Source organism: Ralstonia mannitolilytica (genome assembly GCF_905397375.1).
In the GTDB taxonomy this organism is placed as follows: Bacteria; Pseudomonadota; Gammaproteobacteria; order Burkholderiales; family Burkholderiaceae; genus Ralstonia; species Ralstonia mannitolilytica.
Window position 1 is genome coordinate 113740 of sequence record NZ_CAJPVG010000005.1, and the last position, 113209, is coordinate 226948.

Below are 113209 nucleotides of genomic sequence, written 5' to 3' on the forward strand. Positions count from 1 at the left end.
CAGGTACTGGAACAGGATCTCGCGCAGGGGTTCCTGCTGCTGACCGACCTCGGCCCGCAGACGTATCTGCAATCGCTGCGCGAGCACGATTTCGACCTGGCCTACGCCAACACGCTGTTCCGCCCCGCCATCCACACGCTCGTGCGCTGGCAGCTCGCCTCGCGCGAAGGCGAGCTGCCGCCGTACGACGAGGCCCTGCTGCGCCGCGAGCTGTCGCTGTTTCCCGACTGGTATGTCGAGCGGCACCTGCAGCGCCCGCTGGATGCCGCGCAGCGCGAATCGCTCGACAAGGTCTTCAAGCTGCTGGTCGACAGCGCGCTCGCCCAGCCGCGCGTGTACGTGCACCGCGATTACATGCCGCGCAACCTGATGATCAACGCGGCCGACCCGTCGCAGCCGGGCGTGCTGGACTTCCAGGACGCGGTCTACGGCCCGATCACGTACGACGCCGCCTCGCTGCTGCGCGACGCCTTCCTGTCGTGGGATGAAGAACAGGAGCTGGACTGGGCGGTGCGCTACTGGGAAGCCGCCCGCGCCGCCAAGCTGCCCGTGGACGCCGATTTCGGCGAGTTCTACCGCGCCCTCGAATGGATGGGCGCGCAGCGTCACCTGAAGGTGGCGGGCATCTTCGCGCGCCTGTGCTACCGCGACGGCAAGGCCGGCTACGTGGAAGACACCCCGCGCTTCATCGCCTACCTGCGCCGCGTATGCAGCCGCTACAACGCGCTGGCGCCACTGGCTCGCCTGCTCGATCAGCTGGAAGATCGCGCCCAGCAGGTCGGCTACACCTTCTGACTCCCATGGCCTCCGCACGGGCTGTTGAGTTCCGCGCCGGCATGCTGGCGCTCGCACCGATGCTGCTCGGTGTGGTGCCGTTCGGCCTCATCTATGGCGTGCTGGCCACGTCGGCCGGCATGCCCGCGTGGCTGGCCGTGGCGATGAGCGCAATCGTTTTTGGCGGCGCGTCGCAGATGATCCTCGTGCAGTTGTGGGCCGGGGGCGCGCCCGCGCTTGTGATTGCGGCGACGGTCTCGATGGTGAACCTGCGGCACGCGCTGTATTCGGCCAGCATCGCGCCGACCCTGGCGCACCTGCCGCGCCGCTGGAAATGGCTGATCGCCTACCTGTTGACCGACGAGGCGTTTGCGGCCATGAACCGGCGCGTCGTCAACTCGCGCCCCGGCACGGAAGAAGCCACGTATCGCCACTGGTACTTCCTGGGCGCCGGTGTGGCGCTGTGGACGAGTTGGCAGGCGTCGACCATCGTCGGCGTGGTGCTCGGAGCACAGGTGCCGAACACGTGGCCGCTCGATTTCTTCCTGCCGCTCACCTTCATCGCGATCGTGGTGCCGGCGCTGCGCACACGCGCGCAACTGACCGCCGCGCTGACCGGCGCCGCGCTGGCCGTCGCATGGACGGGCTGGCCGCACAAGCTGGGGCTGATGAGTGCTGCGTGTGTCGGCATCGCCATCGGCGCGCTGGTCGAGCGGCTGGTGGACCGGCGCAACAAGGAGGCGGCCGCATGAAGGCCCTGATCCTTCTTGGCGTGCTGCTGATCTCGGGCGCAGCCACCTACCTGATCCGCCTGTCGTTCATCGCGCTTGAAGGGCGCATGAACCTGCCGCTGTGGTTTCGCAGCGCCCTGCCCTACGTGCCGGCCGCCATGCTGACCGCGCTGATTGCACCGGACCTGCTGATGCGCGACGGTGCGCTGGCGGTATCGGCAGACAACCCGCGCCTGGTCGCGGGCATCGTCGCCATCGCCATTGCCCGCGTCACCAACAGTGCGATGTGGACCATCGTGGGCGGCATGGCCGTGCTGCTGATTCTCATGAAGGTGATGGCTTGAATTCGACGATCAAGGCGATGATCTTCGCCGCCGGACGCGGCGACCGCATGCGTCCGCTGACCGACCACACGCCCAAACCACTGCTGCCGGTGGGTGGAAAACCGCTGATCGTCTGGCAGATCGAGCGCCTGGCCGCAGCGGGCGTGCTCCACATCGTCATCAACCACGCGTGGCTCGGTGCGCAGATTGAAGCGGCGCTCGGTGACGGCGGTGCCTGGGGCGTGCGGATCGCGTATTCGCCCGAAGGCGAGGCGCTGGAGACGGCCGGCGGCGTGGCCCAGGCCATGCCGCTGCTGCAGGCCGGCGAAGGCAACGGCGTGTTCATCGCCGTCAGCGGCGATGTGTTCTGCGATTACGACTACGCCGCCTTGCGCGACCGCGCCGCCGCGCTCGAAGCGCAGGCGCAGCCGGGCATGCATCTGGTGATGGTGCCCAACCCGCCCTATCACCCGAACGGCGATTTCGCCCTCGACGACGCAGGCACGCTGCACGCCGAGGGCACAGGCCGCCTCACGTTCGGCAACATCGGCCTGTACGACACGCGCCTGTTTGCCGGCATCACGCCGGGCACGCGCATGGCCATGACGCCGCTCTACCACGCGGCCATCGCCGAGGGCCGCGCCACGGGCGAGCGCTTCGACGGCCGCTGGGAAAACGTCGGCACGCCCGCGCAACTTGCGGCGCTGGACGCCGAACTGGCGGCACGACGGGCTTAAAGCCCGGCAGGAGCTTCCGCGCTGAGCGATTCGGCGCTCATCGGGCGCCCCAGCAGATAGCCCTGCAGCGAGTCGCAGCCAAGCTGCGTGAGAAACGCCTGCTGCTCGGCCGTCTCGACGCCTTCGGCGACGATGCGCAGGTTCAGCGTCTGCCCAAGCGCCACGATAGCCGAGACGATGGCGGCGTCTTCCGTGTCGCGCTCCAGGTCGCGCACGAAGCCGCGGTCGATCTTCAACTCGCTGGCGGGCAGCCGCTTGAGGTAGAGCAGGCTTGAATAGCCGGTGCCGAAATCGTCAATGGAGATGCGCACGCCCATGGCGTCGAGCTGCTGCAGGATGTGCAGGCTGGCATCGGCGTCGCGCATGGCGGTCGATTCCGTGATCTCCAGCGTCAGGCAATGCGGGTCGAGCGCGTGGCGGGCCAGCGTGTCGCGCACCGTGTCGATCAGCGCGGCATGGCCGAACTGCAGCGCGGAGAGGTTCACGGCGACACTCCACCCGGCATGCCCCTCGCGGCGCCACTGCGCCATCTGGCGGCACGCCTCGTCGAGCACCCACGTGCCCAGCGGCACGATGAGCCCGGTGCGCTCTGCCAGCGGAATGAACTCGTTGGCCGACAGCAGCCCGCGCACCGGATGCTGCCAGCGCACGAGCGCCTCCACTCCGGCGATCGGGCCATGCGGCGCATGGAACTTCGGCTGGTAGTACAGCACGAGTTCGTTGCGCTCGATGGCCAGCCGCAAGTCCTGGACGAGCTGCAACTGCTGGTGCACGTTGGCGTTCATCGACGGCTCGAAGAAGCTGTAGGCGTTCCGGCCCAGCCCCTTGGCGTGGTACATCGCCGCGTCTGCATTGGTCAGCAGATCGTGCTGGTTGGCGCCATCGCCGGGGTACATCGCAATGCCGATGCTGGTGGACACGCGCAGCTCATGCCCGCCGGCCAGGAAGGGCTCGCGCACGGCCTCGAGCAACGTGTCGGCCAGCGTGCCGGCGTCTTCAGGGTCGTCCACGTGGGTCAGCACGACGAACTCGTCGCCGCCGACGCGCGCGACGGTGTCCTGCTGGCGCACACGGCCGACGATGCGCTGCGCCACGTCGATCAGCAGCAGATCGCCCACGTGGTGCCCGTAGACGTCGTTGACCGCCTTGAAGCCGTCCAGATCCATGAACATGAGCGCAAAGCGGCGCTTCTCGCGTTCGGCCGTGCGGATCGCCTGGTTCAGGCGGTCTTCCAGCAGCAGGCGGTTGGAGAGCTTGGTCAGGTTGTCGTGCAGGGCTAGGTACGCCAGCTCCTGGTTGGCCTGCGCCAGCGAATGGGCCAGCACCGCCGTGCGCGCCTCCATGCGCAGATCGAGCACCGAGATGATGAGCGCAATGGCAAGCACCGCCAGCGTGATGAGGATGATGACCAACGCCAGCCACGCGGTGCTGGCGCCGGCATGTGCAGCCCCGCACACGCTGCCCAGCGGAAACGCCGCGGCCGCCATGCCCGTGTAGTGCATGCCCACGATGGCCACGCCCATCACCACCGCCGCGCCGGCGCGTAATGCCCGCACGCGCTGCGAGTGGCCCCGCAGGCGGAAGGCGATCCACAGCGCCGCGCCCGAGGCAAACACTGCGATCACCACCGAGAGCCCAAAGATCGCCGGGTCGTAGTCGATGCCCGGCTTCATGCGCAGCGCGGCCATGCCCGTGTAGTGCATGCCGGCCACGCCCACGCCCATCAGCAGTGCGCCGCCCACCAGGCGCCGCCACGGCAGCTCACGCCGGCTCACCAGCCACAACGCGAACGCAGAGGCCGCGATGGCAATGGCCAGCGAGGCGAGCGTGATGGATACGTCATAACCGAGCGGAATCGGCAGGCTGAAGGCCAGCATGCCGACAAAGTGCATCGACCAGATGCCCACGCCCATGGCCGATGCCCCGCCGGTCAGCCACCAGAACGCAGCCCGCCCCTGTGCGGTGACCACCCGCCCCGCCATGTCCAGCGCCGTATACGACGCGAGCACGGCCACAAGAAGGGAAAGCAGGACGAGAAGAGGGTTGTAACTGCCGACAAGCATGGGTTCTCCAGGCAGGCCGATCCTGGACGGCCACGCTCCATCACGGTTCATCGACCGCATCCGCCCCAGACTTTAGAGGAGGTGACTGTACGCCACAATTTTCTTTGCAATTGAGCCCGCCGCGATGCGGCGCGGGGCCGGCGTTACAATTCATTGATCCCTCTGACGTCAGAAATCACGCCATGTCCGCCTCTGAACTCGCCTTTCTCCAGACCTATCGCCAGCGCCGCGAACGTGTTGCGCAATGGCTGCGCGAACAGGGCGGCGGCGTGGCCATCGTGCCGACCGCCCCCGAAGCGATGCGCAACCGCGACAGCGACTACCCCTACCGGCACGACAGCTACTTCTATTACTTGACCGGCTTCACCGAGCCGGAAGCCGTACTCGCCATCGTGGTCCCCGGCGGCAGCGCGGCTGAATCGCAGACGCGCAGCGTCCTGTTCTGCCGCCCCAAGCACGAAGAACGCGAAATCTGGGACGGCTTCCGCTTCGGCCCGGAGGCCGCCAGGGAGGCCTTCGGCCTGGACGAAGCGCATTCGGTGAAAGAGATCGACGCGGCGCTGCCGAGGCTGCTCGCCAACACGGCCGCCGTGGCGTATCCGCTGGCCGAGAGCGGCACGTTCGACCGCCGCATGCGCCGCTGGCTCGATGCCGTGCGCACGCAGGGGCGGGCGGGCGTGTCCTCGCCGCACCGGGCGCTGGACGTGCGGGCCATCCTCGACGAGATGCGCCTGTTCAAGGACCCCGGCGAGCTCGACATCATGCGCCGCGCCGCGCGCATTTCCGCCGGGGCGCACGTGCGCGCCATGCAGGCCTCGCGCGCCGGGCTGCGCGAATACCACCTCGAAGCCGAACTGCTGTACGAATTCCGCCGTCACGGCGCGCAGAGCGTCGCCTACAACTCCATCGTCGCAACAGGCCCGAACGCGTGCGTGCTGCACTACCGCGCGGGCAACGCTGAACTGCGCGACGGCGATCTCTGCCTGATCGACGCCGGCTGCGAACTCGACGGCTACGCCTCGGACATCACGCGCACGTTCCCCGTCAATGGACGCTTCACCGGCCCGCAGCGCGAGCTGTATGAACTCGTGGTCGCCGCGCAGGAAGCCGCCATTGCACAGACGCGCCCCGGTGTGCCGTACAACGTGCCGCACGACGCGGCCACGCGCGTGCTGGCGCAAGGCATGCTCGACACAGGACTGCTCGATGCCAACAAGGTCGGCACGCTCGACGACGTGATCGCCGGCGGCCAGTACCGCCAGTTCTACATGCACCGCACCGGCCACTGGCTCGGCATGGACGTGCACGACGTGGGGGAATACCGCACGCCGGGCACCACCGCCCCGGCTGAAGGCGAACGCCCGTGGCGCCCGCTCGAGGCCGGCATGGTGCTGACCGTCGAGCCCGGCATCTACGTGCGCCCTGCACCCGGCGTGCCCGAGCAGTACTGGCACATCGGCATCCGCATCGAAGACGACGCCATCGTCACGCCCGAGGGCTGCGAGCTGATCACGCGCGACGTGCCTGTCGCCGTGGCCGACATCGAAGCGATCATGCGAGGCGGCCAATGACGGATTCCACCGCCGCGGCACCCGACTTCGACGTCGCCATCGTCGGTGCGGGGCCGGTGGGGCTGGCGCTGGCCAACTGGCTGCTGCGGGACACCGACTGGCGCATTGCCCTGTTCGATGCACGCGACCCTGAGGCCGCGGCGCGCGACCCGCGCGCGCTGGCGCTCTCGCACGGCTCGCGCGTGTTGCTGCAGGAGATTGGCGGTTGGCCCGCGCGCGCCACGCCGATCACGCACATCCATGTCTCGCAGCGCGGCCACTTCGGGCAGGCGCATATCCGCCGCGAAGATTACGACGTGCCGGCGCTCGGCCATGTCGTGCAGTACGGCGACCTGAGCGCCGCGCTCAACGCCGCACTCGCCGCGCAGATGCGGCAACGCCCGGACCGCCTCACGCGCTATGACCACACGCCGGTCGAGCGCGTCGAGCAACTGCCACGCGCGGATGGCACCGTCGCGCCGGCCCGCGTGCGCGCGCTTCGCGAGGGACGGCATCCGCTGGCCATCGAAACCGAGGTCGTCATCCAGGCAGAAGGCGGCCTGTTCGACGACGCGCGCAGGCAGGCCGGCAGCCTCGCCCACGCACGCCGCCGCGACTACGGCCAGACCGCCATCGTCGCGCACGTGCGCTGCAGCGCGCCGCTGGAAGGCTGGGCCTGGGAGCGCTTCACGCCCGAGGGCCCGCTCGCGCTGCTGCCGCAGGACGATGCGCAGGGACCCGGGTATGCGCTGGTCTGGTGCTGCTCGCCCGGAGAGGCACGCCGCCGCGCGGGGTTGCCCGACGACGCCTTCCTCGCCGAACTCGGTACGGCTTTCGGCGACCGCATGGGCCGCTTTACACACGCCAGCGCGCGCCACACCTTTGCGCTCGGGCTGCACGCGCAACGCGTTCCGGTCGATCGGCGCGTGGCGGCCATCGGGAATGCGGCGCAGACGATCCACCCCGTGGCGGGCCAGGGCTTCAACCTGGGCCTGCGCGATGCGTTCGAGATGGCGCGTGCGCTGCGAGACGGCGCAACGCCCGCCGCGCTCGCCCGCTTTGCCCGTGAACGCACGTTCGACCGCGCCGTCACCATCGGCCTGACCGACTTGCTGCCGCGCGCGTTTGCCGTCCCGGGCTGCACGTTCGGCCACCTGCGCGGCGCGGCGCTCACGCTGCTCGAATGCCTGCCGCCGCTCAAGCACGGGCTTGCGCGCCAGATGATGTTTGGCCAGCGACGCTAGGGCATGCAGATCACCGTCGTGGGTGCCGGCATTGTGGGCACCGCATGTGCACTGCAATTGCAGCGCGAAGGCCACCAGGTCACGCTGCTCGATCAGGCCGGCATCGGCGAAGGCTGCTCGTTCGGCAACGCCGGCTGCCTGAGCGTGGCGTCCGTCGTGCCGATGGCGCTGCCCGGCATGCTCAGGCAGGTGCCGAAATGGCTGGCCGACCCCATGGGTCCGCTCACGGTGCGCTGGTCCTACCTGCCGCGCGCCCTGCCCTGGCTCCTGCAATGGGTGCGCGCCGGCAATGAAGCCCAGGCGCGTGCGACGGCGCCGCCGCTGGCACATCTGTTCAGCGCGACCTTTCCCGGCTATCGCAGCCTGCTCGACCCCGCGCAATACGACAGCCTGATCCGCCAGACCGGGCACCTTTATGTCTGGCGCACGCTGACGCGCTCCTCGGGCGACGCGCTGGCGCAATCGATCCGCGATGCAACCGGCGTACGCTCGCAAGCCCTGAGCGCCAACGAAGCCCGCGAACTGGAGCCCGCGCTGGCCCCGGATATCCAGTCCGCCCTTTTGCTGCCCGACAACGGCTTCACGGTCAACCCGGAGCGGCTGGTCAAAACGCTGGCGGCCAATCTTGCGGCAGCCGGCGGCACGTTCCTGCGCCGCAAGGTGGTAGATGTCGAATCGGACGACCACGGCCCGACGCGGCTGCAGACCGATTGCGGCACGCTGCCCGTGTCGAAGCTCGTCGTCACGGCCGGCGCGTGGTCGATGCGGCTCGGCGCAAAGCTCAGCGGCACGCGCATCCCGCTCGATACCGAACGCGGCTATCACGCAATGCTGAGCGCCCCGACCGTGCAGCCCTCGCGGCCGATCATGGACTGCGAACGCAAGTTCATCGCCACGCCCATGGAAGGCGGCCTGCGCATTGCCGGCACAGTCGAGATCGGCGGGCTGGATGCCCCGCCCGATTACCGCCGTGCCCGCATCCTGGCGCGACAGGGTCAGCAACTCTTCCCCGGCCTCGCCTTTGCGGACGACAGCCAGTGGATGGGCTTTCGGCCGTCGATTCCGGACAGCCTGCCCGTCATCGACCGCTCCGAGCGCTACCGCAACGTCTTCTTTGCGTTCGGGCACGGCCACCTGGGCATGACGGGCGCCCCCGGCACGGCCAGGCTCATCGCCGATCTGGTCAGCGAACGCGCGCCCTTCATCGACGCCCGCCCGTACGGCCTGCAACGGTTCCGCTGATGCCGCCGCGGCAAGCACGCCTTGCCGCAACCGCACCGCCGCATAGTTTGTGCACAACATTTAGGCAATCGGCCGGTTTGGCGGTAAAATCCCGTCCTCGCATTTTTCACCCCCGTCGTTCCGCCAATGCTGGCGGAAGGGGCTGTTTTTTCGTTTCTTCGTCGCTCAACGCCTCACCAACGCGCCGCGTACCGTGCAGATCGGACCGCATACCCTTCGCAACAACCTGTTCGTCGCCCCGATGGCGGGTGTGACGGACCGCCCGTTCCGCCAGCTTTGCAAGCGGCTGGGCGCGGGCTATGCGGTGTCCGAGATGGTCGCGTCCAACGCGCAGCTCTGGAAGAGCGAGAAGACCATGCGGCGCGCCAATCACGAAGGCGAGGTCGAGCCGATTGCCGTGCAGATCGCCGGCGCCGAACCGATGATGATGGCCGAGGCCGCACGCTACAACGTCGACCGGGGCGCGCAGATCATCGACATCAACATGGGCTGCCCGGCCAAGAAGGTGTGCAACGTGGCCGCCGGTTCGGCGCTGCTGCAGAACGAGCCGCTGGTGGCGCGCATCGTCGAGGCGGTGGTCGGGGCCGTGGGCGACCGGGTGCCTGTCACGCTCAAGATCCGCACCGGCTGGGACCGCGAGCATCGCAACGCGCTCACCGTGGCCCGCATCGCGCAGGACGCGGGCATCAGCATGCTGACCGTGCACGGTCGCACGCGTGCCGACCTGTACCACGGTGAAGCCGAATACGACACCATCGCCGCGGTCAAGGCGTCGGTGCGCATTCCGGTGGTCGCCAACGGCGACATCACCACGCCGGCCAAGGCCAAGCACGTGCTGGCCGTAACGGGCGCCGACGCCATCATGATCGGCCGCGCGGCGCAGGGCCGGCCGTGGCTGTTCCGCGAGATCGAACACTTCCTGCAGACCGGCACGCTGCTGCCGGCGCCCGAGGTGGAAGAGATCCGCGGCATCATGAACACGCACCTCGAAGAGCACTACGCGTTCTACGGCGAATACACCGGCGTGCGCACCGCGCGCAAGCACATCGCCTGGTACACGCGCGGGTTGGCGGGGGCCAACCTGTTCCGCCACCGCATGAACACCATCGAAGACACCGCGGCGCAACTGGCTGCCGTCAACGCGTTCTTCGACGAACAGCGCGCGCTGTCCGATCGCCTCGTCTACGAAGACCAGGCCACCGCCGACAGCGAGCGCCCCACGACGGGCAACAACGACAACAACAAGGAACTGCTTGCCGCATGAGCCGCAACCCGATCGAACGTTGCATCCGCGACAGCCTGGATGCCTACTACCGCGACCTGGATGGCGAAAACCCGTCCAACGTCTACGACATGGTGCTGCAGGCCATCGAACGGCCGCTGCTGGAGACCGTGATGGAATGGGCCTCCAACAACCAGTCGCAGGCGGCCGATTACCTGGGCATCAACCGCAACACGCTGCGCAAGAAGCTGCAGCAGCACGGGTTGCTCTGAGCCCGCCGACCGATTTCCCTTTCTGACGGCGCCAGGGCCACCACCCCAGCGCCACACCCGCCCACCGGCGTTTCCATCATGATCCAGCAAGCCCTGCTTTCCGTTTCCGACAAGACCGGCATCGTCGACTTTGCCCGTGCCCTGCACGAGCGCGGCGTCAAGCTCCTCTCCACCGGCGGCACCGCCAAGCTGCTCGCCGAATCGGGCCTGCCCGTGACGGAAGTGGCGGACTACACCGGTTTTCCGGAAATGCTCGACGGCCGCGTCAAGACGCTGCACCCGAAGGTGCACGGCGGCATCCTGGCCCGCCGCGACCTGCCCGAGCACATGGCGGCGCTCGCTGAGCACAGCATCCCGACCATCGACCTGCTGGTGGTGAACCTGTACCCGTTCCAGCAGACGGTGGCCAAGGACGAATGCACGCTGGCCGACGCCATCGAGAACATCGACATCGGCGGCCCGACCATGCTGCGCTCGGCGGCCAAGAACCATCGCGACGTGACGGTCATCGTCGACCCGGCCGACTACGCCACCGTGCTGGCCGAAATGCAGGCCAACAACAACACGGTCGGCTACGAAACCAACTTCATGCTGGCCAAGAAGGTGTTCGCGCACACCGCGCAGTACGACGGCGCCATCACGAATTACCTGACGAGCCTCGGCGCCGACAAGTCGCACAGCACGCGCAGCGCCTATCCGCAAACGCTGAACCTGGCCTTCGACAAGGTGCAGGAGATGCGTTACGGCGAGAATCCGCACCAATCCGCCGCGTTCTACCGTGACCTGAAAGCCGTCGACGGCGCGCTCGCCAACTACACGCAACTGCAGGGCAAGGAGTTGTCGTACAACAACATCGCCGACGCCGACGCCGCGTGGGAATGCGTGAAGTCGTTCGACCCGGCCAAGGGCGCCGCGTGCGTCATCATCAAGCACGCCAACCCGTGCGGCGTGGCCATTGGCGGCACCGCGCAGGAAGCGTATGAGAAGGCCTTCAAGACCGACTCGACTTCGGCCTTCGGCGGCATCATCGCCTTCAACGTGCCGCTGGATGAAGCAGCCGCACAGGTCGTCGCCAAGCAGTTCGTGGAAGTGCTGATCGCCCCGGGGTTCTCGGAAGGGGCGCGTGCCGTGTTCGCCGGCAAGCAGAACGTGCGTGTGCTCGAAATTCCGCTCGGCAACGGCATCAATGCGTACGACTTCAAGCGCGTGGGCGGCGGCCTGCTGGTGCAGAGCCCGGACGCCAAGAACGTGCAGCCGAGCGAGCTGCGCGTGGTCACCAAGCGCCACCCGACCCCGAAGGAAATGGACGACCTGATGTTCGCCTGGCGCGTCGCCAAGTTCGTCAAGTCGAACGCCATCGTGTTCTGCGGCGGCGGCATGACGCTGGGCGTGGGCGCCGGCCAGATGAGCCGTGTGGACTCGGCCCGCATCGCCAGCATCAAGGCGCAGAACGCCGGTCTGACGCTGGCCGGTTCGGCTGTGGCGTCGGATGCGTTCTTCCCGTTCCGCGATGGCCTGGACGTGGTGGTCGACGCTGGCGCCTCGTGCGTGATCCAGCCAGGCGGCTCGGTGCGCGACGATGAAGTGATCGCCGCCGCCGACGAGCGCAACGTGGCGATGATCTTCACGGGCACCCGCCACTTCCGCCACTGATCGGCTCGGTCGTTCGACCGATCAGCGGGGCAAGGCGTAGACTGGCGCCTGCCCCGTTTTTCTTTTCTGCTCCGCTCCATTTCATGCGCATCCTCGGCATCGATCCCGGCCTTCGCACCACGGGTTTCGGCGTGCTCGAACGGCACGGCCACAAGCTCGTGTACGTGGCCTCGGGCACGATCAAGAGCAACGGCAATGCCGACCTGCCCAGCCGCCTGAAGACGCTGTATGACGGCGTCTCCGAACTGGTGAGCACCTACCGGCCGGACTGCGCTTCCATCGAAAAGGTGTTCGTCAACGTCAACCCGCAATCGACGCTGCTGCTCGGCCAGGCCCGCGGCGCGGTGATCTGCGGCCTGATGAGCGGCAACCTGCCCGTGTTCGAATACACCGCGCTGCAACTGAAGCAGGCCGTCGTCGGCTACGGCCGCGCCAACAAGGACCAGGTGCAGGAGATGGTCGTGCGCCTGCTCAACCTGGAAGGCAAACCCGGCGCCGATGCATCGGACGCCTTGGGCGTGGCGATCTGCCATGCGCACGGCGGCGAAACGCTGGCCGCCATGGCCGGGCTGGCGCCGCAGCTTGCGCAAAAGGGGCTGCGCGTGCGGCGCGGGCGCCTCGTCGGTTGACAGGATCTTCAAAGTCGGCGGGTAGCTGCTTCATCGCGCGGCGACTACCATGCGGGGTATCCGTCTTCAGGAGATCCCGATGCTGCGCCGCCTCATCCTGCTGAGCCCGTTGATCTTGAGTACCTCGATGGCCCTGTCCGCCTGCCGGCTGGAATACAACCATGGCGGCGACAACGGCGGCGGCAACACCACGCCCATCGCCACCGTCCAGGTGATCGGACACCGCGGTGCATCGGCGTTGCGGCCCGAGCACACGCTCGCCTCGTACCAGAAGGCCATCGACGACGGCGCCGACATCATCGAGCCCGATCTCGTCTCCACCAAAGATGGCGTGCTCGTGGCGCGCCACGAGAACGAAATCTCCGGCACGACGAACGTGGCCGACGTGGCAGCATTTGCTGGCCGCAAGACCACCAAGACGATCGACGGCCAGAGCGTCACCGGCTGGTTCACCGAAGACTTCACGCTCGGTGAATTGAAAACGCTGCGCGCACGCGAGCGCATCCCCAGCATCCGCCCCGACAACGTCGCCTACAACGACCAGTTCGACATCCCGACGCTCGACGAGATCATCGCGCTCGCGCGGGACCAATCCGCCAGGCTTGGCCGCAACATCGGCATCTATCCCGAGACGAAACATCCGACGTACTTCCAGTCGATCGGTCTGCCGCTCGAAGACAGGCTGATCGATGCACTGCGCCGTGATGCCTTCACGGCGAGCCGCACCACGGTCTACATCCAGTCGTTCGAAGTGGCCAACCTCAAGGCCATCCGCGACAAGATCGGCAGCAGCCAGCCGAACTGGAAGCTCGTGCAACTGATGGGCAGCGCGGGCCGGCAACCGTACGACTTCTTCGTCGCTCGCGACACCCGCACCTACGGCGACATGATGACCGACCGCGGCATGCGTGACATCGCGAGCTATGCCAACGGCGTCGGCCCCGACAAGAACAGCATCATGAGCCTGGATGCCGACGGCCGGCTCACCGACCCGACCGACCTCATCCGCAACGCGCACAACGCTGGGCTCGTCGTCCACCCGTACACGTTCCGGCCCGAGAACACCTTCCTGCCGCCGTCGCTGCGCAGCGGTGCCGACAGCACGCGGAACGTGAGCGGCTCCATCGAAGAGATCCAGGCCTTCCTGCGCGCAGGCGTCGACGGCTTCTTCACAGACGACCCGGCGGTCGGGCGGCAGGCCGTCTCGACCTTCAAGCGCTAGCGTTCGTGCATCAAACCGGAGTGGGCGGCCCGAGGCGGCCCCGGCAAGCGCAGGCGTACAAGGGGCCGCTGAGCCTCGCAGAGGGGTCGGGCCGGGCGGCAGGTTTGGGCTACACTGCGTCCCGTTTTGGAGGAGGAACCCCACCCATGATCGGACGCATCGCCGGGACGCTGATCGAAAAGAACCCGCCGCACCTGCTGGTCGATTGCCACGGCGTCGGCTACGAGATCGACGTGCCGATGAGCACGTTCTACAACCTGCCCGCGATCGGCGAGAAGGTCATCCTGCTGACGCAGCAGATCGTGCGCGAAGATGCGCACCTGCTCTACGGCTTCGGCACTGCCGCCGAGCGCGAGACGTTCCGCCAGCTCATCAAGATTTCCGGCATCGGCGCACGCATTGCGCTGGCGGTGCTGTCCGGCATGTCGGTGGCGGAACTCGCGCAGGCCGTCACACTGCAGGAAGCCGGGCGGCTCACGCGCATCCCGGGGATCGGCAAGAAGACGGCCGAGCGCCTGCTGCTCGAACTCAAGGGCAAGCTGGGCGCCGACCTCGGCGCCGTGCCCGGCGGCCCGGCCGTCTCGGACGACGCGGTCGACGTGCTCAACGCCTTGCTGGCGCTGGGGTATTCCGACAAGGAAGCGGCGCTCGCCATCAAGCAGGTGCCGGCCGGCACGGGCGTCTCCGAGGGGATCAAGCTGGCGCTCAAGGCGCTGTCCAAGGGCTGACGCCCCGGCGCGGCAAGACGGTAGAATGGCCTGCTCGCGCCTTCCCGGCGCCGTCTGCCCGTCATGATCGAAACCGACAAGCTCGCCGCCAAGGCTGTCTCTGCTGAGCGCATCATCTCAGCCTCCCCCGCCTCCCCCAACGAGGAGGCGTTCGAGCGCGCGCTGCGCCCCAAGCTGCTCGACGAATATGTCGGCCAGGAAAAGGTGCGCGGCCAGCTCGACATCTTCATGACGGCGGCCAAGCAGCGCAGCGAAGCGCTGGACCACGTGCTGCTGTTCGGCCCCCCCGGTCTGGGCAAGACGACGCTGGCGCACATCATCGCGCGCGAAATGGGCGTCAACCTGCGCCAGACTTCCGGCCCCGTGCTGGAACGCCCGGGCGATCTGGCCGCGCTGCTCACCAACCTCGAAGCCAACGACGTCCTCTTCATCGACGAGATTCATCGGCTCTCGCCCGTGGTGGAGGAAATCCTGTACCCGGCGCTGGAGGACTACCAGATCGACATCATGATTGGCGAGGGCCCGGCGGCGCGCTCGGTCAAGCTCGATCTGCAGCCGTTCACGCTGGTGGGGGCCACCACGCGGGCCGGCATGCTGACCAACCCGCTGCGCGACCGCTTCGGCATCGTCGCGCGGCTGGAGTTCTACACGCCTGCCGAGCTGACGAAGATCGTCACGCGCTCGGCGGGCCTGCTCAACGCCAGGATCGCCGAAGACGGCGCGCTGGAAATCGCCAAGCGCTCGCGCGGCACGCCGCGTATCGCCAACCGTCTGCTGCGCCGCGTACGTGACTACGCCGAGGTCAAGGCCGACGGCGTCATCACGCGCGAAGTCGCCGATGCCGCACTGGCGATGCTCGATGTGGATGCCGTCGGCTTCGACCTGATGGACCGCAAGCTGCTCGAAGCGATCCTGCACAAGTTCAACGGCGGGCCGGTCGGCATCGACAACCTGGCGGCAGCCATCGGCGAAGAGCGCGACACGATCGAAGACGTGCTCGAGCCGTACCTGATCCAGCAGGGCTACCTGCAGCGCACGCCGCGCGGCCGCGTGGCTACGGCATCGGCGTACCAGCACTTCGGGCTGGGCGCGCCAAAGAGCGGCCCGGTGCGCGATCTCTGGGACGACAACAACTAGCCATCAGCGCCGCGATGCCATGACCGCTCCAAGTCCTCAGCGCAACTTCCGCTACTACGACTTCGTCATGGCCGCCTTCGTCACAGTGCTGCTGTGCTCGAACCTGATCGGTGCGGCCAAGGCGGCGCAGGTCACGTTGCCGATCCTTGGGCCGGTCACATTTGGCGCGGGCGTGCTGTTCTTCCCGATCTCGTACATCTTCGGCGACATCCTCACCGAGGTGTACGGCTACGGGCGCGACCGCCGCGTGGTGTGGGCGGGTTTTGCCGCGCTCGTCTTCGCGTCGTTCATGTCGCTGGTGGTGCTGGCGCTGCCCGTGGCGCCGTTCATGGCCGGCTATCAGAAGAGCCTGAACGACGTGTTCGGCAACACGCCGCGCATCGTGGCGGGGTCGCTCATCGCATTCTGGTGCGGCAGCTTTGCCAACAGCTACACGCTGGCGAAGATGAAGATCGCAACGGAAGGGAAATGGCTGTGGACGCGCATCGTCGGGTCCACGGTGGTGGGCGAGGCGGTCGATTCGTCGCTGTTCTACGTGATCGCCTTCTACGGCATCTGGCCGCACGAACAGGTGCTGCGCGTGGCCATCGCGCAATACATCCTCAAGACCGGCTGGGAAATCGTCGCAACCCCACTCACCTACCGCGTCGTCGCCTTCCTCAAGCGCGCCGAGAACGAGGACTACTACGACCGCGATACCGACTTCACGCCGTTCCGGCTGAAGGTGTAGCGTTCAGGGAACGCGGCGGTCCACCTCGTCGAGCACCAGCAAATCGAGGTGCGCGACATCGCCCCACTGCAGCACGGTCAACTGATGACCGTCGGATGAAAGCCGGTTGATGCTCGCGTTGCGCAGCTCATGCCGGCGTGGCTCGGTGAGCGTCATGGCGTTGGCGTGGCGATACAGGCAATCCAGCACGCCGCCGTGGCTGACCAGCGCGATGCGTTCGCCGGGGTGGCGGCGGACCAGGCGCAGGGCTGTCTGCACCGCGCGCTCGTGGAATTCGGTGAGCGTTTCGCCGCCGGGCGGCGCGAACGCCGGCACGCGGTTCTGCCAGGCGTCGAATTCAGCCGGATGCCGCTCGGCGACTTCGGCGTAGGTCAGGCCTTCGAACTCGCCGTAGCAGCGTTCGCGAAGGCCGGCGTCGTCGCGCACCGCTACGCCGAGCTCATCGGCCAGCGCTTGCGCGGTCTGCCGGGCGCGCGACAGGTCGCTTGCGTAGACCGCATCGAAGCGCTCACCCGCGAGCGCCCTGCCGAGCTGCGCGGCTTGCTCAAGCCCCTGCGTGTTCAGCGGCACGTCGAGCTGGCCTTGCAGGCGGCGCTCACGGTTCCAGTCGGTCTCGCCGTGGCGGATGAGCACGATGTGGGTAATTTGCGGCATCGGCATGGGCATGGCAGCGGCGCGTGGCATCACGGGGTCCTGGGCAGGTCAGACGGATTTGACGGCGGATTTGGCCACCTCGGGCGCTGCCGCCCGCACCGCTGGCGGCGCGACCTGCAGCCAGAACGTGACCGGCCCATCGTTGACGAGCGATACCTTCATGTCGGCACCGAACTCCCCGCTGGCGACGATGGGGTGCTGCGCCTGCGCCCGCGTCACGAAATGCTCGTACAGGCGGCGGCCGTCTTGCGGCGCAGCCGCCGGCGTAAAGCTCGGACGCGTACCGGACTTGGTATCGGCCGCCAGCGTGAACTGCGAGACGATCAGCAAGCCGCCTACCTGCCCGTTGCCGTCGATGTTGCGCACCGGCAGGTTCATCCTGCCCTGCGCATCCGAGAACACGCGGTAGTTCAGCAACTTTTCCAGCAAGCGGTCGGCCTCGGCGGCGGTGTCGCCGCGTTCGGCGCACACGAGGGCGAGCAGGCCCGGTCCGATCTCGCCGACGACGCGGCCATCGACGCGCACGGCCGCTTCCGACACGCGCTGGATCAGGCCGATCACTTCAGCACCACGCGCGCAAATCGGCGCTTGCCGACCTGCATGACGAACGTGCCTGCCTCCACCTTCAGGCCCTTGTCGCTGATGACGGTACCGTCGATCTTTACGCCACCCTGCTCGATGTTGCGGTTGGCTTCCGACGTCGACGGGCAGAGGCCGGCCTGCTTGAGCAGCTGCGCGATGCCCAGCGGCGCGCCCGACAGCTCGATCTGCGGGATGTCGTCCGGCACGCCGCCGCGGGCGCGGTGGTTGAAGTCATCCAGTGCGCGCTCGGCATCGGCCTGGCTGTGGAAGCGCGCAACGATTTCCTGCGCCAGCAGCACCTTGCAATCGCGCGGGTTGCGGCCCAGCGCGACCTCTTCCTTCATCATGTCGATCTCGGCCTGCGGGCGGAAGGACAGCAGCGTGTAGTACGTCCACATCAGGTCGTCGGAGATGCTCATCAGCTTGCCGAACATCTCATTCGGCGCCTCGCTGATGCCGACGTAGTTGCCCTTGGACTTGGACATCTTCTCCACGCCGTCCAGCCCCACCAGCAGCGGCATCGTCAGGATGCACTGCGGCTCCTGGCCGTATTCCTTCTGCAGCTCGCGCCCGACCAGCAGGTTGAATTTCTGGTCGGTGCCACCCAGCTCCAGGTCGGATTTCAGCGCAACGGAGTCGTACCCCTGCATCAGCGGGTAGAGGAATTCGTGCACCGAGATCGGCACGCCGGCCTTGAAGCGCTTGGTGAAGTCATCGCGCTCCATCATGCGGGCGACGGTGTAGCGCGAGGCCAGCTGGATCATGCCGCGCGCACCCAGCGGGTCGCACCATTCGCTGTTGTAGCGGATCTCGGTCTTGCTCGGGTCAAGGACCATGCTGGCCTGGCGGTAGTAGGTCTGTGCGTTGGCCTCGATCTGCTCGCGCGTGAGCGGCGGGCGCGTCGAGTTGCGGCCCGACGGATCGCCGATGGTCGAGGTGAAATCGCCGATCAGGAAGATCACCTGATGCCCCAGGTCCTGCAGCTGGCGCATCTTGTTGAGCACCACCGTGTGGCCGATGTGGATGTCGGGCGCAGTCGGGTCCAGGCCCAGCTTGATGCGCAACGGCACGCCGGTCGCGGCGCTGCGCGCGAGCTTCTGTTCCCACTCTGCCGCCACCAGCAATTCGTCGCAGCCGCGCAGCGACACCTCCATCGCGTGCAGCACCTCGGGCGTGACCGGATATTTCGGTTTGCCCGGCGTAGCGTTGTCGGAAGCGGGTACGGAAGCGTCAGGTGCGGTCATGGCAAAAAGAAAGGTCACCGCGCCGCTGAAGCAACGGCGCGAACGGAAACAAGAAACAGGGAGATCGTGCGTGCGCGATGGCCGACATGCGTCCAAGACGTTCCGGCCGCGCAATCCCGGGATTTTACCGTGATGTGCCCAGCCGGCCCGCCATCGCGCTGGTAAGCTGTCGCGCATGAGCCATCCCGACAACATTTCCACCCGCAGCGACCGCTACATCGGCCTGATGTCCGGCACCAGCCTGGACGGCGTCGACGGCGTACTCGCGGATTTCTCCGGCGACCACCCGGCCGTCCTGGCCGACGCCTACGTGCCCTTCCCTGCCGAGCTGCGGCAGCGCTTTCTGGACCTGCAGCACGCCGGTCACGATGAAATCCACCGCGAAGCCTTGGCCGCCAATGCGCTCGCCATCGTCTACGCCGAATGCGTCGGCAGGCTGCTCGAGGGCACGGGCCTGACCGCACACGACGTGCAGGCCATCGGCGCGCACGGGCAGACGATCCGTCATCAGCCCGGCGCGCACGACGGCATCGGATACACGCGCCAGACACAGCATGCTGCCGTGCTGGCCGAGCGTGTCGGCATCGACGTCATCGCGGACTTTCGCAGCCGCGACATCGCCGCGGGCGGCCAGGGCGCGCCGCTTGTGCCGGCCCTGCATCGCGCGCTGTTTGGCCTGCCGGATGCGTGGCGCGTGGTGTGCAACATCGGCGGCATCGCCAACCTGACCGTGCTGCCCCCGCAGGCGTCCAATGCGCGCGACGCCGTGCTGGGCTTCGACTGCGGCCCCGGCAACGCCCTGATGGATTATTGGGTCCACAACCACCAAGGCACCCGCTACGACGCCGACGGCGCCTGGGCGCGCACCGGGCGCGTGGACAAAGCCCTGCTTGCGCGCCTCAAGGCAGAACCGTTCTTTGCCGCCGCGCCGCCGAAGAGTACCGGTCGTGACCTGTTCAACCCGGCGTGGCTGCAGCAGTCGCTCGGCGATGCACTTGCCGCCGCACGCCCCGCAGACGTGCAAGCCACGCTGCTCGCCCTCACCGCCGGCACCATCGCCGATGCCGTACAGGCGCATGCGCCGCAAGCGACATCGCTGCTCGTCTGCGGCGGCGGTGCACGCAACGGCGCGCTGATGGCCCACATCGGGCAGCAACTGCCGGGCGTGCAAGTCGCCCCGACAGACGACTTTGGTGTGCCAGCGCACCAAGTGGAAGCGCTCGCCTTTGCGTGGCTGGCGCGCCAGTGCGTACACCGCGTACCGGGCAATCTGTACACCGCGACCGGCGCCTCGGGCGGTCGCATTCTTGGCGCGATCTATCCGGCCTGAGCACCCAAACTCAAGGCAACAAAAAAGCGCACCCAGGTGCGCTTTTTCCTTTGGAGCGAGGCCCCGTCAGACCGAGAACGACGAGCCGCAACCGCAGGTGGTCGAGGCATTCGGATTCTTGATGACGAATTGCGCGCCGTTGATGTCTTCCTTGTAGTCGATCTCGGCGCCCACCAAGTACTGGTAGCTCATCGAGTCGATCAGCAGCGTCACGCCATTCTTGGTCATGGTCGTGTCGTCTTCGTTGGTTTCTTCGTCAAAGGTGAAGCCGTACTGGAAGCCCGAGCAACCGCCGCCCTGCACGAACACGCGCAGCTTGAGCTCCGGGTTGCCTTCTTCTTCAATCAGTTGCTTGACCTTGTCCGCAGCGCTGTCGGTAAAGACCAGCGGAGCCGGAACCTCGTTCACATCGGGCGTGGCTGCCTGCGCGACTGCGTTCATGAAAATCTCCTGTGGGATACGTCTCAAACTTGCCTGTATTTTAAGCGCAAGCTTGAAATCGTGCCGAAGCCCCGGGTTTCAAGGGGGCATTGTGCGGTGCCCCAGCAACGGCTGGCACCGCGTGTGATCAGTCCTGGTTCGAAGCCAGCTTGAGATTGGGCAGCAGCTTCACATCGCCAGGCGCCGCGTGCGTCAGCGTGCCCATGACGACCGCGCCCTGGTGCATCTCCAGCGCCGCGTATTGCACGTTGCCCTCGATGCGGGCCTTGGGCTGCAACTCGAGCAGTTCAGCCACATGCACCGGTCCCACCACCGTGCCGTTGAGGATCAGGTGCCCGACGTGCACCTCGCCTTCCACGCGTGCGCTGTCGGTAATGACGAGCATGCTCGGTTTGTCAGGGTCGCCGTAGACGTTGCCCTTGATCTCGCCGTCGATCCGCAGACCGCCCGAGAAGCGAAGGTCGCCTTCCAGCCTGGTGCGGGCGCCGAGCAATGTTTCAATCGCCAAGCCCTTCTTCTTGCCAAACAGCATCGTCGACTCCTCTTTTTGTACTGTTCCGACAGGACGTGCCCGTCAGATGGAAAAACTCTGGCTCGCCTTGATCTTGCCGTTCTGCAGCACCTTCACCATCACCGACTGCACCGTGGTGCCGGGTGGCACATCCACCCAACCTTCCAGGCGCTGATAGTGCGTGAGCTTGACGCGGGTAGTGGCTGCAGCCGACCCGCTCGCCGCCCCACCCGGGAAATCGATCGTAGCAGGTTTGCCCGCCTGTACCACGTTCAACGTCAGCGCCAATTGCCCCTGGAATTCGGAGACCGGGGCAAAGGCCTTGCCGCCGCCCTGCATCAGCAACACGCGAAAGCGCAGGCGCGTAGGCTGGGCTTCATCCGGTGCAATGCGGAAGCTGCGCACGTAGATGCCGGCGGAGTTGGTCGGCGCGGGCAGCAGGCTGTCGAAGAACGCCAGATCTTCTTTCAGTTGCGCGTTCTCGGTCTCGAGCGCCTTGAGTTGCTCGGCCATCTGCGCCTGCGCCCCTTCGGCAATACCCAGACGGGCATCCACGGTGCCCGCCGACGCGGCCAGCTTGTCGCGCTCGGCCTGCACCGCAGCCAACTTCGCGGTCAGTTCGCGGTTCATCGCGCGCAGGTCGCTGTCGTGCGGCCCCGTCAGACGGCGGCCCTCCTCGAACGCCCACAGCGCTGCTGCCGCCGCCAAGCCAAGCACCACCGCAATCAGCAGAACCGTCACCGGCCATGGCAGGCGTGAACGTACGGTCACGTTCGGAGCGAGCACGGAAGCGCGGCGCAACAGGCGGCGCGCCTTCATGCGGCCACTCCCAGGCTCGCACTGCGGATCGAAACCGGCTTAGGCGAAACAGCGGATTGCATCATACGAACCAAACGCTGGCAAAGTGTGAATTGTAGTCCTGCGTGCATGTCGGAGCTGTTGCAAAGCGTAAGTGAGGGGCAGGACGCATCACATCATTTGAGTGAAGCCCACAAAACAAAAAACCACACCCGAGGGTGTGGTTCTTTGCTGAAGCAGGAGCAGCGATTAACGCTTCGAGAACTGCTTGGCGCGGCGGGCCTTGCGCAGACCGACCTTCTTACGCTCGACTTCACGTGCATCACGCGTCACCAGACCGGCCTTCGACAGGGCGGGCTTCAGCGTGGCATCGTAATCGATCAGGGCGCGGGTGATGCCGTGACGCACGGCCCCGGCCTGGCCGGTTTCACCGCCGCCAACCACGTTGACCTTGATGTCAAACGTAGCTGCGTGGTTGGTCAGTTCCAGCGGCTGACGCACGATCATCAGCGAGGTTTCACGAGCGAAGTACTCGTTGATAGCCTTGCCGTTGACGATGATGTCGCCCTTGCCGGACTTGATGAAGACACGTGCCACAGCGCTCTTGCGGCGGCCGGTGCCATAGTTCCAGTTTCCGATCATGGATTAGGCCCCTTAGATTTCCAGCGCTTTCGGCTGCTGAGCTTCGTGCGGATGCGAGCCTTCGGCGTAAACCTTCAGCTTCTTGATCATCGCGTAGCCCAGCGGACCCTTCGGCAGCATGCCCTTCACAGCCTTTTCCAGGGCACGGCCCGGGAAACGCTGCTGCATCTTGCCAAACGTCGTTTCGTAGATACCGCCCGGGTAACCCGAGTGGCGATAGTACTTCTTGTCGGTCGTCTTGGCGCCCGTCACGCGCAGCTTGGCCGCGTTGATGACGATGATGAAATCGCCGGTATCGACGTGCGGAGTGAATTCGGGCTTGTGCTTGCCGCGCAGTCGGTGTGCCACTTCGCTGGCGACACGCCCGAGGACCTTGTCCGTCGCGTCAATCACGTACCAATCGCGCTTCACCTCATGCGGCTTTGCGGAAAAGGTCTTCATGATTTTTCCAAAATAGAGTCAGTGCCCGAGTGGACCCGTATCGCGCCCAGAGCTTGCGCTCAAACTGCTCACGAACGGATCGTCTTGCGGACGCCTGCGCAACCTCATGCAAGGTCGTCGCCGGCCCGCCTTCCCGCTTGTTGGTGCGGGCTCTCTGGATGTCTTCTCCGCGGGCAATCCGGAAAAGATTTCGATTGTACCTCGCGACGAGCCCTTGACACAAGGAAAAGGGCGCGTTCCCCGCACAACGGACAAAAAAAAAACCCAAGCTATCGAGCTTGGGTTTGAATCCACCAAAGGAGGAGGGTGGAGGAGACACCTGCTGATCGGTTGACTTGGCGGGTTGCACCGCATCAACTGATCCAATGGTGCAAATTATACCCATTTCTGGGGCACGCGCAAGGAAATTTGCACTACGAAATCGCATCCCGTAATGCGGAAAGCAGATAGGAGCACTCGCTAGCGATGAAACTCCATATATATCAATTACTTACATGTAACGTCGAGCGTCGCGTCCGCGAAACACTAGAGCGGCCCCTCGAAATTCGGGTCGTTTTTGGTGCGGCAGCCGCGGGTTGCACCTTTTCTTGAAGGTGCCACTGTCAAGCCGGCCCGACCCTAATCGGACAGCGCGGGCGCGGGCCGCTGGCTACAATGTGGCACTTCGTCGGCGCAGGCCGACTCCGCACAAGGATTGGACATGGATTGCACAGTGAGCTGGGCCGGCCCGGATGGCATGGCCTTTTTGGCGGAAACCGGCAGCGGCCACCTCGTCACCATGGACGGCGCACCGGACGGCGGTGGCCGCAACCTGGCACCGCGCCCGATGGAAATGGTGCTGCTGGGCACCGGCGGCTGCACGGCCTATGACGTGGTGCTGATCCTCAAGCGCGGCCGGCAAGACGTGCAGGGCTGCAGCGTCAAGCTGCATGCCGATCGCGCCGAAACCGACCCGAAGGTCTTCACGCGGATTCACTTCACCTTTACGGTGACGGGGCGCAATCTCAAGCGGGAAGCCGTTGAACGTGCGATCCAGTTGTCGCACGAGAAGTACTGCTCGGCGTCGATCATGCTGGCCAAGACAGCCGAGATCACGCACTCGCTGGAGCTGGTGGACCTCGCCACGCAGCCGGGCGCATCGGAATAAGAAGCGAAGCGGACCGATAAGCCGGATTCTGTGCGCCGCGTGGCCGAAACCAGCGGCGTGACAACCATTCCTCTAGACCGGCTGTTGCCAGCCGGCTCAAGCTCCCTACCCGCAGACTCGGCGAGCCGCTTCATCGCCTGCTTACTTGGGATTGCTCCGGGTGGAGGTTACCGCGTTTCACCCTTCGCCCTGACCGAAGCCCGGGCGAAGACTCGTCTCTGTGGCCCTATTCCGCACGTCACCGTGGATGGTCGTTAGCCATCACCCTGCTCTATGGAGTCCGGACTTTCCTCCCCTTCCGCTCGCACGAGGCGGCGCAAGCAGCGGTTGTCTGGTCCGCTTCGCGAGGCGCGAGTCTAGCACTGTTCAGGTAAGAATCGCCGCCGGCCCGGGCGAAAGACTGTCGTGTCCAGATAGAAGCCGGCGTCTTCGTTGGCATCGCACCAACCCGGGATCCCCATGACGGGCAACGGGCGGAAATGGCGGGGCGCGAGATCGGCGTGCAGCAGTGTCTCGGCCAGCGCAGCGTCGAGCGAGGGGCGGTCCGCCGGCAACGCGGCCACCTGCACCGGCCACGCGTGGGCCGTGATCGACTTGTAAGGCGCGACCAGCTTTTCCAAGACTGCATGGCCGAACGGCAGAACCGCGCACGTGGCGCCCCACGCTGCCCTGCCCTCGACGAACAAGCCGCGCCAGTCGAACCCGGTCAGACACCGCTCGGGCGCGTCTTCGGTGTGCAGAAAGATCAGGGCATTTTCGTCGAACAGCGTGGCGGCATCGCGAACGGTGCCGCGTGCCGCGCCAATCCCGTCCTGCGTGATCACCCGCGCCTGGCGCGCGTTGAGCGCTGCCTTCGCACGCGGCCAATGCAACCAGATCAGGGCGTTGAAAAAGTCGTGGAGATTGTCCCGGGTCGGCACCTCGCCCGTGGCGGCGATGTGTGCTTCGTAAGCGGTGCCGGCCGGCAGTGCATCTTGCCGGACGAAGCGCAGGGCATGACCGCTGCACGTGCCGATTGCATGTGCCGCCGGCTGCGCGTTCAGTGCGTCTCGAAGATCGGCGCCCCGCGTGATTGCGTCTGCAAGCGGCGCGCCCACTGCAGCGAGCGGTGCGAAACCAGGATGCCACCAGTCGATCGCACCGAGATCAGCGGCCAGCAACTCAGACAGACTTCCAGCGCAGCATCTCGCCGCCGCGCAACGGCACCAGCGTCTGCTCGCCGAACGGGACTTCGGCGGGAAGCTGCCATTGCGAGCGCGTGAGCGTCAGCGTGCCGGCGTTGCGCGGCAGGCCGTAGAAGTCCGGCCCGTGGAGGCTCGCAAAACCTTCGAGCTTGTCGAGTGCGTTGGCGTCTTCAAAGGCCTCGGCGTACAGCTCCATGGCGTGCAGCGCAGTGTAGCAGCCGGCGCAACCGCAGGCGTGTTCCTTGACGCCCTTGGCGTGCGGCGCGCTGTCGGTACCGAGGAAGAAGCGCGGGTGGCCCGAGGTGGCCGCGGCCACCAGCGCCAGGCGGTGCGTTTCGCGCTTGAGCACCGGCAGGCAGTAGTAATGCGGGCGGATGCCGCCGACAAACAGGGCGTTGCGGTTGTACAGCAGATGATGCGCGGTGATGGTTGCGCCGACCGGGCCTTCCGCATCGCGCACGTATTCGGCTGCGTGCTTGGTGGTGATGTGCTCGAACACGACCTTCAGCGCCGGGAAGTCGCGGCGCAGCGGCAGCATCACCGTGTCGATGAAGACGGCCTCGCGATCGAAGATGTCGACGGTCGGGTCGGTCACCTCGCCGTGCACGAGCAGTGGCATGCCGACTTCCTGCATGGCTTCGAGCGTCTTGGCGCAGCGGCGCAGGTCCGTCACGCCGGCATCGCTGTTGGTGGTGGCACCCGCGGGATACAGCTTCACGCCATGGACAATGCCGCTGGCCTTGGCCTCGCGGATGACCTCGGGGGACGTGTTGTCGGTCAGGTACAGCGTCATCAGCGGCTCGAACTGCGTACCGGCGGGCAGCGCCGCGAGGATGCGCTCGCGGTAGGCGCGCGCCTGGGCGGTGGTCGTCACCGGGGGCTTGAGGTTCGGCATGATGATCGCCCGGCCGAACTGGCGCGCGGTGTCGCCCACCACATCGGCGAGCGCGTCGCCGTCGCGCAGGTGCAGGTGCCAGTCATCGGGGCGGACGATTGTGAGGGTGTCGGTCATGGTGATGCAGCCTTCGGATGCGGAATGCAGATTCAGAGAATGAGGATGGCGCGGTAGTCGTTGACGTTGGTACGCGTCGGCCCGGTAACGATGAGGTCATCGGCGGCCGCGAAGAAACCATAGGCGTCGTGTACGTCCAACGCGGCGCGGGCGGCAATGCCCCTGGCGGCAGCACGGGCGATGGATTCGGGATCGAGCAGCGCGCCCGCATTGTCCTCCGATCCGTCGATGCCGTCTGTATCGGCGGCGAGGGCGTAGACGTTGTCCATGCCGTCCAGCGTGACGCCGAGCGAGAGCAGGAACTCCGCGCAGCGCCCACCCCTGCCGCCGGTCAGGCCGGGCGGAATCGTCACCGTGCATTCGCCGCCGGAGATGAGCGCGACCGGCGCGGCGAACGGCGTGCCGTGCTGGCGGATCTGCCGGGCCAGGGCGCCATACACCTGGGCGACCTCGCGCGCCTCGCCGGTTACGGTATCGCCGAGGATGGCCGTGCGGATGCCGCGCGCCGCAAAAACCTGCGCGGCGGCCTGCAGGCTCTGCTGCGCGGTCGCGATGATGTGATTGCTGACGCGACCGAAGCAGGGATCACCGGGCTTGGGCGTTTCGGCAACCTCGCCGCGGGCGCCGCGTTCGAGGTGGGTGCGCACGGTGTCGGGCATCTGCGCGCCCCAGCGCCTGAGGATGGCAAGCGCATCGGCATAGGTGCTCGGGTCGGGCACCGTGGGCCCGCTGGCGATGGCGCTCGGATCATCGCCGGCCACGTCGGAGACGATGAGCGTGGTCACAGGCGCGCGCGACGCGGCCGCCAGCCGCCCGCCCTGGATGCGCGAGACGTGCTTGCGCACGATGTTCATGTCGGTGATGGGTGCGCCGCAGCGCAGCAACTCACGCGTGACGGCCTTCAGATCGGCCATCGGGATGCCGTCGGCCGGCAGCGACAGCAGGCTCGAGCCGCCGCCCGAGACCAGCACGATCAGCCGGTCGTTCCCGGTGAGGGCCGATACGCGCTCGAGAATCTCGAGCGCGGCTTGCTCGCCGGCCTCGTCGGGCACAGGGTGACCGGCTTCGATCACGCGGATGCGCTCGGTCGGCAGGCCGTGGGCGTAGCGCGTGACGACCAGCCCTTCGAGCTGCGCGCGGCCTGCGTAGGCCTGCTCGACAGCCAGCGCCATCGATGCGGCAGCCTTGCCGGCGCCGACCACCAGCGTCTTGCCGGCGGCGTGCGGCGGCGGCAGGAAGCCGGCGACGATCTTCAGCGGATCGGCGGCCCCCACGGCGGCTGCGTAGCTCTCCAGCAACAGGGCGCGGGCGCCGGGGCGGTCGAGCTTCATGCCAGGGCCTCTGCGATCGCGCGGCCCAGGTCGACCGTGCCAGCCGTGCCGCCAATGTCGCGCGTGAGCGGCGCATGGCCGGGGCCGGCCGCCAGCACCTCCTCAATGGCCGCCAGCACGGCGGCCCCCGCCTCGAGTTCGCCAAGATGCTCCAGCAGCATCGCCGCACACCAGATCTGCCCGATCGGGTTGGCAATGCCTTGGCCCGCGATGTCGGGCGCCGAGCCGTGCACCGGCTCGAACAGGCTCGGATACGTGCGATCCGGGTTGATGTTGCCCGACGGTGCGATGGCAATCGTGCCCGTGCAGGCCGGCCCGAGGTCGGAAAGGATGTCGCCGAACAGATTGCTGGCGACCACCACGTCGAACATCTCGGGCTTCTGCACGAAGTGCGCGGTCAGGATGTCGATGTGGAACTTGTCGACGTTGACGTCCGGGTAGTGCCTGGCCATCGCTTCCACGCGCTCGTCCCAGTACGGCATGGTGATCGAGATGCCGTTCGATTTGGTCGCCGACGTCAGGTGCCTGGCGGGGCGGCGCTGAGCCAGATCGAAGGCGAACTTGAGGATGCGGTCGACGCCGGTGCGGCTCATGACCGTTTCCTGGATCACGATCTCGCGCTCCGTGCCGCCGTACATGCGTCCGCCCACGCTGGAGTATTCACCCTCGGTGTTCTCGCGCACGACGTAGAAATCGATCGCGCCGGGTGCGCGCGGCTGGCCGTTGCGGTCGACAAGCGGGCTGCGGATGCCAGGCATCAGGCGCACCGGGCGCAGGTTCACGTATTGGTCGAAACCGCGCCGGAACTGCAGCAGCGAGCCCCACAGCGAAATGTGATCGGGCACCGTATCGGGCCAGCCCACCGCACCGAAGAAGATGGCGTCGTAGCCGCGCAGCGTCTCGAACCAGTCGTCGGGCAGCATCTTGCCGTGGCGGGCGTAGTAGTCGCAGCTCGCAAAATCGAAATGATCGGTCTGCAGCGCAAAGCCGAACCTGCGCGACGCCGCATCCAGCACGCGCAGACCTTCAGGGACGACTTCCTTGCCGATCCCGTCTCCGGGGATCACGGCAATGCGGTAGGACTTCATGGGGTGTTCCGGTTGAAGGTGGTGAGATGCTGCGTTGGGTGGGGATTCCGACGGCGTGCGGCGTGGGCGCAACGGCCGCCCCCCCGGGGCGGGGCCGCGGACGCCAAGCCGCTTGGCACCCCCGTCGGCCGGCAGGATAATGGCTATTTTATTGCATCGACTTTTTCCCCACCATGTGCCAGCTGCTGGGCATGAACTGCGCCGAACCGACCGATGTGACGTTCTCGTTCACCGGGTTCGCCGCGCGCGGTGGCGTGACCGATCACCACGCCGATGGCTTTGGGGTCGCGTTCTTCGAAGACAAGGCGTGCCGCCTGTTCATCGACAATCAGTCGGCCGGCACCTCGCCGGTGGCGGAGCTGGTCAAGCGGTATCCGATCAAGTCGAAGAACGTCATCTCGCACATCCGCAAGGCCACGCAAGGGACGGTGCGGCTGGAAAACTGCCACCCGTTCATGCGCGAGCTCTGGGGCCGGCACTGGATCTTTGCGCATAACGGCGACTTGAAGAACTTCTCGCCGTTTCTGTCGGGCGTCTACCAGCCCGTGGGCGACACCGACAGCGAGCTCGCCTTCTGCTTCATCATGCAGGCGCTGCGCAAACGGTTTCCGGGTTCGCAGCCGCCGCTGAACGAGCTGTTCTACGCGCTGTCCGACGTCACCAAGGAAATCACCCGCTACGGCGTGTTCAACTTCCTGCTGTGCAATGGCCAGGCGCTGTTCGCGCATTGCTCGACGCGGCTGTACTACATCGTGCGGCAATGGCCGTTTTCGACGGCACACCTGATCGACGCCGACATGACGATCGATTTCGCCAAGTACACGACACCAGCCGATCGCGTGGCTGTGATCGCCACCGCGCCGCTCACCGACAACGAAGTCTGGACGCCGTTCGTGCCGGGCGAACTGCTGATGTTCGAATCGGGCCAGGCGACCATGGCGACCAAGGTGCCGATTCCGGAGGCAGTGCAGATCGCCAATGCCGCCAACACGGCCTGCACCTGACGCTGCATCGCCCATCAAAAAAGCCGCTCCGAGGTGGGATACACCCGGAGCGGCATTTTGTTGCCTCGCGCCTGTGCTTAGTGCGAGAGGATTTTCGACAGGAACTGCTTGGCGCGGTCCGAACGGTTCTCGATGTTGCCGAAGAACTCTTCCTTCTCGCAGTCTTCAACGATGCGGCCCTGATCCATGAAGATCACGCGGTTGGCGACCTTGCGGGCGAAACCCATTTCGTGGGTCACGCACATCATGGTCATGCCTTCCTTGGCGAGCTCCACCATCACGTCGAGCACTTCGTTGACCATTTCCGGGTCCAGCGCGGAGGTCGGTTCGTCGAACAGCATGCAGATCGGGTCCATCGAGAGCGCACGGGCAATCGCCACGCGCTGCTGCTGGCCACCCGAGAGCTGACCCGGGTACTTGGCGGCATGCGCCTTCAGGCCCACGCGGTCCAGGTACTTCAGGCCCTTGGCCATCGCTTCTTCCTTCGAGCGGCCCAGCACCTTCTGCTGCGCGATCGTGAGGTTCTCGGTGATCGACAGATGCGGGAACAGCTCGAAGTTCTGAAACACCATGCCCACGCGCGAACGCAGTTTCGGCAGGTTCGTGCCCTTGGCGCCCACGGATGTGCCATCGACGAGGATCTCGCCCTTCTGGAACGGCTCCAGCGCGTTGACGGTCTTGATGAGCGTGGACTTGCCCGAACCCGACGGGCCGCACACCACCACCACCTCGCTCTTCTTCACGCTGGTGGTGCAGTCGGTCAGCACCTGGAAGCTGCCGTACCACTTGGAAACGTTCTTGATCTCGATCATTGGGTCACCTTCTTCTGAAGCCGCTTCACCAGCACGGAGGCGCCGAAGCAGATCATGAAATAGACAAAGCCGGCAAACAGCAGCAGCTCGACGATACGGCCGTCGCGCTCGCCGATGTTGTATGCCTGCGTAAAGAAGTCCGACAGCGCGCTCACATACACCAGCGACGTATCCTGGAACAGGATGATGGCCTGCGTGAGCAGCAGCGGGATCATGTTGCGGAAGGCCTGCGGCAGGATCACCAGGCGCATGGCCTGGCCGTACGTCATGCCCATCGCATAGGCCGCGAACATCTGCCCGCGCGACACGCTCTGGATACCGGCGCGGATGATCTCGGAGTAGTACGCCGCCTCGAACAGCGCGAAGGCAACCAGCGCGGAGGTCATCCGCATGTCGGTGGCCGGCGACAGGTCGAAGATCTTCTGCAGGACCTGCGGCACGATCAGGAAGAACCACAGCAGCACCATCACCAGCGGGATGGAGCGGAAGAGGTTCACGTACGCCTGCCCGAACCACTGCAGCGGCTTGATGCCCGAGAGTCGCATCATGGCGAGCAGCGTGCCCCAGACGATGCCGACCAGGATGGCCGTGCCCGTGATCTCGAGCGAGAGGATCATCCCCTCGCCGAGCACGCGCATGTTGTCGGCATTGATGGACGAGAAATCGAATTGATAAGCCATGGAAAGTCCTCGCCCTGTTACTTGCCGCCGATGAAGCCAGGCAGGCGGGTACGTGCTTCCACCCAGCGCATCAGGCCCATCACGGTCAGGTTGATCAGCATGTACATCAGCGTCACGGCGATGAACGATTCATACGGCTGCGCGGTGTAGTCGACCAGCTGGCGACCTTGCGCGGCCAGTTCGAGCAGGCCGATCGTCGATGCCACGGCCGAGTTCTTGAAGATGTTCAGGAACTCCGACGTGAGCGGCGGCACGATGATGCGGAACGACATCGGCAGCAGCACGAAGCGGTACGTCTGCGCCAGCGTGAACCCCATCGCCAGACCGGCGTTGCGCTGACCGCGCGGCAGCGAATTGATGCCCGAGCGCACCTGCTCGCACACCCGCGCCGCGGTAAAGGTACCAAGGCACAGCATCGCGCACAGGAACATCGCGGTGGCGGGGTTCATCTGCTTGATGTAGTCGCCGCCCGGCACCAGTTCCGGCACGACGAAGTACCAGATGAACAGCTGCACGATCAGCGGGATGTTGCGGAACAGCTCGACGTAGGCCGTGGCGAAGCCCGACAGCCACTTGTTCGGCACGGTGCGCAGCACGCCCAGCACGGAGCCGAGCACGAGCGCGATGATCCAGGAAGAAAGACCGAGCAGCAGCGTGGTCTTCAACCCCGCGAGCAGCCAGTCGAGATAGGTCTGATTCTGGGCGGCTTCGGTAAAGAAGACGCCCCAGTTCCAGTGGTAATTCATGGTGGTTCCCTCTGCGCCTGCCCCCTCCTGCTGCGCGTCCTGATCTTGGCTCGCGATGCTGCCGTGCGCGTTGCACGGCTGCGCTTCCCAGGCCAACTCCGGGCCAATCGCTGCGGACGGGAACAGACTCCTAAAAAGAAACGGAAGGGAGAAGACCTGTTAACCGGCCTTTGCCTTCCGTTTCGATGACGCTGATTCAGGCCCGTTGAGGGAGCCGATCAGTCAAGAGCCTTGTCGTTCGGGTTCTTGATGAGCGCCTTCATGTCGTCGGACAGCGGGAAGTCCAGGTTCAGGCCCTTGGGCGGAACCGGCTGCTCGAACCACTTCTTGTACAGCGCTGCGATCTCGCCGTCCTTCATCATGCCGGCGATGGTCTTGTCGGCCAGGGTCTTGAACGGCTTGTCGTCCTTGCGGACCATGCAGCCGTAGGCCTCACGCGATTGCGGCTTGCCGACCACCACCCAATCAGACGGGTTCTTGGCCTTGGCGCGCTCGCCGTACAGCAGCGCATCGTCCATCATGAACGCGACGGCGCGGCCCGATTCCAGCGTCAGGAACGACTGGCCGTGGTCCTTCGTGCTGATGATGTTCATGCCCAGCTTCTGGTCATCGTTCATCTTGCGCAGCAGGCGCTCGGACGTCGTGCCGGCGGTCGTCACCACGTTCTTGCCCTTCAGGTCGGCCCAGTCCTTGATGCCCGAATCCTTCTTCACCATGATGCGGGTGCCGATGACGAAGATGGAGTTCGTGAACGAAGCCTGCTTCTGGCGCTCGAGGTTGTTCGTGGTCGAACCGCACTCGATGTCGATCGTGCCGTTCTGCAGCAGCGTGATGCGGTTCTGCGAGGTGATCGGGATTTCCTTGACCTCAAGCTTGGGCAGCTTGAGCTGTTCTTTCACGGCCTCGACGATCTTCTGGTTGATGTCGTACGAATAACCGATCGTGCGAACACCGCCCACGTTGTAGCTGAACGGGATCGACGAATCGCGCACGCCCAGCGTGATGGTGCCGGTGTCTTTGATCTTCTTCAGCGTACCAGTCAGCTCTTCTGCGTGAGCTGCGCTGCTCAACACACCAACGGCTGCAAGCACGGTTGCCAGCTTGGCGAGGTTCATGAAAGTCTCCTTTTGACCATGAAAGAGAAAGACGGGACTGTACCAAAAAACGTTTGGCGACAGTATTGGTGTTGCCACTAAATCGTTGAATCGAACGGATTTTTTCCTCTGATGCAGCGTCTGCCGCAAGCGGCCATTCTGGACAACCGCACACCTTACGTTGTGCTTTTCCAGAAAACCGGAAAACGCGCACGTCGCGATTGACGCCAACCCGCTTTCACCATCGGCGCGCCGGCGCGATAGCTTGAGCGAGATGCTGCGACGAAAAAAACAGGGGAAATAAAGCCTGCCCGATGTGCGCTCTCTGTCGCTTACACGAACCCGACTTGAGAATGGAGGGACGACGGTACCGTGGATATGGCCGCCCCTCTCATGGTGCGGTGCCCTGGAACGTTATGGTTCGCTCATGAACACCGGCTTTCTTCAACCGTCGCGCATGGCCGCCTGATCGGCGGCGACGCGAGAGACCGGAGCAGCGCCCTGTTGGAGCACCGCGCCGGAATTGACCGACGCGTCGCCGATCAGGGGTACAGACCGCGCTCTTGGCGGGCCTGCAGAATCCGCGTACAGGCGATGATGAACGCCGCCGTACGCAGGGTTACCTTGTTGTCCTGGGCCACCTGCCAGATGGCGCGGAACGCGTCTTGCATGATCCGTACCAGGCGCTGGTTGATCTCGTCTTCGGTCCAGAAGAAGCTCGAGAAATCCTGCACCCACTCGAAATAGCTGACCGTCACGCCGCCCGCGTTGGCAATCACGTCGGGGCAGACCAGGATGTTGCGCTCGCGCAGGATGTCGTCGGCCTCGGGCGTCGTGGGGCCGTTTGCACCTTCAACGACAATCTTTGCCTTGATATGGGGCGCGTTCTTCGCCGTGATCTGGCCTTCCAGTGCTGCCGGGATCAGGAACTCGCAGTCCAGCGCCCAGAAGTCGTCGGCGGAGACCGTCTCTGCGGCAAAGCCGGCAACGCTGCCGTTGTGGTCGACGTGCTTGATCAGCGCGTCGACATCCAGGCCGCTGCCGTTGAACACGATGCCCTTGTGGTCCTGCACGGCGATGACCTTCGCGCCGGCGTCATGGAACAGCTTGGCGGCCACGCTGCCCACGTTGCCGAAGCCCTGCACCACCACGCGCGCACCCTTGACGTCGATGCCAAGGTTACGTGCGGCTTCGCTGCCGACCACGAACACGCCGCGGCCGGTGGCCTCGCGGCGACCGAGGCTGCCGCCCAGTGCGATCGGCTTGCCGGTCACCACGCCCGTGGCGGTCGCGCCTTCGTTCATCGAATACGTGTCCATCATCCACGCCATGATCTGCGCGTTGGTGTTCACGTCCGGAGCCGGAATGTCCTTGTTCGGGCCGATGATGATGCCGATCTCGCTCGTGTAGCGGCGGGTCAGGCGTTCGAGTTCACCGGAAGACAGCTTGCGCGGATCGACACGGATGCCGCCCTTCGCACCGCCATACGGCACGTTCACGGCCGCGTTCTTCACCGACATCCAGGCCGACAGCGCCATCACTTCCGACAGCGTCACGTCCTGGTGGAAACGCACGCCGCCCTTGCCCGGGCCGCGCGACGTGTTGTGCTGCACACGATAGCCCTCGAAGTGGGCGATGCGGCCGTCGTCCATCTGGATGGGCACGTCGACGATCAGCGCGCGCTTGGGGCGCTTGAGCGTTTCAACCCAGCGTGCGAGCGAGCCGAGATAGGGGGTGACCCGATCGACCTGCTGCAGGTAGATGCCCCACGGGCCGAGGTTGTCGGCCGGCAGATAGGACGGAATGGCGTGTTGGAGTGTCGACGGAGATGCGACATTGGACATGGTTGTCTTCCTCTTTTGAACCTCGGTAAGGCCCCTGGTTTGGGAACATGCTGTCCCAGAAAATGCTCGCCAGCTTAGGGATGCCCCACATCGAAATCCAATGCCGTTTTTACATCGGGTTATGCGTTTGGCGCATAACCTGGGCTTGTGTTCGATGGCCCCGTTCAACCCGCCAGCGCGCCCCACAGCGTGTCGATCAGCTCGCGCTTGCGCTTGGATTGCGGATGCCGGCGGTCGTGCGCACCGTTCTGCGGATGCTCGCGATAGAGCCGGATTTCCATTTCGATCGACAACGTGCCGCCGCCCTTGCCTTCTGCCCGCACCAGGCGGCCCGCAGCCACTTCGTCGCGCACCGCGCTCTCGGGCAGAAAGGCCACACCGTGGCCCGCCAGCGCCATCACCTTCAACGCTTCGGCCATGTCGGTTTCGTAGCACTTGTCGAGCAGCGGCGCGACTGGCGAGTTTTCCAGCAGCACATCGACCATGCGGCCCAGGAAGGCATTGGGCGTATAGCTAAGATAGGCGATCGGCTTGCGCGCGGCGGGCGCCAGTCGATAAATCGGACGACCGTTCGCATCGGGCTTGGAGAACGGCGACAGCCGCTCCGTGCCGAGCACCAGCATGTCATAGCGCGTCGGATCGAGCTGGATCATCTGCCGGGCGTGGTGATAGACCATGACGAGATCGCAGCCGCCTTCCACCAGCGTCATCACCGCATCATGCACGTTCAGCGCGCGCAGCCGGCATTGCAGCTTGCCGACCTTCTCCTCCACCTGCGCGAGCCAGCCCGGAAAGAACGTGAGCGACAGCGTATGCGGCACCGCAAAATCGATCGTCGAGGCGCTGGCCGGACGCTGTCCGCGCATCAGCGCACGCGTTTCGCTGACCTGCGCCAGCATCGCCAGGGCCTGTTCATAGAAGACCTCGCCGGCGGTGGTCAGGCGCGTGGGATAGCTCGACCGGTCGATCAGTTCGTTGCCCAGCCACGCTTCGAGCGATTGAATGCGCCGCGAAAACGCCGGCTGCGTCACGTGCCGCAATTCGGCCGAGCGCGAAAAGCTGCGTGTCTCGGCCAGGCTGACGAAGTCTTCCAGCCATTTGAGTTCCATTGCGTTGCCTCCCCAACCTGCTCAGGCGTTCTCTGCGTCTTCGGTTTCTGCGGCCACGCGCTCGGGCTCGCGTGCCTGCATGCGCCACATCTGCGCATAGCGGCCCTCCGCACGCAGCAACTGCTCGTGCGTGCCGCGCTCGATGATGCGGCCGTGCTCCATCACCAGGATCTGGTGCGCGCTCACGATGGTCGAGAGCCGATGCGCGATCACCAGCGTGGTGTGGTTCTGCGCCAGGCGCATCAACTCATCCTGGATGGCGTGCTCCGTGCGCGAGTCCAGCGCCGAAGTGGCCTCATCAAAGACGAGGATCGGTGGGCGCTTGAGCAGCGTGCGGGCGATGGCCACCCGCTGCTTCTCTCCGCCGGAGAGCTTCAGGCCACGCTCCCCGACCTGGGTGTCATAGCCGTCGGGCAGCGATTCGACGAAGTGGTGGATCTGCGCCGCGCGGGCGGCCTCGATGACCTCTTCGCGCGTGGCGTCGGGCCGGCCATAGGCGATGTTGTAGTAGATGCTGTCATTGAAGAGCACCGTGTCCTGCGGAACGATGCCGATGGCCGCACGCACGCTTGCCTGCGTGACGTCGCGCACGTCCTGCCCGTCGATTTCGATGGCACCGGACTTGACGTCGTAGAAGCGGAACAGCAGGCGCGCGAGCGTCGATTTGCCCGAGCCGCTCTGGCCGACCACCGCAGTGGTCGTGCCGGCAGGGATGGTGAAATCGACGTCGAACAGGATCTGCCGGTTGGCCTCGTAGCCGAAATCGACATGCGCGAACCGCACCTGGCCGGCATGCACGGCCAGCGGCGGCGCACCGGGTTTGTCGGCCACTTCGCGGTTGGTATGCAGCAGGTGGAACATGCGGTCCATGTCGGCCACGGCCTGCTTGAGCTCGCGGTAGATCACGCCCAGGAAGTTGAGCGGAATGTAGATCTGCAGCATCAGCGTGTTGACCAGCACGAGGTCACCCAGCGTCATGTGCCCCGCCGCCACCCCTTGCGTGGCGCGATACAGGATCAGGATGAGCGCCACCGCCACGATGAACTGCTGGCCGAAATTCAGGATCGACAGCGAGTTCTGCGAACGGATGGCCGCGGCGCGGTACTTGAGCAGGTTCTCGTCGTAGCGGCGCGCTTCGTACTCTTCGTTGCCGAAGTACTTGACGGTCTCGAAGTTCAGCAGCGAATCGATCGCCTTCTGGTTGGCGCGCGAATCCAGCTCGTTCATCTTGCGACGGAAGTTCGTACGCCAGTTCGTCACGGTCACGGTAAAGGCGATGTACGCAACCAGCGCACAGAACGTGATGAACGCAAACCACGCGTCGTACTTCACGAAGAAGTACGTGATGACGAGCCCGACCTCCACCAGCGTCGGCAGGATGCTGTACAGCGAATACGAGATGAGCGACTGGATGCCCCGCGTACCGCGTTCGATGTCGCGGCTCATGCCGCCGGTCTGGCGCTCGAGGTGAAAGCGCAGTGACAGCGCATGCAGATGGCGGAACACCTGCAGTGCGAGCGTGCGCACCGAACTCTCCGTCACCTTGGAGAAGAGGATTTCGCGCAGCTCCGAAAACAGCGATGTCGACAGCCGCAGCAGCCCATACGCGACGATGGTGCCCACCGGCACGACCAGCAGCGCGCGCGGGTCCGATGGTGACACGTTCATCGAATCGATCAGCCGCTTCATGACCATCGGCACGCCCAGGTTGGCCACCTTGGCGGCAATCAGGAACGACAGCGCCAGCGCCACGCGCCATTTGTAGGCCCACAGATAGGGCAGGAGGCTCTTGATGGTACGCCAGTCGCCGCGTTGAGCCCCCGGCGGAGGCGGTTCGGAAGAGGCGGGAAAGCGACGCATGTGCGGTGCAATAAAATAGCGGATTGTGTATTCTCCCACCGATCACCCAGGCGTGCCCCGCGCCACCGGTGCCCGCCCGCCTCAATGCTGCCCTGCCTCATCATGTCCGATACCGCCGCCTCCGCTGAAGTCAAATTGCCCGCCGACAAGCAGCCTGCCGTGCGCGTGATGCCGATGCCCTCCGACGCCAACGTCCACGGCGACGTGTTCGGCGGCTGGATCATGTCGCAGGTCGACATTGCCGGGTCGATCCCGGCGGTGGTGCGCGCCAACGGCCGCGTCGCGACGGTGGCGGTCAATTCGTTCGTCTTCAAGCAGCCGGTCTACGTGGGCGACCTGGTGAGCTTCTACGCCAGTGTGGTCAAGACCGGCCGCACGTCGATCACCGTGGACGTGGAGGTCTATGCGCAGCGCATGGGCGCCAACGGCCGCCACGCCACCGTCAAGGTCACCGAAGCCACGCTGACCTACGTCGCCACCGACGAAAGCCGCAAGCCGCGACTGCTGCCGGAGCTTTGAGCCGGCTGCCAGCGGTCAGAAAAAAAACCCGGCCTAGGCCGGGTTTTCTCTTGCGCGGGATCACCGCTCAGTTGAACTGTGAGAAGTCGGGCCGGCGCTTCTCGAAGAACGCCGTGAACGCCTCGCGCGCTTCCGGCGCACGCAGCATCTCGCCAAACTGCTTGCCTTCCAGCGACATCCGGGCCGCGATCTGCGGCATCGCGCCATCCTTCATCAGCCGCTTGGTGGCGCGCAGCGAGGCCGGCGGCAGCAGCGTCAGCTTGCGCGCCTGGGCGCGCACGAAGGCATCGAGTTCACCGACCGGCAGCACGCGGTTGACCAGCCCCAGCTCACGCGCCTCGTTTGCGTCGAACGGCTCGCCGAAGAGCAGCTTGTCCGCCGCACGGTGGTAACCGGCCAATTGCGGCAGCAGCAGGCTCGACGCGGCTTCCGGACACAGCCCGAGCTGCGCGAACGGCATCGACAGCTTGGCCGTCTCCGACGCATACACCAGGTCGCAATGCAGCAGCATCGTCGTGCCTACACCCACCGCCGCGCCGCTCACCGAAGCGATCAGCGGCTTGGTCGCCGTGCTGATCGCCTTCAGGAACTGGTGCACGGGGGCGCTTTCGTCCTTGGGCGGATTCTTCATGAAGTCTTCGAGATCGTTGCCCGCCGTGAATACGCTCTCGTGGCCGGCCAGCACAATCACGCGGATGGCGGGATCGGTCTCGGCGGCCACCAGGGCATCGGCCAACGTTTGATACATCGCGGCCGTGATGGCGTTCTTGCGGTCCAGGCGGTCAAACGTAAGCGTCAGGACGCCGTCTGCGGTCTCGGTACGAATCGACATGAAAACTCCAGGTGAAGCCTGCGCGGCTAAATCGGCACAGGCGAATCAGATAGATAACCGACGGAGAACGCGTTGGCCCCCACGTTCAACGCCACGGTCAGGCTCATCGGCGCGAGCAGCACTTCCACGCCGTGGTCCTGTGCGGTTCGCATCAACGCCTGCACGGGCTCCATGCGGCGCACGGTGTCGAGCGAACCGGAATACGTGATCGCCACCACGGGCGTGGCCAGACGCTCCTCGGCGATCATGGTTTCGGTATGCGCAAGCAGGCGGCGAATGCCTTCCTCGGAGCCGCGCACCTTGGCGATGGCTTCCGTCTCGCCACGATGCATATGGATGAGCGGACGCACGTTGAACGCCGTGCCCATCATGTAGCGGCTCCAGGTGATGCTCTTCTCGCCCTTCTGCTTGGCGCGCGTGTACATGTACAGCAACTCGTCGGGAACGAGGTAGACGTGCGAGGCATCGCGCAGGCGGTTTTCGATCACGTGCACCACGTCGCGCACCTCCGCGCCTTCGCGCAGCATGCGGGCGGCCTCGTGCACCATCAGCGCCTGGCCGGGACCAATGGCGCCGGTGTCCACCACCGTCAGCTCGAACAGGCCTGAGCGGCCGGCATCCTTGCGTGGCTTGAAGCTCTTGGCCGTGGTGCCCACCACCGCGCCGGTGGCGTGGCTGTAGAAATGGCTGCGCGAGCTGGCGATCGTCAGCAGCAACGCACGGTCGTGCTGCGTGACCACGTGCTTGAGCAGAAAGTCTTCGATCTCGCGTTCGAGCAGCGGAATCGATTCGGCGTAGTGGTCCTGCTTGTCGACAAGGTATTTCCGATAGAGCTGCGGCAGCGCGGCTTCATCGCGACGGTCTTCCACGAACAGCTCGCCCGCACGAATGCGGAACGGCACCACGCCCAACCCCAGTTGATCGATCATCGAGCGCGGCATGTCGCACGCCGCGTCCGTCAACACGATTGTGTTGCCCATCGCGCCCTCCTCTTGGTGCGCCGCCGCTGACGCGGCAGCGTGTCTCCTCTGTTGCGGAATCGTGGTTCCGCTTCTGTGGCGTGCCCTTGGCCGGGCCGCTCGCTTTGGCTCGCTGTGTGGTGTATTGCTGCGCGAGCCTGCGCAATCATGCGTTGTGAGACGGGCGATTTACAAGCAGGGGGAAGAACTTAATCCTTCCCCCTGACGTGGGGTCACATGCGTTCAAAAATACCGGCAGCGCCCATGCCGGTGCCGACACACATCGTCACCATGCCGTACTTCAGGTTGCGACGGCGCAGGCCGTGCACGACGGTCGCGGCACGGATCGCGCCGGTCGCGCCCAGCGGGTGCCCCAGGGCGATCGCGCCGCCGAGCGGGTTGATCTTGCTGGTGTCCAGTCCCAGGTCCTGGATCACCGCCAGCGACTGCGCGGCAAACGCTTCGTTCAACTCGATCCAGTCGAGTTGGTCTTGCGTGAGCCCACCGGCCTTGAGCGCGGCGGGAATCGCTTCCTTCGGACCGATCCCCATGATCTCCGGCGGCACACCGCGCACGGCAAATGACACGAAGCGCGCCAGCGGCGTCAGATTGAACTGCTTGAGGATTTTTTCCGACACCAGGATCAGCGCACCCGAGCCATCCGACGTCTGCGAGCTGTTGCCGGCGGTCACGCTACCCTTGTTGGCAAACACGGCGCGCAGCTTGGCCAGCCCTTCAATCGACGTATCGGCACGCGGGCCTTCATCCAGCGACAGCGTGCGCGTCTTGATGTCGACAGCGCCCGTGCCGAGGTTCGGGAACTTCTCGATGATCTCGATCGGGGTGATCTCGTCCTTGAATTCGCCGGCTTGCTGCGCAGCGAGCGCCTTCTGATGCGACGCGAGCGAGAAAGCATCCTGCGCCTCGCGCGAAATCTTCCACTGCTGGGCGACCTTCTCGGCGGTCAGGCCCATGCCGTAGGCGATGCCGACATTCTCGTCGCGCGTGAAGATGTCCGGCGACATCGACGGCGAGTTGCCCATCATCGGCACCATGCTCATCGATTCGACACCGGCGGCGATCATCACATCGGATTCGCCCACGCGGATGCGGTCGGCAGCCATTGCCACGGCGGTCAGGCCCGAGGCGCAGAAGCGGTTGACGGTGACGCCGCCCACGGTGTTGGGCAGGCCGGCCAGCAGCGCGCCGATACGCGCCACGTTCAGGCCCTGCTGCGCTTCGGGAATCGCGCAGCCGACGATGGCGTCTTCGATCAGCGCCGGATCCAGGTTCGGCACCTGGGCGACAGCGCTCTTGAGGATGGTCGCCAGCAGGTCGTCCGGACGCAGGTTCTTGAGCGTGCCCTTCGGTGCCTTGCCGATCGGGGAACGCGTCGCGGCGACGATGTAGGCGTCTTGCAGTTGCTTGGTCATGATGAAACTCCTGTCTCTCTGTCGTCGCGGCAATCAGTTGCGCACCGGCTTGCCGGTCTGCAGCATGCCCATGATGCGTTCCTGGGTCTTGGAGCTGCCGAGCAGATCCACGAAGGCCTTGCGCTCCAGCGCCAGCAGCCATTCTTCGTCCACCAGCGCACCGGCTTCGACATCGCCGCCGCACACGGCTTCAGCAATGCGCGAGGCAATCGTGAAGTCGTGCTGCGAGATGAAACCGCCGTCACGCATGTTCACCAGCGACGCCTTGATCGTGGCGATGCCCGAACGGCCCGCCACCGGAATGCCCACCGGGCGCAGCGGTGCGCGGTAGCCCGAATCGGACAGCGCACGCACTTCGTTGCGTGCAACGTGCAGCAGCTCATGCACGTTGAAGACGATGGTGTCGGTCGGTTGCAGGTAGCCGATCTTCTGGGCGTCCAGCGCCGAAGACGACACCTTGGCCATGGCCGCCGCCTGGAAGCGGTTGGTCAGGAACGGCAGGATGTTCGTGCTGCCGGCTGCCTGCGCAGCCTTGGCTGCCGCCAGAGCCGCCTCCTTCAGGCCACCACCTGCCGGCACGAGGCCCACGCCCACCTCCACCAGGCCGATGTACGTTTCCAGCGCAGCCACACGCTTGGCCGAGTGCAGCAGCAGCTCGCATCCGCCGCCGAGCGCAATGCCCGACGCAGCCGAGACAACCGGCACGTTGGCGTACTTCACGCGCATCATGCCGTCCTGGAACTTCTTGACGAAGGGCTCGATGCCCTTGGCGCCGCCCATCATGAAGGCCGGCATGGCTTCTTCCAGGTTTGCACCGGCCGAGAACGGACCACCCGGTGCGCCCAGCTTGAGCGACGTCGGCTGCCACACCACCAGACCCTTGTAGCCAGCTTCCGCCAGATCAACCGCGCGCGTCAGACCGTCGATGACGCTCGGTCCGATCGTGTTCATCTTGCTCTTGAACGAGATGATCAGCACGTCGTCCTGACCGGCCGCGTCGTCCACCCAGATACGCACGGCGTCGTTCTCTTCGATCGTCTTGCCATACGTGAGCGGGTTCACCGCGGTCGCACCCTTGATCGGTGCACGGAACACCTGGCGGCCGTACACCGGCAGCGTGCTGCGTTGCAGGAACGTGCCCTGCTTGGCCGACCACGAACCCTGTGCCGAATGCACACCGCCGTTGTCTGCGACCGGACCGGAGAACACCCATTGCGGCAGCGGCGCATTCGAGAGCGCCTTGCCGGCTTCGATGTCTTCCTTCACCCACTCGGCCACCTGCTTCCAGCCGGCTTCTTGCCAGTCTTCGAACGGGCCGCTGTTCCAGCCGAAGCCCCAGCGGATCGCCAGATCGACTTCCGCTGCGGAATCCGCAATCTGCTCCAGGTACACGGCGATGTAATGGAACACGTCACGGAACACAGCCCACAGGAATTGCGCCTGCGGGTTGGTGGATTCGCGCAGCAGCTTCAGACGCTCGGCCGGCTCCTTCTTCAGGATGCGCACAACGATGTCGTCGGCCTTCTTGCCGCTCGGGCCGTACTGGCCGCTTTGCGGATCCAGCACCTTGATTTCCTTGCCTTCCTTCTTGTAGAAACCGGCGCCGGTCTTCTGGCCCAGGGCGCCCGCCTCCACCAGCTTGGCCAGCACGGGCGGCGTGGCGTAGACCGGTGCGAACGGATCGTCCTTCAGGTTGTCCTGCATCGTCTTGATGACGTGCGCCATCGTGTCGAGGCCCACCACGTCCGCCGTGCGGAACGTCGCCGACTTGGCGCGGCCCAGCTTCGAGCCCGTCAGGTCATCGACCACGTCAAACGGAATACCGTACTTGGCCGACTCGGCAAACACCGCCAGGATCGAGAAGATGCCGACGCGGTTGGCGATGAAGTTGGGGGTGTCCTTCGCGCGCACCACGCCCTTGCCGAGCGCGGAGGTGAGGAACGTTTCCAGCTTGTCGAGAATGTCGCCACGCGTGTGGGCAGTCGGGATCAGCTCGACCAGGTGCATGTAGCGCGGCGGGTTGAAGAAGTGCACGCCGCAGAAGCGCGACTTCAGCTCGGCGTCAAAACCCTCCGACAGTTCGGTGATCGACAGACCCGACGTGTTCGACGCGAAGATTGCGTGCGCAGCAATGTGCGGCGCGACCTTCTTGTACAGGTCGTGCTTCCAGTCCATGCGCTCGGCAATCGCTTCGATGACGAGGTCGCAGTCGCGCAGCTTCTCGATGTCGTCTTCGTAGTTCGCAGCCTGGATGAGGTTCGCGTCATCCTTGATGCCGAGCGGCGCCGGAGACAGCTTCTTCAGGTTTTCGATGGCCTTGAGCGCGATGCCGCTCTTCGGGCCTTCTTTGGCCGGAAGATCGAACAGCGTGACAGGGACCTTGGCATTGACCAGGTGCGCGGCAATCTGCGCACCCATCACGCCGGCGCCCAGCACGGCAACGCGCCGGACGAGGAAGTTGGAACGCTGGCCGGCCTGCGGCTGCGCGCTGGTGGGAAGTTCAGTGCGGGTCATGGTGTCCTCGCGGGAGGTGAGGAAGAGACGAGCGGGGCGACGGTCTTTGTGCGTCGCCCCGGGTGAGTGCGCCTGTTAGAACAGGTCGGCTTCGAGCGCCATCAGCGTCGCGCCGCCGGCGCGCGCCATGCGGATCTGCGAAGCCGTCTCGGGCAGCAGCTTGGCAAAGTAGAAGCGCGCCGTCGCGAGCTTGGCCTTGTAGAACGTGTCGCCGGTGCCTTGCTTCTCCAGCGCGATCTTCGCCATGCGGGCCCAGAAGTACGCAAACACGAGATGGCCAACGACACGCAGGTACGGCACAGCAGCAGCGCCGACTTCGTCCGGGTTCGCCATGGCCTTCATGCCGATTTCCATGGTCAGCTTCTGGACCTTGTCGCCGATGTCGGCCAGCGGGTTGATGAATTCCTGCATGGCTTCGTTGGTGCCTTCGGCTTCGACGAAGTCCTGCACCATCTTGCCGAACTTCTTCATCTTGGCGCCCATGTCGCCGAGGATCTTGCGACCGAGCAGGTCCAGCGACTGCACGGTGTTCGTGCCTTCGTAGATCATGTTGATGCGGGCGTCGCGCACGTACTGCTCCATGCCCCACTCGGAGATGTAGCCGTGTCCACCGAAGACCTGCATGCCTTCGTTGGTGGAGATGAACGCGTTGTCGCTCAGGAACGCCTTGGCGATCGGGGTCAGCAGCGCGACGAGGTCGGCCGCGTCCTTGCGCACGGCTTCGTCCGGATGCGACAGCTCACGGTCGATCTGCAGCGCGATCCAGTAGCTGAACGCACGGCCGCCCTCGGCATAGGCGCGCTGGGTCAGCAGCATGCGGCGCACATCCGGGTGCACGATGATGGGGTCGGCCGGCTTGTCCGGTGCCTTCGGACCCGACAGGCTGCGCATCTGCAGGCGCTCCTTGGCGTACGCCACGGAGTTCTGGTAGGCCACTTCGGTCAGGCCCAGGCTCTGCATGCCGACCCCCAGGCGTGCGGCGTTCATCATCACGAACATGGCGTTCAGGCCCTTGTTCGGCTCGCCGACCATCCAGCCCTTGGCGCCATCGAGGTTGATGACACACGTGGCGTTGCCGTGGATGCCCATCTTGTGTTCGATGGAGCCGCACTTCACGGTGTTGCGCTCGCCCGGGTTGCCGTCGGCATCGGGAATGAACTTCGGCACCACGAACAGCGAGATGCCCTTGGTGCCGCCCGGCGCGTCCGGCAGGCGGGCCAGCACCAGATGGATGATGTTTTCCGCCAGGTCATGCTCGCCTGCCGAGATGAAGATCTTCGTGCCGGTGATCGCGTACGAGCCATCGGCCAGCGGTTCGGCCTTGGTGCGCAGGATGCCGAGGTCGGTGCCGCAATGCGGCTCGGTCAGGCACATCGTGCCGGTCCACACACCCGACACCAGCTTGGGCAGGTAACGCTGCTTGAGCTCGTCGGTGCCGTGCGCATGCAGGGCTTCGTACGCGCCGTGCGACAGGCCCGGATACATCGTCCAGGCCTGGTTGGCCGAGTTCAGCATCTCGTACAGCGCATTGTTGATCAGGATCGGCAGGCCCTGGCCACCGTATTCCGGATCGCAGCCCAGCGCGGGCCAGCCGGCCTCCACGTACTGCTGATAGGCCTCCTTGAAGCCCTTTGGTGCGGTCACCACGCCGTCGCCGTGGTACGTGCAGCCTTCGCGGTCCCCGCTCTGGTTGAGCGGGAAGATGACTTCGGAGCAGAACTTGCCGGCTTCTTCGATCACCTGGTTGATGGTGTCGGCATCGATCTCCGCGTGCTGCGGCATCTCCTTCAGGTGGCCCTCGACGTCGAGAAGCTCGTGGAGGACAAACTGCATGTCGCGCAACGGTGCGGTGTATTGACCCATCTCTGGTGCTCCTTGGTGTGTGCCGCGCGACCCGCTAGGTGTGCGATGCCGCGTCAGGTTCGGTAAGACTGAATCAGTTTGTTGAGAGCCACCATGGCCAGTTCGGCGCTGTTGGGCAACCGCAGGAAACGCGCGTCGTGATGCAGGCCCAGTTCCAGGCCGTACATCTCGAAGAGCATCAGCTGCGGGTCCACTTCCGCACGCAGGTGGCCTTCTTCCTTTGCCTGCTCGATCGCGCGGGTCAGTGCCGCCCGCCAGATCGTCACGCTCTTGACGAGTTCGTCGCGTACCGGACTTTCGGCACGATCGTCGTACTCCACCGCGCCGCTGATGTAGATGCAGCCCGTGGTGACTTCCTGAATGCGGCGCTCCATCCAGCGTCGCACCATGCTCCACAGGCGCGGCAGACCGCGCGGTTCTTTCAAGCTGGGGTAGAAGACTTCCTGCTCGAACCGTTTGTGATACTCGCGAACCACTTCCACCTGCAGATCCTCGCGCGAGCCGAAGTGCGCGAACACCCCGCTCTTGCTCATCTGCATGCGCTCCGCGAGCACACCGATCGTCAATCCTTCCAGCCCGTCGCGCGAGGCCAATTCCAGCGCGGCATCGAGAATCGCCGCACGTGTCAGCTCGCCTTTGCGCATCGGCGTGGTGACTGCGTGATTGGATTCGAGACGAGCGGTCGGGTGACGCATGATGATTTCTCTCCGTTCTTTTCTGGGGCCTGACACGCTGGAATACGCTGGCAGAGCCAGCGCCCTGCAGGGCGCCTTTCGCGTGCCGGGCAGGACTGTAAACCAGCCTGCGCAAACACTCTAGCCCAAAATCGAACGGTCGTTCAATTATTTACAGGGCCCTGTTGACCGGCAAGTGTTTTATTAGAAAGCGACATCTAAATGAAGATGCCGGCTGCGCGTCTTTCGCAGCGCAGCGTGGAGCTCGTAGACCCTTTGTCTGCAACGCTTTGCAGGATGTGCACCGCACCTGGAATAAACGTGCGGCGCAGCCTCTCCGAGGGATTTTCTAGTGCTACCCGTCAGTACATAAACGGCAGAAATCACGCCGATGCGGAGTTCGCGCACATCGGACCGCGGCGGAAAATACGGGCATCCATTTCACGCAGATCGGCCGCCACGGCAACGTCGGCCGCACATTGAGCAAGCACGTCCCGCTGCAGGTCGATGCCGGGGGCGATCTCGGTGAGGGTCAGCCGCCGGCCGCCGCGGCCGTCGTCGCGCATCTCGAACACCGCCCGCTCGGTGACGTAGCGTACCGGGATGCCCGAGCTGGCCGCGTACTCGCCGTTGAAGGTGAGGTGCGAGACGGCCGGCACAATCTTCTTGAGCCGTCCTTCGCGCACGATGCGCAGCTTGCCGTCTTCCGCCTCGACCTGCAGGCCGCCGGCGGTGAGGGTGCCCATGAATACCACCGAACGTGCGCTCTGCGTGATATTGATGAAGCCGCCGACGCCAGCAACGACGGTATCGCCGCCTTCGCCGAACAGGCTCACGTTGACGTTGCCGGCGCCATCGAGTTCGGCCAATCCGAGGATGGCGAGGTCGATGCCGCCGCCCTCATAGAAATCGAACTGCGCGGGCTGGTCGACCACCGCCTCGGGATACGCGGAGGCGCCGAAGCTCAGGCCATCCGCAGGCGTGCCGCCAATGGGGCCGGCTTCCACGGTGAGCGTGAAACCCCGCGCCCCTTCCTGCTCGGCCAGCGCACCGACGGCTGCCGGCATGCCCACACCCAGGTTCACCACACGCGGCTGCTGCGCCATGAGCTCCAGCACCGCGCGTCGCTGCACCAGCGTGCGGGCGTCGAGCGCGCCGTGCAGATTGGCCTGCAGCGCTTCGCTGGCTTCGAGGGCGTCTTCCTTGAGCTGGAGGGCCTCGCCTTGCCAGGGGCGGATGTACGTTGGGTTGAAGGCCTCGCCGAAGGTCATCTGGTGCTCGGCTTCGTCTTCGGCAACCACCACGTAGTCTACGAGGATGCCGGGCACGTGGATCGCTTGCAGGTTGTCATGCCGATCCACCAGCCGGCGCACCTGCGCGATGACCATGCCGCCGGAGTTACGCGCCGCCTGCGCCATCGCCAGCAGCTCGTGGTGGAAGGCTTCTTCATGCGTGCTGATGTTGCCGCGCGGGTCGGCCGAGGTTCCGCGCAGGAAGACGCAGTGCAGGGGGAAGCTGGGGTAGAACAGGTAGTCTTCACCGCGAAAGCGCTCGTACTCGACCCACGAAGCGGTGCCCGCTGCCCGGGCCGCCTTCGCACGTGCATTGATGGCTGCGCCGTGATAGCGCGCGTCGAGCTCCGTGCGTGGGTCCACGAACGTGTGCAGTCCGATCTTGGTGAGGACGCCCGGCTTGCCGCCGGCGATGGCGCGGTACAGATGCGTGAGCACCCCCTGCGGCAGGTTGAACGCATCGCACTGCTCGGCGAGTGCCATGTCGGCCAGCCGCGTGGCGGAGCGCCAATGGCCGCCCACCACGCATCGCGTCATGCCCGGATTGCCGAAGTGGTTGACGCCGCGCGTGGCGCGATCGCCCTGCCCGGCGGAGTAAACCAACGTCAGATCGCGCGGCTCGCCGGTTGCCAGGAAACGACGTTCCAGCGCATGCGTGACGGCCTCGGCGTGGCCGGCGCCGACAAACCCCGCGCACGCGACCGTCCACCCAGGCTGCACCAGCCGGGCGGCTTCGTCGGCTGTGATGACTTGCATGTCTCCTCCGTCCTTGTTTGTTGTGTTGATGTCGGCGGCGCTAATACTGCGCCGCGCGCCCGCTGATGATGACGCCCAGCCGTACCACCTGGTAGGCGAACCAGTCGGCCAGGCGCCACCACCAGCGCCGCGCTGCGTGCGCGTCGGCCAGCACGCAGCGCCCGTGCTGCGCGATGGCCGCTTCGAGCGCGGCGCGCAACTCGTTGGCCACGGTGGCATCCCAGACCACCACGTTGGCCTCGCGCGCGAGCAGCAGGCTGAACGGGTCGATGTTGCTTGAGCCGACGGTCGCCCAGCGCTCGTCCACCACCGCCACCTTGGCGTGCAGGAAGCTGGCGGTGTATTCGTGGATCTCCACGCCGTCACGCAGCAGCATGTGATACAGCGAGCGTGTCGCGTAATGCTGCAGCCGGTATTCGACCTGGCCCTGCAGCAGCAGGCGCACGCGCACGCCCCTGTGCCGGCAGGCAGCCAGCGCGCGCATGAACCGCACGCCCGGCAGGAAATACGCGTTGGCGATGATCACCTCGTGCCGCGCCGTGCCCAGCGCGCGCAGGTATTCTCGCTCGATCGCGCGCCGGTTGCGCACGTTGTCGCGCAGGACCAGCGACGCCAGCACGCTGCCTGCCGCAGGTTCGCTCTCGCGACCGGATGCGCCACGATGACGGGGCCGCGGCGTATCGGTGATCAGCGGAAAATCGGCTGCCACGCCGGTCACGCCCACCTGCCGCATACCGGCGCGCACGCCCATCTGCCACCACAACCGGTCGGCCGTCAGCGCAATCTGCGCCACCAGCGGCCCGCGCACACGGACCGCAAAGTCATACCGCGGCCCCAGCGATGCATCGTCGAACGGCGCATGGTTGAGATCATCGATGATGTTGATCCCGCCGACGAACGCCACGTCGTCATCCACGACGGCGAGCTTGCGATGCAGGCGCCGCAGGTAGCGACGCTGCAGGCGAAAGCCGCGCACCGGCCGATAAACGCGCCACGTCACGCCCGCTGCGTCGAGCATCGCTGCGAGGTCGGGCGGCAGCGTTCCGGTTCCGAACCCGTCGATGGTCAAATGGACTTCGACGCCCCGCCGTGCAGCCCGCGCGAGCGCTTCTGTCACGCTGCGCCCGGCCGCATCGTCGGCGTAGATATACGTTTCGATCGCGACGCGGCGCGTGGCGCGATCGATCGCTTCGATCAGCGCGGGGAAGAATTCGCCGCCGCCGCACAGGAGGTCGACGTTGTTGCCCGGCAGGGGCTTACCCCGCCGCCATTCCGAACGCAGCGGCCCGGCATCATGCTGGCCCTTCATGGACGCGCCAGTTCTGCCAGCAGCGGCACGTGGTCGGAGCGCTGCGCCCATTCACGGCCGGTCAGCGCATGCGCGCGTTCGACCTCGAAGCCGCGCACGTAGATGCGGTCGAGCCGCAGCCAGGGCAGATGGCTGGGAAAGGTGCGCACGGGCCGCGCATCGGCGGCCTTGTCGGCCACTTCAACGGCGCCCAGGGCCTGGCAGATGACGCGGTCGAGACGGTTGTTCCAGTCGTTGAAATCGCCTGCCACCACGAGCGGCGCTTCTTTCGGCACCACGGCGCGCACGCGTTCGATCAGCGCCTCGGCCTGGCGCTGGCGGCTGCGTGCAAACAGGCCGAAGTGCGCGCACAGCAGATGCACGTCACCGAAGCCGAGATCGGTGACGGCGTGCAGCAGCCCGCGCTGCTCGAAGCGGTGGTCCGAGATGTCGAGGTTCTCCGACAGCAGGATCGGAAAGCGCGACAGGATGGCATTGCCGTGGTGCCCATACTCATACACGGCATTGCGGCCGTAGACCGTGTGCGGATACACATCGGTCGCGAGGTAGCGCAGCTGCGTGTAATTCGGGTCGAACAGTTCGGCGGCGACGAGGCGGTCGTTGCGGTCCTGCACTTCCTGCAGGAAGACGATGTCGGCGTCCATGGTGTGCAGGCCCTGCCGCACGTCATGCACGCGCACGCGGCGCGCGATGCCTGTCACGCCTTTGTGGATGTTGTAGGTGGCGACGCGCAGACGCAGCATGTCACACCTGATCCTTGACGAGCGCGGCCCGCCGCGCGGTGTAGGCAGCCAGCCGTTCCGGAAGCTGAAGGATGGCCTCGGCGTTGCTGCGCGAGAAGCAGCGCGCGGCGGCGTCTTCGTAGGGCAGCCATTCGGCCTGCAGGTGCTCACGCGGCGAGAGCCGGACCGGCACCTTCCCGCTCACCAGCAGCCCGAACCAATGCTCGGTATTGCGCGTGACGCCCGGCGCGTAGCGGTGCCGCCAGTGCGGGTAGATCTCGTATTCGATGTGGTGGCCCCAGTCGATCAGATGGTGCCCGGCCGCATCGATGCCGGTTTCCTCCAGCACCTCGCGGCGGGCGGTCTCGGCCAGGGGCTCGTCCAGCGCGTCGCAGCTGCCGGTGACCGACTGCCAGAAGCCCGGGTGGTCCGCCCGCTCCATCACCAACACATGCAGGTCGGGCGTGTGGATGACGACGAGGACGGAAACGGGAATCTTGTGCGGCATGTCAGGGGCGTTGCGGTGCACGGCGCGAACGCGCCGCAGGGCCATAGCTTACCGCAGCCAGAAGCGTGCCACCCTGACGGTCAGCGCGCCGTGGCAATCAGGCGGCTGACGAAGGGCCTTGGCCGGCACGTGCCCTGGCCAGCCACAATGCCGTGTCGTCCGCCGCGGTTTCGTGGCCAAGCTCGCGGCGTGCCGCGGCCAGCAGCGGATCGAGGGCCGCCGCGTAGTCTTCCGCGGCCCGCTGCGACTGGGCCCACAGCGCCTGGGCGCGGTCGGCAAGCTGTTGCCGCAGCGCGGCAAGCTGCGCGGTGAGCTCACGCTCGCGATTGCCCAGCACGTTGAACTTCTGGATAAGGAAACGCTGCACGTCGGTCTGTTCCGATTGCGCATTGGCCTGCTCGAAGCGCTCCACGATCACGGATGTTTCACGTTCGATACGATGCAGCTCGCCGGTGCCGTCGCGCTCGGCGGCTTCCAGCGCCTGGACGGCACGGCGCTCGGCGAGCAGGGCGCGCGCATGGTCGGCAAACCGCCGTTCGGCGGCGAGGTAGGCCTCGGCCAGCGGCCGCGGCGTGTCGTACACCATCGGATGCACAGGCGAATCGGGTGCGACGGCGGGCAGCGCCGTATCGGGCAGGCGAAGATTGGCGACGGCATGCAGCCACTGCATGCGCTCGGCGGATTGAAGGCTCAAGGCCCGCATCGCCTGTGCCAGCGCCGTGGAAGGGCCGGAGGGCATCGTGCCGGCCGGATGTGCGCCCTGCGCCGCTGCAGCAATGTCGGGGACACATGCGGCGACGGTCGTGGCGACAGCCTCGGTCATCGCCATGGCAGCGCGACGTGTGGCGCGGCGCAGTTCGACCCAGGCCAGCGCCATCATCACGAGTGCGGCTACCAGCCAGGTGAGCAGAAGTTCAGCATGCGCGGCCGCCCATACGCGCACAAAATCGACGAATTCCATCAGAACGGTCTCCTTTCGTTGTCACCCCGCGTGACTGCAACAAAAAGAGTGCGTTCAGCATGCAATGTTCCCGCGTCGGCACCGCACAAAGAACGAACCGCGCCGCCCTTGCGGGCTGGCGCGGTTGCCTTGAGGTGAAAGCCCGCGGGCAGTCAGGCGGTCGTTGCGGCCGTCGGCGCAGCTACCTTGCCCTCGGCGGCACGCAGGCGGATGTGCAGTTCGCGCAGTTGCTTCTCGTCGACCGGGCTCGGGGCCTGCGTGAGCAGATCCTGCGCACGCTGCGTCTTCGGGAAGGCAATGACATCGCGGATCGAATCGGCGCCGGCCATCATCGTGACGATGCGGTCCAGGCCGAACGCGATGCCACCATGCGGAGGCGCGCCATATTGCAGCGCATCCAGCAGGAAGCCAAACTTGGCACGCGCCTCTTCCTCGCCGATCTTCAGGGCACGGAAGACCTTGCTCTGGACTTCCTCCTGGAAGATCCGCACCGAGCCGCCGCCGATTTCCCAGCCGTTGAGGACCATGTCGTAGGCCTTGGCCAGGCACTTGCCCGGATCGGTCTCGAGGTATTCGAGATGCTCGTCCTTCGGGCTCGTGAACGGATGGTGCATCGCCACCCAGCGCGCGTCCTCCTCGTCGTACTCGAACATCGGGAAGTCCACCACCCACAGCGGCTTCCAGGCGTCTTCGAACAGGCCGTTGCTCTTGCCGAACTCCGAGTGGCCGATCTTCAGGCGCAGCGCGCCCATGGCGTCGTTGACGACCTTGGCACGGTCGGCACCGAAGAACAGGATGTCGCCATCCTGTGCGCCGCTGCGCTTCACGATCTCGGCGATGGCGGCGTCGTGCAGGTTCTTCACGATCGGCGATTGCAGGCCGTCGCGGCCCTTGGCCACTTCGTTGACCTTGATCCAGGCCAAGCCCTTGGCACCGTAGATTTCGACGAACTTGGTGTACGCGTCGATATCGCCGCGCGACAGCGAAGCACCGCCCGGCACGCGCAGTGCGACCACGCGGCCGCCTTCAGCGTTGGCCGGGCCGGAGAACACCTTGAAGTCGACGTCCTTCATGGCGTCGGTCAGCTCGGTGAATTCCAGCTTGACGCGCAGGTCCGGCTTGTCCGAGCCGAAACGGGCCATCGCCTCGCGGAACTCCATCACCGGGAACTTGGCGTCCAGCTCGACCGACATGGTGTTCTTGAACACCGTGCGGATCATCTCCTCGAACAGGTCGCGGATTTCCTGCTCGCCCAGGAACGAGGTCTCGCAGTCGATCTGGGTGAACTCGGGCTGGCGGTCGGCACGCAGGTCTTCGTCGCGGAAGCACTTGGTGATCTGGTAGTAGCGGTCGAAGCCCGACACCATCAGCATCTGCTTGAACAGCTGCGGTGACTGCGGCAGCGCAAAGAACTGACCGGCGTTCACACGCGAGGGCACGAGGTAATCGCGCGCGCCTTCGGGCGTGCTCTTGGTGAGCATCGGCGTTTCGATGTCGATGAAACCCTGCGCATCGAGGTACTTGCGCACTTCCATCGCGACCTTGTAGCGCAGGCGCAGGTTGTACTGCATCTGCGGGCGGCGCAGATCCAGGACGCGGTGCGTCAGGCGCGTGGTTTCCGACAGGTTGTCGTCGTCGAGCTGGAACGGCGGCGTGACGGAGGCATTCAGCACCGTCAGTTCATGGCACAGCACCTCCACCTTGCCGCTGGCCAGGTTGGCGTTCGTGGTGCCTTCCGGGCGGGCGCGCACGACCCCCTTCACCTGCAGGCAGAACTCGTTGCGCACGCCTTCGGCCACCTTGAACATCTCGGGGCGGTCCGGGTCGCAGACGATCTGGACCAGGCCTTCACGGTCGCGCAGGTCGATGAAGATCACCCCGCCGTGGTCGCGGCGGCGGTGCGCCCAGCCCGAGAGCGTGACGCTCTGGCCGAGCAGTTGTTCGGTGACCTGACCGCAGTATTGAGTACGCATTTGCATGTTGTGGTTTTCCGCGAAGCGCGCCGCCAACAGAGCGTCGCGCGTGAAAAGTTGAGGAAGGCTGGCAGGGTGATGCGCGCTGCCGGCCGAATACGTGATCAAGGGGCTGAGACGGCGCCGCCGGCATCGGGCAGCGCGGTCGGATTCGAGGGGTCGCGCGGCGATGCTGCCGGCGACCGGTCCTCCGTCTGTTGAGAGGCATCGGGCGGGTCCATGCGGCGCGGCAACGCTTCAGGCGCCACCACACCCATCGACACGATGTACTTGAGCGCCGCATCCACCGTCATGTCCAGCTCGATGGTATCGGCCTTGGGCATCATCAGGAAGAAGCCCGACGTCGGGTTCGGCGTGGTCGGCACATACACGCTGACGTACTCGCCTTGCAGGTGGTTTTCAACATCCCCGCCAGGGCGGCCGGTCAGGAAGGCGATCGTCCAAGACCCTTCGCGCGGGTACTGCACCAGCAGCGCCTTGCGGAACGCATTGCCGTTGGACGACAGCAGCGTGTCGGACACCTGCTTCACGCTCGAATAGATCGGGCCGACCACCGGAATGCGGCCCACCAGCGCTTCCCACCACGTCACCAGCTTCTGGCCGATGAAATTGTGCGCTGCCACACCGACGATCAGGATGAACGCCAGGGTGAGGATCGCGCCCACACCGGGGATACGCCGGCCGAACAGCTGATCGGGCTGCCAGGCCGACGGCAGCAGCGCCAGGCTCTGGTCCATCGTGCCGATGATGAGTGACAGCACCCACAGCGTGATCGCAAGCGGGACGAGCACCAGAAGACCGGTCAGGAACCACGTCTTGAGTGCGCTGGTTTTTTGTTTCATGGAGTGGCGGGCCGAGAGATGAGCGACGCGTTCAGTGGCACGCGCACGACGTGCCGCAACCGCCGGAGGCCGCCGGGGCGGCGCTGGCAGCCGACGACGCACTCTCCGACGAAGCCGCCGGCGCGGCGGCAGACGCTGCGGCGTCCGTCTTGGCGCCCGTGCCGGCAGCCGACGTGCCGCCCGAACCGCCGCGGAAATCCGTTACATACCAGCCCGAACCCTTGAGCTGGAAGCCCGCGGCAGTCAGCTGCTTCTTGAATGCCGGCGCACCGCAGGCGGGGCAATCGGTGAGCGGCGCGTCGCTCATCTTCTGCAGCACATCCTTGGCGTGGCCGCAGGCGTCGCATCGATAAGCATAGATCGGCATGGTGTCCTCACCCTGAAACAAACGAAGTCGAGAAAGCGATTGGAGAATATGCCTGCGCAACGCACGAACACGGCGCGGAACGCGCACAGGCTCGCGGAAGATCAGGGCAGACGCGCCGATTGCAAGTACCGGCGCGCAAAGCCTTGAATTATAAACCCTTTCGAGGAAATTCCCGACCGCCCATGCAGAACCGGCGATGGCCACGCGCCATAAAGTGGCACACCGTACACGCCGCGTGCAACCGCCTCAGCTTTGCGTGGCCGCGTTGATGGTCGGAGCGCGATTCTCGATCCACTGCGGGCCCAGCGAGCCGAGGATCATGGCGCTCAGGCTGGCCAGCAAGCCGACCAACTGTGGCGGAAGCGCCGCATCCGGATGGAACACCTCGCATCCGATCCAGACCGCCAGACCGACGACGATGGCTAGCAGGCCGCCCTGCTTCGTCGCGCGCTTCCAGAAGAGGCCGAAGGCCAGTGGCACGAACGCCGCCACCAGTGTGACCTTGTAGGCGCTCTCGACCATATGGAAGATCGACAGGTGCGAATTCAGCGCAAAGAGCGTCACCAGCACGGTGAACGTGAGGACCACGGCCTGCATCACGCGCAGGAAGCGCTTGTCCTCCATGTTCGGGAGCAGCGGGCGCAGCACGTTTTCGGCGAATGTGACCGACGGTGCAAGCAGCGTCGCGCTCGCGCAGCTCTTGATGGCCGAGAGCAGCGCACCGAAGAACATCACCTGCGCAAATACAGGCGCATGCTGCAGCACCAGGTTGGGCAGGATCAGCTGCGAGTCCTTTTCGATGTACTGCTTGACCATCTCGGGGTCGATCAGCGTGGCCGAGTACGCCAGGAACATCGGCACGAACGCGAACATGAAATACAGCACGCCGCCCAGCACCGAAGCGGCTCCGGCAATGCGCTCCGTGCGCGAGGACGTGACGCGCTGGAACACGTCCTGCTGCGGGATCGAGCCGAGCATCATGGTGATCCACGCCGTTGCAAACCCGATGATCTCGATGGGATTGAGCGATGGCCAGAAGGAGAACTTGCCCGAAGCCGCCGCGTGCGCCACCACGGTGCCGACGCCGCCGGCCTGGCCCGACACTTCCCAGCCGATGTACAGCATGCCGATCACGATGATGATCATCTGGATGAAGTCAGTCACCGCCACCGACCACATGCCGCCGAACAACGTGTACACCAGCACGCTGCCCGCGCCGATCATCATGCCCAGCTCCTGCGAGACCGCGCCGTCCGACACCGTATAGAACACCAGGCCGAGCGCCTTGATCTGCGCCGCCACCCAGCCCAGGTACGACACGACAATGCACAGGGTGGTGAGCGTCTCTGCCAGGCGCCCAAAGCGGTTGCGGTAGAAGTCGCCAATGGTGAGCAGGTTCATCCGGTACAGCGGCTTGGCAAAGAACAAGCCCACCAGCACCAGGCACAGCGATGAACCGAACGGGTCCGCCACCACGCCATGGAGGCCGTCCTTGAGAAACTCTGCGGGGATGCCCAGCACAGCTTCGGAACCGAACCAGGTAGCGAACACCGTGGCGGTCACGACATAGAACGGCAGACTGCGCCCGGCCACGGCAAAGTCGGCGGTATTGCGCACGCGCAGCGCGGCCCATAGGCCGATCCCGACCGAAATCACCCAGTAAATAATGACAAACCAGATCAGCATGGCACGCGCGAAAGAGGCTGGAAATCCCATCGGCGGCCAGGGGCGCCGGGCGAAATGGCGGGATTATAGCGATGGGACTGTGCGCCGGGGCATTGGTGCGACCACGAATGCCGGCGTTTTGCTGTTTTTTTACGCAGGGCCCCGCGACGGGCGGCGGCAGGCTTTTTTCGGACCGGCGCCTATGTTGCTTTGCACCAACAGCCAGACCCGCCGCGTTGCCGTTCAGTCGGCGCGGCGCCGCCAGACCTGCCAGCGCTCACGTCCCGCAAAGACCGGAATCGACTCGGTTTCGGCGATCGGCGTGTCGCTGATGCGTTCGAAGCTCGGCGAGAGCAGCGCGTCCAGTTCGGGCTGCGTGGTTTCGAACGGCGGCCCCTTGGGCACGGCCTCCCTGCCCTCGACCACGGCAAAAAACCCGGCCAGCAAGCCGCCTGGCGGCAGAAGCGCTGCGACCTGCGCGGCGTAGCCGGGCCAGAGCCGGCGCGGCATGGCGCACAGAAACGCGCGTTCGTAAATCCACTGCACCGGACGGCGCGGCGCAAAGCGGAAGAAATCGGCCAGCTCCACCACATCGGCGTGCGGGCCGAGGATGGCCTGGGCGGACGCCACGGCACTCGGTGCAAAATCAATCGCGGTGACCGGCCAGCCGCGCTCGGCGAGCCACCCGGCCTCGTAGGCATTGCCGCAACCGGGAATCAGCGTAGAAAGCGGCGTGGGCTGCGCCTCGCAAAATTGCCGAAACGCGTTTGGCACGCCGCGGGCGTCCCAGGGCGTGTGCCCGCGGCTGAAGCGCTCGTCCCAGAAGGCCGGGTCGGCGGCGTCGCGGGTTTGGAAGACGGGCGGTTCAGCCATGGCAGCGCGAGGATCAGGGATCAATGCCGGGCCAGCCACGCCAACACGTGCGTGGCGATGATGCCGACGGCAAAACCGCCGACGAACAGCAGCGCCGCCGACAGCAAGCGATTGGTGCGCCGCTGTTCGGCCAGCAGCGCAGTCAGCGCCGCCGTCTGCGCATGGCCGTCGTCGCGCGCGTGGCGATCCAGGATCTGGTGCATCAGGCGCGGGAAGTCGGGCAGCTTGTTGGCCCACTGTGGTGCTTCCACCTTCAGGCGGTCGACAAAGCCGCGCCAGCCGACCTGCTCGTGCATCCAGCGCTCGAGGAAGGGCTTGGCGGTCTTCCACAGGTCGAGATCCGGATCGAGCTGGCGGCCGAGGCCTTCCACGTTGAGCAGCGTCTTCTGCAGCAGGACGAGCTGCGGCTGCACCTCCACGTTGAAGCGGCGCGAGGTCTGGAACAAACGCATCAGCACGAGGCCCAGCGAGATCTCGCCGAGCGGCCGGTCGAAATACGGCTCGCAGCACGCGCGGATGGCGCCTTCCAGTTCCTCGACGCGGGTCTCTTCCGGCGCCCAGCCTGACTCGATGTGCAGCACCGCGACGCGATGGTAGTCGCGCTGGAAGAACGCCAGGAAGTTCTGGGCGAGGTAGTTCTTGTCGAACTCCGACAACGCGCCGACGATGCCGAAATCCAGCGCGATATAGCGACCCAGCGTCTCGGGCGCCACACTCACGAGGATGTTGCCGGGGTGCATGTCGGCGTGGAAGAAACCGTCGCGGAAGACCTGCGTGAAGAAGATCTCCACGCCGTCGCGCGCGAGCTTGTGCATGTCCACGCCGGCCGCGCGCAGCTCTTCGGTGTGCGAAATGCGCACGCCGTGCATGCGCTCCATCACAAAGACTTCCGACGTGCACCAGTCCCAGAACACCTCGGGCACCAGCAGCAGATCCGACTTGGCGAAGTTGCGGCGCAGCTGGCTGGCGTTGGCCGCCTCGCGCATCAGGTCCAGCTCGTCGTGCAGGTACTTGTCGAACTCGGCGACGACCTCGCGTGGCTTGAGGCGCTTGGCGTCGGCCCACAGTTTTTCCATCCACGTGGCCAGGTCCCGCATGAGGGCGAGATCGCTGTCGATGACCGGCAACATGCCCGGGCGCAACACCTTGACGGCGACCTCCCGGCCATCGCACGGGCCACCGCGCAACGTCGCGAAATGCACCTGCGCAATCGATGCGCTTGCCACCGGATGATGGTCAAAGCGATGGAACAGCGCCGACAGCGGTTTGCCCAGCGACTTCTCGACGATGGCCGCCGCCACCTTGGGGTCGAACGGCGGCACGCGGTCCTGCAGCTTGGCCAGTTCGTCGGCCACATCGGGCGGCAGCAAGTCACGCCGCGTCGACAGCACCTGCCCGAACTTCACGAAGATCGGACCGAGCTGCTCGAGCGCCAGCCGCAGACGCTCGCCACGCGGGCGCTTCGGCTTGCGGCCGAGCGTCAGCAGCCAGACCAGCGCGCGGATGCGACGGCTCTTGAAACCCGACAGTGCGAGCTGATCCAGCCCGTAGTACAGGATGACGAAGACGATCTTGCCCAGCCGAAGGAGACGCGTCATGCCAATTCACCCCGACGTCGCATCTCGGCTGCGGGGCGCGAACGTGCCTCGAGCCGTTCCAGGCGCTTGGCGAGCCGCGCCTCGGCATCGCGCAGCGCGGCCACGTCGGCGGCAAACTGCGCCAGGCGCGCGTGTCGGACGAGCGTGGGTCGCTCATCGGTCAGGTACGACGCAACCGATTCCGCCAACGAACGGCCGACGCGGGCGGCCTCGATGCGCGCAGCCTGGGCACCGCTCACCATGCGCTGCGCGATCACGTCGCCGAAGACCCGCGACAGATCTTCCGCCGCATCCCAGCGCAGGTTTCGCAGCAGCGTCGAGAGCGCGTTGGCGAACTCCGCTTCACCGTCGATGCGCACATGCTTGAGCACAGCCGCCTGGCCGCCGGTGGCGTAATCGCTGGCCGCGGCTGCAAGCGGCACCACCACCGTCACGGCGGGTTCGACATCGGCCGCCGGCGCGATCACCAGGCCGGCCGCGTCCACCTGCAGCGTGATCGACAGGGGCGCCAGATCGAATTGGGCCGCGCGGCCCGCAAACGGCCGTAGCATCTCCTGGGCCCAAGGCTCCTGACGCAGCAGGTGATTGAGCGCAAGCAGCAACGGCTGCATCAGCACGGACGGAAACGGAGACGAGGAGGCTGTCGATGACATGCAGTGGTGAAACGCAGGAAGCGGGCTAGCCGACGGGCAGCAAAAAGGGCCCGAACCGGTCGGTCGGGCCCTATTTTACGGGCAATGGTGAAACGGCCGTTCGCGCCGCTTCAAGTCGTCACCGCATCACTGCAACTGCTGGATGCCAGCCAGCACCCAGCCGCCGGCACCTTGCGTGGGCTTGGACAGGTTCCACACCTCGGCGAACGGCTGCGCCGGCGCGTTGGCTTCTTCGCGGATCATGCCCGAGAACCGCACGCTGGCCAGGTACTCGCTCGCCTGCGTCTCGATGCCAAGCAACTCCGCCTCGACCGAAATCACGTCGGTCTTGTTCGGCGCGGCACCACGATCGGCCAGATCCATCTTGATCTCGGCAAACATCTCCGGCGTCGTGAACTCGCGGATGTCGTTCAGGTTGCCGGCATCCCATGCGGCCTGCAGGCGGATGAAGTAGACCTTGGCGTTGCGCAGGAACGCCTGCGTGTCGAAATCAGCGGGCACGCCCCACGGCTGCTGCGGTGCGGCAGCGGCAGCGGCAGGCTGCGCGTTGAGCGCCGGCTCGGCGGGGCCGCCCAGGTTCCAGGATTGGGCAGCCGTCGGTGCGCCTGCACCCAGGCCCGACGTGTTGCCGGTGTTCAGCGACGAAGCCACCGGCGTGGAAGCCTGCGGGGCCGGAGCGGAAGATTGCGGCACGTACGGCTCGCGGTCGCCGCCCAGCGACGGGCCACCCGTGGCGTAGGCCGGACCTTGCGGACGGCTGCCGCGCACCTTGCGGATGATCCACATCACCACGAAGGCGATCAGGGCAATCAGGATCAGGTTCGACAGGAATGAGGCGAGGCCAGCGCCCAGACCGAACTTCGACAGCAGATAACCGAGGCCCAGGCCGGCAGCGAGGCCGCCCAGCATACCGCCCCAGTTACGCCCCGGCTTGGCCGCAGGCGCTGCCGGAGCCGGTGCCGCCGGCGACGGCTGCGCCGCCGGTGCCGCCTGCTGCGTGGGCGACGGCGTGGTAGCCGGCGGTGTCTGCTGGCGCTGTGTCACGGTGGACGACTGCTTGCCGACGCTGCGGCTGCCGCCCATGCGCTTGGCGTTGGCGTCCAGCGCCGTGCCAAATGCGAGCGTCGCAACCAGCGCGCCCGCCATCAATTTTCCACCCCAGTGCAAACTCATCGCTGTCTTCTCTCCAATAGGCAGTGACGCCATTAGATGAAGACGTCCATGCCGAATTCAATGTGAAGGATCGTGGCATATCGCCGCAGCGCGCTGCATCGCCCGTCCGGTGGACAACGAAAGCGGCTTAGAGCCGACGGCCAACGTGCAGTGCCACGACCCCCGCCGTCAGATTGAAGTATTCGACCGAGTCCAATCCGGCCTGTTCCATCATCTGCTTGAGCGTTTCCTGGTCCGGGTGCATGCGGATGGACTCCGCCAGATACCGATAGCTCTCGGCGTCGCCCGCCACCTTGCTGCCCAGCCACGGCAGGACCTTGAACGAATACACGTCGTAGGCCTTTTCCAGCGGCTGCCACACCTTCGAGAACTCGAGCACCATGACCTTGCCACCGGGCTTGACCACGCGGCGCATCTCTGCGAGCGCCCGATCCTTATGCGTCATGTTGCGCAAGCCGAATGCCACTGTCACTACGTCGAAGTAAGCATCTGGAAAGGGAATGTGCTCCGCGTCGCACAGCGCGGTCGGAGTCAGGACGCCGGCATCGAGCAGGCGGTCGCGGCCGACGCGCAGCATGGACTCGTTGATGTCGGTCAGCCACACCTCACCGGTGGGGCCTGCCTGGCGCGCGAACGCCTTGGCCAGGTCGCCCGTGCCGCCGGCGATGTCCAGCACCTTGTAGCCGGGGCGTACCGCTGCCTGGGCGATGGTGAACATCTTCCACACGCGGTGCAGGCCGCCGGACATCAGGTCGTTCATCACGTCGTACTTGCTCGCGACGGAATGGAACACGCCGGCGACCTTGCTGGCCTTCTCGCGCTCGTCGACCTGCTGAAATCCGAAGTGGGTTTGGCTCATGACGGAAAAAGAGATGCAGATGCAGCGCGCAGGCGCTGCGAAGTGAATCGGAAATCAGTGGCTGTGCCCGCAGGCGTGCCCGGCGTTCGGTGCCATCGGCGCGTCACGGTCCAGGCCGGCTGCAGCGAGGCGATCGAGATACGCCTGCCACAGCGCGTCTTGCTCTACGCCCAGGCGATACAGGTACGCCCAGTCGTAGATGCCGGAATCGTGGCCGTCGGAGAACAGCGGCCGTATCGCATAGTTGCCGACCGGCTCCACCCCCACGATGCCGACATCGCGCTTGCCGGTCTGCAGCACTTCCTGGCCGGGCCCGTGCCCCTGCACTTCGGCAGACGGCGACAGCACGCGCAGATACTCGAAGGGCAGCCTGAAGTGCTTGCCGTCGGCAAAGGCGATCTCGAGCACGCGCGATTGCGTATGCACCGTGATGCCGGTCGGGTGCGGGGTGTCGGCGGACAGTCCGGCCATGAAAACGTCTCGTTGATTGCGTAAGAACGATGTACTAGGAAGCCGCGAGCGCCACGTGCGCAGGCTCCTCCACGACCCGATAGCTTACCGCAGTCAACAGGTCGCCCTCGGGGATGTAGCGCAGACGGCGATGGTGGAACCGAGCCACGGTGCTGCGGTGCGCCACGCTGACGATCGTCACATCGGGCATCGATTCGAGGAGGAGGCTGTACATGAACGCCTCGGTGTCTTCGTCGAGTGCGCTGGTGGCCTCGTCCAGGAACAGGTAGTCGGGACGCTGCAGCAGCGCGCGCGCAAAGGCCAGGCGCTGCTGTTCGCCCGGCGACAGGCGCAGGCTCCAGTTGCTGACCTCGTCTAGCAGGCCGACCAGCCCTGGCAGACGGCACGCGGTGAGCACCTGCTCCAGGCGCTCGGCGGTGTACTGCGTGGCGAGATCGGGATACGACAGCGCATCGGCCAGCGTGCCCGAGGGCAGGTAGCTGCGCTGCGGCAAGAACAGCACGCGCGCGCCCTCAGGAACCTCGATGCGACCGGTGCCGTACGGCCAGATGCCGGCCACGGCGCGCACGAGCGTGCTTTTGCCGCAGCCGGAGGGGCCGTTGACGAGCACGCGTTCGCTGCGCCCGATCGTCATGTCAAACGGCTCGACGAGCAGGTCTTCGGGTGCGCGGTTCGGCAGGTTCAGCGCGAGGCCGTGGGCCTCGATGGCGGGCACGGCAGCGGTTTCGACCTCGACATCGCGCACCCCGGCTCGGCGTTCCTCTTCCCGCTCGGCGGCGCGGATGGCGCGCTGGAATTCGATCAGACGGTTCGTGGAGGCTTTCCATGTCACCAGCGTGCGGTAGTTGGTGACGAACCACGACATCGCATCCTGCACCTGCCCGAACGCGGTGGCGACCTGCATCATGCCGCCCAGCGTGAGCGTGCCGCCAAAGTAGCGCGGCGCCGAAACCAGAAACGGAAAGATGATGGCGAACTGCGCATAGCCGGAGCTCGCAAACGTGAGACGCCGCGTGTAGTCCATCAACTGGTTCCAGTTGGCACGGATACGCTCGAAACGGCCACGGAGAATGGCTTTTTCGGTCGGCTCGCCGCGGTAGAGCGCGATGCTCTCGCTGTTCTCGCGCACGCGCACGAGCAGGAAGCGGAAGTACGCCTCGTAACGCTCCTGCTGGAACGACAGCCCGATCAGTGGCCGCCCCACGAAGTGGATGATGACCGAGCCCACGATCGAGTACAGCAGCGCAAACCAGACCATGTAGCCCGGAATCACGAAATCGTGCCCCCCCAGACTGAACGCCAGCGGCCCCGACACCGCCCACAGGATGCCGAAGAACGACACCAGCGTGACGGCGGAATTCAGGAAGCCGAGCGCCAGCGTGAGCGTCGCATCGGTGAAGGTGCGCAGGTCATCGGCAATCCGCTGGTCGGGGTTGTCCGCGCTGTGCGTTTGCTCCAGGCGGTAGAACGCCTGCTTGCCGAGCCAGTCATCGAGGAAGCTGCCGGTGATCCACGTCCGCCAGCGCATCTGCAGCATCATCGAGTAGTACAGCCGCATGATGGAGCCGATGATCAGCAACGCGGCGATCCACGAAAAACGCCCCAGCTGTATCCAGAACTCGCCGTAGTTCTTCTGCTCCAGGGCGTTGTAGAAGAGCCGGTTCCAGTCCGTGAACAGGACGTTCATGTAGACGAGGAACAGGTTCAGGCCGATCACCAGCGCAAGCAGCCCCCAGGCCTTGTGGCGGTCTTCCGAAAACCAGTACGGGCGGATGAGCTTCCACGTCTCGGACAGGTTCAGCCGGCCGTGGTGGACATTCAGCTCGGCGATGGAATCCTTGCGGGAATCGGCGGTGGCGGCGGTGCGCGGTGTCGTCATGGCGAGGGCTGTGACACGACAGAAAAGGAATCTGACGATCTGCGCGGCCGGCGGGTTCCGCGCAGGACGATGGCGACGCGTAGCCGACGCCGGACGCTCAAACGTCGGCGAGCGCCGATTGCAGGGCGTACGACAGCGCTGGCAGCCTGGCGGTGATGTCTGCCAGGCGCGCGGCATCCGGCTCGCGCTGCGCCGGCCCCCACACGGCTTCTGGAAAGTGCGTGTCCCACCGGTAGCGTGGGATGACGTGCCAGTGGAGGTGCGGCACGAAGTTGCCGAAGCTGGCAAGGTTGATCTTGTCCGGCACCAGCTCGGCGCGCAGCACGCGCTCCACGCGCGCCACGACTTCCATCAGCCAGTGGCGATCGGCGTCGGGCAGGTCGGTCTGCTCGGCGACGTGGTCGTTCCAGATGACGCGGCAAAAGCCCGGAAAGCGCGCATGCTCGACCAGCACCACGCGCGCCCGGGCATTGCGCCAGACGGGCTCGCCGCCATCGGTCTCGCACAATGCGCAGCCGGGCGCCCCTTCGCCGGTCGTCGCAGCCGTCACACCAGAACCCGCTCGATGCCGCCGGCGTTGGCCTGCGCGACGTAGTCCTGCAGCCAGGTTTCACCGAGCACGTGACGCGCCATCTCGACCACGATGTAGTCGGCCTGCACCGAAACATCTTCGGTGTAGCGCGACAGGCCCTGCAGACATGCCGGGCAGCTCGTGAGGATCTTCACGTCGCCGTTGAACGCCTCGCCGCCCTGGCCTGCGGTCTGGCCGAGACTGCGAAGCTTGTCGGCGCCCTTCTGCATCTCTTCTTCCTTGCGGAAGCGGACCTGCGTGGAAATGTCGGGGCGCGAGATCGCCAGCGTGCCCGACTCGCCGCAGCAGCGGTCGTTCTTCTCGATCGCCCGGGTCTGGCCATCGGCGCCGATGTTGCCGCCCATCAGCTGGTTGACCAGCTTGGTGGGGTCCATCGTCTTGATCGGGGTGTGGCAGGGGTCGTGGTACATGTACCGCGTGCCTTGCACACCGTCGATCTTCACGCCCTTCTCCAGCAGATATTCGTGAATGTCGATGATCCGGCAGCCCGGGAAGATCTTGTCGAATTCATACCCCGCGAGCTGGTCGTAGCAGGTGCCGCAGCTCACCACCACCGTCTTGATGTCGAGGTAGTTGAGCGTGTTGGCCACGCGGTGGAACAGCACGCGGTTGTCGGTGACGATCTTCTCGGCCTTGTCGAACTGGCCAGTGCCGCGCTGCGGATAACCGCAGCACAGGTAGCCCGGCGGCAGCACGGTCTGCACGCCGGCATGCCACAGCATCGCCTGCGTGGCCAGGCCCACCTGCGAGAACAGGCGCTCCGAGCCGCAACCCGGGAAGTAGAAGACCGCCTCGCTATCCGGCGTGGTGACCTTGGGGTTGCGGATGATCGGGACGATCTCGTTGTCCTCGATGTCCAGCAACGCGCGCGCGGTCTTCTTGGGCAGGTTGCCCGGCATCTTCTTGTTGATGAAGTGGATCACCTGCTCGCGCACCGGCGGCCTGCCCACCGTGGCGGGCGGATGCGCGGTCTGCTTCCTGGCGAACTTCTTCAGGATGTCATTGCCCAGACGCTGCGCCTTGTAGCCCCAGTCGAACATCACCTTGCGGGTGAGGTTGATCGTCTCGGGATTGGTCGCGTTCAGGTAGAACATCGCTGCTGCGGTGCCGGGGTTGAATTTCTTCTGCCCCATCTTGCGCAGCAGGTTGCGCATGTTCATCGACACATCGCCGAAGTCGATCTTGACTGGGCACGGCGTCACGCACTTGTGGCACACGGTACAGTGGTCGCCCACGTCGGCAAACTCTTCCCAGTGCTTGATCGACACGCCGCGGCGCGTCTGCTCTTCGTACAGGAAGGCCTCGATGAGCAGCGACGTGGCGAGGATCTTGTTGCGCGGGCTGTACAGCAGATTGGCGCGCGGCACATGCGTGGCGCACACCGGCTTGCACTTGCCGCAGCGTAGGCAGTCCTTGATCGATTCCGAGATGGCGCCGATGTCGCTCTGCTGCATGATGATCGACTCGTGCCCCATCAGGCCGAACGACGGCGTATAGGCGTTGCGCAAGTCGGCGGCGATCGCCTGCGGGTCGTTGATGTCGCGCAGCAGCTTGCCCTTGTTGAAGCGGCCGTTCGGATCGACGCGGCGCTTGTAGGCGGCGAAGTCCGCGATCTCGTCGTCGGTCAGGAACTCCAGCTTGGTGATGCCGATGCCGTGCTCGCCCGAAATCACACCGTCCAGCGAACGCGCCAGCGTCATGATGCGGGCCACCGCCTTGTGGGCGTCCTGCAGCATGTCGTAGTCGTCCGAGTTGACGGGGATGTTGGTGTGCACGTTGCCGTCGCCGGCGTGCATGTGCAGCGCCACGAACACGCGGCCGCGCAGCACCTGCTTGTGGATCGCCTGCGCCTCGTCGAGGATCGGCTTGAACTCGCCGCCGTTGAAGATCTTGCGCAGCTCGGCGCGGATCTCGGCCTTCCACGACACGCGGATCGTGCGGTCCTGCAGCAGGTGGAACAGGTTCGCGTCGGGCTGCGTCTCGAGGCGCTCGTCGATGGTCTGCGCGAGATAGCCGAGCCCGAGGCCAATCAGGCTGGCGCGCACCGTGTTCACCGGCGTGTCGAGATGGTCGAGCAGGTACTGCCAGCGGGCGCGCGTGGCACGCACCAGTTGCTGGGCCTGCTGGACGCGGTCTTCCAGCAGTTCGGCGCTCGGGATCTCGTTGGCGTCGTCGGTGCGGCCCAGCGGCAGGTCGCCGCGCGCGAAGAAGTCCTGCAGCGCGTCGGCCAGCTTGAGCTTGTTTTTGATCGACAGCTCGATGTTGATGCGCTCGATGCCGTCGGTGTACTCGCCCATGCGGTTGAGCGGAATCACCACGTCTTCGTTGATCTTGAAGGCGTTGGTGTGCTTGGCAATCGCGGCCGTGCGCGAGCGGTCGAGCCAGAACTTCTTGCGCGCCTCGGGGCTCACGGCCACGAAGCCTTCGCCGCTCTTGCCGTTGGCCAGGCGGATCACTTCGGAGGTGGCGCGCGCCACGGCGTCATCGTCGTCGCCGACGATGTCACCGATCAATACCATCTTCGGGAACGCGTTGCGCTTGCTCTTGGTGGCGTAGCCGACCGCGCGCAGGTAGCGCTCGTCCAGGTGTTCCAGGCCCGCGAGGATCGCGCCGCCGGGCTTCTTGGTCTCGGCGTCGAGGTAATCCTTGATTTCGACGATGCTCGGGATCGCGTCACGCGCCTGGCCGAAGAACTCCAGGCACACGGTGCGGATCGACTTCGGCATGCGGTGCAGGATCCAGCGCGCGCTGGTGATGATGCCGTCGCAGCCTTCCTTCTGCACGCCGGGCAGGCCGGCCAGGAACTTGTCGGTGACGTCCTTGCCAAGGCCTTCCTTGCGGAACTTGCGGCCTTCGATGGTGAGCGTCTCGGTGCGCAGCAGCTTGGCGCCGAGGGGCGCATTGCCGTCGAACCACTTCAGCTCGAACGTGACGACCGGCGCATCGTGGATCTTGCCGAGGTTGTGATTGAGGCGCTGGACTTCGAGCCAGTTGCCGTCCGGGTCAACCATGCGCCACCAGGCGAGGTTGTCCAGCGCGGTGCCCCACAGCACGGCCTTCTTGCCGCCTGCGTTCATGGCCACGTTGCCGCCGATGCACGAAGCGTCGATCGAGGTCGGGTCCACGGCGAACACGAGGCCGGCCTTTTCCGCCGCATCGGCCACGCGGCGCGTGACCACGCCGGCGCCCGAATAGATGGTCGGCACGGGGTGGTCGACGCCCGGCAGGTCGGTCATCTCGACTGCGTCCAGACGCTCGAGCTTTTCGGTATTGATGACGGCCGAGAACGGCGTGAGCGGCACGGCGCCGCCCGTGTAGCCGGTGCCGCCTCCGCGCGGAATGATGGTCAGCCCGAGCTCGAAGCAGCCCTTGACGATGCCGGCGATCTCTTCTTCCGTGTCGGGCGTGAGCACCACGAACGGGTATTCCACGCGCCAGTCGGTGGCGTCCGTCACGTGCGACACGCGCGACAGGCCGTCGAACTTGATGTTGTCCTTGGCCGTCACGCGGCCGAGCACTTTCTGCGCGCGGCGGCGCAGGTCGTACACCTGGGCGAATTCTTCCTGGAACGCCTTGACGGCGCGGCGCGCGTGCACGACGAGCTGCTCGACCTTCTTGGCGCGCTCATCGCCTTCGGGGTCGTGATGCGAATCGTGGTCGGCCACGCGGCGCTTCTCGATCTCCGCCAGGCGGTGATTGAGTGCGTCGATCAGCATCTGGCGGCGCTTCGGGTTGTCGAGCAGGTCGTCCTGCAGATACGGGTTGCGACGCACCACCCAGATGTCGCCCAGCACTTCGTACAGCATGCGCGCCGATCGGCCGGTGCGACGCTCGCCGCGCAGCTCGTCGAGTATCTGCCACGCAGACTCACCCAGCAGACGGATGACGATTTCCCGATCCGAGAACGAGGTGTAGTTGTAGGGAATCTCGCGCAGCCGGGGCGCAGCGTCCTGCGCCGCGAGTTTGGCGTCGATCAGAAGTGGGGCGTTCATGGCGAGCCGCGGGGAGGGAGCGCGGCAAAGCAGGTGTCGGCCGCGCGGTCTTTAAAGCGCGATTGTACTGCAAGGTTCACCGTTGATGCGTTGCAACAACGGTATCCCTGCCGGTCGCATGGGCGCGAAAACCGCCGCGTTTTCAATGGCTTGCGAAAAGTGTGGCCGCAACCGAGTGGAGCCTGCACCACGCAAACGTCACATCAGGAGGGTCTTGATCCAGCCGAGGATGCCGTGCCAGAAGCCGTCCGGCAGGGTCAGCAGCGCCGTCGTCATGACGAGGTAGCGCAGGAATTTGCCGATGGCCATGTACATGACGCTGGGCCAGAAACGCAGCCGCAGCCACCCGGCGAGCGTGCAGAGCGGATCGCCGATGCCCGGCAGCCACGACACCAGCAGCGACACCGGCCCGATGCGGCGCATCCAGCGGAAATACCTCTTGTCGAGCGGGGGCGCGCGGTGGCGCTTGGGGTGCGGCACGTGGTGGGCGTGCTCGGCGTTGTGCTCGCGACGACGGCGCGCCAGGTGGATGCGCACCAGCGCGAGCTTGGCCGCATAGCCCATCCACCAATCGACCGCACCGCCCAGCGTATTGCCCAGCGTCGCAACGATGACGGCCGGCCAGAACATCTCGGGATTGAGCTTGATGTAAGCGAAGACGGCCGGTTCAGACCCCAGCGGCAACAGCGTCGCCGAGATGAAGCTGACGACGAAGATGGCGGGCAGCCCGACCTTGGGCAGGGCAAGGGTGGCAAAAAGCGTGTCGATCCACTGTTCCATGCGGTCGATTGTAGTGGGCGTGCAGCGCACACGCCGCCCCGGAGTCGCCCTGACCCGTCAGGCGAAGAACAGATACGCGACCAGAACCGCGCCGACCAGCCCGATCAGGTCGGCCCACAGCCCGCACGCCAGCGCGTAGCGCGTGTCCTTGATGCCGACGCTGCCGAAGTACACGGCCAGCACGTAGAACGTGGTCTCGGTCGAGCCCTGGATGATGGCGGCCAGCCTGCCCTGGAAGGAATCCACGCCGTAGGTCGTCATCACGTCGACCATCAGGCCCCGGGCGCCGGCCCCCGAGAGCGTCTTCATGATGCCGACGGGCAGCGCCGGCACGAAGCGCGTGTCGATACCGAGGTGCGAGAACAGCGCGGAGAGCCCCTGCATCAGGAAATCCATGCAGCCCGCCGCGCGGAACACCGCAATGCCGACCAGCACCGCCACGAGGTACGGGACGATGCCGATCGCCACCTGGAAGCCGTCTTTCGCGCCGTCCACGAAGGTCTCGTAGACATTGATGCGGCGAATTGCCCCACACGCCAGGAACGCCACCACGATGGTGAGGATGGCCCCCGCGCCGATCAGGCCGATCCACGCGGCCATCTGCTGCGGCGGAAACTGGCGCAGCCACGCAAACAGCAAGCCCATCACCGCGACAAAGCCGCCAAAGTACGCCAGCAGCGCCGGCTTGAACAGGTTGATGCGCTGATACCACGCCACGGCCGCAATGCCTGCGCAGAAGCCGATGAACGTGGACAACAGCGTCGGCAGGAAAATGTCCGCCGCATTGAAGCCGACCAGGCCCTGCTTGACCGCCATGGCCTGGCGGATGGCGATGACGGAGGTCGGCACCAGCGTCACCCCGGCCGTGTTGAGCACCACGAACATCAGTTGCGCATCGCTGGCGCGCTGCGGCTGCGGATTGATCTGCTGCAGCTCGCGCATCGCCTGCAGGCCGAGGGGCGTGGCGGCGTTGTCCAGCCCCAGCACGTTGGCCGACACGTTCATCATCATCGCGCCGTTGGCCGGGTGGCCGGCGGGCACGGACGGAAACAGGTGCCGCATCAGCGGGTTCACGAGCCGCGCAAACAGATCGACCACGCCGGCGCGCTCGCCCACGCGCATGATGCCGAGCCACAGCGCCATCATGCCGGTCAGGCCGATGGCGATTTCGAAGCCGGTGCGCGCGGCATCGAACATGCCGGTCAGCATGCGGGAGAAGACCTCCATGTCGCCCAGCACGACCTGCACGCACGCGGTGACGAAGGCGATGAGGAAAAAGCCGAGCCAGACGAGGTTGAGAGCCACGGGAGTTGCGCGTTGAAAGCCGACGAGGCGCTCATTGTGCCTGCGGCGGCGCCTCGGCCGGGGTGCCGATCGGCTCGATCTTGTGGAAGTTGTCGTAGTCAACCGTGGTCACGCCGTCTTCTTCGTGAATCAGGTCGAGATAGCGATGATTCCAGCGGATCGCGTCGTGCCGCCACGAATGGCGCGCCTGGACGGTCTGCGCGGCCGTCTCGTCAGCGCCTTCGATCGTGAGCAATAGCAGGGCGTCCACGGCGGCGAGCGATTCCGCCGTGGCGTTGTACAAGGGGCTGGTCTCGTCGATGACGTGCATCATGACCCAGCCGAGCAGGAAGATCGGATGCTCGCTGCGCTCGAGCTTGAGGTCGCGGATCTTGTAGATGGAATAGCCTTCCGGCGAGCGTTCGTCCTGCATCAGCCGCAGCCGTGCCGTGGCCTCCGCAATGACGTTCTGACGCGCATTCGCCGCGCGGAGCATCAGCGTGGGCGTGCCGTTGATGGTGCGCACGACCGGATGGCGGGCAAACAGGATCTTGGCCCGCGGGCGCGAAAACCGCGCAAACACCAGCCCCGTCGCCATGGCGATGCCCGACATGCCAATGAAGATCTCCAGCGTCGCGATGATGTGGGCGTACACCGTCTGCGGGTGCATGTCGCCGTAGCCGACGGTGGCGAGCGTCTCGACGCTGAAGAAGAACGCCCCAAGGAAGCCCGGCGGCGACTGGTTCGCGATGGATGCATCGCCGAGCGAATACAACCCGGCAAACACCGCGTTGAGCGCCAGGAACATCGTGGCCAGCAACGCAAAGAAGGTCGGCCAATTCACTTCCAGCGCGTGGTGGTAGACGTCGCGCCAGCCCAGCGGCGGCATGCCGTACGCAATGACGTGCTGCGTGCCCGACCAGATCTTGCGGCCCCGGCGTGGCCTGGAACGCTTGGAGGAAGACGACGGGGTATGCATGGGGAGCCTCGCGCCGATGGGGAGCCGCACCCCTGTGGCGCGGCCGGGGCAGTGTACCCAGCACCCCGCCCGGCCGGCAAGGCGACGCATGATAGGCTTACGGGCTATCCCCAAGTCCAACCCGGTCCGCACCATGGCCATCGATTACCTCAAGAAAATCCTGACCGCGAAGGTCTATGACGTCGCGCAGGAAACCGAGCTCAAGTTCGCGCCGAACCTGTCGGCGCGCACCGGCAACCGCGTCTACCTCAAGCGCGAGGATGACCAGCCGGTGTTCTCGTTCAAGCTGCGCGGCGCCTACAACAAGATGGCCTCGCTCACGCCGGCCGAGCGCAAGCGCGGGGTGATTACGGCATCGGCGGGCAACCATGCCCAGGGGGTCGCCTTCAGCGCGGCGCGCATGGAATGCAAGGCGATCATCTGCATGCCCGTGACGACGCCGCAGCTCAAGATCGACGGCGTGCGGTCGCGCGGCGGCGATTGGGTCGAGGTCGTGCTGCACGGCGAGAGCTACTCCGACGCCTACAACCACGCCGTCAAGCTGCAGGAAAAGCACGGCTACACCTTCGTGCACCCGTTCGACGACCCGGAAGTCATCGCCGGCCAGGGCACCATCGCCATGGAGATCCTGCGCCAGCATCCGCAGCCGATCCATGCGATCTTCTGCGCGATCGGGGGCGGGGGGCTGATCTCGGGCATCGCGGCGTACGTCAAGGCCGTGCGGCCGGACATCAAGGTGATCGGCGTGCAGAGCGTCGAGTCCGATGCGATGGCGCGCTCGGTGGCCGCCGGCAAGCGCGTCGAACTGAAGGACGTGGGCCTGTTTGCCGATGGCACGGCCGTCAAGCTGGTGGGCAAGGAGACCTTCCGCCTGACGCGCGAACTCGTCGACGAGATCCTCACCGTGGACACCGATGCGATCTGCGCGGCGCTCAAGGATGTGTTCCAGGACACGCGCAGCCTGCTGGAGCCGTCGGGCGCGCTTGCCATCGCGGGCCTGAAGCTGTACGCCGAACAGAGCAAGCTGAAGAACGAATCGCTGGTGGCCGTGGCCAGCGGCGCGAACATGAACTTCGACCGCCTGCGCTTCGTGGCCGAGCGCGCCGAAGTGGGCGAGGCGCGCGAAGCCGTGTTTGCCGTGACGATTCCGGAAGAGCGCGGCAGCTTCAAGCGCTTCTGCGAGCTGGTCGGCTGGTCGCGCAACGTGACGGAGTTCAACTACCGCATTGCCAGCAAGGACGCCGCGCACATCTTCGTGGGCGTGCAAATTGCGTCGCGCGCAGAGGGCGACAAGATCGCCGAGAACTTCCGCAAGCACGGATTCCCGACGCTGGACCTCTCGAACGACGAACTCGCCAAGCAGCACATCCGCTACATGGTGGGCGGGCGCTCGCCGCTCGCCGAGAACGAACTGCTGTATCGCTTTGAATTCCCCGAGCGGCCGGGCGCGCTGATGAAGTTCCTCTCGAGCATGAGCCCGAACTGGAACATCAGTCTGTTCCATTACCGGAACCAGGGGGCGGACTCGAGCAACATCCTCGTCGGCATCCAGGTGCCGAAGAACGAGAAGCGCGAGTTCAAGGCGTTCCTCGCCACGCTCGGCTATACCTATTGGGACGAGAGCGAAAACCCCGTCTACAGCCTGTTTTTGTGATGCACAACCAACCCGAACATTCGCCGCTGGGCAAGACCTCCGCTTACAAGACGGAATACGACCCGAGCCTGCTCTTTCCCATTCCGCGCCAGGGCAAGCGCGACGAGATCGGCCTGCCCGCCGGCACCGCCCTGCCCTTCTTTGGCGTAGACCTGTGGAACCTGTATGAGCTGTCTTGGCTGAACCTCAAGGGCAAGCCGCAGGTGGCGGTGGGCACGGTGATCGTGCCGGCGGATTCGCCCAACATCGTAGAATCGAAGTCGTTCAAGCTCTACCTGAACTCGTTCAACCAGACGAAGGTAGCTTCGCACGAAGCGCTGCAGCAGTTGATCCACCACGATCTGTCGGAGGCGTGCGGCGCGCCGGTGCAGGTGCGCATCGTGCCGCAGGAGGAGTTTGCGCGGCAGAAGATGGGTGAGCTCGACGGCCTGCTGCTTGATCGGCTGGACATCGAAACCGACATCTACCAGCCCGCTCCCGAACTGCTGCAGGCCGACGGGAACGAAAGCCCGGTGGAAGAAACGCTGGTCTCGCACCTGCTCAAGTCGAACTGCCTGGTGACGGGCCAGCCGGATTGGGGCAGCGTGCAGATCCGCTACGTGGGTGCGCCGATCAACCAGGAAGGGCTGCTCAAGTACCTGATCTCGTTCCGCGAGCACAACGAGTTCCACGAGCAATGCGTGGAACGCATCTTTACCGACATCCTGCGCCAGTGCCGGCCGGTCAAGCTGGCCGTGTATGCCCGCTATACGCGGCGCGGCGGGCTCGACATCAACCCGTTCCGCACGAACACCAATACGCCGTGGCCCGATAACCTGCGCAACGCACGTCAGTAAGCGCTGACGCTGCGCAAGACACGCCAGGCGCCTTCGGGCGCCTTTTTGTTGCCCGGGCGATCCGCCGAACGGGCGCGCCGGCCTCGTCCGTTTTGTGGACGCCGGCGCCCTATCGTTTCACGCCCGCTCGCCTATAGTGGTATCCGCATTCCGCCACCCGGGGGAAATCGTGAAGGGCCCATCCGCGTTTCGTGGACAGGGCGCTCTCGACGGGGACATCGCCATGAAGAACGCACCATGGGGGCCGCTTCACGCGGTTGCGTGCGCATGCCTGCTGCTATGCGGCAGGTCGGCACTTGCACAAGCCAACGGGCCGGTGGACGACAAGCCGCCCAGCCTGGAAGCGCTGCAGCGCGAGCTTGCCGATACGCAGGCGCGCCTGCAGGAGCTCAAGCGCTCGATCCAGCAGCAGGAAGCGCATCTGCGGCGCATGCGGCGCGCGCTCGGCATGAGCGAAGGCCGGCTCGACACCGTGCGCGGTGCCGGGGCACCGGGCGCGGCGGGCGATGCGTCGGAGATCGCGCAGACCGATCAGCCGGCGGCCACCCCCGTCGGCAAACCGCCGGAGCCTTCCGACCAGCCGCCGCGCATCGCGCAGATCTTCGACGAGCCAAGCGCCCTGACACCACCGGGCAAGGTGGTCGTCGAGCCGTCATTGCAGATGGCCTATTCGTCGTCGGACCGCGTGGCACTGGTGGGCTACACCATCATCCCGGCGCTGCTCATCGGGCTGATCGACGTACGACAAGTCAAGACGACCACGCTCACCGGTACGGTGGCCGTGCGCTATGGGCTCGCGCGACGCTGGGAACTGGAGGCGCGCGTGCCCTATGTCTACAGCACGAGCGACACCGTCAGCCGCGAGCTGTTCACCGGCACGGCGACGGATAATGCGTTCAGCTCGCACGGGCACGGCATCGGCGATGTGGAGCTGACCGCGCGCTACCAGCTCAATGCGGGCGGCGTCGACAAGCCGTTCTACATCGGCTGGCTGCGCTTCAAGACGCGCACCGGCAAGGATCCGTTCGACGTCACCACCGATTGCGTGACGCGCTGCGTGAGCAATACCACCGGCACCGGCCTGCCGCTGCAGCAGCCGACGGGCTCGGGGTTCTTCGCCGTACAGCCGGGGCTGACGTGGCTGTTCCCGACCGACCCCGCCGTGTTCTTCGGCAGCATCAGCTACCTGCACAACTTCGAGCGCAAGGATGTCAGCCTGAACCTCGTGGACGGCTCGAAGCAGTTCCTGGGCAACGTGAAGGCCGGCGACATCATCGGCCTGAACTTCGGCATGGGGCTGGCGCTGAACGAAAAGGCGTCGTTCTCCATCGGCTACGACCAGAGCATCATCGCGCCGACCAAGCAGAACGGCCAACGCGTGCCGGGCTCGGTGCGAACCATTCTCGGCACATTGCTGGTCGGCTATTCGTACCGGCTCTCGCCCAAGATGACGCTGAACCTGTCGGTGGGTGCCGGCCTCACGCGCGACACGCCGGACCTGACCGTCACGCTGCGTCTGCCGATCCAGTTCTAGCTCAGTGCAGCAGGGTGACGACGTTGGCCAGGGCACCCTGCAGTACGTTGGAGAGATTCAGCTGCCGGAACTGCGGCAGGCTGTTGACCGCTGCGTTGATCGTCGTCACGGCTTGCAACGTCTGGTTGTTCAGACTGTTCTGGATGACCGTGGCCGCTGCAGCCGCGCCGGCGCCCACATCGGGCGGCGCGACATTGTTCGGGCCGTTCTGCACGAGGTTGACCGTGTTGACCACCGAGGCCAGTTGCTGCGCCTGCGTGGCCGTCATGCGTGCCACGTCGGGGATGTTCACCGATGCGCTCGCCATCAGCTCGCCGTTGATGTAGACCGCGCGGTCGATGCCGAACGAGATGTGCAGCCCTGCAAGCGCGGGCACATCGAAGCCGCCGCGCATGTCGTCGAGCTTGTCTTCGGACACGGCGTGCCAGGCATGGACCGGGTTGTTGTCCATGCTGTCCATGCCGGCCGCACACGCATGCCCGGCCGCAGCCAGCGCAAGCCATCCTGCACATCCCGCAGCCCGCGCCACCTTGCCAAACCGCTTCATGATGCCCTCCTGCCCGACCAGCGAATGAGCACCCGCAAACGACGCTCAGAAGTCGGACGGACCATGCTTGGGAACGACGATGTTGCCCAGGCCGCTGCGGTCCATGCCTTCCTCCAGCGGCGCACGCGGTGCCACGCGCCAGTCCGATGAAGCGTTGAACGTCGCCCCCGCCTCGCGGTTGTGGACGACGAACAGCAAATGGTTGTCCCACATGCTCTCGAAGCTCGCACGCGGAATCGCACGCGTGCCCATGGCCGGATCGCCCACGAGCACGCGCCCTTCCTGCACGCCCTTGACCACCACGAAGTGGTGATAGCCGTTCTCGGTCAACAGCACGATGGCCGGCAAGTGGGCGTCCTTCAATGCATCCAGCGGCTGCTCGAAACCATCCGCCTCAAAGCCCAGAGAGGCCAGATAGCGTTTGATGTCGAGCAGCGAAAAGCCTTCTCGCCGGATCTTCTCCTGGTTGCCATGCTCGTACATGGCCTGGAACACGGTCTGCTCGCTCACGGGGTAGCCGTACTGATACGTGAGCAGCGTCGCCACCGCGGCCGACCCGCAACTGAAGTCGAAACGCTGATGCACGGTGCGCAGGTAGCGCGCGGCCTTCATGCTCGTCACCGGCACGGCATAGGTGCCGCCGCCCGTGCCGAGCATGTCGATCGCGCCCGCCCACGCGGGCCCGCACGCCAGCGCCATCAGCACCGCACCCAGCGTCTTGCGCATCATTCCGTCCTTCACAAGCTCAAGGCCGGAACTGCACGTTGACGATGGTGGCGTTCTGGATCAGCACGTTCGCTCCGCTGTTCTGGATGACCGTGGGGATCCCGCTGGCATTGGCAAACGAGCCGTCGCGCACGATGTTCGACCCCGTCGCCACGTTCACGGCGGCGTTGTCGCTCACAGTACCCGACAGGCGCGCGTCATTGACGGTCTGGTAGAGATCCTGCGTGCCGCCGCGATAGCTGTCGAGCCGATCTGCGCCCACCGCATGACCGAACCCAGGCACCGACACGGCCGCGGCGACCGGGGGACGCGCCGCTTCCGTGTTGGCGACCTGCGCACCGTCTGCGATCGGCACATCGTCCGCTGCCATCGCTGCTGCCGCTGGCCACACTGCCAGGCCGCATGCCAGCCACCATGCCGCCCATCCTGCTGTGGTTCTTCTGTCGGATCGCATCGAGTGTCTCCTCTACGCTCCAACTGCGGGCCGGACCGCCGCTGCAGTCCGGCCCCATCCACCGTCATGCGCGAAGCTTCATCGCTTGCGCCGCGGCACTTCCCCGCTCATGCCCGTACCGGGCTACTTGCCCACATTCAGGTTGGCCTGCACGTTGATGCTTTGCTGGATGAGGGAAGCGAAGCCGCTGTTCTGGTTCGCCACCATCACGCCTGCTGCAGACTGGCCGACGCTGGTCATGGCGTTGGACATGTTGAACGTGCCTGCATCCACCACGACCGTACCGCCAGCGCCGCCCGTGCCACCGACCGCGCCATTGCCGACGCCGCCGTTGCCAACGCCGCCGGCACCGCCGGCCGCGCCGACTGCACCCACGGCGCCGTTGCCTGCCGTTGTCGACGCGGAGCCGTTGGTAGCGCTGCCGTTGGTGGCGCTGCCGCTGGCCCCACCCGTGCCTGCCACGTTGGTGGCTGCACCGCCGGCGGCGCCCGCACCGCCCGTGCTTGTGCCGGTGGCGCTGCTCGTGCCCGTGCCCGCACCCGCGGAGGCCGTGGCCGTGCCGCTGGTGGTGGCCCCGCCAGCCCCGCCCGCTCCGCCGGCCGATGCGCCGCCGCCCGTGGCCGCGCCAGTGCCGCGATGGCGGTTCGCATCCCCACCGCTGGCGCTGGATGTGCCGCCCGCTCCGCCGCCACCGCCACCAGCTGCGCTGGTGCTGCCTGCTGCGCCGCCAAGCCCTGCGCCCAGGCTGGCAGACAGCGTGCCGGAGCTGCCGCCGTTACCGCCGCCACCGGCATCGCCAGCGGCATTGCCGCCATTGCCGCCGTTGCCCGCCACGGCACCGCCGTTGGTCGCGCTGCCGTGCGTGACGCTGCCCGAGCTGCCGCCCGCGCCACCGCTGCCGCCGGCGCCGCCCGCACCACCGCTGCCGCCGGCGCCCGTGCCGCCGTAGCCATATCCGCCACGCCCGCCGGCGCCGCCATTGGCCGACCCGCCATTGTTGGTAGCGACATTGCCGATGCCCGATACGCTGATGTTGGTCACGGCGCCGTCGAGCTTGGAGACGGCAATCGCCTTGCTGGTGTTGAAGGAGTTGGTGAACGTTGCCGTCGCCGTGCCGCCGTTGTTGGCAGCTGCGGTGCCGTAGCCGTCAGCGTTGGCCCAGCCGCTGTTGTCGCGGTTGCTGCCCTGGCTTTGGTTGTTGTGCTGATTCGAGTTGTCGGTTGCCGTGGTGGTTGTGGTGGTTGCCGTGCTCGTCGTCGTGTCTGTGCTGGTATTGGTTCTGGTGATGGTCGACGTGTTGGTCTGGGTCTTGTCGCCCGCGCCGGACGCCGTATTCCCGATGTCGGCCCATGCAACGCCAGAGACCCCCAATCCCATGGCGATCGCGGTGGCCAGTAAGGTCTTCTTCATAACGCACTCCATAAAGGTGAGAGGGACGGCGGGAAGCGCAGCCGCTCAGGCCGGTGCGCCTTGCCTGTGGGAAAAACATGACCCACCCCGGGGCGCCTCGTTTGCATAATCGGTGCCATCCTGGCGGCCGGCTCCACGTGCCCGTCCTAAGCGATTGAAAACGCGAAACATTCACCGGCGGCCCGCCCATGTGCCCGGGGCTTGGGGTGCAATGCTGTTGTGGCGGGTCACTTTTGGAGGTCCGCTTGCACCCGTTCGGTTTCAGCGCCGATACACCGCCGTGGCCCGCGCGCGATCACGGCATCCATGGGTTTGCGCGAAGAGGCAAGCCGCACGCGAGATTGGCGCGGCCACGGTGTCCGGGAGGGGCGATTCGGAAGGTGTTTCAGCGGTGATACATCGGCGCATCGTCGCTCACATTGCGTGAGCGACGGGGCACGGCCGCCCGGCCTCCGGTGGCGCACGTCGCGTGCGGTGGCACGCCGCGATGAGACGCACATCGCCCGCGCACAAGCTTGCGTTTCTGCTCGACTGCGAGCGCTTCCTATCGCGAAGACGCATGCGGCAAACGCGTCTCGGTTTCTACGCCGGGCGCCCATGCGGGCGGAAAGCAACCGCGCGCGGCCAGCATCGTCATGACAGCGATGCGCCGCCGCGCGCGACCCGTTCGCATTTCAACCGCGAAACCGCAAGCCCGGTTCAGGCCGTGGCCGCCACCGTCAGCTTGAGCTCCTCGATCATGCGATCGCGCATGACGAACTTCTGCACCTTGCCCGTCACCGTCATCGGCATCTCGGTGACGAAGCGGATGTAGCGCGGGATCTTGTAATGCGCGATCTGCCCCTTGCAGAACTCGCGGATCTCGTCTTCCGTGGCCTGCTGGCCAGGCTTTAGCACGATCCACGCGCACACCTCTTCGCCGTACTTCGCATCGGGCACGCCGAATACATTGACGGCCTGCACCTTCGGATGGCGGAAGAGGAATTCCTCGATCTCGCGCGGGTAGACGTTCTCGCCACCGCGGATGAGCATGTCCTTCACGCGGCCGACGATGTTGCAGTAGCCCTCGGCATCGAACGTGGCGAGGTCGCCCGTGTGCATCCAGCCATCCTTGATCGATTCGGCCGTCTTGGCCTCGTCGTCCCAGTAGCCGAGCATGACCGAATAGCCCTTGGTACACAGCTCGCCCTTCTCGCCCACGGGCACCACGTTGCCCGCGCCATCCACCAGCTTGACCTGCAGATGCGGCTGGATGCGGCCGACGGTGGTCACGCGCTTGTCGAGCGGGTCGGTCACCGCGCTCTGGAACGACACGGGGCTCGTCTCCGTCATGCCGTAGGCGATCGTGACTTCGCGCAGGTTCATCTCCGAGACCACGCGCTTCATCACCTCGATCGGGCATGGGGAGCCCGCCATGATGCCGCCGCGCAGGCTCGATACATCGAACGTGCGAAAGTCCGGATGATCGAGCTGCGCGATGAACATGGTCGGCACGCCGTGCAGCTGCGTGCAGCGCTCGTCGGCCACGGTGCGCAGCGTGGCCAGCGGGTCGAACGCCTCTCCGGGGAACACCATGCAGGCGCCGGTGGCCGTGCACGTCAGCACCGACATCACCATGCCAAAGCAGTGATACAGCGGCACGGGAATGCACAGCCGGTCGCCCTCGCGCAGGTTCATCGCCATGGCAACGAAGCGCGCGTTGTTGACGACGTTCACGTGCGTGAGCGTGGCCCCCTTGGGCGCGCCCGTCGTGCCGCTGGTGAACTGGATGTTGATGGCGTCGTCCGGCGACAGCGCATTCGTGATCGCATCCAGCGCATCAACGGATACGTTTTTGCCGTGCGCGATGACGTCGGCAAAGTTGATCATGCCGGGTGTGCTGGCCTCGCCCATCCGGATGACCCAGCGCAGGGCAGGCAGCTTGGCTGATTGCAGTGCACCAGGCTGCGCGGTAGCCAGCTCGGGCGCCAGCGTCTGGAGCATCTCCAGGTAGCGCGACGTCTTGAACGCCTCCGCCGCCACGATCGCCTTGCAGCCGACCTTGTTCAGTGCGTATTCCAGCTCCGACAAGCGATACGCCGGATTGATGTTGACGAGGATGAGGCCCAGGCGCGCCGTCGCAAACTGCGTGAGCACCCACTCGACGCGATTCGGCGACCAGATGCCGATGCGGTCTCCGGGCTGCAAGCCAAGCGCATGCAGGCCCGCTGCCAGCGCATCGACCTGCTCCGCAAACGCGCGCCACGTCCAGCGCACGCCCTGCTCGCGAAACACGACGGCCTCCGCGTCCGGATGGCGCCGCACCGTGTCGGCCAGCAGCGCCGACACCGTCACGTGCGCCAGCGGCACCGACGTATCGCCCACCACGTACGACACACCGCCGCGCGGTCGGGAGTCAAAACCTTCACCTGCCATGAATGTCTCCTGCGATCAATTGGGCCTTGTGGGCCTCGCTCGTTATGAATGGCTGTTCGTGCAGCGTTGCATGGAATTTGACGCAGCTTGACGCATTTGGCAATCCGCCCGCAGGGCGAACAATACGGCGGAACGATTGCTGCACCGCAGCAGCAAAAATCCGTGCCTGTTTGCATCAACGCGCTACCATGCCGGCCTGACTTTTGCGCTTTTTTTTCCGTACGTAGGGTTGACGATGATCGTTGTAGTGATGGGTGTTTCGGGCTGCGGCAAATCCACAGTGGGCCAGAAGATTGCCGAGCGGCTCGGCTGCGCGTTCCGTGACGGCGATGAATTCCACAGCGACGCCAACCGCGCCAAGATGCACGCCGGCATCCCGCTCAACGACGACGATCGCAAGCCCTGGCTCGAAGCCATCCGCGCGTACATGGACGAAACGACCAGCGGCGGCCGGTCGCTCGTGGTGGCATGCTCGGCGCTCAAGCAGCGCTACCGCGATGTGCTGCGCGGCCCCGCGGGCAATGCCGAATTCGTCTATCTGAAGGGGAGCTTCGAGCTGCTGCAAAGCCGGCTCGCCGCCCGCAAGGACCACTTCTTCAACCCGAGCCTGCTGCGCAGCCAGTTCGATGCGCTGGAAGAGCCGACCGACGCCATCGTCGTCGACATCGCGCTGCCGCCCGACGTGATCGTCGAGCAGGCCGTCGTGCAGTTGCAGGCGCGCGCCGCGCACCGGCCCGCGGCCTGACTGTCACCGCGACATTTCGCCCGGCACGTGCTGCAGCACGGCCTGCACCTCGCCGTTGCATACGCTGCTCATGCGTGCCTCTTCGCGCGGCGTGTCGATCTGTTCGTGCGCCTGCAGCCCCAGTTCGATGAGCGATTGCGCGCGCGGCAGCCAATGGCGCGTGAGCGCCGCTTCCAGATCAGCCGCAATGCGATCCGGGTTGCCAAAGTACAGGCGTCCGCCATATTCGCTCTCGATCTCCTGCCGGATCGTCTCGGCCGCGCGCGGCAGCACGGCGCGGTTGACGGCCACGTGGCGCAGTTCATGCGCGCGGACGGCGTCGTGAGCGCAGCTACCCGGTGCGAATTCACGGGCCACCGCCACCCGAAAATCACTGAGGATCAACTCCACATCCACCGACGGGCGCAGGCAGGTGGTGCGCGGCTGCGTGGGAATGTCCATGTAGCGGCTGGTGACTGAAAACCGCGCGGAGAGGGTCGCATACGTCTTGCCGAGCACGCGCGCGGCGCGATCGTACGGCGGTGCCTCGGCGGTGAGCTGATCGACCGAGCGGTCGTTGGAGAACGACAGCGGCGTTTCGCGGGTCCGCACGTTCACGTGCATAGGCCCGAGCGCGCTGTCGCAGGCCTTGAGCCAATGCGCCTTGTTGGCGGCGGGTGCGGGCGCACCGGTCGCGGCGGCCACACTCTCGATCGGGGCGAAGCGCACGTCGGCAAGATGCGTGCGATGCATGCGGCTCCAATGCCACGCGCCTGTCACCGCGGCCAGCACCAAACCCAGGATCACCACCCGACGCATTTCGATTCCCCGTTCGTGTATCCGGGGCGACCGATGCATTGGCGTTCCGGATCATGCCGGTGTCGATCGGGCCCGTTCTGCGCGGGCCCTCACCAGCTGCCGGATCTGCTCGCCCGATTGCCTCAGTGCGATGCGCGCTTCCGGTAAGAAAGGATAGAAGATCGGCCACACGTGCGGAAGCCGGCGCCCCATCTTCACCGAAACGGATACCCCAGCGGCACGCGCGCGCTCGGCCATTCGGAGGGTGTCGTCGCGCAGCACTTCGGTGTCGCTGACATAGCAGTGCAGCGGCGGCAGGCCGGTGAAGTCGGCATACAGCGGCGAGGCCAGCGGATGGTCCGCCGGCGCGCCCGAATCGCCCAGGTACAGCGCAGCGCCGTGGGCCATCCAGGCGCCGCGGAACATCACGTCCGATTCATCGTTGTCGATCAGGCTTTGCCCGGTGGCGGCCAGGTCTGTCCACGGCGAGTAGAGGATCGCTCCGGCGGGCAATGGATCCGCAGCGTCACGCAGCGCCACCAGCAGTGCGAGCGCCAGGCCACCGCCTGCGGAATCCCCGGCGACAACGACGCGGGCCGGTGCCACGCCCTGCGCGAGCAGCGTCCGGTACGTGAGCAGCGCGTCCTCCACCGGCGCGGGAAACGGATGCTCCGGGGCCAGGCGATAGTCGGGCACGCACACGCGCGCCCGCGCATGCGTAGCCAGGCCGATGGTGATGGGCCGATGCGTGCGTGGGCTGCAGAAAAAATAGCCGCCGCCGTGCAGGTACAGCACCACGGGGGCGTCGCCGTGCAGGCTCGCGTCTGCCGGTTCGATCCACTCGCCGGTGAGCCCGCTGTTGGCCGGCACGATGCGCCAGTCCGCCGGCAGCCGTACCGGCCGCGGCATCGTGCGCTTCTCGGCGTTCAGGCGCGTGGCGATCGGGTCGAAGGGCTCCCGCTCGGTCGGCTTCTTGACCTGATTGCGCACCATCCACGAGACGACCCAGTTCTGCCAGCTCATCCGGCGACCCTCTGCTCGAAAGCCCCAGCGTAAGGGCACGGACAGTCTTGGGCAACCTGCCGTTTCCATCCACCGGCCGCTTGGCAAACAATCTACAAATTTATATAGTGTCCGGAATCTCCGCTCATGTCTTCCCTTCTTCTTCTCATGTCGATGGATTTCGCGCATTTCATGCCGGGTACGGCACTGGCGGGCGGTCTGCTCATCGGGCTGGCGGCAGCCGTGCTGGTCCTGTCCATGGGCCGCATCGCCGGCATCAGCGGCATCCTCGGCGGGCTGCTGCAGCGCCCGTGTGGCGACGCTGCATGGCGTGTCGCCTTCCTGGGGGGGCTGGTCGGCGCGCCGATCCTCGCTGGCGCCCTTGGCCACGCGGTGGTGCCCGACATCACCGCCGGCTGGGGCGAAGTCCTCATCGCGGGGTTCCTGGTGGGCATCGGCACCCGCTATGCGGGCGGCTGCACGAGCGGCCACGGCGTGTGCGGGCTTTCGCGCGGCTCGGTGCGCTCGCTGGTCGCGACGCTCACGTTCATGGCCGCGGGCGTTGTCACGGTGTTCGTGACACGCCACGCGATGGGAGGCTGAAATGGCCGTTCTGATTGCGCTGGTGGCCGGGCTGCTGTTTGGCGCGGGGCTGATTGTCTCGGGCATGGCCAATCCGGCCAAGGTGCTCGGTTTTCTCGATCTGGCGGGCAGCTGGGATCCGTCGCTGGCCTTCGTGATGGCGGGCGCGATTGCGGTGGGCGTGGTCGCCTTCTTCATGGCGCGGCGACGCGCTCGCACGTGGCTCGGCACCGCGATTCAATGGCCGGCTGCGACCGGCGTGTCCGCACGGCTGGTGCTGGGCAGCGCCGTCTTCGGCATCGGATGGGGCCTGGCGGGATTCTGTCCCGGCCCGGCCCTGGTGGCGTTGGGCGCGGGCGTGCCAAAGGCCGGCGGCTTTGTCGCCGCGATGCTGGCAGGCATGGCCGCCTTCAGCTGGCTGGAGCACCGGCGCTGACCGGCCGTTCTTTCTTACAACATCCACATCACCTCACAGGGGGCAGCATGATCTTTCGCACCGTGGGCGCCGCGTTGGCGCTCGCCGTCAGCGCATCGGCCATCGCACAGGGCGCGGCCACACTCGCCGTGCCGGACGAAGCCACCATTCCCGCCGGCCCGATGGGCGACGCCATCAAGCGCGGCAGGCTCATTCTTACCGATACCAAGCGCCAGTTGCCGGGCAACGTGGGCAATGGCCTGAACTGCACGAGCTGCCACCTCAACGGCGGCACGGTGCCGTACGCATCGCCGTGGGTCGGGCTGACCGGCGCGTTTCCGGAATACCGGTCGCGCAGCGGCAAGGTGATCTCGCTGCAGGAGCGCGTCAACGATTGCTTCCAGCGCTCCATGAACGGCAAGGCACTGGCGTTTGACGGTGAAGAGATGAACGCCATCCTCGCGTACATGAAATGGCTTTCCAGCGGCGTGCCGACCGGCACGAACGTGACCGGGCGCGGCTTCGAGAAGATCGATACCGCGCTCAAGCCCGACCGCGAGCACGGCAAAGCCATCTACGCCCAACGCTGCGCCGCATGCCATGGCGCGGACGGCCAGGGGCTGCCGAACCCGCAGGGCGGATACGCCATGCCGCCACTGTGGGGCAAGGATGCCTTCAACGTGGGCGCAGGCATGGCCCGCACGTATACCGCCGCGGCATTCGTCAAGCACAACATGCCGCTGGGCCAGGGCGGTACGCTGACGGCGCAGGAGGCGGTGGACGTTGCCGCGTTCTTTACGCACCAGCCCCGCCCCGACTTTGCGGCACGCACGAAGGATTGGCCCAAGGGTGATCGGCCCAAGGACGCCCGCTGAGACAACGCGTGCCGAAAAAAAAGCCTGCAGCGGTTGCGCTGCAGGCTTTTTGCTTTGGCACTTCAGGGCGCTGTGCGCCTCTTCTGCGTGAATCCCCGTTTTGGATCAGTTGACCTTGAGCTGGCCGCCACGGCCCAGGCCGCCCTTCACGTCTTGCGCCTTGTAGTTGCGCAACGCCACGACCATCTTGTTCCACGCGTCAATGAAGGCGACCACCGTGGCCTTGCCTTCCGGCGTTGAAGAGAAGCCGGCCAGGCCACCGCCCACGCCGCCGCCCAGGCCGGCCAGCACAGCGCCGTAGTTGGTGGCGGTGGAGCTGCCCTCGGCTGCCGCGATCTGCACGGCCGAGCGGACGTCGAACAGCGTCAGCGTCACCACGGACGCCTTGGACTTGACGCTGCCGGCCAGCGCGGCGATGGCGCTGTTGCCCAGCAGCCCGCCCACGGCACCGGCCACGCCGCCGATCGGTGAATCGTTGATGATGATCTGCGGCTCCATGTAGTAGTCGGCCGCCACGCGCTGGCCCTTGTGCTGCTTCGAACCGGCGCGGTACTCGCCGGAGTTGCGCTGCAGATCGGTGATGCGCGACAGGCGTGCGTCGGTCTTCTGGTTGCCGATCGACGTGATCACGAAGCAGTTCGACTGCTGCACGGCCATGCGCAGCAGGGGGTCGATGGTGGTGACCTTGGTGGCGCTGCCGAACTGGCCGTACCAGTCGGCGTTGCGGCCGTCGTCCATGGCAATGGTGCCCAGCGGCGAAGCGCAGCGCTCCAGCGTCGGGTCGGCGCCCACGCTGGAGCCGCCGGCTGCCGCACCGGTCACGCCGGCGTTCTGGCCGCCCGGGCTGACGATGCCGCCGCCCGCGCACGCCGCGAGGGAAGCGCTGAGGAGGGCCGCTCCCGCAAGCTTGGCGGTGCGGCTGAAAAGGTTGGTCTTCATGTTGTTGGATGGCTCAGATTGCGTCGATGTTCGGCTTATGCGTCCTACGACTCAATAAGCCCCCCTTGGTTGGGCGTGCGGTGTGCGGACTGGCTTTCTCCCTTTTCCGCCGTTCGCCCGAAAAACGCTGTGAAGCAAATGGCCTGGTGGGTCAATACCAATACCAGGTGGTCTGGCGCCAGACGCCCAGATACGGATAGCCGGAATACCAATAGCCGTAATACGTATTGCGCCATTGCGAGCGCCATTTGAAATCGTCTTCGTCGGACTTCCTGGCGGCGCGCGCTTCTTCAAGCAGCTTCTTCGACTCCTTGTCGCCGCGGCTGACGGCGATCGACAGCCATTTCTCGGCCTCGCGCGGGTCGGAGCCCATCTCTTCCAGCCCGAACAGGTAGAACGCGCCCAGGGCCTTCTGCGCCTGCAGGTTGCCGCGCTCGGCGGCCTCGCGCATCCAGTTCAGCGCCTGGTAGCTGTCCTGACGCACGCCATCGCCCCGGAAGTAGCGCAGGCCGAGATCGTAGGCAGCCTTGGGCTCGCGCTTGGCGGCGTCCTTCAGGGCTGCGATCCGGGGGTCTTCAGGAACCTCGTCCTTGGCGTCGAACGACACCTGGTCTTTCGGGCGATCGGCGCATCCGCGGCTGTCGCAGACCCGTACGGTCGAGCTGGGCGGCGGAGTTTGGGCACAAGCGGCCAGCGCCAATACAACGCCAAGTGCAAGCCATTGATAACGCATGCGACAGCCCCTCGGATGTTGTCCAAGCCGTTTCAGAATCGATTGGAAACGGCTGCATTTTTGTTGTGGTCGACCGGGTGAGATGCCATGGCGCACGCTCGTTCCCCGCCCCCGCAGCACACATGGTGTGCAATTGATATAGATCGTTCTACTTTAGCGGGAACGCGTGGGTGGTGTGTTATTAAAGCGTAACGTTTGCGCGAGCAACAACACACTGGGAACCCGTGGCGGGCCAGGTCGGGGCGTGGGGGCGGTGCTAAGATGCCGCCCAGCAATCAGGAGAAGTGGGAATGCGCGCAAGCAAGCGCCAGCAGGTCGTGGACAAGGCCAGTGAGCTTTTTTCCAGGCACGGCTTTCATCCCGTAGGCGTCGACTGGATCATCGACGAGTCCGGCGTTGCCCGCATGACGCTCTACCGGCACTTTGCCGGCAAGGAAGACCTCATCCGCGAAGTCCTGGAGCAGCGCTACACCTTCATCATGCAAAGCATGGCCGACAAGCTCGGCCCCCTGCCCGACGCCACCGCCCGCCTCAAGGGCATCTTCGACTGGTACGAGACGTGGTTCCGCAGCCCCGAATTCGCGGGCTGCCTGTTCGAGCGCGCGCTGGCCGAGTTTGGCGCGACCTGCCCGCGGGTGACCGACGTGGCGGTCCGCTACCGCGACGATCTGCTCGCCATGATCGAGACGCTGCTCAAAGACGTGGTGCCGGCCGCTGCGGCACGCCAGCTTGCCGGGGTGTACGTGATGCTGCTTTCCGGCGCCACGGCCGACGCCCGGGCGATTGGCGATCCATCTGCGGCTTCACGGGCCTGGGAGGCGGCGCGGGCGCTGCTGGAGCAGGCGCGGGCGACCGCGCCTGCGTAGACACGGCGCAGCTACCAGCCGCGCTGCAGCCGGCGCGCGATCATCGACGGCAGCCGCACCAGCCCTTCGGCGAGCAATCGCAGGTGCATGCCCACGAGCAGGACGTTGTCGCGCAGATAGCGGAAATGTGACACCCCGCCCTCGTCCGCCCGGAAGTACCGCACAGGGGCATCGAGCCGGATCGGCCGCACGCCGGCCCAGCACAGGCGCACCGCCGCTTCCGGATCAAAGTCGAAACCGCGCATCGACGCATGCCGGCGCATGATCGCCGCCAGCGGCGCAATGGGGTACACGCGAAAGCCGAAGAGCGTATCGCCAATACCCGCCCACAGCGTTTCGATGTCTGCGCAGCCGTTGGACAGGCGCCGGCCCTGCACGCGAATCTGCGGCGCGCTCGAATCGAACAGCGGCTGCCCCAGCACCATCGCGTCCGGCGCCGCGCATGAAGCCTGCATGAAGGCGGGGATGAGGTCGGTGGGGTGCTGGCCATCGGCGTCCATGGTCAGCACGTGGGTGAAGCCCTGCGCGGCAGCGGCTTCCAGTCCCGCCAGGATCGCCACGCCCTTGCCGCGATTGCGCGGCAGCACGATCACGTGCAGCCCCGGATCGCGCTCAGCCATGGCCCGCAGCCGCTCGGTGCTGCCGTCGGTACTGCCGTCGTCCACCACCCACACGGGGTTCCACTGCGCGCGGGCGGCGCGCACGGCGTCATCGACCTTGCGGCCGGGGTTGTAGCTCGGAATGAGGACGAGATGCGTCGAAGAGGCGCCGGTCATCGGCATGGCGTCGGTCCGGCGGGACGTCCGGTGCTGGGATCAGCGCGTACGGTGCGCGGCAACGTAGGCCGCGAGGGCCCCGAGCGACGCGAAGATCTTCTTGTTCTCCGGATCGCCCGAACGCAGTTCGAAGCCGTACTTCTTGGAGATCAGCAACGCAATTTCGAGGATGTCGATGGAGTCGAGCCCAAACCCTTCGCCATACAGCGGCGTATCGGCCGTGATGGAATCGAGTTGGATGTCTTCGAGGTTCAGTTCGCCGATCATCAGCACGGCGAGCTCTTTTTCCAGATCGTTCATCGGTCTTGCATGCACAGGCAGCCTGCAGCGGGGAATGCGGCCAGAAACAACGTCGTTCTCCTCGCCCGAAGCCCTGTCTTGCCCCGCCTGTGAAAGGGGGTCGTTTAAGCTAGGCGGATTCTAGACGAAGGGTCACACCGCGTATAGCCGCAAACCGTGACAAGACCTCATGCCGGCGCGCCCCCGGGCCATGTGACGCAAACGATTCAGCAGCCGTCGTGGCGCCATCCGACGGGCCCCGCATGCCGTCCCGGGCGGGAAGGCCGCGTACATCCGGTTACAAACACACCGCCGCCGGGCCGGGCAACCCGGCCGCGCGGCCCTAGAATGTGGCCGCCCGACCGTGCAAGCGCGGTGCCTATGATGAACCTGACCCCTTCCACACGACGATGCCCTGTCCTGCCATGAGCCGACTGCTCCGCCTTGCACACGGCACCGCGGGCGTGGCGGCCGTCGTCGCATACCAGGTCGGTGCGCACCATGCGGTCGCGACGCCTGGCGCGCATGGCCTGGGCCTGGCGATGGCGCTGGTGCCGCCGCTGGCCATTGCCCTGCTGGCCGCCGCGCGCTCTGTGCAGCGCGCGTGGCTGGTGCCGCTGTGGCTCGTGCTCTGCGGCGCGCTTTGGACGATGCGCGAGCCGCTGGCACGCCATTTCGACTGGGGCCTGTACCTGGAGCACGCGACCTTCAACCTGATGATGGCCTATCTCTTCGGCCGGACGCTGCAGGCTGGGCGCGAACCGCTGTGCACGCAATTCGCGCGCATCGTGCACGGTACGCTCACGCCACGCATCGCTTGGTATTCGCGGCAGGTCACGTGGGCGTGGACGCTCTTCTTCGTGGCGACGGCCGCCACGTCCACGGCGCTGTTTGCCCTGGCATCCACCGTCACGTGGTCAACGTTCGCGAACTACGTGTCGCTGCCGCTGGTCGGCGCGATGTTCGTGGTGGAATACCTCTGCCGGCGCATCGTGCTGCGCGACGCGCCGCGCTCCAACCTGTTCGACGCCGTGCGCGCCTACCGCCAATCCGCGCACGGTGCCACGGGCCGCCCCCGCTGAGTCGCGAATCGCCCCGGAATGTCCTGCATGCCCACCTACCCGCTCGTCTCGCATCGCTCGCTGGATGACACGATCGCATGGCGCGACGGCACGCCCGTGCCCGTGCGCACATTCGTGGCCGATGTAACCGCGCTGGCGGCAAGACTGCCTGCGGGCGCCCACGTATTCAACGCGTGCACCGACCGCTACCGGTTCGCCGTGGGCGTCTGCGCGACGCTGGTGGCCCGCAAGGTCAGCCTGCTGCCGCCCATGCAGACCGCGCAGATGGTGCGCCAGCTCGCGGCGTTCGCGCCGGATGTCTTCTGCCTGTATGACACCGAGGACTGCCCCGTCGCACTGCCGGGCTTGCGCTATCCCGACGATCTGGCCGCGGATGCGCCGGCCGCTGCCGTGCCGCAGATCGAGGCGTCGCGGCCGGTGGCGGTGCTCTTTACTTCCGGCTCCACCGGCACGCCCGTGCCGCATCGCAAGACCTGGGGCGCCCTCGTGCAATGCATGCACACCGCCGCGGCGCGGCTTGGGCTCGATGACGGACGCCCCGTCACGCTGGTCGGCACAGTGCCGCCGCAGCACATGTACGGGTTCGAGATGACGGTACTGCTGGCGCTGCAGGCCGGCCTCGCATTCAGCAGCCGACAGCCGTTCTATCCGGCGGACATCCGCGAGACGCTCGACGCCGTGCCGCAGCCGCGCGTGCTGGTGACGTCGCCGGTGCACCTGCGTGCGCTGCTGGCATCGGAGCCGACACTGCCTTGCGCATCGCTCGTGCTGTCGGCCACGGCGCCGTTGTCGGAAGCGCTCGCACGGGAGGCAGAGTCGCGCCTCGCGGCACCGCTCATCGAGATTTACGGCAGCACCGAAACCGGCCAGATCGCGAGTCGCCGCAGCGCCAACGAAACCGCATGGCACTTGTATCCGGACGTGCGCATGCAGGCGCGTCCCGACACCGCGGGTGACGAGGGCCCGACCATATGGGTCAGCGGCGGCCACGTGCAGACGCCGGTGCCGATGGGCGACGCCATTGAGCTTCTGGACGACACGCGTTTTCACCTGCACGGACGCAAGGCCGATCTCATCAACATTGCGGGCAAGCGCTCTTCGTTGGCGTATCTGAACCATCAGCTCACGTCGATCCCGGGCGTGGTGGACGGCGTGTTCTTCATGCCCGACGCCGCCCCGGCGGCCCCACACGCGCACGGCGGCACGGCGGTCACGCGTCTGGTGGCGCTGGTGGTCGCGCCAGAGCTGGCGGCGGCGGACGTGCTGCGCGCGCTGCACGAGCGCGTCGATGCCGCGTTCTTGCCGCGCCCCCTGCTGCTGGTCGACGCGCTGCCGCGCAACGAGACCGGCAAACTCCAGCGCGACGTCCTCGCGGCGCTGGTGGCACGGCATGCGTCGCGCCCGCCTCGGCAGAGCGTCCTGCGGTTCACGATTCCGGCCGGCCACCCCGCCCTGCCTGGTCATTTTCCCGGGCACCCGATCGTGCCCGGCGTGGTGCTGCTCGATCGCGCCATCGGGCTCATCGGTGCGGCGCTCGGCCGCTCGCTCGATGCCTGCCGCATCCGTTCGGCCAAGTTCCTGAGCCCCGCAGAGCCGGAAGACGCGCTCGACGTGACGTTTGACACCACGGCCGGCGGCGCAATCGTCTTCACGATCCGCACGGGCGAGCGCGACGTCGCCAGCGGTGTGCTGAGCGTGCAGGAGGGCGTGACGGCATGAAGCGCCCCGAATGGGCAGAGCGCCCGGAACGCAGCAACGCGCTGCTGCTGCGCGTGATGACGTGGCTGTCGCTGCGGCTGGGGCGACGGCTGGGGCGCGCCCTGCTGCGCCTGATCGCCGCGTACTTCGTGCTGTGTTCGCCGTCGGCATGCCGGGCTTCGCGCGACTACCTGCGGCGCACGCTCGGCCGGCGTGCCGGGGTGCGCGACGTGTTCCGCCACATGTTCACGTTCGCTACGACGATCCACGACCGCATCTACCTGATCGCGGGGCGCTTCGATCTCTTCGACATCGCGTTGCAGGGGCAAGAGCACGTCCATGCCGTGCTCGCGCAAGGCCGGGGCGCCTTTCTGCTCGGCGCGCACCTCGGCAGCTTCGAGGTCGTGCGCGCGCTGGGCCGCTCAGTACCGGACCTGCGTGTGGCCGTCGCCATGTACGAAGACAACGCGCGCAACATCAACGCCGCCATTGCCGCCATCAACCCCGCGGCGGCGCCCGACGTCATTCCGCTGGGGCGGGTCGACGCCATGCTGCAGGTGCGCGATGCGCTCGACGACAACCGGCTCGTTGGCATGCTGGCCGACCGCACGCTGCTGCGCGATGCCGGCCCGTCGGTGCGGCGCATGGCGTTTTTGGGCAGCCCGGCGGGGTTTCCGCTGGGGCCGCTGCACATGGCCGCCATGCTGAGGCGGCCGGTGCTGTTCATGACAGGGCTGCACCTGGGCGGCAACCGCTACGCCGTCCACTTTGACCGGCTGGCCGACTTCACCGACATCCGTCGCGAGGAACGCGCCGCCGCCGTCGAGGCAGCGCTGGCGCGCTATGTCGAGCGCGTCGAGCGCTATTGCCGCATCGCGCCGTACAACTGGTTCAATTTCTTCGATTTCTGGCACGATGCCGGCGCCGCCCCAGCACCCGCCGGCACCGCGGCCAAGCGACAGACCACCCAGACACCATGACCGCAACGCGCCCATTTCGTCTCTACCGCGCCGGCCTCACGCTGCTCGCTGCCTGCATGCTGGCCGGCGCCGCGCACGCCGATACCGCATGGACGCTCGACCGCCTGATGTCCACCCTTGCGCGCAACACGTCCGGGCGCGCCAGCTTTATCGAGACCAAGACGCTGTCGATCGCGGCCGAGCCGATCGTGTCGTCGGGCGAGCTGGTGTTCGTCGCGCCGGACCATCTGGAAAAGCACACGCTGCGGCCCAAGCCGGAGCACATGGTCATCGACGGTGACAAGCTGACCGTGGAGCGCAACCAGCGCAGGTTCACCGTGCCGCTTTCGCAGTATCCGGAGCTCAACGCCTTCATCGACAGCATCCGCGCGACGCTGGCCGGCAACCGCTACGCGCTCGAAGCGATCTACCAGGTTGCCATTGCGGGCCGCGGCGACGACTGGACGCTCACCCTCACGCCCATCGACGCGCGCATGCAGAAAGTCGTCAGTTCGATCACGCTCGAGGGCACGGGCGACGCGATGCGCAGCGTCACCCTCCGCCAGGCCGACGGCGACCATTCGGTGATGCGGCTGCAGCGCATCGCCGGTACCGCCCGGCGCCCATAGAGGCAGCCGCATGGAACGCTTGCACGCCCTGCGCCGGCCCGCGGTGCTGGTCTGGCTGACCGGCCTGGCGCTGTGCGCGATCGTGGTGTCGCGCGCGCAGTTCACGGCCGACCTGTCTGCGTTCCTGCCGCGCTCCCCAAGCGCCGAGCAGCGCGTGCTGGTGGACCAGCTGCGCGAGGGGCTGGTGTCACGGCTCATCCTCGTCGGCATTGAAGGCAGCGATGCGGCCACGCGCGCGACGCTCTCACGCAAGCTCGCGGCGACGCTGCGCGCCGACCCGCAGTTCCATGCCGTCAACAACGGCGAGCCCGTGAACGAGGCGCGCGACCGGCAGTTCATCTTCGAGCACCGCTACGTGCTCAGCCCCGCCGTGACGCCGCAGCGCTTCTCTGCCGAGGGCCTGCACGCCGCACTGGCCGAGAGCCTGGACCTGCTGAGTTCGTCTGCCGGGCTCGTCGCCAAGCACCTGCTGCCGCGCGACCCGACGGGCGAGGTGGCCGCGCTCGTCAGCCAGCTCGACACCACCGGGCTGCCGTCGTCGATGCACGACGTGTGGGCGGCGCGCGACGGGCAGCGCGCCGTGCTTGTCGTGCAGACGGCTGCCGCGGGCTCCGACACCGACGCCCAGGCCCGCGCCATGGATGCCGTGCGCCGCGCCTTCGATGCCGCCTCGCACAGCACGCCCAATGCGGCATCGGCCCGGCTGCTGATGACCGGCCCGGGCGTCTTCTCCGTGGAGACACGCAACGCAATCCGGCATGACGTGGAGCGGCTCTCGACGCTGAGCCTGGCGCTGGTCGTGGCGCTGCTGCTGACGGTGTACCGCTCGCCGCGCACGGTGGTGCTCGGGCTGCTGCCGGTGCTCTCGGGCGTGGCCGCAGGGGTGGCGGGGGTCAGCCTGGCATTCGGCGCGGTGCACGGGCTCACGCTCGGCTTTGGCACCACGCTCATCGGCGAGGCGGTGGACTACTCGGTCTATCTGTTCGTGCAGTCCGGCCGCGCGCGCGGCACCAGCCCGCGTGACAGCCTGCGGGCGTGGGTGGCCGCGTACTGGCCGACCATCCGCCTTGGCGTGCTGACCTCGGTGTGCGGCTTTGCGTCGATGCTGTTTTCTGGCTTTCCCGGCTTGGTGCAGCTCGGGCTGTATTCGATCGTGGGACTCGTGACGGCGGCGCTCATCACGCGTTTTGTGCTGCCGCATCTGTACAGCGGGCACGTGGAGATCCGCGATGTGTCGCGCCTGGGCGGATGGCTTGCACGCGCGGCCGGTACGGCTTGTCGGCTGCGCTGGCTGCTGGCCTTGGTACTCGCGGGCTCGCTCGCCGTCCTGGCGCTGCATCGCGATGGCCTGTGGAGCCGCGAGCTGGCCGCATTGAGCCCCGTGCCCGCCAGCAGCCAGGCACTCGACGCGAGCCTGCGCGCAGACGTCGGGGCGCCGGACGTGCGCTATCTGGTGGTGATTCCCGGCGCAACGGAGCAGGCCGCGCTGGAAGGCGCCGAGAGGATCGCCGCGCAGCTGCAGCCGCTGGTGGACCGTGGCGTGCTCGCCGGCTTCGAGAACCCCGCGCGCTATCTGCCGAGCGACGCGACGCAGCGTGCGCGCCTGGCCAGCCTGCCGAGCGCCGACGCGCTGACCGCACGCATGCGCGCTGCCGTCGAAGGCCAGGCGATCCGCGTCAAACCCGAGCGCTTCGCGCCGTTCATCGCCGACGTCACGGCTGCCCGCACCCAGCCGCTGCTGCGGCGTGCCGATCTGAACGGCACATCGATGGCGTTGGCTGTCGATGCGCTGCTGACCGAACGTGCCGGCCAGTGGAGCGCCATGCTGCCGCTGCGTGCACCGGCAGGCGCAAAGGCGGCATCCCACCAGCCGAGCCTGGATGCCGAGCCCGTCCGCGCCGCCGTGGCGCGTGCGGGCGTGTCCGGTGCCCTGTTCGTCGATCTGAAGGCCGAGGCGGACCGCCTCTACGTCGACTACGTGCATGAGGACATCCGCCTGTCGCTCGCCGGTTTTGCGGTGATTGCCGTGCTGCTGCTTGTGGCGCTGCGCTCGGCACGGCGCGCTGTGCATGCACTGGCCCCGCTCGTCGGCTCGGTGCTGGTGGTGGCGGCCGGCTTTGCGCTGGCCGGCGTGCAGCTCACGATCCTGCATCTGGTCGGCATGCTGCTGATCGTAGCGGTCGGATCGAACTATGCGCTGTTCTTCAGCCAGCGTGCGGGCACGGCCGAGCAGCACATCGGCACGCAAACGCTCGTGTCGCTGCTGGTGGCCAATCTCGCAACGGTGGCCGGCTTTGGGCTGCTGGCCTTCTCGCACGTGCCGCTGCTCAGCACATTCGGCCTGACCGTTGGCCCCGGTGCCATGCTCGCGCTGGTGTTTGCTGCCATCCTCGCGCCCCGCCAATGCTCAGACCCCGCCACGCCATGAACGCGTCGTCTGCTTCGATAGCCGTTGCGGCACGCCGCTGGAAGCCGACGCCGCTCATCAGCGGCGCGCTGGCGGTGCATGCCGGCGCCGCGCTCGCTGCGGTGGCCGCGCCCGCTGCATGGCCGTGGGCGGGGGGCAGCGTCATCGCATCGCATCTGGTGCTGATGGCCGCCGGCCTGTGGCCCCGCAGCACGTGGCTCGGCCCGAACTGGACGAGGCTGCCCGAAACGGCCGGCGCGCAGATCGCACTGACCATCGACGACGGCCCCGATCCGGAAGTCACGCCGCGCGTCCTGGACATGCTCGACCGCTACAACGCCAAGGCCACGTTCTTCTGCATCGGCGAGCTGGCATTGCGCCACCCGCGCTGCGTCGAGGCCATCGTCGCGCGCGGGCATGCCGTGGAAAACCACAGCCAGCGGCATCGGCACACGTTCTCGGTGCAAGGCCCTGGGGCACTGCGCAGGGAGATTGGCGCCGCGCAGGACACGCTCACGCAGATCACCGGCACCCGGCCGCTGTTTTTCCGCGCCCCGGCGGGGCTGCGCAATCCGTTTCTTGAGCCGGTGCTGTGCCAGCTCGGCCTGCAGCTGGCCAGTTGGACGCGCCGCGGCTTCGATACGCGCTCCACCAACGCAGACGCCGTCGCGCAGCGTCTGCTGCACCACCTCGCACGGCGCGACATCCTGCTGCTGCACGACGGTCACGCCGCGCGCGACGCACAAGGTGAACCGGTGCTGCTGTCCGTCTTGCCGAAGGTGCTGGAGGCCGCCCGGCAGGCGCGGTTGCGCTGCGCGACGCTGCGCGATTGCCTGGAAGACCACGCCGCACCGGGCGCCGAGCCGCACATGTCCATTTGATAAAATTTGTGACTTGACGCCATGGCCTGCGGCAACGGCCTGCAGCCCATTTCCCACCCCTACCGCGCCCCCCAAGTGAAGCCCGTACTGGTCACGCATTTCACCGCCACGAGTTGTCTCGGACGTGGCCTTGACGCCACGCTGGCGGCGTTGCGCGGGCAGCGTGGCGGCCTCGCGCCGTGCGACTTTCCGCGGGCGGAACTCGACACCTGGATCGGCGCAGTGGACGGCGTCGACGACGCTCCCATGCGCTCCGACCTGGCCGAGTTCGATTGCCGCAACAACCGCCTCGCCCAGATCGGTCTCACACAGGACGGCTTTGCCGAGCGCGTGGAATCGGCCAGGGCCCGCTATGGCGCGCAGCGCATCGGCGTCTTCATCGGCACCAGCACGTCGGGCATCCTCGAAACCGAACACGCCTATCAGCACCGCGATCCGCAGTCCGGCGCGCTGCCCGGCGATTTCCGCTACACGCAGACGCACAACATCTACTCGCCCGCCGCGTTCGTCCGCGCGTATTGCCGCCTCGGCGGCCCGGCCATGGCCATTTCGTCGGCATGCTCGTCGGGCGCCAAGGTGTTTGCCTCGGCGCGGCGCATGCTCGAAGCCGGGCTGATCGACGCGGCGGTGGTGGGCGGTGTCGATTCGCTGTGCCTGACCGCGCTGTACGGGTTCAATTCGCTCGAGCTGCTGTCGCGCCGGCCATGCCGCCCGTACGACGTGGCGCGTGACGGCATCTCGATCGGCGAGGCGGCGGCGTTTGCGTTGCTGGAGCGCATGCCCTCACACGCCGTCGACGACGATGCGATCGCGCTGCTCGGCATCGGCGAATCGAGCGACGCGCATCACATGTCGTCGCCGCATCCTGAGGGCCTCGGGGCACAGGCGGCCATGGCGCAGGCGCTGTCGACCAGCGGCCTGGACGCATCCGACATCGACTACATCAACCTGCACGGCACGGGCACACTCAGCAACGACGCGGCGGAGGCCCATGCCGTCCGGGCGCTGTTCGACGGCACGGCGTGCAGTTCGACCAAGGGGGCGACCGGCCACACGCTCGGCGCGGCAGGCGCGCTGGAGGCCGTCATCACGGCGCTCGCCCTGCGCCACCAGTTCGTTCCCGCCGGCATCAACACCACCGAGCCGGATCCCGCACTCGGCGTGCATTACGTTACCTCCGATCGCAACGCGCGCGTGCAGGCGGCGCTGAGCAACGCCTTCGGTTTTGGCGGCACGAACTGCAGCCTGGTCTTTGGCCGCGCAGGGCTCGCATCATGACCCGACTCAGTGCATTCATCGAAAGCGTCGGCGTGCTGGGCCCGGGGCTGCCGGAGTGGCCGCACACCGCCCAGGTGCTTGCGGGCCGCACGGCCTACACGCACGCGCCAACCGAGCTGCCGCCGCCCGCCGGCCTGCCGGCCATCGAGCGCCGCCGCACGGGGCCGGTCGTCAAGCTTGCACTGGCCGTGGGGCGCGAAGCGGTCGCCGGTAGCGGGCGCGATGCGGCCTCGCTCGCGACGGTGTTCAGTTCGTCTGGCGGCGACGGCCACAACTGCCACGCGATCTGCGAAACCCTGGCCGGCGACGACCGCAAGCTCTCGCCCACGCGCTTCCACAACTCCGTGCACAACGCGCCGGCCGGCTACTGGAGCATCGCCACGCAGGCCCGGGCGCCATCCAACGTGCTGTGCGCGCACGACGGCAGCTTTGCGGCTGGCCTGCTCGACACTGTCTGCCAGGTGGCGGCCGATGGCACGCCGACCCTGCTGGTCGCGTATGACGGCACATATCCGGAGCCGTTGCACGCCGTCCGCCCGGTGCCCGATGCGTTTGCGGTGGCCCTCGTGCTGGCGCGCGAAGCGGGCCCGCGCTCGCTCGCCCGCATCGACGTCGCACTGAGCGACACACCCCCGACCACGCTCGCGGATGCGGCGCTCGAGACGCTGCGTCAGGGCAACCCCGCCGCGCGCGCATTGCCGCTGCTGCAGGCGCTGGCCACACAGCGCGCCACGAACCTCGTGCTCGATTACCTGCCCGACACGCGTCTGCAGGTCGACCTCACGCCGTTGGGCACGTCCACCATGCAGGCCAGCGCGTCGTGAGCCCAGATTCGCAACGGGTACCGCCGCTGGACCGCGACTGGATCGCGGCGCGCATTCCGCACAGCGGCACCATGTGCCTGCTCGACGCCGTCGTCGGCTGGAGCGATACGCGCGTCCACTGCACGGCCACCAGCCACCGCGACCCGGCCAATCCGCTGCGCGCCCACGGACGGCTGGCGGCCGTCTGCGGCATCGAGTACGCGGCGCAGGCCATGGCGGTGCACGGCGCCCTGTGCGCAGCAGACCAGCGGCGTCCCCGCGCCGGGTTCCTCGCCAGCGTGCGCAGCGTCGAGGCGCACGTCCCGCGGCTCGACACGATCGACGCGCCGCTCGATGTCGAGGCCGAACGCATCGGCGGCGACGGCAACAACGTGCTGTACCGATTCACGGTGCGCGATGGCGAGCGCCTCCTGTTGACCGGGCGCGCCGCCGTGGTGCTCGACGCGTCCGCTGCATGAACCTGTTTGAGAGGATTCCGTATGAAAAGCCGTCTGCTTTTGATCCCCGCGCTGCTGCTCGCGCTGTGGAGTGCGCTCGCCCACGCTGACCTCTCTGAGGCCAAGCAGGACATCAAGCAGGGCACGAAAGAAGCGGCGCGCAAAACGGGGCATGCAGCAAAGGAAGTCGGGCATGCCACGGCCAACGCCGCGCGCGCGGTGGGCCATGGCGTGAAGAACGCGGCGCATGCGACCAAGTGCGGCGTGAAACATGTCTTCAAGAAGCCTTGTGAGAGCGACTAGCGCCCCGGGGCGCATATCGCCCATCGGATCGTGCCCCTGGGTCTGTGTCGCAGCGCCCGCGACAGCCGGGGGTCAGTCGTGGCCCGACGCATCGCCCTCCTGGATCATGGACCGCAGCAGCAGGTCGAATGGGGCGCTGGAGACCTTGAACAGGCCCTGATACGGATGGGTCAGTTCCAGTATCAAGAAATTGGCGCTTGCGATAGCGACGGCGCCCAACAATATAAACAGTATTCCGACGATATTGCCGCCACTGAGGCTTCCATAAAGAAAAAACAGCAGACAGGCCCAGCCAAACACAATGACAAGAAGCAGTGCAGGCACCTGATTTGAAAGACTCCTGACGATATTCGATTGGATGGCAATAAAGTTGCTGGAAAACTGGCGGATAGCGTTAAGGTCGTCGCGGGTGACGGCTTCAAACCCCTCGGAGATCCTGTTGATCTCCAGCATCGTCTCGACGTCCTCGGAAAGGTGCGCGTAGCTTACCTCTGTCGCCTGCTGGCTGCCCTGATCCGACCAATATCGTTGCAGCAGGCGAACGACCATCCGGCGCAGCATTGTCCTTGGCTTATCGGAGACGCCGGGAAATTGCTTGAGCAGAAGATCAATATTCCCCACGGCGTTGATCAAGGAATTGAAATCGGCCTGATGATTGTTGAACGTGGCGTAGGAAGAAGATACGAGAAGGCCTAGAACGATGGCAAACAGCGTGCCGATCAAGCCTGAAACAGATTTGATGATATCTTCAGACAGGCTGATATCTACCGGAAACAGCTTGTGCACATAGACGCCGGCAATTGCACAAGAAAAGGTGGCAATCGAAATCGTAATACAGCGACCAAGTATGCTCATTGCGGATGCCTGCCAAATTCGGGTTCGAGTTCCGGGCTCGCCGCCCGCGGGAGGCGGGGCATGTCTGCTGCCGCGCCAACCATGTGCCCAGCCGCTACGCCGCCGGAGACCCGCTGCTCAAAAAATCGATTCTATCAATCTTGATAAGTATATCAAATATGAGAGATACGGCAGCCTTTTGTCTCAACCAACTGGCGTGCTGGTGGCTGTAGTCCGTTCCCGCACACGCAAGCGCGGTCATCGAACGTGCCGGTGGACGCCGCAACGCGGTCGAGTTGAGCGAGGTAGGCACAAGTTTGCTCATGCCGCGCTTCCCAAGCGCCGACCGTGGGGCTACGGTCACAGACCAATCCGGTGTGGGCGGGCTGCCCAATGAAAAAGGGCGCCTTAGCGGCGCCCTGCATTCAGTTTTTTTACCCATCAAAGCTCAGGGAGGAATCTTCCTTTGTCTGACGGGTACGTTGGTCAGAACGGGATATCGTCGTCCATGTCCTCGAAGCCATTCGACGGCGCGGGCTGACGGCGTGCGCTGCCGCCCTGGCCGGCACCGGCCTCGCCGCCGCGCGAGTAGCCGCCGCCACCGCCCTGGCCCTGGCTGCGGCCGCCGCCGTAACCCCCACCGCCGCCTTCTCCGCCGCGGGAGTAGCCACCACCGCCCTCACCGCCCATGCCTTGGCGGCCGCCGAGCATCTGCATCTGCTCTGCGACGATTTCGGTGCTGTATTGCTTCTGGCCGTCCTTCTCCCACTGGCGGGTCTTGAGGCGCCCTTCGACGTAGACCTGCGAGCCCTTTTTCAGGTATTCGCCGGCGATTTCCGCCAGGCGGCCGAAGAAGGCGATGCGGTGCCATTCGGTGGCTTCGCGCATTTCGCCGCTGGCCTTGTCCTTGTAGCGGTCCGTGGTGGCCACGCGGATGTTGGTGACGGCGTCGCCGCTGGGCATGTAACGCGTTTCCGGGTCGGCACCGAGATTGCCGACGATGATGACTTTGTTGACGGACGCCATGATGAGTTTCCGAAGGTAATTGAAGGGATGCCGCCGTAAAGGGCTAACGAAAAAAAGGCCGACTGAAAGTGTAGCGCTGAATGCCGACCCTAGTGCCGACGCAACGCCGGCATCTGCATGGGGCTGGCGATTATAAGCCACGCCAAAGCCAGCGCCGCGCAGGTCAAAAATACGGCATGCTGCCCCACGTGCAGCAGAATCCAGCCGCCGCCGGCGCCGCCCGCAAACAGGCCCAGGGCCTGCGTCGTGTTGTATACGCCCATGGCCGCGCCCTTGCGTACGCCCGGCGCGTACTTCGACACCAGCGATGGCTGCGACGCCTCCAGCACGTTGAAGCCGAGGAAGTAGACCAGCAGCGCGATCGACAGGGCCGCCAGCGTCGGATGCACTTCGCCCAGCGCCAGTTGCGCCACCATCACCAGCGCGACGGCGCAGAGCAGCACGGCCTTCATCCTGCCGCGCTTCTCCGCCGCAATGATGGCCGGCACCATCAGCACGAACGACACGCCCATCACCGGCAGGTAAATCTTCCAGTGCGAATCGACGGGCAGGCCGGCAGCTTCCAGCATGTGCGGCAGCACGACGAACAGGGCCGTCTGTGTGGCATGCAGGGCGAACACGCCAAAGTTCAGGCGCAGCAGCTCGGGGTTGTGCAGCACTTCGCGGAACGGCGCCTTCACGTGCGCGGGCGGGCGCGGCGCATTCGGCACCACCCACATCACCACGCCGATGGCGACGATGGCCAGCACGCCAATCGCCAGGAACATCCCCGGCATGCCGACCCAGCGGAAGATGACCGGCGCGCTCACGATGGCCACGGCAAACGACACGCCGATGCTGCCGCCAATCATGGCCATGGCCTTGGTGCGTTGCTCTTCGCGCGTGAGGTCGGCCACGAAGGCGATCACCGCCGATGAGATGGCTCCCGCGCCCTGGATGGCCCGCCCCACGGCGATGCCCGCGACGCTGTGCGAAAACGCCGCCACCAGGCTGCCCACCGCGAAGATCACCAGGCCCGCAACAATGACGGGCTTGCGCCCGAAGCGGTCAGACAGCCAGCCGTACGGGATGTAGAGCACCGCCTGCGTCAGGCCGTACACGCCGATGGCGAAGGCGACGAGCTGCGTGTTGTTGCCGTCGGGCAGCGTTTTCGCGAACACCGCGAAGACCGGCATGATCATGAACAGGCCCAACATGCGCAGCGCGAAGATGCCGGCCAGCGAAGCGGCCGCACGCAGCTCGAGGCCGGTCATGCGGCCGGAAGCGGAAATCATGGACGGGGAAGCGGAAGACATGGCGCGGAAACCGCCGCAGAACACACGAAAGGAATGCGGCGACAAAGACACTTGAACGGCCTCGCCAATCGCCCCATCTGGGCGCGGACACCGGCAAAACCGAAGTTCGGTATATTAGCAGGCTTACCCTTTTCCACCCCCTCCCGCCGATTGCCGCAGGCGGTCCGCACCCGACGCCGCATTGAGCCGCATTCAGCCACACATGGACGAAATCAAGATTCGTGGGGCCCGTACCCACAACCTGAAGAACATCAACCTGGATCTGCCGCGCAACAAGCTGGTCGTGATCACCGGGCTTTCGGGGTCGGGCAAGTCGTCGCTGGCGTTCGACACGCTGTACGCGGAGGGGCAGCGGCGCTATGTCGAGTCACTTTCTGCCTACGCGCGGCAGTTCCTGCAGCTGATGGAAAAGCCGGATGTGGACCTGATCGAAGGCCTGTCGCCGGCCATCTCCATCGAACAGAAGGCCACCAGCCACAACCCGCGCTCCACCGTCGGCACGGTCACCGAGATCCACGACTACCTGCGTCTGCTGTATGCGCGCGCCGGCACCCCCTACTGCCCCGACCACGGCCAGCCGCTGGAAGCGCAGAGCGTGTCACAAATGGTGGACGCCGTGCTGGCGCTGCCGGCCGACACCAAGCTGATGATCCTGGCGCCCGTGGTGGTCAACCGCAAGGGCGAGCATGTCGACCTGTTCGAGGCGATGCAGGCGCAGGGCTTCGTGCGCTTTCGGGTGCGCTCGGGCGGCGGCACCGCGCATGAGGCCGAGGCCCGGGTCTACGAGGTCGACGACCTGCCCAGGCTGAAGAAGAACGACAAGCACTCGATCGACGTGGTGGTCGACCGCGTGAAGGTCAACCCGGAGCTCAAGCAGCGCCTGGCCGAATCGTTCGAAACCGCGCTGCGCCTGGCCGACGGCCGCGCCGTGGCGCTGGAAATGGATACGGGCCGCGAACACGTCTTCAGCTCCAAGTTTGCGTGCCCGATCTGCTCGTATTCGCTGCAGGAGCTGGAGCCGCGGCTGTTCTCGTTCAACAACCCGATGGGCGCCTGCCCGCACTGCGACGGCCTGGGCCAGATCACGTTCTTCGATCCGAAGCGCGTGGTGGCCTTCCCGAACCTGTCGCTGGCCTCGGGCGCCATCAAGGGGTGGGACCGCCGCAACCAGTTCTACTTCCAGATGCTGCAGAGCCTGGCGGCGTTCTACGACGTCGACATCGACGTGCCGTTCGAAGAGCTGCCGCAGGAAATCCAGCAGATCGTGCTGCACGGCTCGGGCAAGCAGCAGATTCCGTTCACGTACATCAACGAACGCGGCAAGACGACGGTGCGCGAGCACGCGTTCGAGGGCATCATCCCGAACCTCGAGCGGCGCTACAAGGAGACCGACTCCATTGCCGTGCGCGAGGAGCTGGCCAAGTACCAGAACAACCAGGCGTGCCCGGAGTGCCACGGCACCCGCCTGCGCCGCGAGGCCCGCTTCGTCAAGGTGGGCGAAGGCGACCAGGCCCGCGGCATCTACGAGATCAACGGCTGGCCGCTGCGCGACGCGCTCACGTATTTCCTCACGCTGAACCTGCACGGCGCCAAGCGCGAGATTGCCGACAAGATCGTCAAGGAGATCACCGCGCGGCTGAACTTCCTGAACAACGTCGGGCTCGATTACCTATCGCTGGAGCGCAGCGCCGATACGCTCTCGGGCGGCGAGGCGCAGCGCATCCGCCTGGCGTCGCAGATCGGCTCGGGGCTGACCGGCGTGATGTACGTGCTTGATGAGCCGTCCATCGGCCTGCACCAGCGCGACAACGACCGCCTGATCGGCACGCTCAAGCACCTGCGCGATCTCGGCAACTCGGTGCTGGTGGTCGAGCACGACGAGGACATGATCCGCGCGTCGGACTACGTGGTGGACATCGGCCCGGGCGCCGGCGTGCACGGCGGTCAGATCATCGCCGAGGGCACGCCGATGCAGATCGAGCAATCGCCGGCATCGCTCACGGGCGACTACCTGTCGGGCAAGCGCCGCATCGAGGTGCCCAAGCAGCGCACGGCGCCGGACGACGAGCGCTGGCTGCGCATCATCAACGCCACGGGCAACAACCTGAAGAACGTGTCGGCGGACATCCCGATCGGGCTGCTCACGTGCATCACGGGCGTGTCGGGCTCGGGCAAGTCGACGCTGATCAACGACACGCTGTATCACGCGGTGGCGCGCCATCTGTACGGCTCGACGCCGGAGCCGGCACCGCACGACCGCATTGAGGGGCTCGAGCATTTCGACAAGGTCATCAACGTCGACCAGTCGCCGATCGGCCGCACGCCGCGCTCGAACCCGGCCACGTACACGGGCCTGTTCACACCGATCCGCGAATTGTTTGCTGGCGTGCCGGCGGCCAAGGAGCGCGGGTACGACCCGGGCCGCTTCTCGTTCAACGTCAAGGGCGGCCGCTGCGAGGCCTGCCAGGGCGACGGCGTGCTCAAGGTCGAGATGCACTTCCTGCCCGACGTGTACGTGCCGTGCGACGTGTGCCACGGCAAGCGCTACAACCGCGAAACGCTCGAAGTGCTCTACAAGGGCAAGAACATCACCGAAGTGCTGGAGATGACGGTGGAGCAGGCGCACGAGTTCTTCGCGCCGGTGCCAGTCGTGCGCCGCAAGCTGCAGACGCTGCTGGATGTTGGCCTTGGCTACATCCGCCTGGGGCAATCGGCGACCACGCTGTCGGGCGGTGAAGCGCAGCGCGTGAAGCTGTCGCTCGAGCTGTCGAAACGCGACACGGGCCGCACCCTGTACATCCTGGACGAGCCGACCACCGGCCTGCACTTCCACGACATCGAGCTGTTGCTCAAGGTCATCTACAAGCTGCGTGACCATGGCAATACGATCGTCATCATCGAGCACAATCTGGACGTGATCAAAACGGCCGACTGGCTGCTCGACCTTGGGCCGGAAGGCGGTGCGGGCGGCGGGCAGATCATCGCCAAGGGCACGCCCGAAGACGTGGCGCGGAACAAGGCGAGCTTTACCGGCAAGTACCTGGCGCCGCTGCTCAAACGCAAGTAAGCACAGCGATGCGGCAAACAGAAAGCGCAGCTTCGGCTGCGCTTTTGTCTTAGTGGCTGGCCGGCGCGGCTTCCGCGTCGACTTCGTCCGCGTCCTTCATCCGGCTGCGGTTCAGCACCCCGGCCTCATCCAGCACCGGATACGCCGCCGCGCAGAACAGCGAGTTCAGCCGCTTGAAATCGCTGATGATGTCCAGATGCAGCGAACTCGTCTCGATGCTCTCCGCCGTCTGCGCCGACACGCGCGTGAGGTGGCTGCGCGCGTAGCGTTTCTCCAGGTCGCGGAAGTGCGCCTTCTCCAGCATCAGCGTCTGGGCGCTGCGCAGGTCGCCCGTCAGGAACACCGACAGCGCAAGCTTGAGGTTGACGACCAGCCGCCCATGCATGTCCTCCAGCTCCTGCATGCCGGCCTCGGAAAACGCCAGCTTGTGCGCGATCTTCTTCTCGCGCACATCCTGCAGCAGGCGGTCGAGGATGTCGCCGGCGTGCTCAAGGTTGATCGTGAGCGAGATGATGTCAGCCCAGCGCTTGCCCTCGCGCGCATCGAGCGCCTCGTGGCTCAGCTGCGTGAGGTAGAGCTTGATGGCGGTGTACAGCGCGTCGACCTCGTCGTCGATGGCGCGGGTGGTCTGCAGCAGGCGCGCGTCGTTCGTCTTGAGCACGCGCAGGGTGTTGTCGAGCATGTGCTCGACGCGGTCGCCGATGCGCAGCACTTCGCGTGCGGCATTGCCCAGCGCCAACGTTGGCGTGGCCAGCGCCGAAGGATCGAGATAGCGCGGCGCGACGAGGTCGTCGATATGCGCGCCGCCCGGCAGGATGCGCGCGCACAGCCGGGCCATGTGGTCGGTCAGGCCGATCAGCAGCGCCGCCAGGGCCACGTTGAATACCACGTGGAACGCCACCACCATATGCTGCAGCGCCACCCCCGCATGCGGCGCGAGTTCGGCCAGCGTGCCGAGGAACGGCAGCGCCAGCGCCGCACCGAGCAGCCGCGACAGCAGGTTGCCGAGCGTGGCCCGGCGCGCCGCCTGGCTCGATGACGGCGTGGTCGCCAGCGCGGCCACGGCGCTGCCAATGTTGGCCCCCAGCACAATCGCAAACGCCACCTTGACCGACACCGCCGCCGACGTCGCCAGCGTTGCGCAGAACAGCACCACCGCCAGGCTCGAATAGCACAGCAGCGTGAGCACCGCCCCAATCAGCATGTTCAGGCCGGTGTCCGACGAGATGGAGCCAAGCAGCACGCGCAGCGCATTCGCTTCGACCATCGGACTCGAGGCCACGGAAATCAGCTCCAGCGCCATCATGATCAACCCGAGGCCGATCAGCACGCGCCCGAAGTGCCCGACCGGGCTGCCCTTGCGCGAGAGGTGCAGGATCACGCCGAAGAAGATCAGGAGCGGCGAAAGCCACGACAGGTCCAGCGCAAACACCTGGGCCATGATGGCCGTGCCCACGTTTGCGCCCAGCAGGATCGCCAGCGCCGCCGACACGCTCATCAGCCCTTGCGCGACAAACGCCCCGACGATGGTGGCCGTGGCATTGCTGCTCTGCACGAGACACGTCACCCCGATGCCCGCGAGCAGCGCGGAGAACCGGTTCGACACGCTTCGCGAGAGCAGGCGGCGCAGGTCGGCGCCGTACAGGCGCAGCATGCCGACCTTGACGGTCTGCGTGCCCCACACCAGCAGGGCCACGCCGGAAAGCAGTTTGAGCAGCGTATACATGGAAGTCCGTTGCGCTACTTGGTCAGCGCCACACGCAGGCCCAGTCCGATGAAGATGCAGCCGCTCACCCGATCGAGCCACAGCGACGCGCGCGGCGTGCGGCGCATCCAGCCGCCCAGCGCTGCCGCACACCAGCCGTACAGACTGAACACGACGACGGTCTGCGCCATGAACACGCCGCCCAGCAACAGCATCTGCAATGCAGCATGGCCGGCCTGCGCGTCAACGAACTGCGGCAGGAACACGACGAAGAAGAGCGTCACCTTCGGGTTGAGCACATTGGCGACCACGCTCTGACGGTACACGTGCCACAGGTCCGGCGCCGCCTGCGGTCCAGCATTCTTCAGGCCGACGCCACCCTTGCTGCGCAGCGCCTGCAGGCCCAGCCAGACCAGGTAAGCCGCGCCCAGCCAGCGGATCGCCTGAAATGCCAGCGGCGACGATTGCAGCACCGCAGCGAGCCCCAGCGCCGCAAGCGTCGTATGGAACAGGCAGCCGGACGCAAAGCCGGCCGCGGCTGCCAGCCCTGCCTTGCGGCCCTGGCTTGCGCCGCGCGCGATGACCTGCAGGTTGTCCGGCCCGGGCATCACGGTGATGGCAATGGAAGTCAGCAGGAACAGCACTACGTGTGGCATCGGCGTCTCTCGGCCAGATCGGAAAGGAACCGCGGAAAGGGTCCATGCTACTGCGCACGGCGGCAGAGCGTCATATTTTTGTCACATGAGCATACGCGGCGCAGGCATCGCCCGGGCGCGCTCAATGGCCGTCGAAGCGGCACACCGTAAAAAGCGGCAGCCCGCCTTCGATCAGCAGGCGCGACCCGCCCAGCTCTGGCAGGTCGACAATCGCCGCGCCCTCCACCACCGTCGCGCCCAGGCGCTCCAGCAGGCGCTTGCCGGCCATCATGGTGCCGCCCGTGGCGATCAGGTCGTCGATCAGCAGGACGCGGTCGCCGGGCTTGCAGGCATCGGCGTGAATTTCCACCGTGGCGCTGCCGTACTCGAGCATGTATTCCTCGGCCACCGTCGTGAACGGCAGCTTGCCCTTCTTCCGGATCGGCACGAAACCGAGGTTCAGCTCGTACGCGACGATCGAGCCGAGGATGAAGCCGCGCGCGTCGATGCCCGCCACCAGGCTCAGCCCCTGACCCATGTAGCGGTGCACGAACACATCCACCAGCACGCGCAGGCTCTTCGGGTCCTGCAGCAGCGGCGTGATGTCGCGAAACATCACCCCGGCCTGCGGCCAGTCCGGCACTGTGCGGATGCGGTCGCGCAGGTAGCGCGACACGTCGCCCAGCTCGGTAGACGCGGGAACGGACGACGGCGTCAGCAACGCCGCCTGAGGGTGCGGGACTTGGCTCATGGCAGAAGCAAAAAGCGGGGAAAACGTGGTCTGCGGTAATGGGCTACCACCCGGGCCGAATGGCGCCGAACCACAATGGGCAAACCGCAACCATACAGGAGACACGGCAATGGCTAAGAAAATTCTGATGCTGGTGGGCGACTACGTGGAGGACTACGAAGTCATGGTGCCCTTCCAGGCGCTGCAGGTGGTGGGCCACACCGTCCATGCCATCTGCCCCGACAAGAAGGCAGGTGACACCGTGGCCACCGCCGTCCACGACTTCGAAGGCGCGCAGACCTACTCCGAAAAGCCCGGCCACCGTTTCACGCTCAACGCCGGCTTTGCCGACGTCGATCCGGCCACGTACGACGCACTTCTCGTGCCCGGCGGCCGCGCCCCCGAATACCTGCGCCTGAACGCCCGCGTGCTGGAGATCGTCCGGCACTTCGCCCAGGCCGACAAACCCATCGCGGCCATCTGTCACGGCGCGCAGTTGCTGTCGGCGGCGGGCGTGCTGGAGGGCAAGGTGTGCTCGGCGTATCCGGCGTGTGGCCCTGAAGTCACGGCGGCGGGCGGCACCTTCAAGGACATCCCGGTCGACCAGGCCCATACCGACGGCAAGCTCGTCACGGCGCCCGCTTGGCCGGCGCATCCGGCCTGGCTTGCACAGTTTCTTGAAGTCCTGGGCACGCGGGTCCTACACTGATCCGGCTGCCCGCCGGTACCGGATCCGCGGGCGCCTTCAGGAGCCCCGGCCATGTGCGAAATCTTCATCCGCGCCAATCCTCACTCGTACGACAGCCTCGCGCGTTCGCTACGCCTGCATGGCGTGGCAACCAGCGTGCGGCTGGAGTGCCTGTTCTGGGAGGTGCTTGAAGAGATCGGCCAGCGTGACGGCCTGACGGTCAACCAGCTCATCAGCAAGCTCTACGACGAACTGCTGGAGCGGCGCGGCGAAGTGGCGAACTTTGCGTCGTTCCTGCGCGTCTGCTGCCTGCGCTACCTGATGCTGCAGCAGGAGGGCCGTATTCCGGCTGACACACGGGTGTCGATCCGCTCGCTCGATGCCGCGGCAGTGCTCGACGGGCTGCCGCCCAGCATGGCCGATGCGCCACCGCCGCGCCGCTCGCGTGGGCCGCTGCTGGAAGCGCTCACCAAATAGGCGGCCCGGCCTTCAGCGCGGCGAGAGGCGCTCCTCCGCCAGTTGCAGCCCTTCCGGCGTGCCCCGCAGCACGACGATGTCGCCCTGTTCCAGCACGGTATCGGGCTCCGGATCGAGTGCGCGAATCCCCTGCCGCCGGATCGCCGTCACGGAAGTCTTGAACGTCTCCAGCCCCATCGTGCCGAGCTTGCGGCCAATGGCGGGCGAGCCTTCGACCAGCGGCACCGAATGCAGCCGCACGGCCTCGCGCTCGAGCATGTCTTCTTCGTCGTCCTGGCCGTGGAAGTAGCCGCGCAGCAGGCTGTAGCGCGCGTCGCGCATCTCCTGGGCACGCCGCACCACGCGGCGCAGCGGCACGCCGAGCAGCACCAGCGCGTGCGAGGCCAGCATGAGGCTGCCTTCGATGATCTCCGGGACGACCTCAGTGGCGCCGGCCTGCTGCAGGCGGTCCAGGTCGGCATCGTCAATGGTGCGCACGATCACGGGTAGCGTGGGCTCCAACGCCTGCACATGGTGCAGCACTTTCAGCGCCGAGGGCGTATCGGCATACGTGATGGCCACCGCCGCCGCGCGGTGGATACCGGCCGCCACCAGCGATTCGCGGCGCGCCGCATCGCCGTAGACCACGTGTTCGCCGGCCGCCGCGGCGTCGCGGACGCGGTCCGGGTCCAGATCCAGCGCCACGTAACCGATGCCTTCCTGCTCCAGCATGTGCGCCAGGTTCTGGCCGCTGCGCCCATAGCCGCAGATGATGACGTGGCCCTCGGTAGCGATGCTTTGCGCGGCGATCTTCGTCATCGCCAGCGATTGCATCAGCCAGTCCGTGCGCGAGAGCCGCATGGCGATCACGTCGCTGTACTGGATCAGGAACGGCGCCAGCAGCATCGACAGCAGCATCGCCGCCAGAATGGCCTGCCCGAGCAGCGGATCGATCAGCTTCATGCCGTCGATCTGGTTGAGCAGCACGAAGCCGAATTCACCGGCCTGCGCAAGCCCCAGCGCCGTGCGGATCGCCGCGCCGCCCCCGGAGCCGAACGCCCGCGCGAGCAACGCGATCAGCACGAACTTGAACAGCACCGGGCCCAGCACCAGGGCCAGCACGAGCCCCCAATGCTCGAGCACGACACGCGGGTCCAGCAGCATGCCCACTGTCACGAAGAACAGGCCGAGCAGCACGTCGCGGAACGGCTTGATGTCTTCTTCCACCTGCAGCTTGTACGGCGTTTCCGACACCAGCATGCCGGCCAGGAACGCACCCAGCGCCATCGACAGGCCCAGCCGCTCCGTGAGCGCCGCCATACCGAGCGTGACCAGCAGCAGGTTCAGCATGAAAAGCTCCTGCGAGCGGCGCGCCGCCACCAGGTGGAACCAGCGCGAGAGCAGCTTCTGCCCCAGGAACAGGATCAGCACCAGCGCCACGGTGATCTTCAGCGCGGCAATGGAAAGCGCCAGCGCCAGGTCTTTCGGGTTCTTCCCGAGCGACGGAATGACGATCAGCAGCAGCACCACCGCCAGGTCCTGGAACAGCAGCACGCTGATGATGTTGCGGCCGTGCTCCGTCTCCAGCTGCAGGCGCTCGGCCAGCATCTTTGAGACGATGGCCGTCGACGACATCGCCAGCGCGCCGCCCAGCGCCAGCCCTGCCTGCCACGACAGCGGATACCAGTACGACAGCAGCAGCGACACCGGAATCGTCAGCAGCATAGTCAGCACCACCTGCGACGCGCCCAGCCCCAGCACCAGCCGCCGCATCGAGCGCAGCTTGGAGAGGTTGAATTCCAGCCCGATCGAGAACATCAGGAACACCACCCCGAACTCGGCCAGGTAGCGCGTCTGGGCAGAATCGGACTCCAGCCCCGTCGCCTTCGGCCCGATCAGCACGCCCACCACCAGATAGGCCAGCATCGGCGGCAGCTGCAGCATGCGGAACAGCACCACGCCGATCACGGCGGCGGCCAACAAGACAAGAGTGAGCTCCAGCGGCGAATGCATGCGACGCGAAAAAACCAGGCGAAAGAGGTTGGACAGGGCGGCCGGATGCCGCGCATCAGAACGGTGCCGGCGACGCGCATGCCGCCAACAGCACGCGGCGCGCTGCAAGACCGATGCCAGATATAAACGAAGAACGCGATGCGCGGGACGCCGCAGAGCAAAAAATGACGGCGTGGCGACGGGACGGAAACGGGTCGGAAAGCGGATTGCCGCGGCGCAGCAAAACAGGGCGCCCGCACGCCCCGCTGCCCCCCGCAAGACCAGCCACGACGCGCCGGAAGCGGATCGTGGCTTATTGTTATACTTCGCCGCCATGATAGCGAATTTCAATCCCGATCGAGCGCTCGCGCTGGCGCAGCAGACCTTCGACATCGAAGCGCAAGCCGTGCTGGGCCTCAAATCCCAGGTGTCCGCCGACTTCGCGCGCGCGGTCGAGATGGTGCTCGGCTGCACCGGCCGCGTGGTCGTGTCCGGCATGGGCAAATCGGGCCACATCGCGCGCAAGATCGCCGCCACGCTGGCCTCGACCGGCACGCCGGCGTTTTTCGTGCACCCCGCCGAAGC

General features: G+C 66.2%; 106 protein-coding genes and 1 other RNA gene (2 of these 107 running past the window's edge). 41 read left to right on the forward strand and 66 right to left on the reverse strand.

Going from position 1 to position 113209, the window contains the following annotated elements:
* The 4 genes in view from KHN96_RS12120 to murU are tightly spaced (at most 8 nt apart) and all read left to right on the forward strand, a layout consistent with a single transcriptional unit that may run on beyond the window.
* A protein-coding gene (locus tag KHN96_RS12120; RefSeq protein WP_062739055.1) for an aminoglycoside phosphotransferase family protein crosses the window boundary here: on the forward strand, nucleotides 1–795 show its 3' portion. The gene continues 267 nt to the left of window position 1, outside the view; the window shows 795 of its 1062 coding nt (coding positions 268–1062); its start codon lies beyond the left edge, outside the window; its stop codon occupies nucleotides 793–795.
* Between the two features lie 5 nt (nucleotides 796–800).
* On the forward strand, nucleotides 801–1526 hold the full coding sequence (locus KHN96_RS12125; protein WP_045785830.1) for an AzlC family ABC transporter permease: 726 nt from the start codon (nucleotides 801–803) through the stop codon (nucleotides 1524–1526).
* Nucleotides 1523–1849 carry an AzlD domain-containing protein gene (locus KHN96_RS12130; protein ID WP_045785829.1) on the forward strand — a complete coding sequence of 109 codons (327 nt, stop codon included), beginning with the start codon at nucleotides 1523–1525 and terminating at the stop codon, nucleotides 1847–1849. Before KHN96_RS12125 ends, KHN96_RS12130 begins: the two co-directional genes overlap by 4 nt.
* An 8-nt stretch (nucleotides 1850–1857) precedes the next feature.
* Nucleotides 1858–2565, forward strand: coding sequence for an N-acetylmuramate alpha-1-phosphate uridylyltransferase MurU (gene murU / locus KHN96_RS12135; protein ID WP_062739114.1), 708 nt, complete (start codon nucleotides 1858–1860; stop codon nucleotides 2563–2565).
* Here the strand turns inward: murU and KHN96_RS12140 are convergent.
* Nucleotides 2562–4628: a putative bifunctional diguanylate cyclase/phosphodiesterase gene (locus KHN96_RS12140; RefSeq protein WP_045785828.1), complete on the reverse strand. Its 2067-nt coding sequence runs from the start codon at nucleotides 4626–4628 to the stop codon at nucleotides 2562–2564. The genes murU and KHN96_RS12140 overlap by 4 nt on opposite strands.
* Nucleotides 4629–4810: 182 nt before the next feature.
* On the opposite strand from KHN96_RS12140, the gene KHN96_RS12145 reads away from it, so the two are divergent.
* From KHN96_RS12145 to KHN96_RS12195, 11 genes are all read left to right on the forward strand, one after another.
* Entirely contained in the window at nucleotides 4811–6199 is a 1389-nt protein-coding gene (locus tag KHN96_RS12145; RefSeq protein WP_062739056.1) for an aminopeptidase P N-terminal domain-containing protein, read from the forward strand.
* Nucleotides 6196–7422, forward strand: a complete 1227-nt coding sequence (locus KHN96_RS12150; RefSeq protein ID WP_062739057.1) for a UbiH/UbiF/VisC/COQ6 family ubiquinone biosynthesis hydroxylase — start codon at nucleotides 6196–6198, stop codon at nucleotides 7420–7422. Before KHN96_RS12145 ends, KHN96_RS12150 begins: the two co-directional genes overlap by 4 nt.
* 3 nt (nucleotides 7423–7425) lie before the next feature.
* A complete protein-coding gene (locus KHN96_RS12155; RefSeq protein WP_062739058.1) occupies nucleotides 7426–8664 on the forward strand; it encodes an NAD(P)/FAD-dependent oxidoreductase in 1239 nt (412 codons plus the stop codon).
* Nucleotides 8665–8857: 193 nt separating this feature from the next.
* Nucleotides 8858–9928: a tRNA dihydrouridine synthase DusB gene (gene dusB / locus KHN96_RS12160; RefSeq protein WP_045785824.1), complete on the forward strand. Its 1071-nt coding sequence runs from the start codon at nucleotides 8858–8860 to the stop codon at nucleotides 9926–9928.
* A complete protein-coding gene (locus KHN96_RS12165; RefSeq protein WP_045785823.1) occupies nucleotides 9925–10158 on the forward strand; it encodes a Fis family transcriptional regulator in 234 nt (77 codons plus the stop codon). Before dusB ends, KHN96_RS12165 begins: the two co-directional genes overlap by 4 nt.
* Before the next feature lie 78 nt (nucleotides 10159–10236).
* On the forward strand, nucleotides 10237–11811 hold the full coding sequence (gene purH, locus KHN96_RS12170) for a bifunctional phosphoribosylaminoimidazolecarboxamide formyltransferase/IMP cyclohydrolase (RefSeq protein WP_045785822.1): 1575 nt from the start codon (nucleotides 10237–10239) through the stop codon (nucleotides 11809–11811).
* Nucleotides 11812–11894: 83 nt separating this feature from the next.
* A complete protein-coding gene (gene ruvC, locus KHN96_RS12175; RefSeq protein WP_004635567.1) occupies nucleotides 11895–12440 on the forward strand; it encodes a crossover junction endodeoxyribonuclease RuvC in 546 nt (181 codons plus the stop codon).
* A 79-nt stretch (nucleotides 12441–12519) separates the two neighbouring features.
* The gene (locus KHN96_RS12180) at nucleotides 12520–13662 is read left to right on the forward strand and encodes a glycerophosphodiester phosphodiesterase (protein ID WP_062739059.1); all 1143 of its coding nucleotides are present in this window, start codon (nucleotides 12520–12522) and stop codon (nucleotides 13660–13662) included.
* Nucleotides 13663–13808: 146 nt separating this feature from the next.
* Entirely contained in the window at nucleotides 13809–14390 is a 582-nt protein-coding gene (gene ruvA / locus KHN96_RS12185) for a Holliday junction branch migration protein RuvA (protein WP_062739060.1), read from the forward strand.
* 63 nt (nucleotides 14391–14453) lie between these two features.
* Nucleotides 14454–15527, forward strand: coding sequence for a Holliday junction branch migration DNA helicase RuvB (ruvB, locus tag KHN96_RS12190; protein WP_045785819.1), 1074 nt, complete (start codon nucleotides 14454–14456; stop codon nucleotides 15525–15527).
* 19 nt (nucleotides 15528–15546) lie between these two features.
* On the forward strand, nucleotides 15547–16257 hold the full coding sequence (locus tag KHN96_RS12195; protein WP_045785818.1) for a queuosine precursor transporter: 711 nt from the start codon (nucleotides 15547–15549) through the stop codon (nucleotides 16255–16257).
* 3 nt (nucleotides 16258–16260) lie between these two features.
* Here KHN96_RS12195 and KHN96_RS12200 read toward each other — a convergent pair whose 3' ends face one another.
* From KHN96_RS12200 to tyrS, 3 genes are read right to left on the reverse strand one after another with little or no spacing between them, the layout of a single operon-like run.
* The gene (locus KHN96_RS12200; RefSeq protein ID WP_045785817.1) at nucleotides 16261–16941 is read right to left on the reverse strand and encodes a histidine phosphatase family protein; all 681 of its coding nucleotides are present in this window, start codon (nucleotides 16939–16941) and stop codon (nucleotides 16261–16263) included.
* A gap of 18 nt (nucleotides 16942–16959) precedes the next feature.
* Nucleotides 16960–17472 (reverse strand): D-aminoacyl-tRNA deacylase, encoded by a 513-nt coding sequence (gene dtd / locus KHN96_RS12205; protein ID WP_062739061.1) that lies wholly within the window; start codon nucleotides 17470–17472, stop codon nucleotides 16960–16962.
* Complete coding sequence (gene tyrS / locus KHN96_RS12210; protein WP_045785815.1) at nucleotides 17469–18737, reverse strand: tyrosine--tRNA ligase; 1269 nt, start codon at nucleotides 18735–18737, stop codon at nucleotides 17469–17471. The genes dtd and tyrS overlap by 4 nt, the downstream gene beginning before the upstream one ends.
* A 175-nt stretch (nucleotides 18738–18912) precedes the next feature.
* Between tyrS and KHN96_RS12215 the strand changes: the two genes are divergently transcribed.
* Nucleotides 18913–20067 (forward strand): anhydro-N-acetylmuramic acid kinase, encoded by a 1155-nt coding sequence (locus KHN96_RS12215; RefSeq protein WP_062739062.1) that lies wholly within the window; start codon nucleotides 18913–18915, stop codon nucleotides 20065–20067.
* Between the two features lie 66 nt (nucleotides 20068–20133).
* On the opposite strand, the gene erpA is transcribed toward KHN96_RS12215, so the two are convergent.
* From erpA to rplM, 5 genes are all read right to left on the reverse strand, one after another.
* Nucleotides 20134–20508 (reverse strand): iron-sulfur cluster insertion protein ErpA, encoded by a 375-nt coding sequence (gene erpA, locus KHN96_RS12220; RefSeq protein WP_045785813.1) that lies wholly within the window; start codon nucleotides 20506–20508, stop codon nucleotides 20134–20136.
* 127 nt (nucleotides 20509–20635) lie between these two features.
* Complete coding sequence (locus tag KHN96_RS12225) at nucleotides 20636–21040, reverse strand: bactofilin family protein (protein WP_045785812.1); 405 nt, start codon at nucleotides 21038–21040, stop codon at nucleotides 20636–20638.
* Between the two features lie 42 nt (nucleotides 21041–21082).
* A complete protein-coding gene (locus tag KHN96_RS12230; protein WP_045785811.1) occupies nucleotides 21083–21838 on the reverse strand; it encodes a DUF6776 family protein in 756 nt (251 codons plus the stop codon).
* 228 nt (nucleotides 21839–22066) lie between these two features.
* A complete protein-coding gene (gene rpsI, locus KHN96_RS12235) occupies nucleotides 22067–22459 on the reverse strand; it encodes a 30S ribosomal protein S9 (protein ID WP_004633190.1) in 393 nt (130 codons plus the stop codon).
* Nucleotides 22460–22471: 12 nt separating this feature from the next.
* Nucleotides 22472–22900: a 50S ribosomal protein L13 gene (gene rplM, locus KHN96_RS12240; protein ID WP_009239122.1), complete on the reverse strand. Its 429-nt coding sequence runs from the start codon at nucleotides 22898–22900 to the stop codon at nucleotides 22472–22474.
* Between the two features lie 700 nt (nucleotides 22901–23600).
* Here rplM and KHN96_RS12245 point away from each other — a divergent pair.
* Complete coding sequence (locus KHN96_RS12245; RefSeq protein WP_045785810.1) at nucleotides 23601–24047, forward strand: OsmC family protein; 447 nt, start codon at nucleotides 23601–23603, stop codon at nucleotides 24045–24047.
* Nucleotide 24048: 1 nt separating this feature from the next.
* On the opposite strand, the gene rnpB is transcribed toward KHN96_RS12245, so the two are convergent.
* From rnpB to KHN96_RS12270, 5 genes are all read right to left on the reverse strand, one after another.
* Nucleotides 24049–24390, reverse strand: an RNA gene (rnpB, locus tag KHN96_RS12250) — RNase P RNA component class A.
* A gap of 13 nt (nucleotides 24391–24403) precedes the next feature.
* A complete protein-coding gene (locus KHN96_RS12255; RefSeq protein WP_062739115.1) occupies nucleotides 24404–25204 on the reverse strand; it encodes a DUF3025 domain-containing protein in 801 nt (266 codons plus the stop codon).
* 4 nt (nucleotides 25205–25208) lie between these two features.
* Nucleotides 25209–26243 carry a dihydroorotase gene (gene pyrC / locus KHN96_RS12260; protein WP_062739063.1) on the reverse strand — a complete coding sequence of 345 codons (1035 nt, stop codon included), beginning with the start codon at nucleotides 26241–26243 and terminating at the stop codon, nucleotides 25209–25211.
* Nucleotides 26244–26275: 32 nt separating this feature from the next.
* Nucleotides 26276–27574: a glycerate kinase type-2 family protein gene (locus KHN96_RS12265; RefSeq protein ID WP_062739064.1), complete on the reverse strand. Its 1299-nt coding sequence runs from the start codon at nucleotides 27572–27574 to the stop codon at nucleotides 26276–26278.
* A complete protein-coding gene (locus tag KHN96_RS12270; RefSeq protein WP_045785807.1) occupies nucleotides 27571–28662 on the reverse strand; it encodes a tartrate dehydrogenase in 1092 nt (363 codons plus the stop codon). The genes KHN96_RS12265 and KHN96_RS12270 overlap by 4 nt, the downstream gene beginning before the upstream one ends.
* Before the next feature lie 173 nt (nucleotides 28663–28835).
* Here KHN96_RS12270 and KHN96_RS12275 point away from each other — a divergent pair, with 173 nt between their 5' ends.
* Nucleotides 28836–29666 (forward strand): class II glutamine amidotransferase, encoded by an 831-nt coding sequence (locus KHN96_RS12275; protein ID WP_045785806.1) that lies wholly within the window; start codon nucleotides 28836–28838, stop codon nucleotides 29664–29666.
* A 77-nt stretch (nucleotides 29667–29743) separates the two neighbouring features.
* On the opposite strand, the gene KHN96_RS12280 is transcribed toward KHN96_RS12275, so the two are convergent.
* From KHN96_RS12280 to KHN96_RS12310, 7 genes are all read right to left on the reverse strand, one after another.
* Complete coding sequence (locus tag KHN96_RS12280; RefSeq protein WP_045785805.1) at nucleotides 29744–30478, reverse strand: amino acid ABC transporter ATP-binding protein; 735 nt, start codon at nucleotides 30476–30478, stop codon at nucleotides 29744–29746.
* Nucleotides 30475–31158: a glutamate/aspartate ABC transporter permease GltK gene (gltK, locus tag KHN96_RS12285; RefSeq protein ID WP_045785804.1), complete on the reverse strand. Its 684-nt coding sequence runs from the start codon at nucleotides 31156–31158 to the stop codon at nucleotides 30475–30477. The genes KHN96_RS12280 and gltK overlap by 4 nt, the downstream gene beginning before the upstream one ends.
* A 17-nt stretch (nucleotides 31159–31175) precedes the next feature.
* Nucleotides 31176–31904 (reverse strand): amino acid ABC transporter permease, encoded by a 729-nt coding sequence (locus tag KHN96_RS12290; protein WP_045787762.1) that lies wholly within the window; start codon nucleotides 31902–31904, stop codon nucleotides 31176–31178.
* A gap of 218 nt (nucleotides 31905–32122) precedes the next feature.
* Entirely contained in the window at nucleotides 32123–33019 is an 897-nt protein-coding gene (locus KHN96_RS12295; protein WP_045785803.1) for a glutamate/aspartate ABC transporter substrate-binding protein, read from the reverse strand.
* A 521-nt stretch (nucleotides 33020–33540) separates the two neighbouring features.
* A complete protein-coding gene (locus KHN96_RS12300; RefSeq protein ID WP_045785802.1) occupies nucleotides 33541–34842 on the reverse strand; it encodes a Glu/Leu/Phe/Val family dehydrogenase in 1302 nt (433 codons plus the stop codon).
* Nucleotides 34843–35006: 164 nt separating this feature from the next.
* Complete coding sequence (locus KHN96_RS12305; RefSeq protein ID WP_045785801.1) at nucleotides 35007–35951, reverse strand: LysR substrate-binding domain-containing protein; 945 nt, start codon at nucleotides 35949–35951, stop codon at nucleotides 35007–35009.
* Between the two features lie 21 nt (nucleotides 35952–35972).
* On the reverse strand, nucleotides 35973–37811 hold the full coding sequence (locus tag KHN96_RS12310) for an ABCB family ABC transporter ATP-binding protein/permease (RefSeq protein WP_062739065.1): 1839 nt from the start codon (nucleotides 37809–37811) through the stop codon (nucleotides 35973–35975).
* Between the two features lie 84 nt (nucleotides 37812–37895).
* Here KHN96_RS12310 and KHN96_RS12315 point away from each other — a divergent pair, with 84 nt between their 5' ends.
* Nucleotides 37896–38330: an acyl-CoA thioesterase gene (locus KHN96_RS12315; protein WP_045785799.1), complete on the forward strand. Its 435-nt coding sequence runs from the start codon at nucleotides 37896–37898 to the stop codon at nucleotides 38328–38330.
* Between the two features lie 67 nt (nucleotides 38331–38397).
* On the opposite strand, the gene KHN96_RS12320 is transcribed toward KHN96_RS12315, so the two are convergent.
* The 27 genes from KHN96_RS12320 to KHN96_RS12450 form a co-directional block, all read right to left on the reverse strand.
* Nucleotides 38398–39162 (reverse strand): enoyl-CoA hydratase, encoded by a 765-nt coding sequence (locus KHN96_RS12320; RefSeq protein WP_045785798.1) that lies wholly within the window; start codon nucleotides 39160–39162, stop codon nucleotides 38398–38400.
* A 26-nt stretch (nucleotides 39163–39188) separates the two neighbouring features.
* Nucleotides 39189–40142, reverse strand: a complete 954-nt coding sequence (locus KHN96_RS12325) for a DegV family protein (RefSeq protein ID WP_062739066.1) — start codon at nucleotides 40140–40142, stop codon at nucleotides 39189–39191.
* 212 nt (nucleotides 40143–40354) lie between these two features.
* Nucleotides 40355–41554, reverse strand: coding sequence for an acetyl-CoA C-acyltransferase (locus tag KHN96_RS12330; RefSeq protein ID WP_062739067.1), 1200 nt, complete (start codon nucleotides 41552–41554; stop codon nucleotides 40355–40357).
* A 33-nt stretch (nucleotides 41555–41587) separates the two neighbouring features.
* Nucleotides 41588–44068 carry a 3-hydroxyacyl-CoA dehydrogenase/enoyl-CoA hydratase family protein gene (locus tag KHN96_RS12335; RefSeq protein ID WP_062739068.1) on the reverse strand — a complete coding sequence of 827 codons (2481 nt, stop codon included), beginning with the start codon at nucleotides 44066–44068 and terminating at the stop codon, nucleotides 41588–41590.
* Between the two features lie 75 nt (nucleotides 44069–44143).
* Nucleotides 44144–45931 carry an acyl-CoA dehydrogenase C-terminal domain-containing protein gene (locus KHN96_RS12340; RefSeq protein ID WP_062739069.1) on the reverse strand — a complete coding sequence of 596 codons (1788 nt, stop codon included), beginning with the start codon at nucleotides 45929–45931 and terminating at the stop codon, nucleotides 44144–44146.
* A gap of 53 nt (nucleotides 45932–45984) precedes the next feature.
* Nucleotides 45985–46575 carry a TetR/AcrR family transcriptional regulator gene (locus KHN96_RS12345; protein WP_045787761.1) on the reverse strand — a complete coding sequence of 197 codons (591 nt, stop codon included), beginning with the start codon at nucleotides 46573–46575 and terminating at the stop codon, nucleotides 45985–45987.
* Between the two features lie 413 nt (nucleotides 46576–46988).
* Complete coding sequence (locus tag KHN96_RS12350) at nucleotides 46989–48653, reverse strand: acyl CoA:acetate/3-ketoacid CoA transferase (RefSeq protein ID WP_062739070.1); 1665 nt, start codon at nucleotides 48651–48653, stop codon at nucleotides 46989–46991.
* Nucleotides 48654–48693: 40 nt separating this feature from the next.
* Nucleotides 48694–49962 carry a cardiolipin synthase ClsB gene (clsB, locus tag KHN96_RS12355; RefSeq protein ID WP_062739071.1) on the reverse strand — a complete coding sequence of 423 codons (1269 nt, stop codon included), beginning with the start codon at nucleotides 49960–49962 and terminating at the stop codon, nucleotides 48694–48696.
* Nucleotides 49959–50705, reverse strand: a complete 747-nt coding sequence (locus KHN96_RS12360) for an endonuclease/exonuclease/phosphatase family protein (RefSeq protein WP_045785791.1) — start codon at nucleotides 50703–50705, stop codon at nucleotides 49959–49961. The genes clsB and KHN96_RS12360 overlap by 4 nt, the downstream gene beginning before the upstream one ends.
* 1 nt (nucleotide 50706) lies before the next feature.
* Complete coding sequence (gene nudB, locus KHN96_RS12365; RefSeq protein WP_045787760.1) at nucleotides 50707–51192, reverse strand: dihydroneopterin triphosphate diphosphatase; 486 nt, start codon at nucleotides 51190–51192, stop codon at nucleotides 50707–50709.
* A 97-nt stretch (nucleotides 51193–51289) separates the two neighbouring features.
* The gene (locus tag KHN96_RS12370) at nucleotides 51290–52156 is read right to left on the reverse strand and encodes a hypothetical protein (RefSeq protein WP_181817421.1); all 867 of its coding nucleotides are present in this window, start codon (nucleotides 52154–52156) and stop codon (nucleotides 51290–51292) included.
* A gap of 149 nt (nucleotides 52157–52305) precedes the next feature.
* Nucleotides 52306–54132 (reverse strand): aspartate--tRNA ligase, encoded by a 1827-nt coding sequence (gene aspS, locus KHN96_RS12375; protein ID WP_045787759.1) that lies wholly within the window; start codon nucleotides 54130–54132, stop codon nucleotides 52306–52308.
* 98 nt (nucleotides 54133–54230) lie between these two features.
* The gene (locus KHN96_RS12380) at nucleotides 54231–54968 is read right to left on the reverse strand and encodes a DUF502 domain-containing protein (RefSeq protein ID WP_045785789.1); all 738 of its coding nucleotides are present in this window, start codon (nucleotides 54966–54968) and stop codon (nucleotides 54231–54233) included.
* 31 nt (nucleotides 54969–54999) lie between these two features.
* Entirely contained in the window at nucleotides 55000–55335 is a 336-nt protein-coding gene (locus KHN96_RS12385; RefSeq protein ID WP_045787758.1) for an FmdB family zinc ribbon protein, read from the reverse strand.
* A 246-nt stretch (nucleotides 55336–55581) separates the two neighbouring features.
* The gene (locus tag KHN96_RS12390) at nucleotides 55582–57021 is read right to left on the reverse strand and encodes a high affinity choline transporter 1 (protein ID WP_115043824.1); all 1440 of its coding nucleotides are present in this window, start codon (nucleotides 57019–57021) and stop codon (nucleotides 55582–55584) included.
* A 222-nt stretch (nucleotides 57022–57243) separates the two neighbouring features.
* Nucleotides 57244–57873, reverse strand: coding sequence for a class I SAM-dependent methyltransferase (locus KHN96_RS12395; RefSeq protein ID WP_062739073.1), 630 nt, complete (start codon nucleotides 57871–57873; stop codon nucleotides 57244–57246).
* Nucleotides 57874–57893: 20 nt separating this feature from the next.
* Entirely contained in the window at nucleotides 57894–59471 is a 1578-nt protein-coding gene (gene ubiB, locus KHN96_RS12400) for a ubiquinone biosynthesis regulatory protein kinase UbiB (RefSeq protein ID WP_045785786.1), read from the reverse strand.
* Nucleotides 59468–60124: a ubiquinone biosynthesis accessory factor UbiJ gene (locus KHN96_RS12405; RefSeq protein WP_045785785.1), complete on the reverse strand. Its 657-nt coding sequence runs from the start codon at nucleotides 60122–60124 to the stop codon at nucleotides 59468–59470. Before KHN96_RS12405 ends, ubiB begins: the two co-directional genes overlap by 4 nt.
* Nucleotides 60125–60250: 126 nt before the next feature.
* Nucleotides 60251–61297 (reverse strand): TIM44-like domain-containing protein, encoded by a 1047-nt coding sequence (locus KHN96_RS12410; protein WP_181817389.1) that lies wholly within the window; start codon nucleotides 61295–61297, stop codon nucleotides 60251–60253.
* 127 nt (nucleotides 61298–61424) lie between these two features.
* On the reverse strand, nucleotides 61425–62156 hold the full coding sequence (gene ubiE, locus KHN96_RS12415; protein ID WP_062739074.1) for a bifunctional demethylmenaquinone methyltransferase/2-methoxy-6-polyprenyl-1,4-benzoquinol methylase UbiE: 732 nt from the start codon (nucleotides 62154–62156) through the stop codon (nucleotides 61425–61427).
* Nucleotides 62157–62210: 54 nt separating this feature from the next.
* Entirely contained in the window at nucleotides 62211–62627 is a 417-nt protein-coding gene (locus tag KHN96_RS12420; protein WP_045785782.1) for a gamma-butyrobetaine hydroxylase family protein, read from the reverse strand.
* A gap of 34 nt (nucleotides 62628–62661) precedes the next feature.
* Nucleotides 62662–64506: an ABC transporter ATP-binding protein/permease gene (locus KHN96_RS12425; protein WP_062739075.1), complete on the reverse strand. Its 1845-nt coding sequence runs from the start codon at nucleotides 64504–64506 to the stop codon at nucleotides 62662–62664.
* Nucleotides 64507–64603: 97 nt separating this feature from the next.
* A complete protein-coding gene (locus tag KHN96_RS12430) occupies nucleotides 64604–65056 on the reverse strand; it encodes an HIT family protein (RefSeq protein ID WP_062739076.1) in 453 nt (150 codons plus the stop codon).
* Nucleotides 65053–69090, reverse strand: coding sequence for a DUF3683 domain-containing protein (locus KHN96_RS12435; RefSeq protein ID WP_062739077.1), 4038 nt, complete (start codon nucleotides 69088–69090; stop codon nucleotides 65053–65055). Before KHN96_RS12435 ends, KHN96_RS12430 begins: the two co-directional genes overlap by 4 nt.
* A 198-nt stretch (nucleotides 69091–69288) precedes the next feature.
* Complete coding sequence (locus tag KHN96_RS12440; protein ID WP_062739078.1) at nucleotides 69289–69870, reverse strand: YqaA family protein; 582 nt, start codon at nucleotides 69868–69870, stop codon at nucleotides 69289–69291.
* 57 nt (nucleotides 69871–69927) lie between these two features.
* Nucleotides 69928–71175 carry a nucleoside recognition domain-containing protein gene (locus KHN96_RS12445; RefSeq protein WP_062739079.1) on the reverse strand — a complete coding sequence of 416 codons (1248 nt, stop codon included), beginning with the start codon at nucleotides 71173–71175 and terminating at the stop codon, nucleotides 69928–69930.
* Between the two features lie 31 nt (nucleotides 71176–71206).
* Complete coding sequence (locus tag KHN96_RS12450) at nucleotides 71207–72133, reverse strand: ion channel (RefSeq protein ID WP_062739080.1); 927 nt, start codon at nucleotides 72131–72133, stop codon at nucleotides 71207–71209.
* Nucleotides 72134–72266: 133 nt separating this feature from the next.
* On the opposite strand from KHN96_RS12450, the gene ilvA reads away from it, so the two are divergent.
* The 3 genes from ilvA (at nucleotide 72267) to KHN96_RS12465 (ending at nucleotide 76157) form a co-directional block, all read left to right on the forward strand.
* A complete protein-coding gene (ilvA, locus tag KHN96_RS12455; RefSeq protein WP_045785775.1) occupies nucleotides 72267–73787 on the forward strand; it encodes a threonine ammonia-lyase, biosynthetic in 1521 nt (506 codons plus the stop codon).
* Entirely contained in the window at nucleotides 73787–74623 is an 837-nt protein-coding gene (gene queF / locus KHN96_RS12460; protein ID WP_045785774.1) for an NADPH-dependent 7-cyano-7-deazaguanine reductase QueF, read from the forward strand. The genes ilvA and queF overlap by 1 nt, the downstream gene beginning before the upstream one ends.
* 223 nt (nucleotides 74624–74846) lie before the next feature.
* Complete coding sequence (locus KHN96_RS12465) at nucleotides 74847–76157, forward strand: acetate kinase (protein ID WP_062739081.1); 1311 nt, start codon at nucleotides 74847–74849, stop codon at nucleotides 76155–76157.
* Between the two features lies 1 nt (nucleotide 76158).
* Here KHN96_RS12465 and KHN96_RS12470 read toward each other — a convergent pair whose 3' ends face one another.
* The 5 genes from KHN96_RS12470 to KHN96_RS12490 form a co-directional block, all read right to left on the reverse strand.
* Complete coding sequence (locus KHN96_RS12470) at nucleotides 76159–76704, reverse strand: hypothetical protein (RefSeq protein WP_062739082.1); 546 nt, start codon at nucleotides 76702–76704, stop codon at nucleotides 76159–76161.
* Between the two features lie 45 nt (nucleotides 76705–76749).
* Entirely contained in the window at nucleotides 76750–77433 is a 684-nt protein-coding gene (locus KHN96_RS12475) for a C39 family peptidase (RefSeq protein WP_062739083.1), read from the reverse strand.
* 16 nt (nucleotides 77434–77449) lie between these two features.
* A complete protein-coding gene (locus KHN96_RS12480; protein WP_045785770.1) occupies nucleotides 77450–77884 on the reverse strand; it encodes a hypothetical protein in 435 nt (144 codons plus the stop codon).
* Nucleotides 77885–78007: 123 nt separating this feature from the next.
* Nucleotides 78008–79294 (reverse strand): hypothetical protein, encoded by a 1287-nt coding sequence (locus KHN96_RS12485; RefSeq protein ID WP_211888718.1) that lies wholly within the window; start codon nucleotides 79292–79294, stop codon nucleotides 78008–78010.
* 699 nt (nucleotides 79295–79993) lie between these two features.
* A complete protein-coding gene (locus tag KHN96_RS12490; protein WP_062739085.1) occupies nucleotides 79994–81709 on the reverse strand; it encodes an AMP-binding protein in 1716 nt (571 codons plus the stop codon).
* Between the two features lie 235 nt (nucleotides 81710–81944).
* Between KHN96_RS12490 and KHN96_RS12495 the strand changes: the two genes are divergently transcribed.
* Entirely contained in the window at nucleotides 81945–82454 is a 510-nt protein-coding gene (locus KHN96_RS12495) for a gluconokinase (protein ID WP_045787757.1), read from the forward strand.
* Nucleotides 82455–82457: 3 nt separating this feature from the next.
* Here KHN96_RS12495 and KHN96_RS12500 read toward each other — a convergent pair whose 3' ends face one another.
* Both KHN96_RS12500 and KHN96_RS12505 read right to left on the reverse strand, forming a co-directional pair.
* Entirely contained in the window at nucleotides 82458–83252 is a 795-nt protein-coding gene (locus tag KHN96_RS12500; protein WP_045785767.1) for a hypothetical protein, read from the reverse strand.
* Nucleotides 83253–83303: 51 nt separating this feature from the next.
* Complete coding sequence (locus KHN96_RS12505; RefSeq protein WP_062739086.1) at nucleotides 83304–84254, reverse strand: alpha/beta hydrolase; 951 nt, start codon at nucleotides 84252–84254, stop codon at nucleotides 83304–83306.
* A gap of 147 nt (nucleotides 84255–84401) precedes the next feature.
* On the opposite strand from KHN96_RS12505, the gene KHN96_RS12510 reads away from it, so the two are divergent.
* From KHN96_RS12510 to KHN96_RS12520, 3 genes are read left to right on the forward strand one after another with little or no spacing between them, the layout of a single operon-like run.
* Nucleotides 84402–84836 carry a YeeE/YedE family protein gene (locus KHN96_RS12510; RefSeq protein WP_062739087.1) on the forward strand — a complete coding sequence of 145 codons (435 nt, stop codon included), beginning with the start codon at nucleotides 84402–84404 and terminating at the stop codon, nucleotides 84834–84836.
* Between the two features lies 1 nt (nucleotide 84837).
* Nucleotides 84838–85251 carry a DUF6691 family protein gene (locus KHN96_RS12515; protein ID WP_045785764.1) on the forward strand — a complete coding sequence of 138 codons (414 nt, stop codon included), beginning with the start codon at nucleotides 84838–84840 and terminating at the stop codon, nucleotides 85249–85251.
* Between the two features lie 47 nt (nucleotides 85252–85298).
* Nucleotides 85299–86105: a c-type cytochrome gene (locus KHN96_RS12520; RefSeq protein WP_102080714.1), complete on the forward strand. Its 807-nt coding sequence runs from the start codon at nucleotides 85299–85301 to the stop codon at nucleotides 86103–86105.
* Between the two features lie 105 nt (nucleotides 86106–86210).
* On the opposite strand, the gene KHN96_RS12525 is transcribed toward KHN96_RS12520, so the two are convergent.
* Together KHN96_RS12525 and KHN96_RS12530 are read right to left on the reverse strand one after the other, a co-directional pair.
* Complete coding sequence (locus KHN96_RS12525) at nucleotides 86211–87044, reverse strand: hypothetical protein (RefSeq protein ID WP_045785763.1); 834 nt, start codon at nucleotides 87042–87044, stop codon at nucleotides 86211–86213.
* Between the two features lie 151 nt (nucleotides 87045–87195).
* Nucleotides 87196–87777, reverse strand: a complete 582-nt coding sequence (locus KHN96_RS12530) for a tetratricopeptide repeat protein (protein ID WP_062739088.1) — start codon at nucleotides 87775–87777, stop codon at nucleotides 87196–87198.
* 290 nt (nucleotides 87778–88067) lie between these two features.
* Here KHN96_RS12530 and KHN96_RS12535 point away from each other — a divergent pair, with 290 nt between their 5' ends.
* Nucleotides 88068–88643 (forward strand): TetR/AcrR family transcriptional regulator, encoded by a 576-nt coding sequence (locus KHN96_RS12535; protein ID WP_045785761.1) that lies wholly within the window; start codon nucleotides 88068–88070, stop codon nucleotides 88641–88643.
* A gap of 11 nt (nucleotides 88644–88654) precedes the next feature.
* Here the strand turns inward: KHN96_RS12535 and KHN96_RS12540 are convergent, their stop codons facing one another.
* On the reverse strand, nucleotides 88655–89425 hold the full coding sequence (locus tag KHN96_RS12540) for a glycosyltransferase family 2 protein (protein ID WP_045785760.1): 771 nt from the start codon (nucleotides 89423–89425) through the stop codon (nucleotides 88655–88657).
* A 33-nt stretch (nucleotides 89426–89458) separates the two neighbouring features.
* Nucleotides 89459–89719: a phosphopantetheine-binding protein gene (locus tag KHN96_RS12545; RefSeq protein WP_045785759.1), complete on the reverse strand. Its 261-nt coding sequence runs from the start codon at nucleotides 89717–89719 to the stop codon at nucleotides 89459–89461.
* Nucleotides 89720–90123: 404 nt separating this feature from the next.
* On the opposite strand from KHN96_RS12545, the gene KHN96_RS12550 reads away from it, so the two are divergent.
* The 10 genes from KHN96_RS12550 to KHN96_RS12595 all read left to right on the forward strand — a co-directional run bounded on the left by KHN96_RS12550 (nucleotide 90124) and on the right by KHN96_RS12595 (nucleotide 100196).
* Nucleotides 90124–90780: a COG4648 family protein gene (locus KHN96_RS12550; RefSeq protein WP_062739089.1), complete on the forward strand. Its 657-nt coding sequence runs from the start codon at nucleotides 90124–90126 to the stop codon at nucleotides 90778–90780.
* 27 nt (nucleotides 90781–90807) lie between these two features.
* On the forward strand, nucleotides 90808–92499 hold the full coding sequence (locus tag KHN96_RS12555) for an AMP-binding protein (RefSeq protein WP_062739090.1): 1692 nt from the start codon (nucleotides 90808–90810) through the stop codon (nucleotides 92497–92499).
* Nucleotides 92496–93458: a lysophospholipid acyltransferase family protein gene (locus KHN96_RS12560; RefSeq protein ID WP_062739091.1), complete on the forward strand. Its 963-nt coding sequence runs from the start codon at nucleotides 92496–92498 to the stop codon at nucleotides 93456–93458. The genes KHN96_RS12555 and KHN96_RS12560 overlap by 4 nt, the downstream gene beginning before the upstream one ends.
* On the forward strand, nucleotides 93455–94066 hold the full coding sequence (locus tag KHN96_RS12565) for a LolA-related protein (protein ID WP_062739092.1): 612 nt from the start codon (nucleotides 93455–93457) through the stop codon (nucleotides 94064–94066). The genes KHN96_RS12560 and KHN96_RS12565 overlap by 4 nt, the downstream gene beginning before the upstream one ends.
* A gap of 10 nt (nucleotides 94067–94076) precedes the next feature.
* On the forward strand, nucleotides 94077–96494 hold the full coding sequence (locus KHN96_RS12570; RefSeq protein ID WP_062739093.1) for an MMPL family transporter: 2418 nt from the start codon (nucleotides 94077–94079) through the stop codon (nucleotides 96492–96494).
* On the forward strand, nucleotides 96491–97354 hold the full coding sequence (locus tag KHN96_RS12575; RefSeq protein ID WP_062739094.1) for a polysaccharide deacetylase family protein: 864 nt from the start codon (nucleotides 96491–96493) through the stop codon (nucleotides 97352–97354). Before KHN96_RS12570 ends, KHN96_RS12575 begins: the two co-directional genes overlap by 4 nt.
* Before the next feature lie 75 nt (nucleotides 97355–97429).
* The gene (locus KHN96_RS12580; RefSeq protein WP_062739117.1) at nucleotides 97430–98632 is read left to right on the forward strand and encodes a beta-ketoacyl-[acyl-carrier-protein] synthase family protein; all 1203 of its coding nucleotides are present in this window, start codon (nucleotides 97430–97432) and stop codon (nucleotides 98630–98632) included.
* Nucleotides 98629–99456, forward strand: a complete 828-nt coding sequence (locus tag KHN96_RS12585) for a beta-ketoacyl synthase chain length factor (RefSeq protein WP_062739095.1) — start codon at nucleotides 98629–98631, stop codon at nucleotides 99454–99456. Before KHN96_RS12580 ends, KHN96_RS12585 begins: the two co-directional genes overlap by 4 nt.
* Complete coding sequence (locus tag KHN96_RS12590; protein WP_045785750.1) at nucleotides 99453–99914, forward strand: hotdog family protein; 462 nt, start codon at nucleotides 99453–99455, stop codon at nucleotides 99912–99914. Before KHN96_RS12585 ends, KHN96_RS12590 begins: the two co-directional genes overlap by 4 nt.
* 21 nt (nucleotides 99915–99935) lie before the next feature.
* Entirely contained in the window at nucleotides 99936–100196 is a 261-nt protein-coding gene (locus KHN96_RS12595; protein WP_045785749.1) for a hypothetical protein, read from the forward strand.
* Nucleotides 100197–100268: 72 nt separating this feature from the next.
* Here KHN96_RS12595 and KHN96_RS12600 read toward each other — a convergent pair whose 3' ends face one another.
* From KHN96_RS12600 to KHN96_RS12610, 3 genes are all read right to left on the reverse strand, one after another.
* Nucleotides 100269–101051 carry a bestrophin-like domain gene (locus tag KHN96_RS12600; RefSeq protein ID WP_062739096.1) on the reverse strand — a complete coding sequence of 261 codons (783 nt, stop codon included), beginning with the start codon at nucleotides 101049–101051 and terminating at the stop codon, nucleotides 100269–100271.
* Between the two features lie 465 nt (nucleotides 101052–101516).
* Entirely contained in the window at nucleotides 101517–102056 is a 540-nt protein-coding gene (locus KHN96_RS12605) for a single-stranded DNA-binding protein (protein WP_045785747.1), read from the reverse strand.
* 89 nt (nucleotides 102057–102145) lie between these two features.
* Entirely contained in the window at nucleotides 102146–103309 is a 1164-nt protein-coding gene (locus tag KHN96_RS12610; protein ID WP_062739118.1) for an MFS transporter, read from the reverse strand.
* Between the two features lie 244 nt (nucleotides 103310–103553).
* On the opposite strand from KHN96_RS12610, the gene uvrA reads away from it, so the two are divergent.
* Nucleotides 103554–106418, forward strand: coding sequence for an excinuclease ABC subunit UvrA (gene uvrA, locus KHN96_RS12615; RefSeq protein WP_045785745.1), 2865 nt, complete (start codon nucleotides 103554–103556; stop codon nucleotides 106416–106418).
* Nucleotides 106419–106467: 49 nt separating this feature from the next.
* Here the strand turns inward: uvrA and KHN96_RS12620 are convergent, their stop codons facing one another.
* From KHN96_RS12620 to KHN96_RS12630, 3 genes are all read right to left on the reverse strand, one after another.
* Nucleotides 106468–108144 carry a Na/Pi cotransporter family protein gene (locus KHN96_RS12620; protein WP_062739097.1) on the reverse strand — a complete coding sequence of 559 codons (1677 nt, stop codon included), beginning with the start codon at nucleotides 108142–108144 and terminating at the stop codon, nucleotides 106468–106470.
* 14 nt (nucleotides 108145–108158) lie between these two features.
* Nucleotides 108159–108779 (reverse strand): LysE family translocator, encoded by a 621-nt coding sequence (locus KHN96_RS12625; protein WP_062739098.1) that lies wholly within the window; start codon nucleotides 108777–108779, stop codon nucleotides 108159–108161.
* A gap of 121 nt (nucleotides 108780–108900) precedes the next feature.
* The gene (locus tag KHN96_RS12630) at nucleotides 108901–109509 is read right to left on the reverse strand and encodes an adenine phosphoribosyltransferase (RefSeq protein WP_045785742.1); all 609 of its coding nucleotides are present in this window, start codon (nucleotides 109507–109509) and stop codon (nucleotides 108901–108903) included.
* A 109-nt stretch (nucleotides 109510–109618) separates the two neighbouring features.
* Between KHN96_RS12630 and KHN96_RS12635 the strand changes: the two genes are divergently transcribed.
* Complete coding sequence (locus KHN96_RS12635) at nucleotides 109619–110197, forward strand: DJ-1/PfpI family protein (RefSeq protein WP_045785741.1); 579 nt, start codon at nucleotides 109619–109621, stop codon at nucleotides 110195–110197.
* A gap of 51 nt (nucleotides 110198–110248) precedes the next feature.
* Nucleotides 110249–110653, forward strand: a complete 405-nt coding sequence (locus tag KHN96_RS12640) for a ribbon-helix-helix domain-containing protein (RefSeq protein WP_045785740.1) — start codon at nucleotides 110249–110251, stop codon at nucleotides 110651–110653.
* Between the two features lie 12 nt (nucleotides 110654–110665).
* Here the strand turns inward: KHN96_RS12640 and KHN96_RS12645 are convergent, their stop codons facing one another.
* Nucleotides 110666–112645, reverse strand: coding sequence for a monovalent cation:proton antiporter family protein (locus KHN96_RS12645; protein WP_045787755.1), 1980 nt, complete (start codon nucleotides 112643–112645; stop codon nucleotides 110666–110668).
* A 313-nt stretch (nucleotides 112646–112958) separates the two neighbouring features.
* Here KHN96_RS12645 and KHN96_RS12650 point away from each other — a divergent pair, with 313 nt between their 5' ends.
* Nucleotides 112959–113209: the 5' end (the start) of a KpsF/GutQ family sugar-phosphate isomerase gene (locus KHN96_RS12650; protein ID WP_045785739.1), read on the forward strand. It continues 733 nt past the right edge of the window; the window shows 251 of its 984 coding nt (coding positions 1–251); it begins with the start codon at nucleotides 112959–112961; its stop codon lies beyond the right edge, outside the window.

Coding starts and splice junctions, on each gene's coding strand:
- ubiE (WP_062739074.1), bottom strand. CDS start 62,156: ATGAGCCAAACCCACTTCGGATTTCAGCAGGTCGACGAGCGCGAGAAG.
- KHN96_RS12440 (WP_062739078.1), bottom strand. CDS start 69,870: ATGGAACAGTGGATCGACACGCTTTTTGCCACCCTTGCCCTGCCCAAG.
- KHN96_RS12300 (WP_045785802.1), bottom strand. CDS start 34,842: ATGTCCAATGTCGCATCTCCGTCGACACTCCAACACGCCATTCCGTCC.
- KHN96_RS12575 (WP_062739094.1), top strand. CDS start 96,491: ATGAACGCGTCGTCTGCTTCGATAGCCGTTGCGGCACGCCGCTGGAAG.
- KHN96_RS12530 (WP_062739088.1), bottom strand. CDS start 87,777: ATGCGTTATCAATGGCTTGCACTTGGCGTTGTATTGGCGCTGGCCGCT.
- KHN96_RS12495 (WP_045787757.1), top strand. CDS start 81,945: ATGATCGTTGTAGTGATGGGTGTTTCGGGCTGCGGCAAATCCACAGTG.
- uvrA (WP_045785745.1), top strand. CDS start 103,554: ATGGACGAAATCAAGATTCGTGGGGCCCGTACCCACAACCTGAAGAAC.
- KHN96_RS12480 (WP_045785770.1), bottom strand. CDS start 77,884: ATGCGATCCGACAGAAGAACCACAGCAGGATGGGCGGCATGGTGGCTG.
- KHN96_RS12465 (WP_062739081.1), top strand. CDS start 74,847: ATGAAGAACGCACCATGGGGGCCGCTTCACGCGGTTGCGTGCGCATGC.
- KHN96_RS12620 (WP_062739097.1), bottom strand. CDS start 108,144: ATGTATACGCTGCTCAAACTGCTTTCCGGCGTGGCCCTGCTGGTGTGG.
- KHN96_RS12595 (WP_045785749.1), top strand. CDS start 99,936: ATGAAAAGCCGTCTGCTTTTGATCCCCGCGCTGCTGCTCGCGCTGTGG.
- KHN96_RS12380 (WP_045785789.1), bottom strand. CDS start 54,968: ATGAAACAAAAAACCAGCGCACTCAAGACGTGGTTCCTGACCGGTCTT.
- ubiB (WP_045785786.1), bottom strand. CDS start 59,471: ATGACGCGTCTCCTTCGGCTGGGCAAGATCGTCTTCGTCATCCTGTAC.
- KHN96_RS12140 (WP_045785828.1), bottom strand. CDS start 4,628: ATGCTTGTCGGCAGTTACAACCCTCTTCTCGTCCTGCTTTCCCTTCTT.
- ilvA (WP_045785775.1), top strand. CDS start 72,267: ATGGCCATCGATTACCTCAAGAAAATCCTGACCGCGAAGGTCTATGAC.
- KHN96_RS12215 (WP_062739062.1), top strand. CDS start 18,913: ATGAGCCATCCCGACAACATTTCCACCCGCAGCGACCGCTACATCGGC.
- KHN96_RS12325 (WP_062739066.1), bottom strand. CDS start 40,142: ATGGGCAACACAATCGTGTTGACGGACGCGGCGTGCGACATGCCGCGC.
- ruvC (WP_004635567.1), top strand. CDS start 11,895: ATGCGCATCCTCGGCATCGATCCCGGCCTTCGCACCACGGGTTTCGGC.
- KHN96_RS12130 (WP_045785829.1), top strand. CDS start 1,523: ATGAAGGCCCTGATCCTTCTTGGCGTGCTGCTGATCTCGGGCGCAGCC.
- KHN96_RS12310 (WP_062739065.1), bottom strand. CDS start 37,811: ATGCGTCGCTTTCCCGCCTCTTCCGAACCGCCTCCGCCGGGGGCTCAA.
- KHN96_RS12470 (WP_062739082.1), bottom strand. CDS start 76,704: ATGAAGCGGTTTGGCAAGGTGGCGCGGGCTGCGGGATGTGCAGGATGG.
- KHN96_RS12295 (WP_045785803.1), bottom strand. CDS start 33,019: ATGAACCTCGCCAAGCTGGCAACCGTGCTTGCAGCCGTTGGTGTGTTG.
- KHN96_RS12490 (WP_062739085.1), bottom strand. CDS start 81,709: ATGGCAGGTGAAGGTTTTGACTCCCGACCGCGCGGCGGTGTGTCGTAC.
- KHN96_RS12640 (WP_045785740.1), top strand. CDS start 110,249: ATGTGCGAAATCTTCATCCGCGCCAATCCTCACTCGTACGACAGCCTC.
- KHN96_RS12315 (WP_045785799.1), top strand. CDS start 37,896: ATGCTGCCCTGCCTCATCATGTCCGATACCGCCGCCTCCGCTGAAGTC.
- KHN96_RS12525 (WP_045785763.1), bottom strand. CDS start 87,044: ATGAAGACCAACCTTTTCAGCCGCACCGCCAAGCTTGCGGGAGCGGCC.
- KHN96_RS12515 (WP_045785764.1), top strand. CDS start 84,838: ATGGCCGTTCTGATTGCGCTGGTGGCCGGGCTGCTGTTTGGCGCGGGG.
- KHN96_RS12510 (WP_062739087.1), top strand. CDS start 84,402: ATGTCGATGGATTTCGCGCATTTCATGCCGGGTACGGCACTGGCGGGC.
- KHN96_RS12275 (WP_045785806.1), top strand. CDS start 28,836: ATGTGCCAGCTGCTGGGCATGAACTGCGCCGAACCGACCGATGTGACG.
- rplM (WP_009239122.1), bottom strand. CDS start 22,900: ATGAAGACCTTTTCCGCAAAGCCGCATGAGGTGAAGCGCGATTGGTAC.
- KHN96_RS12570 (WP_062739093.1), top strand. CDS start 94,077: ATGGAACGCTTGCACGCCCTGCGCCGGCCCGCGGTGCTGGTCTGGCTG.
- aspS (WP_045787759.1), bottom strand. CDS start 54,132: ATGCAAATGCGTACTCAATACTGCGGTCAGGTCACCGAACAACTGCTC.
- KHN96_RS12180 (WP_062739059.1), top strand. CDS start 12,520: ATGCTGCGCCGCCTCATCCTGCTGAGCCCGTTGATCTTGAGTACCTCG.
- KHN96_RS12290 (WP_045787762.1), bottom strand. CDS start 31,904: ATGAATTACCACTGGAACTGGGGCGTCTTCTTTACCGAAGCCGCCCAG.
- KHN96_RS12560 (WP_062739091.1), top strand. CDS start 92,496: ATGAAGCGCCCCGAATGGGCAGAGCGCCCGGAACGCAGCAACGCGCTG.
- clsB (WP_062739071.1), bottom strand. CDS start 49,962: ATGAAGGGCCAGCATGATGCCGGGCCGCTGCGTTCGGAATGGCGGCGG.
- KHN96_RS12320 (WP_045785798.1), bottom strand. CDS start 39,162: ATGTCGATTCGTACCGAGACCGCAGACGGCGTCCTGACGCTTACGTTT.
- KHN96_RS12270 (WP_045785807.1), bottom strand. CDS start 28,662: ATGAAGTCCTACCGCATTGCCGTGATCCCCGGAGACGGGATCGGCAAG.
- KHN96_RS12645 (WP_045787755.1), bottom strand. CDS start 112,645: ATGCATTCGCCGCTGGAGCTCACTCTTGTCTTGTTGGCCGCCGCCGTG.
- KHN96_RS12565 (WP_062739092.1), top strand. CDS start 93,455: ATGACCGCAACGCGCCCATTTCGTCTCTACCGCGCCGGCCTCACGCTG.
- KHN96_RS12635 (WP_045785741.1), top strand. CDS start 109,619: ATGGCTAAGAAAATTCTGATGCTGGTGGGCGACTACGTGGAGGACTAC.
- KHN96_RS12450 (WP_062739080.1), bottom strand. CDS start 72,133: ATGCATACCCCGTCGTCTTCCTCCAAGCGTTCCAGGCCACGCCGGGGC.
- KHN96_RS12125 (WP_045785830.1), top strand. CDS start 801: ATGGCCTCCGCACGGGCTGTTGAGTTCCGCGCCGGCATGCTGGCGCTC.
- KHN96_RS12420 (WP_045785782.1), bottom strand. CDS start 62,627: ATGGCCGGACTGTCCGCCGACACCCCGCACCCGACCGGCATCACGGTG.
- KHN96_RS12155 (WP_062739058.1), top strand. CDS start 7,426: ATGCAGATCACCGTCGTGGGTGCCGGCATTGTGGGCACCGCATGTGCA.
- KHN96_RS12165 (WP_045785823.1), top strand. CDS start 9,925: ATGAGCCGCAACCCGATCGAACGTTGCATCCGCGACAGCCTGGATGCC.
- KHN96_RS12475 (WP_062739083.1), bottom strand. CDS start 77,433: ATGATGCGCAAGACGCTGGGTGCGGTGCTGATGGCGCTGGCGTGCGGG.
- KHN96_RS12410 (WP_181817389.1), bottom strand. CDS start 61,297: ATGAGTTTGCACTGGGGTGGAAAATTGATGGCGGGCGCGCTGGTTGCG.
- erpA (WP_045785813.1), bottom strand. CDS start 20,508: ATGAACGCAGTCGCGCAGGCAGCCACGCCCGATGTGAACGAGGTTCCG.
- KHN96_RS12585 (WP_062739095.1), top strand. CDS start 98,629: ATGACCCGACTCAGTGCATTCATCGAAAGCGTCGGCGTGCTGGGCCCG.
- KHN96_RS12385 (WP_045787758.1), bottom strand. CDS start 55,335: ATGCCGATCTATGCTTATCGATGCGACGCCTGCGGCCACGCCAAGGAT.
- KHN96_RS12245 (WP_045785810.1), top strand. CDS start 23,601: ATGGATTGCACAGTGAGCTGGGCCGGCCCGGATGGCATGGCCTTTTTG.
- KHN96_RS12230 (WP_045785811.1), bottom strand. CDS start 21,838: ATGAAGGCGCGCCGCCTGTTGCGCCGCGCTTCCGTGCTCGCTCCGAAC.
- KHN96_RS12405 (WP_045785785.1), bottom strand. CDS start 60,124: ATGTCATCGACAGCCTCCTCGTCTCCGTTTCCGTCCGTGCTGATGCAG.
- KHN96_RS12150 (WP_062739057.1), top strand. CDS start 6,196: ATGACGGATTCCACCGCCGCGGCACCCGACTTCGACGTCGCCATCGTC.
- KHN96_RS12610 (WP_062739118.1), bottom strand. CDS start 103,309: ATGACCGGCCTCGAGCTGCGTGCGGCCGCTTCGCTGGCCGGCATCTTC.
- queF (WP_045785774.1), top strand. CDS start 73,787: ATGCACAACCAACCCGAACATTCGCCGCTGGGCAAGACCTCCGCTTAC.
- pyrC (WP_062739063.1), bottom strand. CDS start 26,243: ATGACCGACACCCTCACAATCGTCCGCCCCGATGACTGGCACCTGCAC.
- KHN96_RS12335 (WP_062739068.1), bottom strand. CDS start 44,068: ATGACCCGCACTGAACTTCCCACCAGCGCGCAGCCGCAGGCCGGCCAG.
- KHN96_RS12200 (WP_045785817.1), bottom strand. CDS start 16,941: ATGCCACGCGCCGCTGCCATGCCCATGCCGATGCCGCAAATTACCCAC.
- KHN96_RS12280 (WP_045785805.1), bottom strand. CDS start 30,478: ATGATCGAGATCAAGAACGTTTCCAAGTGGTACGGCAGCTTCCAGGTG.
- KHN96_RS12350 (WP_062739070.1), bottom strand. CDS start 48,653: ATGCAAGTCATCACAGCCGACGAAGCCGCCCGGCTGGTGCAGCCTGGG.
- KHN96_RS12225 (WP_045785812.1), bottom strand. CDS start 21,040: ATGCTGTTTGGCAAGAAGAAGGGCTTGGCGATTGAAACATTGCTCGGC.
- KHN96_RS12630 (WP_045785742.1), bottom strand. CDS start 109,509: ATGAGCCAAGTCCCGCACCCTCAGGCGGCGTTGCTGACGCCGTCGTCC.
- KHN96_RS12195 (WP_045785818.1), top strand. CDS start 15,547: ATGACCGCTCCAAGTCCTCAGCGCAACTTCCGCTACTACGACTTCGTC.
- KHN96_RS12550 (WP_062739089.1), top strand. CDS start 90,124: ATGAGCCGACTGCTCCGCCTTGCACACGGCACCGCGGGCGTGGCGGCC.
- KHN96_RS12360 (WP_045785791.1), bottom strand. CDS start 50,705: ATGCTGCGTCTGCGCGTCGCCACCTACAACATCCACAAAGGCGTGACA.
- KHN96_RS12390 (WP_115043824.1), bottom strand. CDS start 57,021: ATGCTGATCTGGTTTGTCATTATTTACTGGGTGATTTCGGTCGGGATC.
- gltK (WP_045785804.1), bottom strand. CDS start 31,158: ATGGCTTATCAATTCGATTTCTCGTCCATCAATGCCGACAACATGCGC.
- KHN96_RS12625 (WP_062739098.1), bottom strand. CDS start 108,779: ATGCCACACGTAGTGCTGTTCCTGCTGACTTCCATTGCCATCACCGTG.
- KHN96_RS12425 (WP_062739075.1), bottom strand. CDS start 64,506: ATGACGACACCGCGCACCGCCGCCACCGCCGATTCCCGCAAGGATTCC.
- KHN96_RS12345 (WP_045787761.1), bottom strand. CDS start 46,575: ATGCGCAAAGGCGAGCTGACACGTGCGGCGATTCTCGATGCCGCGCTG.
- KHN96_RS12545 (WP_045785759.1), bottom strand. CDS start 89,719: ATGAACGATCTGGAAAAAGAGCTCGCCGTGCTGATGATCGGCGAACTG.
- KHN96_RS12600 (WP_062739096.1), bottom strand. CDS start 101,051: ATGAGCATACTTGGTCGCTGTATTACGATTTCGATTGCCACCTTTTCT.
- KHN96_RS12500 (WP_045785767.1), bottom strand. CDS start 83,252: ATGCGTCGGGTGGTGATCCTGGGTTTGGTGCTGGCCGCGGTGACAGGC.
- KHN96_RS12605 (WP_045785747.1), bottom strand. CDS start 102,056: ATGGCGTCCGTCAACAAAGTCATCATCGTCGGCAATCTCGGTGCCGAC.
- KHN96_RS12520 (WP_102080714.1), top strand. CDS start 85,299: ATGATCTTTCGCACCGTGGGCGCCGCGTTGGCGCTCGCCGTCAGCGCA.
- purH (WP_045785822.1), top strand. CDS start 10,237: ATGATCCAGCAAGCCCTGCTTTCCGTTTCCGACAAGACCGGCATCGTC.
- KHN96_RS12485 (WP_211888718.1), bottom strand. CDS start 79,294: ATGAAGAAGACCTTACTGGCCACCGCGATCGCCATGGGATTGGGGGTC.
- KHN96_RS12505 (WP_062739086.1), bottom strand. CDS start 84,254: ATGAGCTGGCAGAACTGGGTCGTCTCGTGGATGGTGCGCAATCAGGTC.
- tyrS (WP_045785815.1), bottom strand. CDS start 18,737: ATGACCGCACCTGACGCTTCCGTACCCGCTTCCGACAACGCTACGCCG.
- KHN96_RS12540 (WP_045785760.1), bottom strand. CDS start 89,425: ATGCCGATGACCGGCGCCTCTTCGACGCATCTCGTCCTCATTCCGAGC.
- ruvA (WP_062739060.1), top strand. CDS start 13,809: ATGATCGGACGCATCGCCGGGACGCTGATCGAAAAGAACCCGCCGCAC.
- KHN96_RS12145 (WP_062739056.1), top strand. CDS start 4,811: ATGTCCGCCTCTGAACTCGCCTTTCTCCAGACCTATCGCCAGCGCCGC.
- KHN96_RS12265 (WP_062739064.1), bottom strand. CDS start 27,574: ATGAAGCTCGACCGCCCCGGCGCCCGCGCCCTGTTGCTGGAGAGCTAC.
- rpsI (WP_004633190.1), bottom strand. CDS start 22,459: ATGATCGGAAACTGGAACTATGGCACCGGCCGCCGCAAGAGCGCTGTG.
- KHN96_RS12305 (WP_045785801.1), bottom strand. CDS start 35,951: ATGGAACTCAAATGGCTGGAAGACTTCGTCAGCCTGGCCGAGACACGC.
- ruvB (WP_045785819.1), top strand. CDS start 14,454: ATGATCGAAACCGACAAGCTCGCCGCCAAGGCTGTCTCTGCTGAGCGC.
- KHN96_RS12330 (WP_062739067.1), bottom strand. CDS start 41,554: ATGACCAAGCAACTGCAAGACGCCTACATCGTCGCCGCGACGCGTTCC.
- nudB (WP_045787760.1), bottom strand. CDS start 51,192: ATGCCGCACAAGATTCCCGTTTCCGTCCTCGTCGTCATCCACACGCCC.
- KHN96_RS12340 (WP_062739069.1), bottom strand. CDS start 45,931: ATGGGTCAATACACCGCACCGTTGCGCGACATGCAGTTTGTCCTCCAC.
- KHN96_RS12435 (WP_062739077.1), bottom strand. CDS start 69,090: ATGAACGCCCCACTTCTGATCGACGCCAAACTCGCGGCGCAGGACGCT.
- KHN96_RS12535 (WP_045785761.1), top strand. CDS start 88,068: ATGCGCGCAAGCAAGCGCCAGCAGGTCGTGGACAAGGCCAGTGAGCTT.
- KHN96_RS12395 (WP_062739073.1), bottom strand. CDS start 57,873: ATGGCTGAACCGCCCGTCTTCCAAACCCGCGACGCCGCCGACCCGGCC.
- KHN96_RS12555 (WP_062739090.1), top strand. CDS start 90,808: ATGCCCACCTACCCGCTCGTCTCGCATCGCTCGCTGGATGACACGATC.